We start from the raw sequence: 86,755 nt of genomic DNA on the forward strand, positions 1-86,755 counted from the left end.
ATAAAGTGGGCCATTTTCTAGATTCGAATCTGTTTTGTACACACCTTAACCTCCATTACGTTAAATTAGCAACCATAACATACCGAACGGTACAATATAATTATTGGTAAATATAGCTTAAACTTATTTTGATTGTCAACACTTTTATTTTCTACAAAAGCGTTGCATTCAATAGATTTGACTAAAAACACGGCTAATACTATAATGATTACATACTGTTCGGTATATAAATAACAATCTAATTGTCAACATACAAAACATTAAAATCGAAAATTGAAGAGAGGTATTCTTATGGCAAGAACCCGAGAGTTTGATGAGGATCAAGTTTTAAACGCAGCAATGCAGTTATTTTGGGAGAAAGGATATGAGGCTACTTCATTAAGCGACCTTACTTCTAGAATGGGCATTCAACGCCCTAGTATTTATTCAACCTTTGGTGATAAGAAAGAGTTATTCGAAGCAGCACTTCGCAAATATACAATGTCCCGCGCATCCGATATTCGAACCAAGCTCCAAAGTCACTCCTCTATAAAAGAGGCATTTTCTACTTTTTTTTCAGATATCATCAATGACGAATATGGAGGTGCATTTAGTAAAGGCTGTTTTTGTATTAATACGATGGTTGAACTCGCACCGCATGATGAGCGATTTGAAATTTTAACTAGAGAACATCAACTGTACCTAACTGTTATCTTTCAAGAAACGATTGAACGGGGAATACAATCTGGTGAGCTGGAAGCCAACACTGATGCAAAATCTTTAGCACAATCACTAATTATCGCATTAATCGGTCTAACAGTTATGATGAAATCCCGCCCTCAACGCTCTTTTATCGACAATGCAATCGCAACGACTCTTACATTGCTCAAATGACATTTAACAGTCAAACTTACAACAACTGTTGCCGAGAATATAGAACATCCAATAGATAAGGGAAAACTCGCATGTTGATAAAACATAAATCAACATACGAGTTTTTCATTTTCCTTAATACGCAAAAATTTTTCTATATTTGATGTAATGCTCTGGCCAAAATTCTTCTTCTTACCGATGCTAGTCAGCAAAGGGCTAGTTTTTTTATCAAACTAATTTGCAGCATTAGTCGATTGGTGTCGAAATGTAAAACTTTCAAATCGATATAATAATAGTATAATTAAGGAAATTAAGAATGGAGGAACACGATGAAGAAACTCTTTTATGTATTTTTAATTTCTATATTTGCAATATCCGTCTACTCTTATAGCCCAACTGTATCAATAGCAGCTACTAAAGAAGATGAAGTCACTATTTTAAAAAAGCAATTAAAGGAAAAAGACCAAAAGATTAAAGAACTGAATGAAAAAATCAAATCATTAGAAGAAAAAGTAAAGGCCCTCTCTACTACGAATCAAAATAAAGAAACAACCGAGGATCAACTTTCAAAAACAATAAAAAACGTAACTGTTACAATCGATAAAGTAGTGCAAGATTCTGATTCGCTAAAAATTTATGTAACATATATTAATAATACAAATGATAAAATTAGTAACGGCAGCGATTTATCTAAAATAGTGGCAAATGGTAAACAATACAGCTATAGTTCAGATTTTAATTTCAAAAGATGGTATAAAAAAGAAAATGTCCCTCACGCTGATACATACATTGAGCCTGGTGTCACTGCGCAAGATGTTATTTTCTATGCACCTGTTGATTCGGATTCAATAAACATTTTAATTCGTGCTAACTGGACTGATTACAGATTTAATAATGTAAAAATTACTAAATAAAAAAGAACAGTCACTAAAAATGAAACGACACCCTAAAAGTAGTCTAAACACTAACGATTGGGGTGTCATTATTTTGTTGTTTCAGCTATTTAAATAGACCCAACTTAATTGTTCTCAACATGTTTTCCGTTAACAAAAACCGATAACACAAGGCCAATAAGCGCAATGGCTGCGATAAAGAAGAATGCATACTTTGTCCCTTCAGCCATTAATTCAAATGGTGAAGCATTTTGGAATTTTTCGAAATGCTTGTTTTGTCCACTGACCATTAATGTAATAGCCAATGCTGTCCCTGTCCCACCTGCAATTTGTTGTAATGTACTCATAACAGCTGCACCATCTGCGTATAATTCACGTGGCAACTGATTTAAACCATTTGTTTGCGCAGGCATAATAATCATAGAAATCCCTATAAAGAATATTGTATTCGCTAAAATAATCTGCCAAACGGGTGTATGTGCGGAAATCGTAAAGACAAAAAGTAAACTTGCAATTAATGTTAGCAGAAAGCCAAGGGGCAAAAATTTCTTTGCACCAAATTGATCGAACATCTTTCCTACTACTGGTGATAAAACAGCATTCATGGCACTACCAGGCAAAAGAATAAGACCAGCAACCGTTGCACTGAATAGTAAAGAACCTTTTAAGTACATAGGCAATAGTATCGCTGTTGATAAAATTAAAAGCATACCGCTAAATAACAATACCGTCCCTAACGTAAACATAGGATATTTAAACGTTCGTAAATTAATCATAGGCTGCTCCATTTTAAATTGACGAATTACAAATAACGCAATTGAAACTAGGCCAACAATAAATGGTATATATACCCCTGCAGAAGCAAAGGATTTTTCTGCAATAGTACTTAAACTGTAAATGAAGCCGCCAAATCCAAGTGTCGATAAAATAATTGAAACAACATCAATAGCTGGCTTCGTAATAGTAGATACATTATCAATTTGTTTAAGCCCCACTACGACTAATCCTGCATAAAAAACAAGGCTTATCCAGAAAATAAACGACCAATCCAACGAGTCCACAATTAAGCCTGCCAATGTTGGCCCAATCGCAGGAGCTGTCGTAATAACAAGCCCCATTAACCCCATTACCGCTCCACGCTTTTGAATCGGGAAAATTAATAAAATTACATTCATCATGAGCGGTAAAATAATGCCCGTTCCAAACGCTTGAATGATACGACCTAGCAGTAAAATCGGAAAGCTTGGTGCTAAAGCTGCTAAAATCGTTCCTACAATCGAAAATACTAATGATCCAACAACTAACTGTTTTGTTGTAAACCATTGAATTAGAAGAGATGAAACAGGCACTAAAATACCTATTGTTAATAGATAGCCTGTAGTAAGCCACTGTGCTGTCCCAGCTGAAACAGTGAAATCGGACATAATATTAGTCAGAGCCATATTTAAAGCTGTCTCACTAAACAGCCCTATAAATGCTGCAAACATAAGCACAAAAGCCATACTTTTAGGTTTTCGTACTGGCACAACTTGCAAAGATGAAGCCATAAATAAAATACTTCCTTTCTTTCTCTATAATTAATTAGACCGGTCTATATAATAAGCATAAAAATGAAGCCCCTATTTACTTAGAAAGCAATAAAGGAATCATTTTGTTAATTTGAATTAAAGGCTCACTCGATTTTTTGGTTACACATAATGTAATCCCACCTTCAATTAATGCACTTATTGTTTTGCTAATTAAGTAAGCACGTTCTTCACTATAACCACTAACTTTTAATTTCTCAAAGTAAAGATTTCCCCATATTTCAAAGGTTTCTTCACAAGCCTGACGTAAATTCTCATTTACAAATGCTGTTTCCATTGCGAGTAAACCCATTGGAACATTTTTTAATTTTGATATTGGATCCATGTCATGAAAAATTCCCGAAATACTTTCTATATGATATTGAAATGCCTTAGCTGGATCTTCATAAGCTGCTAGATTTTGCTCAATTTCTGCTGCAATTCTATTTGCTGATAAGTTGATCGCTTCAACAGCTAATTGTTCCTTACCATCAGGAAAATGATAATATAAAGAACCTTTTGGCGCGCCACTCTCTTGAATTATTTGACTCAAGCCTGTAGCATGGTATCCTTTTAAATGAAAAAGCTCTGTTGCAGCTTCTAAAATTTTCTCTCGCGATGTTTTTTTACTAGACATAGGATTACCTCCCTTAAAAAAATTATAACGAACGGTCTACATAATAATAAAAGTCTTTTTGAACGCTGTCAAATTTTAATAACTCTAACCTTCCCACCTTAAATTCAATCAATACAATGAAATGTCGCTGACCAATTAGTTCACTTCAACTACAAATGTGTAGGATACCTCACCATTTGACCATCTAGCTAAAACCTCAAAAATATATCGACCTTTGTTTGACGGCGCTGCCATCTCATTGTTTTTCAACATAATTTCATTATCTCTCCCGTTTTCATTCCAAAGATAAACAAAGATTTCCGGGTTTTCTTCAACCTCAATACGCATGTTCATATTTGGTTCTAACTGAATCGCCTGTAATTTTTCAGCTACTTGGTTTGGAGATGCATGATCAGTTTGAACAGTCTCAGTTGTTAGCCACTTTTTCCTTTCCCATTGATAACCGCCTGCTTCCATTTCAAACTTCTTCCCATTAACATGGACCCAGCCTGCCATAGATGGAGGAAAACTTTCTTTATTGAGTTCTGCTTCATGGTGAGTTTTATTTACATCATTCGAACAACCCGCTATTAAAAGTGCAATCAAGCCAATCATTAAAAATAACTTTTTCAATGTGCAACCTCCTTTTTCTAAATTTGACTTTTATTTCTCAAATTCGTTTCATTTATTTTAATAAAATTCAAAGGATGATTGTTCTTATTGAACTTAATTCCAAGACTGCTCGATTTTGTGAGTCTCTGGACTTTTTTAATGCCTCCTTGTAACATTGGGTTAAGAACAAATTGTATTTAGATTTCTTCATTCAATCACTGATACACTATAAGCAACAATTTAGACAAAAAAAAGGCTAGTTAATTATTATTTTGTTTTCTTTACTCAATGAATATAGGATATACTTTTATAGTCCTGTTATTGGCACGTAAAATTTAAATTTAAAATTCAAGAAAGTTTTATTGGAGGTTTATTATGAATTACAGAATTATTAACAAACAAGTATTTGAACAAGCGCAGCTACGTTCGGTTTCGGATGTACCATTCACTGAAGAAGAACTTCAAAACGGTATGAAAATAGCTGTCTCTAAAGCGGATGATACGTTAGCTTTATATTTACTAGATATCGAAGGTCATAAAAAGTTCGAAGTTCGTTGGGATGATTCATCAGAAGTTTTCAACGGTTGGTATTCAGCATGGGATAATTTCTCTTGGTGCCTTGATGTAGTAAGCAAATAAATAGAACTTGATGAAATAATATCAACTAGAAACAACATCCTTTTGTTTTCGGTTGATATTATTTTTATTTAAGTACGATTGTCATATGCTCATACAAGTTAGGAGGAATTACTATGAGAAGTTTAAAGGGAATAATAAGCATTCTATTTATTGTTGTATTTGCATTAATGGTCATTTTATTAAACTCTGGTCCTCCTAAGCCAATTGTATCGGCAGAAGGGAAAAAAATAACGCTAGTACAAGGTTCATATTGTTGGAATAAGATAATTGGATTTGAATGTGTTGATAAAATATCGCCACCAGAAATCCTGGAAAATAATAAAATCACACCCTTTCCTGTATCCCCTAATAGCGAAATAAAAATCCATTTTAAAAAACCACCCATTGATGAAATAGAAGTAGAAAAATGGTTGGATAAAAGCGAGAGTGCACTAATAAAAGTTGAAGGCGATGTTTTTTCAGCGCCTCAAGAAAAAGGCATCTATATATACACTGTTTCCGGCAGATGGGAAAAAGGGAGTTCGTCTTTCGTTTTTAGTATAAGAGTTAAATAATATCGTATAATTTGTGTTGTATCTCTATCGATTTATGCTGAACATTCTGTTTTAAGGAGTGATATTTTTGAAACTTTTTAACAGGATTAAATTTATCCATCCTATAAGAAAGTACATACATTTCATCTTAATAATTTTGATGTTTTCACTTGTCATACCCGCTGGATTCAATCCAAAATATTTAAATATAATCATGTTTATTTTTGGACTGGTAGTACTAAATCGCGGGTTTGACTATAGAGGAACTAATAATAAAGCGTTTTATCAATGCTTGTACACAGGTCTCACAATGTGTTTAGTATTTCTAATATTATTCATCATCCAATAATTTTGGGTAAACCGTAATGCGTAGAAATGATTTTCTACATGTCGATTAGAAAAAATAGTTTTGACTCCTTGTAACTTTGTATAATTCATACGCAATTTGAACATATATGGAGTAACAAGGGAGGTCATCATCATGAAAAAACTACTTTATATCTTAGTGCTATTCACATTATTACTATCAGCCTGTGGAAAAAATGCGGAACCGAAGGAAGTCGCTGTCGATCAAGACACATCTGTAAAAGATATTGTAGGGGCAGTTGTTAAAAATAAATTTACTGTAGAAGAAACGAAAGGCATTGTTACTATATCGATTCAAGATACAGATGTACGAGAAGGTTCTAAAAATCAGATGCTAAAAGATTCTGGTAAAATATTTGCCGAGCTGTCGAAGCTAAAAAGTGTGAAAACACCTTCAATCATTTGGTTTGCCCCATTAACAGGTGCTAATAGCAATGAAGAAATGACGGAAGTATTAAGCGTTTATTTTGATGAAGAAGATTTTAGAACCGTCAATTGGGCCGATTATTCACAATTAAATATAGAATCCATTGCCACTGAATATAAAGAAAACCCAGCTTTAGGTGATTAACACATCAAAAAGATATTGGGACAAAGGAGAAAAAGTGTTAGATTGACTACGATCAATCTAACACTTTTTTGCTCTCAACGTTGATGTCCGCTCCAGCGGACGCTTTCCGCGGGCACATCGTAAGCCGCAACCCTCGCTAACGCGCGGTTTGTTGCGTCTTACTTACTGTGCGTTCCCGCAGGAGTCGCCGCCTCCGCTACCATCAACTAGTTAATTGTTTGAGTGCCTGGCACGAACCCCTTGGCACGAACCCCTTATATGCCCTCAGTATTCATTAATACAATACGCCAGCCATCTGGATCTTCAATCGTTACACCTTTTTCTGCCCAATAAAGATTTTCTGGCTCCACTTCTGGATAACCCATCTGCTCTAGTCGTTGCACAATGCGCTGGATTGCTTCAATGTTTGGCATGTAAAGCACAAGAAGATTATCCTTGGTCGGTGCAGGACATGGGCTACCATCAACATGCTCAGTAAATTCCAAATGATAATTGGCATTCGGCAGACCAATCATAATCCCATCATAGCCTCGATGCCCTTTAAACGAACCAATCTTTTCTAAACCGACACCTTCACAATAAAACCTTTCTATTGCCGATAATTGATGAGTCGGTCTTGCAACACGTACTTGTACAACTTCCTTTGCCCATTGTTCTTTCATCGCCATCTCTCCTTCTAGGACGATTATATAATGGGAAAACTTGAGAGGAGAACGGTCAATAGTCTGAGTTGTATTCCGCATGCCATATTATATCCGCTTTTTGTAATGGTACTTCCTTTTTTAAGTAATACTCTTCCGCTACCCAATATCTGCTTTCATACTTCTTCCTAATTGCTGATACATCTCCTATATACGAATCACGCTTTAAAACTCTTTCTTCCCTAACATGTTTTGGACATTCTAAAAATATCGTATAGTCATAAAATCTCCTCCATTCATTGCGCTGAAGAAAGACTCCTTCTATTAAAAGAATACTATTTAGTACAAAGTGCTTTTTACTATTTATTACTGTATTCATTGCGCGATTATAAAAAGGCAGTGTTAAATCTAGATGACCATTATGTATTTTTAAAAGGCTTTCTTTTATGAATTTTATATCCCATTGTAAATAATAATATTCAAACCATTCTTCATTGCCCGTATTGTATCGCTTTTCACTTTCTACAATATAATCATCAATATGCAAAACATTAACCACGCAATCATTTTCCAACGCGCTAGCTAGTTTATTTACAAAGGTTGTTTTTCCTACCCCTCCTAATCCGTCAATGGCAACAATGAGAGGCCTTTCTCCCCTCTCTGGACTATTAAATCGCTTCATTATTTCGGTTGTCACCTGTTGTGCCCCACGCAATTATTCCACTCTCCTAATCCAATACTGTTATCAACATTAAAATAACCAGCTTACTTCCCACAAAGTAAACTGGTCTCTTTTAAATTATTGGGATAACGCAACATCAAATGAAGCAGCGGTTTTCGCCTTTACTTCCTCCAATGTTACACCTTCTGCTAATTCTATTAGTTGCATGCCTGTTGTTGTAAAATCAAAAACAGCTAAGTCCGTTATTAATCTGTGCACAACACCTTTGCCTGTTAACGGTAACTCACACTGCTTTTTAATTTTTGACTCCCCGTTTTTGTTCACATGCTCCATCACGACAATGACTCTTTTCGCACCGACAACAAGATCCATGGCGCCTCCCATGCCCTTTACCATTTTCCCTGGGATCATCCAATTGGCAAGATCACCTGTTTCGGAAACTTCCATTCCACCTAAAATAGCAAGATCAATATGTCCACCACGAATCATTGCAAAGGACTCAGCACTATCAAAAAAAGATGCTCCTGGCACAGCTGTCACTGTTTCTTTCCCAGCATTGATGAGATCAGCATCTACCGCACTTTTCTCTGGATAAGGGCCAATTCCAAGGAGGCCATTTTCGGATTGTAAAAGCACCTCATAATCAGAAGGAATGGCATTGGCAATAAGTGTTGGAATACCGATACCTAAATTGACATTCATGCCATTTTTAATTTCCTGGACAGCTCTATTCACAATTTTATATCTTGTATCCGCCATTATGCTTCCTCCTCCTTTTTAACAGTCAAACGTTCGATACGTTTTTCATAATTTTCGCCGAGTAAAACACGTTGCACGAAGACACCTGGTGTGTGGATATGATCTGGATCTAGTTCGCCCACTTCTACAAGCTCTTCCACTTCTGCAATTGTAATTTTGCCTGACATCGCTGCTAAAGGATTAAAATTACGCGATGTTTTCCGATAAATTAAATTGCCTAGCTTGTCTGCCTTCCACGCTTTTACAAGAGCAAAGTCGGCAACAATTCCTTCTTCTAAAATATATTCCTTGCCATCGAAAACCTTTACTTCTTTGCCTTCAGCAATTGGCGTTCCAACCCCTGTCGCTGTATAAAAGCCTGGAATGCCAGCTCCTCCAGCTCGCAGACGCTCTGCTAATGTACCTTGTGGTGCAAGCTCAACTTCTAACTCGCCACTTAAAAATTGCTGTTCAAAGATTTTATTTTCGCCAACATAGGATGCTATCATTTTTTTAATTTGCTTATTCGCTAGTAATAACCCTAATCCCCAATTATCTACACCACAGTTATTACTAATCACTGTTAAATCCTTTGTTCCCTTATGTTGTAACGCAGCAATAGCCTTTTCAGGAATACCACTTAAACCGAATCCCCCTACTGCTAACGTAGCACCATCATTAATATCAGCAATGGCTTCCTCAAACGAATTCCATACTTTCCCATCCACCATATCGAAACCCCCTAAAATTGCTCGTTTATTAAGAAAAATTCTACATCATTCTTGTTTTATAAGTAAAGGAATTAATTGTAATGTTATTTATGCTTAATTTGCATAAATCAACGAATCTATTCTTTTTCCGTTCGAATTGTCTTTAATAATTGCGTTAAGGCATAAGATTGATATGTATTTTTTTTCGTAATTACGCCGAGACGCCACGGCATATAAAAGTTCTGTAATGGAATAATCTTCACATTGCGATTGTTTTGCTTCGCTGCAATAGAATAAGGCAAAAGAGTCACGCCTAAATTTGAGGATACTAGCTCAACAATTAAATCCCATTGAGAGCTTTTGTAGCTAATTATTGGCGTAAACCCTGCACTTTTACATGATTTAATAACATAATCATGTAATGAAAATTCCTCTGTAAAAATAATAAATGATTCATTTTTTAACTCTTGCAATAAAATGTGATCTTGCTTAGCTAATGGGTGTTGTTCATTAATAAAAACAAAAAATTGATCTTCAACGAAAGATTGGACAATGAACTTCCTTTCGTCGGTAGGTAACACAACTATGCCCATATCTACTTCTCCACTTTCCACTAAAGTACCAACTAATTTTGCTCCACGCTCGACTAGCTCTAAATGAACATTTGGATATTGTTGATGAAACTTACGTGCAATTTCAGGGAAAAACAAAGTGCCAATGAGCGGAGGGATACCCATTTTAATAGACCCCGTTTTGATGTTTACTAAATCATCTAGCAAAATGTGCAAATCATAGACAGAACGCATAATTTTTTGACCTTGTTGATAAACGATATTGCCAGCATCCGTTAACTCTACATGTCTTGTAGAACGATTTAATAACTCAACATGAAGATTATCTTCTAACTTTTTAATGCTCTTACTTAATGAGGGTTGTGATACAAAGGTTTCACTTGCTGCTTTCGTAAAACTTCCATGTTCTACTACTGCCATAAACGCCTTTAAATCTCGTAACTCCATATGAAAACCCCTTATTTATTCTAATTTGTTATGGATAAAATCATTAAAGTATTAATTAGTAATAAATTCTCTTAATAATTCTTTAATCCTTCTTTGCAAATGCAACCTAAATGTAGAACGTAAAGGTTTTCATATACATCTTTCTCATCCATGTGAATATCTGTAACATTAAAGTAGGATTTTTGTTTTATTTAAAAGATTTATTTATGGATAATTTCTTTGAAAATCTATATATTTGACTAGTTGGGCGTTTTTGAGGCTTTATCTTCCTATCAACATATAAGTATTTTGTCTCAATTTTATAAAAGTTAGGAGATAACGCAATAACTCTAGCGCCACGTTCTATTAAATAATATTAAAAGGGATTTTACGGATGCTAATTTATTTCATTATTTTTTGTGCCATTATTTTAGGAGGATTCTTGTTACGAAGAATGTTTTATATTAGAAAAGACCGCCTAGAAAAGAAAAAGATTATGGAGGAACGATTAAAAAAGCTTATTTTTTCGAATTCTAAGCAACTATAAAATAATATTTCTTTACTACATTACATACGCAGAATTTAACGTAGGATGATACTCGTGCTAGGCTTTATTCAAATGCTAGCACTTCTACATAAGCGAAAAAAATGAGAACAATCTATGCTTTTTATTTCAAATCTTTTTAGTTTAGTGTTAAACTATCTATTGTCAATTAAATGAAGTAGTAATGAGTATGATTTATGTTTTACTGTCAATACTCAGTTTATCACTCAAACTAGGAGGAATTTTATTATGAAACGTGTTGAAAATAAAGTAGCACTTGTTACTGGCGGAGCGTCAGGAATCGGTTTATCAGCAGCAACTTTGTTAGCGAAAGAAGGAGCAAAAGTTGTTATTGCTGACTATAATCTTGAAGGGGCAAAAGAGATTGCTGCAGCATTAGTAAAAGAAGGCTATGAAGCAGCTGCAGTATTTTTAGATGCTGGCGATGCTGATTCAATCAAAGCAGCAGTAGAATTCACTGTTGAGCAATTCGGTTCTTTAACAGTACTATATAACAATGTAGGTTCAACAAACTTACAAAAAGATTTAGATGTAGTAAACATGGATTTAGAAGAATTTGATCGCCTAGTAAATATCAACTTAAAATCAGTATTACTTGGTAGCCGTTTCGCTATTCCACATATGCAAAAAGCTGGTGGTGGTTCTATCATTAACACTGCTTCTATGGGTGGATTTGCAAGTGACCAAATTCGTACAGCTTACGGTACAACAAAAGCTGGCGTAGTTCACTTAACTAAATATATTGCAACTCAATACGGTAAAGATAAAATCCGTTGTAACGCTATAGCACCAGGATTAATTTTAACTCCTGCAGCTAAAAACAATTTACCAAAAGATTTACTAGAAATTTTCACAAAATATAATGCCCTACCATACAATGGTGAAGCAGATGATATCGGTTACGCAGTAGTATTCTTAGCTTCTGATGAATCTAAATTTATGACTGGTCAAACTCTTCAAATTGAAGGTGGCCATTACATTGCTAACCCAACAATTGCAGATACAAATGTTTGGGCTTCAAACCAACAAAAATAATAACCTTTTTAGCTGATTAAAAAGGTTTGAGCGAACAATCAGTATTAAAAGTGTTAGCAAAGATAACGAGACTGCTATTCTCGTTAGTCTCAGGCTGTAGATAAACTCCAAAGAAATTTGGAATTGTCTACAGTCTTTTTTAATAAATTTTTTGAGTGCCTGGCACTTCTCATAACACTTCTCATAAATACTTAGTATAATTATTGGCTCCTAAATCGAAAAATCCACTTCGCTTTCCGCGGGCACATCGTAAGCCGCAACCCTCGCTATCGCGCGGTTTGTCGCGTCTACGTTCTGTGCTGTTCCCGCAGGAATCTTCGTGGATTTTTCCTTGGATAGTTATAGAGGAAATTGTTTGAGTGCCTGGCACTTCTCATAACACTTCTCATAAATACTTAGTATAATATTGGCTCCTAAATCGGAAGAATCCACTTCGCTTTCCGCGGGCACATCGTAAGCCGCAACCCTTGCTGTCGCACGGTTTGTTGCGTCTTACGTTCTGTGCTGTTCCCGCAGGAGTCTTCGTGGATTTTTGCTTGGTAGTTATAGAGGAAATTGTTTGAGTGCCTGGCACCTAGGTCTTCTCTAACGCTAATTTGATGCCAAAGCCAATCAGAACTATTCCTGTTAAGCCTTCGATTACTGCCTTTGTCATAGGCTTCTTCATAAAAGCACTAATTTTATCTAATAAATATACATAGAAGATGAACCATAAAGCCGTTAAGGCGGTATAAATAAGTCCCATCAGTAAAAATGGGAAAAATGTGCTGTTTGAGCCATCTACAAATTGTGGTAAGAACGTTAGAAAAAACACTGCTACCTTTGGGTTTGTCACATTTGTTAAGAAACCTTGCTTAAAGCATGATTGATTCCCATACTTAATATCAATTTGAGTATCATCATTTACGACTGGCGACTGCGTGCGAATTGTTTTTAAAGTCCATAATGTCTTCACACCTAAATAGCATAAATACACCGCTCCAACGTATTTTAAAATAGCAAATATATAGGCTGACTTTACAATAATTGCAGAGAGTCCGATAACCGCAGCTAATGTATGAATAAATAATCCACAGCATGAGCCAAGTATTGTTTGTAACCCACCCTTTTTATTAACTGTTAAAGTATTTTTAGTCGCAATCGCAGTATCGGGTCCAGGTAAAATTATTAATAAAATACACATCAATAAAAACATCGGAATATTCTCCATGCCGATAGCCCTCCAATCCGTCTGAAAATTATAAAAACAATTCTACCATACGTAACCTATCTGAAAAAGATACCACTTAAAAAATTCCCCATATTCTTTACAATTGACATATAACCATAAGGTGTTATATATTCGTAACACCTTATGGTTATATTTTAAAAAAGAGGAGACTATAAAATGCCTGAACAACTACAAAATATTGTTAAAACTATTACACTTAATGCGCCTATCGAGAAGGCGTGGGAAACAGTTACAAATGCCGAAAAGCTTGGCTCTTGGTTTATGCCAAATGATTTTAAACCAGTGGAAGGGCATGAATTTACACTACAATCTCCATTTGGACCTTCGCCGTGTAAAGTAGAAAAAGTTGATGCACCTCATTATGTACGTTTTGCATGGGATACTGATGGATGGTTTGTCACATTTGAGTTAAAGCAAGCTGGAGAGCAAACAGAATTTACATTAACTCATGGTGGCTGGAAAGAAGCCTCTCATATTATTCCAAAGGCTAACATGCCTGCAGAAGCTGTTCGGCAAAATATGGATGGCGGTTGGACAATGCTTGTTGGTAAAAAGTTGAAAGAGATTGCAGAAACAAAATGACACTGCTTGCACAACAGTATGATGTTTTCCAAGCAATTGCTGATCCAACAAGACGTCATGTACTACAACTGCTAGCCGAAAGTGATAAACCAATAGCTGTTATTTCAGAGCATTTTACGATTAGCAGAACTGCTGTCGTCAAACATCTACACATATTAGAGCAAGCCAAGCTAGTATCAGCCCAAAAGAAGGGCCGAGAAAAAATTTACACTTTACACATCGATCGCTTAAAAGAAATTGAAGATTGGTTACAATACTTTCATTTATTTTGGGATAATAAGCTGGCACAATTACAAAACATTATCGAAAAAGACTAACAAATTTTTATGGCAGCAGCAAAAATAAGCCGCAACAATTCGCATTAGCAATCGTTGCGGCTTACTTTTTTTTTATCGCATATAAAATAGTCCACCATTTATAATTTCAATTTTAATTTTTGCATCGTATTGTTCTTCTAAAGCATTTTTCTCCACTTCATAACACTCTGGCTTTTCTTCCACATCTTCATAAAAATAGTCTAATACGCGTTGATCTCTTTGCCATCTCTTTTTTGCTTGCTCAGCCCATGTATGATCATCCTGTTGAATAATTGCATCAATAGCTTCATCTAAGCGTTGAAGCGCCCGTAAAGGCTTAATTATATATTGTACATAAAAAGCATCTTCTGACGGCGTAATATCCCAGTCAATATTACTTATTGTGTCATGGAAATTATCATTTATTGCCCCTGTCAGTAAATTAATACCAAAAGAGTACATCATTTCTTTCGTTCGATCGCAACAATACGACACTTTATAATTTACCCCAAGCCAAGGAGTCAGCATGACTTGCCCTGTACCTGCATCTACTTTTTGAAACATTTGAACAAAAGCTCCTAGCTCTCTCGTAGCATGAAACAATTGATTTAGCCTTGGAGAACCAAAATGCACGACCTCCCCCATTATTTTTTCTGACAGTGCACTTTGATCTGTTATAAAGGTAACTTGTGCAGGGTTAGGTTCGCCATTCGTTGCTTCTACGTATTGCCAGTAAAAGGGGCGATTCATAATTCTTTTATCAATAGCAATCGTTAATTGTACTGTTAGGTAATGGTCACCATCACCTACCATATCGCATTCATTTTCTAAAAAAAATTGTCGTAAATAGCTGTGAACCTGTTGTGGATACATGCCCCTCTCCCCTTACAATATCAATTACACCTGATGGCGTCTTAAACAGATTTTTTGAAATTCGTTAAGATTGCATCTAGATCTCCTACTACCTTTTCAAAGACATCAATTTTTGTATGCAGTAATGCCAAAATATCCTTTTCAATCGTATCTTCTACAGCAAGATTATAAATATGAACATCATGTTCTTGTCCTAAACGGTGAACACGCCCTATGCGTTGCTCAAGCTTCATTGGATTCCAAGGCAAATCGTAGTTAATAACATGATGGCAAAATTGAAGGTTGATCCCTTCTCCCCCTGCCTCTGTTGCTATCAATACTTGAGCTTTTTCCTTAAATATATGCTTCATGTAATCACGCTTGTTTTTATTGAACTTACCATTAAACAAAACACTCGTAATACCATGAGAATGTAAATACCATTGTAAATAAATTTGAGTTGCACGGTATTCAGTAAAAATAATGACTTTGTCTTTAGCCTGTTCAATAATTTCAAGCGTCTTCTCAGCCTTAGAATTCACTTCTAAAGCCATAACCTTTGCAAGAATTGCTTCTAGCTCATCGCGTTCTGAACTATTTTCTAGCATTTTAGATAACGTTAAAGCCGTTGCCTCTTTGCTACTACACATTTCTTTTTGCAAAGTAATTAATGAAAAGGAACCTGTAGACGTAAGCGAACCAAGTAAATGATAAACTTCCATTTCCTCAGGGCTAAAATGGATAGGGACAATTTGAACACGTCTATTGGTCCACTCAATGCCTGTGTCCTCTCTTCGATTTCTTACCATCACTTGGTTGACTAGTTCTTTTAAATAGTCATCGTGCTGTAAATCGTGCTTGCTTGCTGAAAACGCAGATTGGAATGTCTCATAATTGCCAAGATGACCTGGCTTCAGTAAAGAAATAAGATAATAAAGCTCAAAAACATCATTTTGAATCGGTGTAGCCGTTAATAATAAGCAAAACTTCTTCTTTAATCCTTGCACAAATTCATAAATTTGTGTTTTATGGTTTTTTAATTTATGTGCCTCGTCAATAATAATCATGTCATAATTTTGCGCATAAATTAGTTCTTTATGTGGACTTTTTTTTGCCGTATCCATGCTCATAATAACAATATCGTAACGCTCAATCGGGCAATTTTTTTTATACGCTACAGCTGGAATATGAAATTTTTGATTCAATTCTTCAATCCATTGATTGATAAGAGAAGCAGGTGCTAAAATCAGAGCTTTTTTCACAAGCCCTCGTATCATGTATTCCTTTAGTATTAAGCCAGCTTCAATTGTTTTACCAAGCCCCACCTCATCTGCAAGTATCGCTTTCCCATTCATTCGTTCTATCACGGTTTGCGCTGCTTCTAGCTGATGGGCAAGTGGTGTTAGCTTCGGTAAAACTTTAGGTGCTTGTAAACCAGTAAATTCCGGAATTAAATTCATTTTCACAATTTCATAGTTCATTTTGTACAAAGTCCAACTATGCCATTTTTCATGATTTTCTAGCCTATTAATAAAGCCTTCTTGCCAATCGGACGACCTCTCCACGATCATGATCATCACCTCATGCTATTATTTCTAAATTAGGTTGTCCAAAAAAGAAAAAGCTATGTTAGATTTTGCTCATGTAAAAATATACATATTTTAAGTGATATGCAGATGACTTCTACTGTTCAAATAATTTAACCCTAGAAATAATTTCGTGGCATTGTTCTTTTACTATTTTTATGGTTTAAACGAGGCATAATAATATAGCACTCACCACAGCTTTTTTTGAAAAGATTTTTGAATTTAAATAGCTTTAAATCACACAAAAAAAGAGAAGGCTTATATGCCCTCTCTTCCTGTTATTAACATTACTTCACATATGCGACAGCTCTTACTGGAGATGCAGTGGAGTTTTTCAATTTAAGCGGCAGTGCCATAAAAGTAAAACGGTCATTTAAAGGTAGCTGTTCAAGGTTGACTAGGTTTTCTACTATATAAATAGGAACACTTAGCAGCTTTAGATGCACTTCGCGTTTCATATTGTCATGAACATCTATATTCGCTAAATCAAGACCAATGCATTTTACTTGTTTCTCGAATAACCAATCACCTGCACAAGTAGCAAAAGCGTGCTCTTCAAAAAAGTCCCCTTGTCCCCACTTTGCAGTGCGTGTTCGTACTAAGACAATATCACCTTGCTGTACAGTAATTCCTTGTCTTTGCTCAGCTAGCGAAAGCATCTCTGCTGTAACAGGTTCAAACGGATCTTTGAAAGAGGATACATCAAGTAAGACAGCATCCCCATATGTTTTTGTTAAATCCATTTCAGCCGTAGATTCCCCACCTCTTATAAAGTGAAGTGGTGCGTCAATATGTGTCCCGCTATGATCGGACATACGTAAAAAGCGAGATTCAAATCCTTCACATGGTGCTACGTAACGATGACCAGAATTTTCAAAAGTGGATTCTTCTTGTATAGCAATCGGTGGATGTGATGTATAAGAAACTAAGCCATCATAAATTTCTAGTGTTAAATCAATAATTTTCATTTATTTTTCCTCCTTAAAATGAATCACAACTTTTCCATTTACTTTATTAAGCGCACTTTCAAAACCTTGAAGACTATTTTTAAATGGAACCGTATGTGCGATTAATTTATTAAATGGATATTTTGCATCCGCAGCCATTTGTAAAACCGCTTCATAATTAGCCTGTGTAATGCCGTAACTGCCTTTAATCATTATTTCACCACGGACAATTTGATCCATTGGAACAGCAAACTCTGCAGAATTGATGCCGACTAATACAAGCTGTCCACCTCGTTTAAGTAAACGAATAGCTTCTTTCGGAATAGATGGATGACCAGAGCAGTCAATGATTGCATCATAGCCTGAAAAATTATCGTGTATTAGTTCCTCTGTAGCAACAAACGTTGCATGTACACCTATCTCTTTAGCTAACTGCAAACGACTTTGATCTTGTGGGACTCCTAGCATATGTGTTTCTTCATTACCTGCCCCTACTAAGATTGCAGCTACCCCTAATCCTATTGGTCCTGGCCCAATTACTAAAATAGACTTTTTCTTGTAATCAGCTACTTTTAAAACTGCCGTATAACTAACTGCTAAAGCTTCTGAAATAGCTGCCACTTCATCACTCACTGCGTCGTCAATTACAATAATATTATTCACATCGACTACCATATACTGTGCCATGCCACCAGCCTCTCGAAATCCATATCGAAGAGCCTCAGTCGGTGTTTTTATCAATTTATAATCATTAAAATCACAGCAATTCGTTTCACCACGTTGACAATAATCACATACACCACAACTTTTATATGGGTTAATAACCACTCTTTTATTTAAAAGTGCTTGATCACCAGCTGTCCCCATAGCTATTACTGTTCCAGTTACTTCATGCCCGAGCACAAGTGGGTAAGTGACCCAATCGTAGCCACCATGTCCGTCATACATATGCAAGTCGCTCCCACAAATACCCACTGCACCTACTTTTAGTAAACATTCATTACTATTTAACTCTGGAACAGAATAGGTTTTAAACTGAACATCCTTTTTCTTTGTTGAACACTTTACTAATGCTTGATATTCCATCGCCATATCTACTCCTATTCTCATTTCAAATTTGCTGCCTTTATATTGAATCTCTACTGAACCAACTTAATAATATCTATTAGTGTCTTTTCTTTTTGCGCTAAATATTGTTGTTTATCAATGGATGACCAATCGTAAAAGCCTTGATTGGTTTTCATACCATATTGTTTAGCTTCTATTTTCGCATGATGTATCGCAAGTGGTTTCGTACCATTCTCTAAAGTTGGATATACATGTTCGACAATGGCATAATGTGTATCTAAACCATTTATATCCCGTTGCTCAAGTGGCCCAGTATTAGCTAATCGTACACCTAGGCTCATTTTAGCAATAAAGTCCAACTCTTCAGCCGTCACAATTCCCTTCTCAACTAAAGACATCGCTTCTCTTGCCAGTGCACTTTGTAATCTGTTTGCTACAAAGCCTTCAATTTCCCGTTTCAATAAGATAGGCTTTTTACAAACACTTTGTAAAAATTCCATAGTCGCATTTGCCCGTTCCTGAGATGTAAAAGTGCTAGGAACTACTTCGATTAAAGGGGTAATATGTGCGGGAGAAAAGAAATGTGTCCCGATTAAGCGTTCTTTGTGCAACATTTTTACCGCAATATCGCTAATTAGATAACTTGAAGTATTGGTACAAAACGTAACTTCTTTTTCATAAAATGAATCCAGTTGTTCGAATAAAGCTTGTTTAGCTTGCAAATTTTCAACAATCGCCTCAAAGACAAATGTTAAACCATCAATTTGTTCTAGTTGCTGTAAAAAAGTAATTTGTTGTAAATCTAATTCTTGCTTTAATTGCTGTAATCTTTCTATATTAGGCTCATATAAATAGACATTTACGTTATATTGGTTAAAATATTTCGCGATAGCCGAGCCCATAAAGCCCCCGCCTATTATTAGTACTTTTTGCATTTTTAGATCTCCTTCTTTAAGCTTTACTATCCTCATCATTCCAAATTACTTGTATTCCTACTGCATAAATACATAATGCTTTCACCTCGGCTAAAACATCAACACTTGCACCAAGTGAAATGGCATTACCTTTATGAATCAGAATGCCTTTTTCATAGGCATCACAAACGTTTATAGCATACAGTAATAATTCCTTCAGTAATCTGGACACTGACCCATCACGTAAAGAAGTTGTTCGCAAGTTGCTATATTTTAATAAAGTATCCGGTGCATAATCTACTAAATATTGAATCCAAGTAGGTAATACATCAAACTCACCTTGATAATAATCAATACATTCCTGCTGTGAGGAAAAAGTATCAACCTCTTTCCCCATTTCAATGGCCTGTGCGTCTCCTGATAGTTGAATCGCGTAAGAAATAGCTTCTATCCCAGATAACCAAGTAGGAATACCTCTAGAAATAATGGCTGATGCAATTAGTTCTGCAATTTCTGCGACAGTATTGCCCGCTTCAACTGCTTGCTTTACGAAATAAAGCATTTGTTTTTCCTCACGTCGTGCTGCAAATAATCCTACAAGTAACAATGTTTTTTCTTTTTTTGTTAAAGCACCTTCTGTTAGAAGTGCTTGATACATGCTGGACATTTATATTTCCCCCTCAGGTTATGGCTATTTGACATATGTTGCTGTCCGCTACGGCGGGCGCTTTCCACGGGTTTATCGGCGATTTACGTTCTTCTATCGGCGATTTTCACTGTCTTATCGGCGATTCACATGCTTCTATCGGCGATTTCCACTGTCTTTCCGGCGATTCACGGGCTTCCATCGGCGATTTCCACTTTCTTTCCGGCGATTCACAACCTTCTTTCAATGCAAAAAAATTCGCTCTCTTTCTGTGGACGAACCGCAATCCTCACAAATGCTAAACATCTGCGGAGGCTCGCTTGGCTCGCTTTCCCACAGAAGTTTAGCGAATTTTTTGCTGAAATCCTATAATCCTTACTCTTTAATTTCTAAAGTAAATATGACCAAGCTAATGTTGCAATAATGTAAATAACACCTACGAAGAACATGATCATAACAAGGAAGCCCATAATATCTTTTAACTTTAAGCGAGAGAGTGCTAGAGCTGGTAAAATCCAGAATGGTTGTACTAAATCGTTCCAAGCATTCCCTAACATAACAGACATTGATGTTTCTGATAAGGAAGCACCTAATTCTTTTGCTGCCTCAATCATAAATGGACCTTGTACTGTCCAGTGTCCTCCAGCAGATGGTGCAAAGAAGTTAATGAAGAAAGAGCTAATTAATCCCCAAAACGGTAGGGTATGTTCGTTTGATAAGTCAACGAATATTTTTGCAATAGTGTCCACTAAACCAGAAGCAGCCATGATAGCCATAATCCCCGCGTAGAATGGAAATTGCAGTATGATTCCTGAAATTGTTTTAACCCCGTCAGCTAAGTGCTCAACATAACGTGCAGGTGTACCTAGTAAAATAATTCCTACGAATAAAATAATAAAGTTTAAAATATTTAAGTTTAATGAATTACCATTTGTGAAATAGATTACGATATAAATTAGCCCTAACACACCAATTGCGTAAGCTAGAATGCGGCTGTTATTTAATTTATTTGCTATTGTATTGTCTTCCAAAAGGTTTAATTTTGCTTTTGGTTGGTCTGCATATAATGCTGGATCAATCTCCACAACATTTTTAGGATCTTTTGGATGTAGCATCGCATTAAATAAAGGTAACGTAATTAATAAAACAACTGTTGTAATAATCATTGGTAAGCTAAAAATTGTTTCTGATAATGTAACTAATCCCATAGCATCTTCTAAGAAGTGACCTGGAGTTGAAATTAAAATTGGAATAGAAGCAGATAAACCTAATCCATAAAAAGTGAATCCAGAATATGCAGCTGCAATGATTAGCGGATAATGGACCCCTTTAACTTTTAACGCTAGTTTTTTTGCGATAATCCCACCAATTACTAAACCAAATCCCCAGTTTAAATAACTACCGATCCCCCCAACGAGTGTTGCCACGATAATTGCCATTTTAGGTGTATGAACCATACTTGCAATTTTATTTAATAACTTATCAGTTATAGGTGCCGTAGCTAATACATAACCCATTGCAAGAATAACGGCCATTTGTGTTGTAAATGCTAGTAAATCCCAAAAGCCACCACCCCAGGCAGTTGTTAGATCCACAAAACTAATATCTTCAATTAGTAGAGCCAATACAAACGTTAATAATGTAAGTCCAATTGCAAATACAAATGGATCTGGTAAATATTTTTTCATTACATTTGTGAAAAAATTCGTTAACTTTTCCATACTATTTCCCCCTTGATGTAATCTACTAAGTAATTTTTGGAATTAGCTCTTTAACGTGTAAAACATGATAAAATATAATCACAATCTATACATGTTGGAGGGCATTTTCTTGCAAAAATTAACTAGTATTTTAGTGACTGCTTATGCTAAAGCACCCCAAGGCACGTCTATGTACGAGATGTACAAACATGCTGGCATTGTGTTAGAAATCGATCAACAAACGCATAAAATTATTGATGCAGAATTCACATTCGTTACTGATCTTGCTCAAAATTTCTTTAAACGTATGTTGATTGGCTTTGATCTTACGGCCAATATTGATGAATTAATTGCTCGTGTAGATGAACACTATTATGCCCCATCAAGTGGTTCAGTCGTAGTAGCTCTACAGTCTGCGCAAAAAAGATACCTTGAAAAAATTCAAAAAGATAACTAAGTACCTACACCGAGTCATGTACTCGGTGTTATTTTATGCTTGGCAGTTTTCAACGATAGTGGAAACACCAAGTCCCCCTGCGATACATAATGTTACTAAACCATAACGCTTGCCTGTTCGTTCAAGCTCATGAATAAGTTTTGTCATTAAAATGGCACCAGTTGCCCCAATAGGATGGCCCATTGCAATAGCACCGCCGTTTGGATTTACTCGATTAATATCTAACCCAAGTTCATTGATAACTGCGATAGATTGGGCTGCAAAGGCTTCATTTAACTCAATAATATCAATATCTTGAATTGATAAATTTGCCTGCTTCAATGCTTTTAATGTAGCTGGAACTGGACCGATTCCCATTATAGATGGATCTACACCAGCGGCTGCTTGAGCAAGTATTTTCACCTTGGGCTTATAGCCTAGTTCTATAGCTTTTTCATTCGACATGATTAACAATGCAGCTGCACCGTCATTACGCCCACTACTATTGCCCGCTGTTACTGTTCCACCTTTACGAAATACAGGCTTTAACGTACTTAACTTCTCTTTACTCGTTAAAAATGGATGCTCATCTTTTTCAAAAATTTCTATTGATTTTCGTTTTTTCACTTCGTAAGGTACAATTTGTTTGTCAAAATAACCTTCTTGTATGGCCTTCGCTGTAAGTTCTTGACTACGATGTGCAAATGCATCTTGCTCTTCACGAGAAATTGAATATTTTTCGGCTAAATTTTCTGCTGTTTCACCCATAGTTGAAATGCCGTAAACTTCAAACGGTTGTGAGCCTGGTTGACTTTCTGTGTTCGGATCTAACATGACAGCATTTCCAACGCCATATCCATAACGAGCATTTCGTAAGTAATATGGGGCTGTACTCATGGATTCTGTTCCCCCTGCGATTATAATATCGCTATAGCCAAGAGCAATTTGCTGTGCCGCATTATTAATGGATTGTAGGCCCGAACCACATTGGCGATGTACTGTATAACCTGGAACGGTAATTGGTAGCTCGGCACGTAGAGATGCAAGGCGTGCAACATTGGATTGATCAGCACTTTGTTTTGCTTGTCCCAAAATCACTTCATCAATTAGCGTGGGATCTAGCTGTGTACGATTTAGGAGTTCACGAATAACTGTTGAACCAAGAATATCTGCTGTCTCATTGATTAATGAGCCTCCTAACTTACCTATAGCTGTTCGAACACCTTCTACAATAACTACTTCTTTCATGCTATTTCCCTCCTATTTCAACGCATTGACAAAACTTGCTTCTGTGCTAGCCTCTACTTGCTGTAATGTAACTTCAGGCATTAATTCAACCAAATGTAACTGTCCATCTACATAGTTAAAAACTGCCAATTCAGTAATAATCGTATCCACGCTACGAGTTGAGGTAATTGGATAAGTGCAATTCTTTAAAATCTTACTTTTCCCATCTTTTGATGTATGCGTCATCGTGACAATGACCTTTTGTGCACCGATTAGTAAATCCATTGCACCACCAACACCAATAATATTTTTCCCTGGTACTGCCCAATTGGCGATACGTGCTTGCTCATCTACTTGTAGTACGCCTAAGATGGCTACATCCACATGACCCCCTCGAATCATGCCAAATGATTCTGCACTATTAAAAAAGGATGATCCAATCGCTTCTCCAACTGGCATTTTTCCAGCATTCACTACATTCGGATCGATATCCTCCTCATCTACACCTACTACGCCGAGCATGCCGTTCTCTGTATGAAAGTGAACATTGTCATTTTCTACATACTTTGCAACAAGTGTAGGGATACCAATACCTAAATTAATAATTTGTCCATTTGCAACTTCTTTTGCAGCTCTTTTTGCTATTAGCTCTTGAATTGGATTAGCCATTCTCCACAACGCCTTCCTTCGTTAAAATCTTCTGTGCTACAATCACTCGATCAATGAATAAATGCGGAGTAATGATATTATCACTGCTTAGTTCGCCTGCTTCTACAATTTCATCTACCTCAACAATGACTGTCTTCGCCGCAGTTGCCATAATCGGATTAAAATTACGCGCAGTTTTGTAATACACTAAATTTCCAAGTCTATCTGCCTTATGTGCACGAATAATTGCGACATCCGCCTTTAACGCTTCCTCAAAAACGTATTCTTCACCATTGATTATTTTTGTTTCTTTACCTTTCGCCAAGTCAGTTCCAAAAGATGTTTTTGTGTAATAGCCACCAATCCCTGCACCACCAGCTCGAATCGATTCAGCTAACGTACCTTGGGGTAATAATTCAATTTCAAGTTCTCCACGTTGAAATGCTTCGCCAACATCTCGATTGCCAGTAAAGTAAGAGCCGATTGCCTTTTTTACTTTCTTTTGCTCTAGCAATTTTCCAAGACCCTTACCTTTTTCCCCTAAGTTATTGCTGATGATTGTTAAATCATTGACCTCTAACTCTACTAGTGCATCTATTAAAGTGAGTGGACCCCCTACTAAACCAAAGCCACCGACCATTATTGTTTGGCCACTTTCAACGCAAGATAAAGCCTGTTCTACAGATTCATAAATTTTCATTGTATTCACTCCATTACTTTTGGATAAGCGCATCACTAATTTCAAACCAAGAAGGAATGCCAGCTGTTAATAGGCAAATATAGCCTAGCTCTGCTAATTCTGCTTCTTCTACACCTATTTCACGTGATTGTTTAGCCCAATAATCTGTTTCCTCATTTTTCAATATCGTTGTGTAAATTCCCGTCATTAAGATATGTTTCATTTGCGTTGATACAACATTGCTATCAAGTAACGCAACTTTTAAAGCGTTTTCATCTTTTGCAACAATAAAACTTAATAATTTCTCAAAATATGCCTTACTTTTATCTGTCGAAGCAAACGTACTGTAATAGCGCACAATATCCATTGCTGAAGCATCATGTGAAATTTTGTCTGCACTAGTATTCGTTAGCTCTAACGCATAGTCAAAAGACTGCAAGCCAATCTGTAATGCTTTTTCCTCTCCATAGTTAAACGCTACGAGTAAGTACTCAATTAATTCTTCGAGAGTAGCACCACCATCAATGGCGCCTTTTGTATGGTACACCATGCTTCGTGCATAATGTCTTGCTGCATTCATGCCAACTAACAAAATGTCCTTGTCCTTTACAGAAAGTACACCTGGTGCCATTGCTGCTCCACGAAGTGCTGTATAGTGGTCTAGCATTGCTGGATTATAATCATGCATTTTTTGCACCCATTCAGGTACCACATCATAAACTTTTTTAAAATACTCTAATCCTGTAGACATCCAACAAATCCCCTTTTTGTTAAATTCGAATAAAAAAAGGCCACACTTCCCCAAAAGACGGCATGTACCGTACGTTTAGAAAAGTGTAGCCAACAGTCAAGCAGGGAAAGTAGAAAAAGGTCGTTTTTCTAAAGCTGCTCGATAGGCATTTAATATTTGTTATTTAATTATTCGCATAAAATTTTAAAAACTGCAACTCTTTTTTTAGAAACTCTCTAAAAACCGCAGTATTACTCGGTTAACATCTTTTCTTTCTTCAAAAACCAAAGTGTAATGATTACTATTTGAAGTGAATTTCCAAATATTTTTGGCATATTTTAGAGTTTCTGTATAAGATTCCGCTAAAAATAATGCGGGCATTGTTCCAATACCACCAGTTGAATGAATTAAAAGTATTGGGCACTCCACTTTTTCAAAAACCTCTGCAGGCTTGTAGTCATAAAAACTTTGGAAATCTAAACGGATTTTTTCTTCGTCAGACTTATTTTCCCAATGCTCATCTTGTATTGCAACCTCATAACGACCTACGCTCGCTAAATGATCTGTCCATTCAACGCCTAGGCGACCATAAATTGCTTTTATTTCCTCGATGTACGCGTCCGCTGAGTCATACGGTTTGCTAATTCGACCTAGTGATGGTTCAACAATTTGGCGTTGATGATCTGTACAAGTTGCTGCTCCATCAAGTAAAATGACCCCTTTTACATCTTTTCGTTTACTCGCAACATTCGCCATGATAAATGCCCCCATTGAGTAACCCATTAATATCGGGCTCTCAATGTTTAACGCATCAAGCAACGCTAATATATCTTGTGTATGTACCTCAATACCTGTATTTGCAGGTGCTGGAGCACTATTACCACGCCCTTTTAAGTCAACCGAAATAAAACGATAGTCGCCTTTCAAAAGCTCAGCATAATAATGCATTTGCATATGGTTGCCGGTTAAACCATGTACGGCAATAATAGTACCTTTCTCACCTGGATAATCTGCAAAATGTAATGCACTACCATTCACTTCAATTGTTTGGTATTCCATTTCCATCATCCTCCTCATATAAATCATGCGGCGTTTTGAAGCCCATTGTGAAGGTGAACTTTCATCCATCTCCTCACCTAAAAATTCGCCGAATAAAGATAAAGTTATTTTTACATTGTTATTTCAAAAAAGTCAAAAAATTTTTTCTTTTACTAACACTTACGTTACTCTTTTTTTATAGCAGCATTTGAAAAATACCTTCGACTTTTCATTCCGATAATATTATTTTGAAATAATTAAAATTTTATTATTTTTTCCATTTCCCATTTCCTAAATCCTCTAAAACAATAGTTATTAATCATATTTCCAATAATAAACATTTATATCCTGTGAGCAATTTACTTATTGATATAAAACTTTATTACTACATAAATTACCAAACCATAAATTTACTTTTAATGGATTAAATGTACGATATAATTACTTTTTGATACACTATTTGAAAAAGCAAAAAAGGAGTCTCAATTGAATAGAAAAAATAGAAAAATATTTATTTTACATGAAATTTATGGAGTAAATGATTTTATTCGAGAACAGGCATGTGCCTTTATGGATAAGCAAACCGAGGTAGAATGTGTGCAACTTTACACAGATGAAAAAAGCTTTACTTATAATCAGGAAAAAGAAGCTTACAAGTATTTCATTAATGAAATTGGCTTCGATGCTCCTTTGGAAATACTTTTCACACAACTAAGTACTGCCATACAACAATATGAAAAAGTTATAGTAATCGGTTATAGTGTAGGCGCAACACTTGCTTGGCGACTTGCTACGCTGCCGTTATATCATGTTGTTTGCGTCTACGGCTCACGCATTCGCCAATATCTTGACTTGCAACCAAATTGCCCGACACTTATTCTTCTACCTAGTCATGAGGTTAGTTTCAATGTCGAAAAATTGAGTCATGCACTAAAGCATCAACACTTTGTACAAACTATTCAATTTCCAGGGAAACATGGATTTATGGATCGTTATAACGCTTCATTTCATCAAGAAAGTGCTATGCTGGCGCAGACGTATATAAAAAAATTTTTATAAATCTTTTATGAGGTGGAGGCTATCACTTTGAATCAACCACAGCTTTTAGAAATCGATCCTTACACGGAATCAGGAAATGTCATTTATCCAAGCTTTCAACTTCCATTGCATATAGGAGCTATTGTAGGCATCTACACAGATGTAACGAAAATCAATACTTTAATGCAATGGTTTACAAAGCAAGAAAAGACATATACGCATATTCGTGAAAGTGCATTATACGAACGATTAACAGTAGGAGAGTATATTCATTTTTCTATGAAACTTTTTACAGCGCCTCTACACAATAAAGAGGAAATTTTAAAGCTGTTTTCTTTGTCTGATCAGAGGAATATTAAAATACTTAAACTTCAACATGGGGAAAAACAACGGTTAAAATTGCTACATACATATCTTAATCTAGCACCTACTCAAATAATCGAAGAACCCCTTCAAAACTTAGATGAATTTTCAAAACAAAATGTTCTCAAGCTTTTGATGGCACTTCAAAACCAAGAAAAATCTGTTGTTTTACTTTCAAACAATTTAGAGGACTTAATTATTTCGTGCGACGAAATATATAGATTAGATGCATTAGGTTTGCATGCACTCGATGTAAAAGAGGATGAAATCGAAACAGTTCCTACACCTAACGAAAATGCACCTATACGACTTGATAAAATCCCAACAAAGAAAAATGACAAAATCATTTTATTTAATCCACCAGAAATAGATTACATTGAAAGTGTCGAAGGTGTTGTGAGCGTCTATGTTGCAAATGAAGCCTATCCATGCACAATGTCCCTTAATGATTTAGAACAAAAATTGACACCATTCGGCTTTTTTAGAAGTCATCGTTCTTATATCGTTAACCTGCAAAAAGTACGTGAGATTATTACTTGGACCCGCAATAGCTACAGTCTTGCTTTAAATAGCAACGAAAAAACAATTGTACCATTGTCGAAAAACAAACTAGCAGATTTAAAAGAAATACTCGGAATATAGTAGATTTCCCAGGAAATAAACGACTCCTGTCAGCTAAATATTACTCCATTGAAGCTCATTTTTCCGCCTTTCACCTGTAATTTAATGTTTACCTCTCCATCGTGCTTTAAAGTTAGGCTATCAACAACCACAGGAGGTTTACACATGGAGACAGTAATTGATGTTCAACATTTAAAAAAGGTCTTTAATAGTGAAGCTGCATTACAGGATGTTTCCTTCACTATTAAAAAAGGAGAAATATTTGGTTTTCTTGGTCCAAGCGGCTCAGGTAAAACAACTACTATTAAAATATTAACTGCGCAAACTGAAAAAACTGCGGGAGATGTATCATTATTTAATCGCCCTGCTAGTGAAATGAAATATAGTCAAAATCGTCAGCGCTTTGGTATCTTGACGGATAATAGCGGGCTGTATACACGGCTTTCAATTGAAGAGAATTTATTACTATATAGTAATTTGTATCAATTACCTCATACAGCAGTAAAAGACGCTTTAGATTTTGTTAATCTTTACCCAGAACGTAAAAAGAAAGTTAGTCAGCTATCTAAAGGCATGATTCAACGTGTCACACTAGCTCGTGCCATTATGCATAAACCTGAATTGTTATTTTTAGATGAGCCAACATCTGCACTTGACCCAGTGAATACGCAGCATATTTATAACGGCTTACGGAAATTAAATGAACTCGGAACAACAATCTTTTTAACAACTCACGATATGAGTGAGGCAGAAATACTTTGTGATCGTGTTGCCTTTTTACATCAAGGAAAAATTCGTGCAATCGGTTCACCGAAGCAATTAAAAAAAGATTTTGGAGATGAAACGATTACTGTTGAATTGAAAAATGGCCAATCTGAAACGATTCAAAATGGCGATCAGGATGCGCAAAAACTATTTCATTGGATGCAAGAAAATGCAGTTGCACGTATATACACAAATGAGCCAACTTTAGGCGATATATTTATGCAAATAACAGGGAGTGATCTAATATGAACATATCAATAACACGTATTCAAGCTATTTTCATGAAGGACTACAAGGAATTTTCAAGAAATTACGCAGTCTCTGTTATGATTTTTTTACCTCTTATTTTAGCTTTTGCTTATAACAAAATCGGAACAAATAGTATCGACGCTTATTTTTTACCAATAAATTTAGTGTTTGCAGTTGTTACTGCCTATGTACAATGTTGTTTAATTGCAGAAGAAAAGGAGAAAAATACACTCCGAAGTTTAATGCTTTCTCCTGCTTCACTTGGAGATATTTTAATAGGTAAAAGCTTGTTCGTCTCTATTGTGACGGTTGTTGTAGTAGGCTTGTCGATTTTCCTTGTTGGTTACGAGCCAGCAAATCTTTTCATATTAGCTATCGCCTTAATACTTTCTATCGTTTTCTACATCGCCTTAGGAACATTATGTGGATTATTTGCAAAAACAATTATGGAAGCATCTATTATCGTGTTGCCTGTTATGTTTATTTTCTCATTTGGACCGTTTGCCTTAACTTTAGCTTCTGTCTATCCAGTGCTAGAAATTGCAAAGTGGCTTCCAAGCGCTCAACTAGTTCTTTTAGCAGAGGCTTTAGAAGGTAACTACTCTTCAATGGATTACATTATTCCTATCGTTACTATTATTGCTTGGTCAATAGTAGCTTGGATTGTTACTGGATTTGTTTATAAAAAAAGAATGGTAGATTAACAGGGACAGGGTGCCAGGCACTCAAACAATTTCCACACAAATCATGTATTTTATAACTTGCCAGGGAAAATCCCCGTAGACTCCTGCTCATTACGCACGCAATGTAAGCCGCAACTTGACCATGCGACAGCAAGAGTTGCGGCTTACAGAGTGCCCGCGGAAAGTGTAGTGGATTTTTTATAAGTGTCAGGCACTCAAACAATTTTACTATTTGATTGCAACGGAGAGTGCCGCCCGTAGCGAAAATCAACGTCAATTAAATGCAACGTAACGACCATTCTTTTCTAACATTAAAGCAATTGCTCTTCAAGTTCTTCGATTTCTTGTAATGCATCCGCATACCAAATACCAACAAATCGCGATGCTACTTTGTTTTCAAAATAATCACCATCATAAAAAGCTAATGGGAATAGAACACCTTGTTTTATTAATTGTTCAATCTTTTGATAAAATGCTTCATTATCCTCAGCACCTTTTGATGCATAGGAAGCAAATTTATTAACAGGTTTACCTAATGCTTCATGAAACATTAACATAGAGGTAGAGCCGTTTTGGCGGAAGTTCAAATCAATCGCCTGCACATCTCCTGCCTCTGTTACGATTAAATCAAACCCCGCTACACCAACAAAACCTTCTGCCACACCACGCTCCATTATATGGCGACCTACTTCAATCACTTTTTCTGGTACTTTTTCTACAATGACATTCCCCTCATAAATTCCATTGTCATCTGTCATTTGTTGAGAAGCACCTAAATACTGTATACCAAGCTCTTCACAATAAACGAACTGACAACTATAATTATCTTTTGCCTGTAACAACTCTTCTATAATAATGCTTTCCGTCCCGTTCATTCGAAATTGACGTAAACCCTCTGTTAACTCATCTTGATTTTGGCATATGATGACGCCGTATCCACCAGAAGTGGGCGAATCATCTCCAGGCTTGAGCACAACAGGTGGCTTCCAATTTTTCATTGCATCCGATAATCTATATAGTTCGATATTTAAACGGCTTGGTACGTATTTACTATCAATTAAATGATCAATATATGCTTTTGTATTTAGCTCATTAAATTTGGCGGCATCCATCCAATAGCAATTACGGTTCATATGCTCTGCGTCATGTAAATACTGACAAACAATCGTCTTTCCTTCTTCACACCATGCATCTAATTGCGCTAAATATTCTTCTTGTGTTTCATACGTATACGGCTGCTCTACCCATGTTAAACCCGCTAATTCATGTATTTTTTTAGCCTTCGCCGTTTGCGTCGCACGGTGCACTAAAACAGGAATATCCGCGATGGCGACTTCCCTTGCTGTTAATGCATCTAGTTTATGGCAATCATCCATCATCCACGGATTATCGCTATATGGTGTACGAGGTGTATACACAGCATTATCACCGTAAATTTGTCGTAATGTTAATTTCGGCTTTAACATACTTTTCCCCCACTTTTCAAAAATAGATTTTAAGTAATCTACCCTTGAATACCATTACTCACACATAATTTGACAAAAACTAGATTATAAGACTAGTAAATATCCATTTTTTTACTTGTTTTTAGTAAGTAAAGCAAGTGGAGAAAGACTTTTAATTAGCCCAAACCCAATAACTGTTCGATTCGAGCTTTTACTTCTGGCCATTCTTCGATCGTAATACTATACATTACCGTATGCCGAGTCGAACCGTCTTTACGTACCATATGATTGCGAAGAACGCCCTCTTTCGTTGCCCCTATACGTTCAATTGCCTTTTGAGAACGTGTATTTTCATGATCTGTTTTAATTTGGACCCGTTGTAGACCGATTACCTCAAAGCAATAGCTTAGTAATAAATATTTACAATTGGTATTCACAGCAGTTCGCCAAAACGCAGGAGTAATCCATGTATTTCCTATTTCTAGACGTTTATGCTTGCTATCAATATCCATATACCTTGTTGAGCCTATAATCCGTCCCGAACGTTTATCCACAATGACAAATGGAAACTCCTCCATTTGCATTTTGCTAGACAATGCCTTTTCCACAAAGTTATGCACACCCGTTTCATCTTCAATCGTTGTGGACAAATACGACCAAATCTCTGGATAACTTCCTGCTGTAAGTAGCCCTTGTACATCCTCTTTTACTAATGGTCTTAATAAGACGACTTCATTTTCTAAAGCGCTGAAATTCATTGACCTTCACTCCTTTTTCATTATTAAACGGTAATTTTGATATGATGAACATAACCAATTTTTAAAATTCAGACCATACCAAGGAGTTGATAGATGATGGAACTTGCAATTTCGTTCACAGGACATATTCCTAAATATGTACAAGTTTATGAAAGCATTAAACAAGCTATTCTTTTGCATAAACTTTTAGCACATGAACAATTACCTTCAAAACGTCTGCTTGCAACAACATTAAATGTCAGTGTTCATACAATTAAAGTAGCCTATGATCAATTGCTTGCAGAAGGTTATATATATAGTAAAGAGCGCTCAGGCTACTATATAGCGCCATTTGAGTTTGAATGGCTACAGCAAGTTCAAACAGAAGATTCAGTTTCCTTGCCAACAAATGACATAGTGAAATTTGATTTTAATAATGGGCATGTGGATAAAGCTGCTTTCCCACTACAAGCCTTTCATAAGCTAATGAAAAAACACTTTACTGTGGATGTTTTATCAACAAGTCCGTGGCAAGGAGAAACTACATTAAGACAAGAGATTGCCCACTATGTTGAACGTTCTAGAGGAGTTACTTGTGATGCATCACAAGTATTTGTCTATAGCGGTACACAAAGCCAACTACAGGCTCTATGCCATTACTTCGGGCCACAAACCCAAGTTGGTTTAGAAGAACCAGGTTTTAAACGAGTAAGGGCCACTTTACAGCAATGTGGTTTATTAACACATCCGATTTCTGTGGATAACTCAGGCATTACTGTACCTAAAAAAGCTATTCACATGTTATACACAACACCAGCACATCAATTTCCACTAGGTATGATTATGTCGATTGAACGCCGTGCTGCACTGTTACAATGGGCAACCTTAAATAATGCATTTATTATAGAGGATGATTACGATTCGGAATTTCGTTATAAGGGCCTTCCAATCCCTTCTCTCGCGAACATGGATCAGCTACAGCGGGTCATTTACTTTGGCACATTTTCAAAAACACTTATTCCTTCTCTACGTATTAGCTATATGATTTTGCCTAAGTCACTAGTAGAGCCATTTACCGGCTTCCATCAAGAACAAAAGTCAGTCGTCTCAAAGGTAGATCAGCTTGTACTAGCAGATTTTCTTGCGCAAGGCTTATTCGATAAACATTTAGCAAAAATGCGTACTATCTATCGAAAAAAACAGCAGACGTTACTTGCTGCTCTTCGTAGTCAATTCTCTGAGGAATTTGAAATTATCGGTGAAAATGCTGGGCTACATATTATTGTAAAATTGCCAAAAAGATTGTCAGAGCATGACGCTATCCAGCTTGCTCATGCGGTAGGAGTCAATGTCTATCCTTGTTCTACTTCATTTCAACACCCTACTGAACACGGCATGATTATTATAGGTTATGGTGGATTGTCAATTGAGCAAATTGATGAGGGTATTACTTTACTTGCTTCTGTATGGCAATAGATATGTATGAACTTGAAACTTTTTAAACTAGTTTACGTATTGTAACTAAATGCACTCACAAGGGGAAAAGATAAATGGAGAATCAGGAGCAACTACAAACTTATTTACAAGAAATTGAAGCGTGGGAAAAAGACCAAAAAGGATTATGGTTTTGGGAAAGATTAGGGCGTATTCCTTTTAAAATTTTGGATAAGATGACCCCTACCTTTATTCAACAAAAACTAGCTTTACTTGTTGATGAGCTTGGGAGCTATGTTCAATCAGGAGGAAAATATTTAATCAATGAGCAAACGATGATTCAAAAAATCCGTAATAATTCTTCGTATCCAAATATTTTTACAATCTCTGATATCGGTAACATTCCTTTAGAGGAAATGATTGCTCTAAGTGATAAGCTGCAAAAAGAACGCGTAAAATTGGCAACAGTTCAAGGAGCTTCTACTGGCTTTGGCGGCATTTTCACATTGGCGATTGATATCCCATTTATATTAGGAATGGCTTTAAAAACGCTGCAAGAAATAGCAATTATTCATGGCTTTGACCCTAATGATAAAATGGAACGTATTTTCATTGTGAAGTGCCTACAATTTACCTCCGCTGATATTGTAGGTAAAGAAGCTATTTTAGAAGAAATTTCATCCATGCACGACAATAATAACGTATCCGAAAAGATGATTTCACAGCTTCAAGGTTGGCAGGAAGTATTCTTCACTTATCGTGATCAAATGGGCTGGAAAAAGCTTTTCCAAATGGTTCCGATAGCAGGTATGATTTTCGGAGCATACGCTAATAAAGGTATGATGCAAGATGTAGCAGAAACAGGAATCATGCTTTACCGAAAAAGAAGAATATACGAAAAACTAAAATAGTGCCAGTCACTCACACAATTCTCAAACAATTTATTTTCCCCTGAGGGAATGCAGCAAAGTAAGACGCAACAAATGGTGCAACAGCGACGGTTGCGGCTTACAATTGCCTGCTGAGCTAAGTGCCAGTCACTCACACAATTTTAATTAATATCTTCCCTTGATGCTGGCGGCTCTCCATCAACTCATGCGCCTTTTCCATGTCCTCTAAGTCAAATACTGCTGCTATCGGTACTTGGAAACTTTCATCCTGCAATAGTGTAAAAATTTCTGGAGCTACTTGTTGTAATAGTTCCGGCTTTAAAGACCGAGTCGTTCCCAAGCTAAAGCCTTTTACATTACGGCAACTACTATGTAAATCAGATGTTTTAATATTGCCCGCTTTACCGCTACTATTACCAAACTGCACAAGAGTACCGTATGGCGCTAAACAATTAAAACTCTCTTCTGTAATCGTTCCGGCAATTGAGTCGAAAACAACATCGACACCAAAACCATCCGTATACTCATTAACTTGGGCACTAAAATTTTCATATGTCACAACATGATGTGCGCCTAGCTCATAAGCAATGGTTGCTTTTTCTACAGAGCTAACAGTACCTATAATTTTCTTTACCCCACGCTTTTTCGCCATTTGAATAAGCATCGTCCCCACTCCACCCGACGCGGCATGAATTAAAACACTATCCTCCGTACCAATTTGCGTGATGCGATGCGTTAAAATGTAGGACAAAAATAAAACAGTCGGTATAGCAGCTACCTTTTCAAGAGGTACACCATTCGGAATGCGAAAGACTACCTGTTCATTTGCTACAACATATTGAGCATATGCACCGTTTTTTGGAAAGGCAATGACGTGGTCCCCTTTTTTAAAATCACTGCGCTCATCAAAAACCTCTTCTATAACACCAGCTACATCTAAACCAAGAATCATAGGAAAATTAGCTTTTGCTTTATTTCCAGTTCGATTTTTAATATCAGCAAAATTTACACTCGTATAGGACGTACGTATTAGCACTTCCCCTTTTGCAATCATCGGTTTTGGACAATCCACCACTGTTAGGACAGACGGCGGTCCAAAAGCATTTATTGTAACAGCCTTCATAATTTACCTCCTTCCTGTTATATTGAAATTATAACTAACTTTATATAAAAAAGTTACATATTTACATTTTACTAATTTAAGGGGGATTATGATGACAATCAAACCTAGTAAAGAAATTTACAACGATATTGCTTACAACTTTTTTGATATGAATAGTAATAAAATTTGCTTTATGTTCTCGGGTACAGGCTATAACTATGATAAACCGCTAATGCATTACGCTACTACACTAATGCTAGACTTAGGCTATGATGTTGTCCAAGTTTGTTATACATTTGAGCAACAGCAGTTCAATCAGCCACCAGAAGCTATTTCAGAAATGGTTTATAATGCCGCCAATTCTATCGTTACATATTATTTACACTCAAATGCTTATAAGGAAGCTGTTTTCGTTGGAAAATCGCTCGGAGCATTTCCAATCGTCGACTATTATATGCAACAGGAGGCCATTATTCCTTCTCGCTATATTCTATTAACACCACCACTATCCTTTGAACACATTATGCAAAACTTAGTAAATCGACATAGCTTCATAGCAATTGGAACAGCTGACCCTCATTTCTCCAATGAAAAGCTGCATCAGCTAAAGTCCCATCATCTTACTATAGCAACAAATGCAGATCATTCACTCGAAATAACGAACAATACACTAGAATCGATTTCTACGTGTCAGACTATATTAACAAAGCTCAAAATTTACCTTCAAAACTAATCTTTCATTTCTCTATTTAAAAAAAGCTATTTTTAAACGAGACATTCGTTTAAAAATAGCTTTATGGGCAAACTTAGCAATAAAACACCCCGTAAAATGTTCATTTTTTCATTAACATCTACGGGGCATTAATTTAGTTATTTATTGAAAATTAATACACTAAGCCGAATAGCGCTTTGATGTGTGTAAGATAGCGAATGTTAGACGCTTCTTTCATAAGTGTTGCAGGAAGACCTTTAAGTTGTGTATTGCTAGCACCGATAGTAGCAACTGCATCTTTACGACCTAAGCTTGCAAGAGTACCAGAGTTAACCGCAGAGAATGTTTTCATCTCTTGGTTTTTGTATTGTGCGAATAAGTTGTAACCAGCGCATTCGCCCATTTGCCAAGCAACTTGTGCAGTTGGAGCGTAAAGTGGACGTCCACCATCGCCTGGTAATGCAACAGAAGCATCCCCGATTACAAATACATCTTCATGTGATGTAGATTGTAGGAATTCATTGATTGTTGCTTTGCCACGATCAGCAGCAAGACCTGATTCAGCTACCATTGGAAGTGCAGCTACACCACCAGTCCAGATAAATGTATTAGCAACGATTGACTCACGGTCTTTAAGTGAAATAACGTTACCTTCAACACCTGTTACTGGAGTACCTGTGATGAATTCAACACCACGTTTTGCTAAACTTTCAGTTGCACGTTCGATAAGTACATCTGGAAGTACTGGCAAAATTTTAGGACCAGCTTCAACTAGTTTAATTTTAAGATCTGCAAAGTTTACGCCGTGTTTTGCTGCGATTTTCGGGAAGTTGTCCACGATTTCACCAACAAGCTCAACACCTGTTAAACCGCCACCGCCGATAACGATTGTTGCATCTGCTTCGTCTTTTGACTGTGAATATGCTTTAATACGATCTTCAATGTGTCGGTTAATTTTGTTTGCATCGTTAACTGATTTAAGTACCATTGAATTTTCTTCTAATCCTGGGATACCGAAGAATCCAGTTTGGCTACCTAAAGAAACAACTAATGTATCATAAGATAAAGTGTAACCATTATCTAGGTCAACCTTTTTAGTATCAACATTGAATTTAGTTACTTTAGCGATTTGTAAATCAATATCTAAACCTTTAAAGATTTTTTTAAGCGGTAAAGCTACTGCACCTTCTGCAATAGTACCACCAGCTAAACGGTGAAGTTCAGTGATGATTTGGTGAGTTGGGAATTGGTTTACTACAGTGATTTTAGCTTCATCAGCTGATAAATACTTACGTGCTGTTAATGCAGTTAATACACCCGCGTAACCAGCACCTAAGATGACGATTTCTTTTGACATGATTAATTAATCCTCCGTCCTTACGAATTGAATATATCTCGGCCTTATTTAGATTTACGTTCAGCGTTTACTTGTAAAAATGCATTTACAAAACGGAAAACATTTTGAACTTGTGGGTCTTTGATCATTTTTACAAGACCAAATAAACCGATTACTTCATTGCTTTCAGAAGCACGATCTTTTGCTTCAATAGCAGTTGCAGCAAGTTGTTTAGCTGATCCTACTACTGGTGCAGCCATTTCTGTTACAGCGCCAACAGTGTCACTTTTTAGTACATCATCAGTTGCAACAGCTTGAGCAAACTCATATGATTTAGTTAATAACGTCATCATTTCAGTTAGCTTTGGTAATTGCTCAACTAAAGTTGTTAGAGATTCTTGCACCTCAGGCTTTAATAGTTGGTCTAGTACATCTAATTGCTCTTGACTCACAGTTAATTGTTCAGACTGTGCTTGGTTATTCGTTTCTGACATTTTGAACTCTCCTTTGCCGTCACTAATACTATTTTTTATATTGCCTCCATGTAAAAAAGACCATTAAGCGATCTTCTTAACAGTCCTTACAGCGGATATCTTACACACCAGTCACAAAGGGCTGGAAAGCGAGTTTCATGATTTATTATTACAATATTTACTGCATTTTGCACAAAGCGCATCACAATTCCATCCTTATCTCTTATCTTGGTGATATTACAACATCCATTATAAGACTGTTTACGCATTATTTCAATCAACTACAGCACAATCTTTTAAAAATAGTTTATTTGTAAACCATTTTTAGTTATCCGCGCTCTTTATTTGTTTGTTTTAGTAAAATAATCCAAAATAGAAATCCCCTTTAAAAACCAATACGCTATAAAAAATGTTATTACCTACAAATATTCTCACTTTTCGACAGATAACCAAAAGAAATCAATTATCTCTTTCGCCGCTAAAGGCACTGTTTGAAATAATCTTTTTCCTTCCCCATCTTTAAAATAGCCCACTGACATCAATGCCATAAATGTATGGGCAAAAAATTCAGCATTCCCATTGCGAATCGTGCCCTTTTCCATTTCATTTTGCATCGAGTGCTCAATCGTTTTATACATTTCATTTTCTGATGTATGGACTTCTTTTAATTGAGTATTTGATAAATTAATTGTAGCTTCACGCATAAAGTTCTTCATATCAATATCAACAGTTGCCGATAAATGTACTTCAACTAGTTGTTCTAATCGCACTTTGAATGGAATTGGCTGTTCTAAAATTCGTTCAATATGCAGCCTAATTCTATGCATCATTTCAACCAAAGCCGATGTATATAAATCCCCTTTAGTTGGGTAATAGTAATAGATCGTAGCTTTCGTAACATTACAGGCTTTCGCAACATCGTCCATGGACACATTTTTGTATCCCTCTTTTATAAATAGCATCGTTGCTGTTTCTAAGACAATATCTTTTGTAGGTTTAGACTTATCATCATGGCGAGGTCTTCCTAGAACACGCGGTGATTGTTTCAACAAGATCGCCTCCTTATAATGTGTTCTTTTAAACATATTATAACATATCAAAACTTCTTTATTGATTAATTAACCTTCTAGTATATATAATTAATAATAATTACACGAAACGGAGGTTTTCTCATGAAAAAACACCCTCTTGAGCAATGGGGCTCAATGGTAGCAAGTAAAAAAGGGCGTTTTTTAGCACTCGGATGCTGGGTTTTACTTGTTGTTGTCCTCTCGTTTGCTTGGCCACAAATTAACAGTATTGAAAGTGAGTCCGGTAAAAATTTACCTGATACTGAGATGTCCGAGCAAGCAGCAGCAATTATTGCTGAAGAATTTCCTAATGATGCAGGGACACCATTATTACTCGTTTGGCATAGAGAAAGCGGCCTAACAAATGATGATTTTGCAGCTATCCAAAAGGTTTACGCAGAGCTTAAAACAAATCCTTTAGAGCATCAAACGCTCATACCACCTTATGATGCAATGCCTCCACAGGCTTTTTCTGCATCTACATCTGACAATGGATCCACTCTTGTCACACCTGTGTTCTTTGAAAAAGGTGTTGCAACAGATATGTTACAAGAGAGCCTAGATTCCTTAACGAAAACAATGGACTCGAATAATGTGCAATTGGATAAAGACTTAACAAGTGACGCTCTTCATGTTCGTTATTCTGGACCAGTTGGTATTGCAACAGATGCTGTTAGCTTATTCTCACAAGCTGATGTGAAATTAATGATAGCGACAGTGCTTCTTGTATTAGTGTTATTAATTTTAATTTATCGTTCTCCATTACTTGCCATTATCCCACTAATTGTTGTAGGGCTTGCTTACGGTGTAATTAGCCCAACACTTGGCTTCATTGCAGAGCAAGGATGGATTGATAAAGATTCACAAGCTGTATCGATTATGACAGTTTTATTATTTGGTGCAGGAACAGATTATTGCTTATTTTTAATTTCAAAATACCGTGAAATTTTATTTGAAGTTGAGGATAAAGCTGCAGCGATGAAGCTCGCTGTTAAAGAATCGGGTGGCGCTATTATGATGAGTGCCCTAACGGTTGTTATTGGTTTAGCTACCCTTAGTCTTGCCCATTATGGCTCATTCCAACGCTTCGCAGTTCCATTTAGCTTTGGCGTGTTAGTAATGGGAATTGCTGCACTTGTTGTATTGCCAGCGATTCTCGTTGTTATAGGGCGAGTAGCCTTTTTCCCATTCACGCCACGTACAGAGGAAATGGCAAAGAGAAAAGGCAAAAAACAACATAAATCTTCACATAAAGTTAGTCATAAAATTGGACGCTTTGTAACACATAAGCCATGGATTGTTATTGTTATCACTCTCCTGCTTCTTGGCGGTTTAGCATCATTTGTACCACGCATTCAATATACATTTGACTTATTGTCTTCATTCCCAGAAGATATGCCGTCACGTGAGGGCTTCACTTTAATAGAAGAAAATTTTTCACCTGGTGAACTAGCACCTGTTCAGCTAGTCATCGACACGCAAGGCAGTGATATCAATTTACAACAACAGCTTGCAAACATTTCATATATTGATAATGTTTCTGATGTACAAATTGGTACGAAAAACAACTCTATTCAATTATATGAATTATCATTGAATGCAAATCCTTATGCAAAAGAGTCTTTAGAACATATTCCAGAGCTGAAGGCTGAAGTAGTTCAGTTACTTGAAGACACGGGTATCAAAGACGCTGATACGCACGTATGGATTGGTGGAGAAACAGCAAGTCAATATGATACAAAACAAGTTACTGAGCGTGATGAATCTGTCATCATGCCGACAATGATTGCTTTAATAGCTTTATTATTATTTGTCTATTTACGTTCAGTAACAGCAACTGTATATCTGCTCGCTACAGTCATTATTTCTTATTTTGGTGCACTTGGCGCAGGTTGGCTTATTTTGCATTATGTCATGGGGGCAGAGGCAATTGCAGGCTCTATTCCGCTATATGCCTTTGTATTTTTAGTTGCACTTGGCGAGGATTATAATATCTTCATGATTTCAGAGATTTGGAAGAAACGAAAAACGAAGGATCATTTAACAGCGGTAGAAGAAGGCGTTGTGCATACAGGTAGTGTTATTACATCTGCAGGGCTTATTTTAGCAGGTACGTTCGCAGTGCTTGCTACACTACCAATTCAAGTACTTGTACAATTCGGGGTTGTGACGGCTATTGGTATATTGCTCGATACGTTTATCGTGCGACCTTTACTTGTCCCAGCTATTACAACAGTGCTTGGCAAATATGCATTTTGGCCAGGATCCCTATTTAAAAGAGGGAATTAACTCTTTAAATGATTTTACAAAAGGCATCAATCTTGATGCCTTTTGCTATTTTTTTAATTAGATAAGAACATTCCCTACTATATTAAATGTGCTTTTCAGGCATTGCCTTTTTCTATTAAGCTACTTGCCATATTCAAATAGTCGTTTTTTTAATTATTTGCAGCAAACTATTAGCGACTTTCACCTACGTCACCTTGAAGGCCAGAGCGACCTCGCGGCTGAATTATCAACGCATCAGCTTCCTGCGGGACACACAGGACGTAAGAGGCAACAAACGGCGCGCTAGTGACTATTGTGGCTTACATCGTGCCCGCTGAAAGCGCAGTGAATTTTCCCGCTTTATGAAGGTCGTCCAGAATGCTACGACGCTGAAAGTAGTTCGCATATACGTATGTAGAAAAAATGAATAGCAACAGTCACCCTTTTTCATAAAAAGACTATAGACATTTGAGTTTAGTCTACAGAAAAAATCCCACCGACAAGCTCTGTAATAGCTTATTGGTGGGATTCTTTTTTATGATATTAGTTTGTTGGTTTTTTTAAATCCATTGTAGCAGCTGCACTTTCAACTTTTACACGTTTTAAGAAGAACGCAAGTATTAATGCGAGAACTGTAACGAATGCCGCGATTAAGAATGAATGTGTAATACCATCTAGTAGAGCTGTTTGCATAATTTGATCTTGCATTTGTTGCATTTGCTCTGCTGTAGGTGCAGCACCTGATTGCGCTGCTTTTGCCTTAGCATCTGCAATTAAGTCTGCAGCTGTTGATTTTGTACGGTTATTCATAAATGTAACTAATACAGCACTACCAATAGCTCCTGCTACTTGTTGTAATGTATTATTGATCGCTGTACCATGTGGATTCATCATTTGTGGTAATTGATTTAAACCATTTGTCATAATAGGCATCATAACCATCGACATACCGAACATACGAATTGTATACATCGATACGATGAATGTATAGCTAGAATCAAGTGCTAATTTTGTTAATCCAAATGTTGCGATTGTTGTAATCGTTAGACCAATGATTGCCAAAATACGTGGTCCGAATTTATCGAAAAGTTTACCAGTAATTGGTGACATAATCCCCATTACAAGTGCCCCAGGAAGCATCATTAAACCAGCTTCAAATGGTTCAATACCGCGAATTGATTGCACATACGCAGGTGTTAAAATCATCCCAGAGAACATCGCCATTGAAACGATTACTGAGATAGCAGAACCTAATGCAAACATCGGATATTTGTAAATACGTAACTCTAGTAAAGGTTGATCCATACGTAATTGTTTAAAGATGAAGATAAGTAAGGAAATAAAACCGATTGAAATCGTACCGTAAACCCAAGGACTAGACCATCCTTTGTCACCTGCAGTACTGAAACCGTATAAAATACCACCAAATGCTACTGTTGATAATAATACAGAAGGAACATCTAAGTGCACTTTACGTGTTTCCATAACGTTATCTAATTTCCAAATACCAAATAGCAGACTAATAATCGCAAATGGTATAATCATTTGGAACAGCATACGCCAGTCATGATGTTCTACGATATAACCCGATAATGTCGGGCCAATCGCTGGTGCAGCAATCATAACTAAACCGAAAATACCCATTGCTGCTCCACGTTTTTCTTTCGGGAAGCTAGTCAGCATTACGTTCATTAATAATGGTGACATACTAGCAGCCCCTGCCGCTTGCACCATACGTCCTGCAAGTAACATACCAAAGCTTGGAGCAAAGCCAGCCATAATTGTACCTATTGTAAAAATAGACATGGCAGTAATAAATAAATGTCTATTTTTAAAGCGTGTCACAAAGAATGCTGAAGCAGGTACTAAAATACCACTTACAAGCATATAACCAGTTGCAAGCCATTGTACCTTTGCATACGTAATATCAAAATCTTTCATGATTGTTGGCAACGCAACATTTAACAATGTATTGTTAAGAAAAGCAACAAAAGCACCCACGAACAAAATAGCAATCATGCCATAAGGGGGCTTTTTCATTGTTAAGTCATTATTCATTTATATCCCTCTATTCTTTCTTGTTGTTTTGCGATAAAACTTATTTTATACTCGCAGTCTACTTTTTTCAAGAATTAAGATTAAAAAATTTTAAAACGTTGATATATAAGCGTTTACATTGTAGAATACGAGTATAATAATTTAAAAAGGTGAGGTCATGAACAAAAAAAAACGACAAATTATCACTTCAGCTCGGGAACTTTTTATAGAAAAAGGATTTTTAGATACATCCATTAACGATATTATTAGTGCAGCCAAAGTTTCAAAGGGGACTTTTTACAATCATTTCGTTTCCAAAAATGACTGCTTAATTGCCATTTTAGATGAGGGACGTGAAGAGGCTAGTAACCGTCGACATGAACTTCTTTATGGAAAAGACCCTACTGATTTAGAAATATTAACACAGCAAGTTGCTGTATTGATGCATGTTAACCGTGAGCATAACCTAGTACAAATTTTTGAATCAATTTTCCATTCACGTGACAGTGAACTTAAGAAAATCCTTTTGAATTATCACCTACAAGAATTGGAATGGCTTGCAAATCGACTTGTACAGGTTTTTGGTGAAGAAATTAGACCGATGAGCTATGAATGTGCTGTACAAACGCTTGGGATGGTTAACCTTTCCTTACGCGCAGTATTAATAGCTGACTATAAATATATAAACCGCGAGGCAATTGTACGGGTAGCATTACGCAATATAAGCCTAATTATACCTGCCATGCTTGAATCGAAAGAAGTCCTTATTACCGCTGAAATGTTTAACGCTATACAAAACGTAATAAATTATCAACAAATAAGTAAAGATGTCGTGATTGAGCAATTGCTAGGCTTTACAAAGGGGCTAACAGAGGAAGAAACGATGGAAGGGTTTGAATTTGCAACATTCCTTCTAGAAGAACTTCAAAAGCAGAAGCCAAAACTCTTTATTATTGAATCTCTTCTTACTCCTTTCAGAAAAGCTTTTGTCGGAACCGAACATGCCGCTGAAGCGCGCGATATTGCCAATAATCTATGGCGCTATGTGAAAATGGGTCAGCCACCAGAGCAATGCAAAAAATAAAATAGCCATATAAAAACCCCGATTAGGATGACTAATCGGGGTTTTACATTGAGCAATTTCAGAGATTTCTGCAAGCCTAGTTCGCTATAAGCGCAACGGTTAAATGCAATAAACATGACCACTTCTACAATACCTTTAATAGAATTGCAAAAACAAAGACGTTGTCATTCACCACCCGAACTGACATTACTGTTCCATTATGCAAATCCTTTTCGCAGATTGTTGTATATGTATCCTGATACCATTCGTAATAATCTATTGCGTTGCATTAGCTCATTCCATTCGTTTTCAGTCATCCCCTGCTGTATACTGTTGATACATAAAAACAGCTTAGGGGGCGTTTTAGTGTTACAGCGAATTATAATTACAGGCTATAAACCACACGAACTTGGTATTTTTAATGACAAGCATCCTGGTATCCCCATTATTAAAAAAGCTTTAGAAAGCCGCTTAAGAGCCTTATTGGATGAAGGTTTGGAATGGGTCATTATTAGTGGTCAACAAGGTGTTGAAACATGGAGTGCAGAGGTTGTCTTAACGTTAAAAGAGGAATTTCCTAATTTAAAATACGCAATCATCACCCCATTTTTAGAACAAGAAAAGAACTGGCAAGAAATAAAACAAGAAAAATATCAGTCACTAGTTGCTCAGGCAGACTTTGTAACAAGTGTGACAAAAAAGCCGTATGAAGCTCCTTGGCAGTTTACTGAAAAAGATAAATTTATTATTCAAAACACAGACGGCTTGCTACTAGTTTATGATGAAGAAAATGAGGGCTCCCCGAAGTATATGAAGCGTTTAGCCGAAAAATATATGGAAAATCATGACTATACTATTCTAACAATCAACTCCTACGATCTTCAGGTAATCGCAGAGGAAATACAACAGCAACAACAGGATTGGTAGATAATCGAATATCTCCCCCTACAGTTAGATAGATAAAAATCTTTAATAAATATAAATATTGATATAATTTTCTGACAATTTTATAATAGAAGGAATAGTACTTGTTATTATTTTGAAAGGAGCTGTTGACATTTGAATAGAAAAATCGAAATGATTCTAGAGCCTTCTCCTGTGAATATTTCACACGATACGTATCGTCGTGAGTGCCAGTATACGCGAGGGATTCATATTGAGGAACAAGAATTCAACGCCATTTTAAATGCAATGTGCCACGATTCACGCTTATATTTTGATTTCCATAATCCACGAAAAGAGATTAAAAAGGGAACTTATTTAAATGGACACTCCGGTTTAGCACGCAATATTTATGACTACTATAAAGCTCATTACGATATTGAATTGACGGACATTATCAATGGTAAAGATTTTTACGTAAAAATCGTTTAAGTGCCTTTTAAGTGCCAGGCACTCAAACAATTTTGAATTCTCCAAATAAAAACCCGCGGAAAGCGCAGTAAATTTTAAAGCGACCTATGAAACAATTTTTCTTAAAAACTAGTCTTTCAAAAGAAAAAACTACACCTCCCCTTGTCCAAAAAGTGAGGTGTAGTTTTAGAAGCATTTATTCATTTAATGATGATATGGCTTATTTCCACAAGCCGGCTTTCACCATTTTTTCTTTATTACCGAAAGCAACTAATACAGCAATAATATTAATAATTATCATAATTACAATGATGTATAACACAGGTGTGTAGCTTCCTGTAAAGTCAAAAATATAGCCATACGCTGGTAGTGCGATAATACCTGCTACTGCCAAGCCGATAGAAACTGTAGAATAGATTTGACTGTAATCTTTATTACCAAATAATGCAGAAGTAATGGCAGGAGCTAATGTTCCGATACAAGCTGATACGAAACCAAATAGGCCAACAGCTGCCACAATTGCAATTGTACTTTTTACAAAGAATATTAATAACAACATAGAAACTAACCCAATTAACATAGCAATAATTGTCGTGCTTTTAGCACCAATTTTATCAATTAAATAACCAAAGAGAATAGAACCTAAAAGTACGCCGACCATTAAAGCAGACATAACATTACCAGCAAATTTCACACTAAATCCTTGATTCACAAGGTATGTTGGAATGTGAATTGAAAAACTCGCAACAGACGTAATAATAAAGAAGAACAATAGTAATAATGCAAATGCTAATGATTTTTTAGCATCTACGAATGAAATACCAGAATTGCTAGTATCTTTTTCTACTTTTTTCTCACTATTGTTATTGTCATCAGCACCATAAGGTAACAAACCTTTTTCTTGAGGTGATTTTCTTAAAAAGAAAATAATTGTCGGAACAATAATTACGATAGCTGCAACACCTACCATAATATAAGCACTTCTCCACCCTTGATTAGCAATTAAGTTACCAATTATCGGAGATGAGAAAGCTCCAATTAAACCACCTGACGCAGTAATAATACCTAAAGCTAATCCACTGCGTTGTTTAAACCATTGATTGATTAATACTGGACCTGCTAAAACTGTGATTAATACACCACCAACAGCTAGAGGAATCGCAAGGATATACCAGCCCCACACAGAGCTCATCATACCGAATAGAGCGAAAGAACCTGCTTGTAAAATAATCGCAACAACAAGTAAAATACGCGTATCATACTTGGCCATTAACTTCCCGCCAATTGGTAAGAAGATCATCGTCACGATTGATGAAATACTTAGATATAACGTTAAATTCCCTAGACCTACACCAATGTCTTCCGATACTGATGGTAAGAATAGTCCTGCTGAACTGTTTAGTCCAGACTTAGCTAAACCAACTGTAATACATAAACCTATTAAAACTAGCCATGCAAAGTGAAACTTTTTTTTATTAGCACTCATTTCCCTATTTCTCCTTTTATTTAAAAGACTTTATTTTACATAAAACTACAAATTTCGCGTTTCAGATGTAATTTGGCGTTTATGCAATGATACGATAGATAATTTGTTGTATATTTACATTACTTAACTTGTACCATTAGCCTAAGCTATATGCACAACATTTAAGTAAGATCTACTTTATAAAAAGAATTTACGGCTTCCTTTAAATTGATTAAATGACGTGGAATCCTTGCACACTGACTATCTCAAAATGCTCCTACACTCTTTTTATTTAGATCTGCGGTAGCTTACTTTTGACATTTCTGCAAGCAATTTCGCAGTTGATCATTTAACCTCTAAAACCTTGCTACACTAGACTTTATCTTGCTTTCTCCCCACATAAACACCTCCAAAAATTGTGAAACTTTTGTGACCTGCAATTTATTTTAACATTAAACTGTTTAATATTAAATTAATTAATTTCACAGAATATTTATTTTTTAACTAAAAAACACTTGACAAAACCTTTTCTTGAATTTTTTAGGTTTTGTTTCCCGCTCTTTTTTTCAATTTTTAACTAGGTAGTTGTAACTAACATCAGAAAAATTCAAAAATAAGTCTTTACTACTTCCTACTAAAATTAATATAATCAATCTTAATCATTAGTTTAACGGGAAATCATTTCCTTTATTAGTGATTAATAACTATTTCAAAATAATAAAATTATAGGAGGTCTTTAGTGCAACATGATTGAGCAATTAAAGTTAATGGACTTGAAAAATAAAAATAAACTAATGCTTTTCACTTATTTAGCTTCTACGATTCTAGGGTTAGTAGGCTCAATATCTTTAAAACCTGATTTTTGGATTATTGTTTTTTATAGCGCGCAAATCATTTTTTACCCATTGATATACATAGTTAGTAACCGTTATAAGAAAGAAATTGTTTTCCCATATTTAATAGTTATCATTATGAATATCTTTAACATATGTTTAGTAATGATTTATGGTGGGGACCTATCCACTGCTCTTTCTATATTTTTCTTTGCAGTATTTTCTGCTGTTCAATTTAATAACAAAATCTTTAGTATTGGATATAGTTTAGGGTTAGTAACACTTATTTTAGTTTATCTTTTCCCTTCGCCTTCCTTTGAGTATTATTCTGGAAATATAAGCTCATTTGTTATCATTTATCTCTTCACTGGTTTCCTGTTAACAATATTAATTCGTATGAATCAAAACCAATTTAAAAAACTACAAGAGTACAGTGAAATTGCAGAAGCAGATGCTAAAACAAAAGAAGAGCATAAAATTCATTTGGAACATGAAATTGGCGTTATTGCTGAAAGTATTAGTAAAATTAACGATAAAGTTCAGTTAAATTTAAGATCGCAAGAGGAAATTCAAATAGCTATGAATGAAGTTTCAACAGGTAGTATGATACAAAGTGAACAAATTTCTAAAATAGCAGACAGTGCACAAAATAACTTAACGGCAATCCATTCAATGAATGAAATAACAGTCCGTTTAATAGATGACTCTGTTCAATCAAGCAACCTAGCAGATGAAGGCCAAAATAAAATCCATCATCTTACAACTGAAATGAATAGTCTTCAAAATGTTATTTCGAACTTAAGTGATAACTTCAAAACTTTAACTGGGAAAATAGAAGAAACAAATCAGTTTGCCAATGATATTCAACAAATAACTGAACAAACAAATTTATTAGCCTTGAATGCTTCTATCGAGGCAGCTCGTGCTGGGGATGCTGGAAAAGGATTCTCTGTTGTAGCCCAAGAAATAAGAAATTTAGCAGATTTAACGAATAATATTACTGTCAAAATCACAGAGAATTTAACTGATGTCAATACAACAAATAAATTAGCACAAATAAACATGAACAAGAGTAGTGATACATTACATCAAAGTGTAGAGTCTACAAAGCTAGTAAACACAAACTTTATTCAATTAAGCGAAATTTTACATTCATTAAAAACTAAATTTAATGAATTTGAGCATTTATCAAATGAGGTAGCTGTTAACAGTCAAAATGTTGATACGTCGACAAATGATTTTGCTGCGATTATCGAGGAAGCAACTGCAACATTACAACAAATGAATGCATCGATTGAAAACATCACAGCTGACAACCATAGCATTGCAAAATACATCAATGATACAGCTAAGAGCACCGAAAATATAAAAAATACTTATTAAGGTATTTTGAAAAAATAGAGAGTACGAAAACGTAAAAACGTTCCCGTACTCTCTTTTCTTTCCTAGCTGTTAATTCACTTCTATCGGGTGACATGAGCATAGTGCCAGGCACTCACACAATTTTATACAATTCAACGTAAAAGCCAACGGAGACTCCTGTTGGATCTACATATCGTAAAACGAATCAGACCGCAAAACAGCGACGGTTACCGCTTACGTCATACCCGCGAAAGCGCAGTAGATTTTTACGCTTTAAAAAGCCACCTCAATCTTTAGAGGGTTTGCATTAAAGAAATCGCTTAAGCCCTTCCCTACTTTCCTTGCAATTCAATTCTACGAAAAAAAGTATGCTAAGAATCAACTTAGCATACTTTTTCCACTTATAAAAAACTATAAATCTGCAACTTGTGCACTAACTGCTTTATTATTATACACTTCTGTATCTAATTCTTTCGTTACTCGAGCAGTTGTAACACCTGCCGTCATTGAACCACTTACATTTAGTGCAGTACGACCCATATCGATTAATGGCTCAACTGAAATTAAAATACCTGCAAGTGCAACCGGTAAGTGAAGCGCTGATAGCACAAGAATCGCTGCAAATGTCGCACCACCACCAACACCTGCTACACCGAACGAGCTAATCGCTACTACTGCAATAACAGTTATGATGAAAACAGGATCTAATGGATTAATGCCAACAGTTGGTGCAATCATTATTGCTAACATTGCTGGATAGACACCCGCACAGCCATTTTGACCAATTGATAAACCGAATGAGCCTGCGAAGTTCGCAATACCTTCTGGTACACCAAGTCTACCTGTTTGCGTTTTAATATTCATCGGTAAAGTTCCCGCACTTGAACGTGAAGTGAAGGCAAATAATAATGTTTCAAGCGATTTTTTTAAATACGTAAATGGATTTAAACCACTTAATGAAAGAATTAGTAAATGAACAAGGAACATAATAATTAATGCTACATAAGAAGCAATAACAAATTTACCTAAGTTGTAAATTGCCCCAAAATCAGATGTTGCCACTGTACGTGCCATAATTGCTAAAATACCATAAGGTGTTAAACGTAAAACAATTGTTACAACACCCATTATTAACGCGTGTATAGCATCTATACCTTTTTTAATGGTAGCTGCCATGTCTCCATCTTTACGTGCAACACGTAAATAGGCAAATCCTAAAAATGCTGCAAATATTACTACTGCAATTGTAGATGTTGAACGCGCACCCGTTAAATCAAGGAATGGATTCGCAGGGAATAATTCAATAATTTGTGTTGGTAAATCTGGTGCAGCCATTCCTGTTGTTTTTTCTTCTAGGTATGCTCCGCGCTCTGTTTCAGCATCACCTTGCATAATTTGAGTAGCATCTAAATCAAATATTGTTGCTGAAAGAATCCCGACTGCTGCAGATACAGCTGTAGTACCGATTAAAATTGCTAAAATTAATGCAGCCATTTTCCCAAAATTTTTGCCAATTGTCATTTTCGTAAAGGCAATCAAAATAGAAATAAACACTAATGGCATTGCCACCATTTGTAGTAGTTTTACATAACCAGTACCAATGATGTTGTACCATGGCGTTGTTTCGGCTAAAACTTCCGAATCAATACCATAAAATAATTGAAGTCCTAGACCAAGTGCAATACCTAAACCTAGACCAGCAAAAACACGATTTGAAAATTTCACGTGTTTTTTGTTCATAATAACTAAAATCCCAACGCACACAAGTAACAGCGCTACGTTAAGAATAACTTGTAAAGTTGACAATAGAAGGCCTCCTAAGATGTTTTATAATAATGTAAACCGAATTATATACCTATAATCCCTATTATTCAAGTATGTTTTATTAAGATTAATAATTTTATAAATGTAAGCGGTTTATTTATTTTGATTAAACGGCTGAAAAGGAATACAATCAAATTAGTTTATAAGTAAACTGATTTCAAGGAGGAGAATGTTTATGGGAAAATTACAAGATAAAGTGGCGATTATTACAGGTAGTGGAGCAGGAATAGGTAAAGAAATAGCACGTAAATATGCACAAGAAGGTGCAAAGGTTGTCATTGCTGACTTCAATGAGGACGCATTAAATGCAACCGTTGCTGAATTTAATCATGCTGGTTTTGAGGCATTTGGTGTCAAAGTAAATGTCGCTATAGAAGAGGATATCCAAAAAATGATTGCTAATACCGTAGCTCATTTTGGTCGTATAGATATTTTAGTCAATAACGCTGGAGTTGGTGACAATATGCAGGCAGCAGCAAATGTTGAGGATGCTGTATGGCAACGTGTCATGGATATTAATGTGAGCGGCGTAATGCGTGCAATTCGACATGTATTACCAACCTTTATTGAAAATGGCGGAGGAACGATTGTTAATATGGCTTCTATCGCTGGATTAACTGGCGGTCGCGGTGGACTAGCATATACAACTGCTAAACATGCAGTTGTTGGTATGACGAAAAATATTGCTTCTCACTACGGATCGCAAAACATCCGTTGCAACGCGATTGCACCAGCACATGTAGAAACAGGTTTTGCAGCAGCGATGACTAATGTAGACCCATTCGGTATGCAACAATCTGTGCGTGGCGTTCAACTTATGCCAAAAGCAGGTCAGGTTTCAGACATTGCAAATATTGCTCTATTTTTAGCTTCTGAAGATTCTGCTCTTATTAATGGTGTAGCCTTAGCTGCTGATGCTGGTTGGAGCGCTTATTAAGATTTCTATTAAAATAGTATCGCATAATAAAAACCTACTTCGTTAGTGAACGAGGTAGGTTTTTTTGTCATTAATTAAATAACAGCTTCCATATATTTTTTTACATTCTTTTTTTAAACGTGTTACTGCATCTGACAATTGATTAACTGAAGTAAATTGCTGATACTCATTTGTAATAACAGCAATGGACAATGATGTACATGTAAAACGCTCTAATTTCCCAACTCTATTTGGGACTTGTAATTGCACCAAATCTTCAAGCTCATAAAAATCAATTATTTGGGCATCAAACTCTTCAATAATTGTTTGGCAAATGCTTGCTACTTCATAATGCGGGAGAATAGCAACAAAATCATCGCCACCTATATGCCCTAAAAAATCTTCTATTCCTGTAATGTTTCTATTAAGGATATCTGTTAAATAGAGCAAAATCTTATCTCCTCTATTAAAACCATAGGTGTCATTATAGGTTTTAAAATGATCTAAATCAAAATAAATTAGGCTATATTTTTCAAGCTGTAGTGCCTTTTCTAGTTTTTCTTCAATTAACTTATTGCCAGGTAAGCTTGTCAGAGGATTTAAAAAGCTTGCAATCGCTACTTGTGTCTCTACAAGCTTTAACAGCAGTTCTCTAATACTAACTACACCCAAATATAAACCTTTTTTAATAACAATGACATCATCATATAGGTCCTCTGCTCGCCGGTCCATCGCATCCGTACTCACTTCAATAATAGGTGTACTATAATCTACAATTAGAGGATTTTCTTTCATAATAAGTTGATTTTGCCGCCCCATAAATAAGTTATAACCATAACGTGTACCAATTTTTTGATAGAAATGTGTGCGTGTAATATGTCCAATTGGTTTGCTATCTCTTACAACAACAACACTGCGCAATGATGGATTGCTCGTAAAAAGTAAATCTACTTCTTTGTTTTTTACAAATTCATCAATACTAAGAACGTTTTCTATGACTTCCCCTATCTGCATAGTCATCCACCCTTATTTCCCCAAAATGTATGTCTTTTGATGGCTTCCCTATTGCATATCCCTGTGCATAATGGATGCCAATGTCTTGTAAATAATCGAGCTCCTCTTGCCGTTCAATACCTTCTGCAATAATTTTCGTTTCTGCTTGCTCAGCGTACGTCATAAGTAATGTAACAAGCTGCTGCTGCTCACTGTTTTTATCGATAAATTGAATTAATGAGCGATCCAACTTAATAAATTCGGGCTTTAAATAAATAAGTGTTTTTAAGCTATTGTAGCCAGATCCCATATCATCCACCGCAATACGATAGCCCTGTGAACGATAATGTGATAATACTCGTTCAAACTCCACGAAATCTAACACAGCACTGCGCTCTGTTAATTCAAACACTACTTGCTGCGGCTTAATGCCTAGCTCTTTTAACAATTGTAATGTCTCACCACTATTATATTTCTTATCTAGTAATACGTTCGGATGGATATTGAGAAAGAGCATAAAATCTTTATTCAGCATTTCTCCATGAAGACGCTCTTTGAAACGTTGCAATGAAAGGTTTCGACAAAAGCATTCAAATAAAAATACGCAGTCTGTTTGCCCTACAAATTCATAAAATTGGTCGACACTACTAAATAAGTCGGAAGGCGTCGGTCGATTCAGCGCCTCAAATCCCATTGTTTCTTTCGTTTGTAAGTTCATAATTGGTTGAAAAAAAGTATGTAAATCTTTAGTCTCAATAATTTTTTTCAATGTCTTGTAACGTTTTATATATAAAGTATTGTTTTGATGCTGTTCATATAAATGATTTAAATATAAAAAGAAACTGTTTGTTTTTACGTTTTGTCTCACAGCAGACTCCATTTCACACCTCTTAAATTGGTTATTAGTTCTATTGTAAGCTTTCATTGTAAATGTGCTGTGAAGTAGTTGTAAAAAGAACAAAGTTGATTTTCAGACATCGTAGAAATGGACAGGCAAATTGTTTGAGTGACTGGCACCTTGACAAATATTTTTGTTAAATTATGATTATAGTAGAGAAATTTTTCTTTCTTTTCTGAAAATTATAGTTTGCTAGTAGATTTTTTTTTAGGTCTTTATAGGACAACCTATTGAGATAAATTATTTTTCAAGGGAGGATCATGTTAATGAGCTTGTCTATTCAACAACTATTGGAGAACAAAGGAATTACAGCAAAATCTGAACACCTTGAACTACTAAAAACGCGGTGGGAAAGTATGCAATCACTTCGTAGCAATTTAGAAGGCATTGCAATTGATGATGCAGATATTGCTATTCGCAATATACCTGGAGGTGACCATATTGAAAACTGATTTACATTTAAAATCTGTAGAAGAACTGGCGCCATTAATCGAAAACAAAACACTTTCTCCTGTCGAATTGACGAAAGAAATTTTAAATTTTGCTGAAGAAAGCCAGCCAAAAATTAATTCTTACATGGCCTTTTACCACGAAGAGGCTATAGAGAATGCTAAATTGGCAGAGCAAGAAATTATAAATGGAAATTACCGAGGAATGTACCATGGAATTCCGATGGCACTAAAAGATAATTTATACTTTAAAGATAAAATAACGACGATGTCTTCAAAAATTCATAAAGATTTCGTCTCAAATTATGATGCGACCGTTGTTGAAAAGCTTCGGGATGCAGGTGTTATTTTCACAGGGAAATTAAGTATGCACGAATACGCATGGGGCATTACAAATAATAATCCTCATTATGGACCTGTACGTAACCCATGGGATCTTGATAAAATTCCTGGCGGCTCAAGTGGTGGTTCAGGAGCAGCAGTAGCGGCAGGTGCAAGTGTAGCCTCATTGGGAACAGATACAGCAGGTTCTATCCGCATCCCTTCTTCAGCGTGTGGTATCGTTGGCTTAAAACCTACTCATGGTCGTGTAAGTAAATTTGGTTGTTACCCGCTTGCTTGGAGTTTAGATCATATTGGACCTATGACAAAAACGGTAAAAGACGCCGCAGCTATGCTCGAGATTATTTCAGGCTTCGATCATCGAGACCCTACATGTGTAGATGTACCTGTAGATAATTATTTAAATCAGCTTTCTGGAAATGTGAAAGATTTAGTCATTGGTGTTAATGAGGATTATTTCTTTAACCGCGTTGACTCAGACGTTGAACGTGCGGTTCGCGCAAGCATTCAAAATCTAGTAGACCAAGGAGCAAAGGTGGAAGTTGTCAAAATCCCATCCTTGCAATATGCAGAATGGGCAGAGATCGTTACTTCCCTATCTGAGGCGTCTGCTATCCATCACTCAGATTTACAAAAGAGACCACAAGATTTCGGTGATGATATTCGTCTGTTATTTGAGCTAGGTGAATTACCTTCAGCTGTTGATTATTTACAAGCTCAACAAGTACGTAGACAAATTAAACAAGAGTTTACGCAAATATTCAATCAAGTGGATGTCTTAATTTCACCGACATTACCAATTGTTGCGAATACAATTGGCGATGACTTTGCAGAGCTAAACGGCGAAAAGGTCGACTTAATCGACAATATTATTCGCTTCACTGGGCCAAGTAACTTAACTGGATTACCAGCACTTTCTGTTCCATGTGGATTTAAAGGGAATTTGCCAATCGGCTTACAAATTATTGGACCAGCATTTAACGAAGGTCGTATCCTAAATGTAGGCTATGCAATTGAGCAAACAAATCCATTAAAAAATCGAAAGCCTAACCTTTTTGCTAACATTTAAAAAATATGTAGCCGTCCATTCGTGGGCGGTTATTTTTATTCATTGCAAATAAAAGCCAACAACTATATTCATTTATCCTAAAATGATGGTACGATACTTAATAATAAATTACTGGAAAGGTTGCTAGATTCCCTAATGAACGTAAAAAACTTTTTGCAATTACCTATTACAAAGGATTTTACAGTAGTTGCAGGTAGCAACGGTTTACATAAACCTGTCCAAAATGTTGAAATTCTAGATTTTGAATTTTCACCTGATATTGAAACTGTTCGAGAAACGATATTTACACCAAATAGTGTAATACTCAGCAGTTTATTATTTGCAAAACAACAACCCGATTATTTATTAAATGCTGTGAAAAGCCTTATTCAGTTAGAAGCTAGTGCATTAGCTTATAAGCCCGTTATTTATAATGATTTACCAGAGGAGGTACTCGCTTTAGCAAACGCACATCATTTCCCGATATTGCGCTTTGGTGGAGACGAATTTTTCGAAAAAATCATTTTAGAAACAATGGCATACGCAAAAACACAAGACTATGCATTCTTTTTAGAAACAATTATGAAACGCCTTATTAATGAAGAAGTTACTGATGAACAAATTACATCTTTTTTACAACAATTGAACAAGCCGTTTGAAAAATATATGTTCGTAGCGAATCTTCAGATGAAGTCATTAACAAATGCCGAATGGATGCAACCATTTTTACAATTAGAGCTACTATTAAAATCAGGCGTAATTTGTAAATATAAAAATAGCCTCTTCATTTTGGTGACAAATCAATCACAACATTTTCAATTCGAGAAATTTCTTAATGAATGGCTCACAATGTATGATTTATCAACAGACGAGCTGATTGTTGGTTATAGCGGAGTACATATCACACAAGCTGAGCTTCACCTTGCTGTGCGAGAAGCTTTCTTCGCCCGCATAATGGCTGAAATGGATATGACCCCTACTTGTCACTACAATCATCTTGGTTCAGATATTTTACTTATTGAATTACATCGGAAAGACCCACATTTCGTTATGAACTATGTAAATGACTATCTAGGGCCATTACTAGATGAAAAAGCAGATGTAGATTTAATTAACACTGCAATCACTTATATCTTGAAAAAGGGTAATATTAAAGAAGTAGCAGTAGCACACTTTTGCCATCCAAATACTATACGATATCGCATGACAAAAATACGCCAATCAGTAGCACCGTTGGATAATGATTATGTATTTTATGAACGCTTATCTGCAGCCGTTAAATTGTACTTATTACATAGCAAAATAGCAGATTAAATAGAGCTTTGGAATAAGTACAAAAAAACGCCTGGAATTTTAGAATCAAAGTCAAATTATTTTCTTTCTTCTCATGCTATTCTTATTGGAGTAAGGAGGAAGAAAGATGAAACAATACATAGCTGATGGCATGCTACTGACAACCGCTATCGTTTGGGGCAGTGGATTTGTTATAACGGCCATTGCACTAGAATATTTAACTGCTTATCAAGTAATGGCAGGTAGGTTTTTATTAGCTTCGATTATACTAACTGTAATATTTGGATACAAATTAAAAAAAGCAACAAAATCAGTTGTTTGGAAAGGTATTTTACTAGGAACGATATTGTATATTGCCTTCGCACTCCAAACGGTTGGTTTACAATATACTACTCCTTCTAAAAATGCATTTTTAACCGCTGTCAATGTGATTGTCGTTCCGCTCATTGCCTATGCCGTTTATAAACGCCGTATTGATGGATACGAAATCATGGGCTCCATCATAGCTATTGTCGGAATCGGCTGTTTATCATTACAAGGTTCCTTAACGATGAATATAGGCGATGCACTTTCTTTAGCTTGTGCTGTGGCCTTTGCTTTTGATATCTTTTGTACAAACCTTTTTGTTCAAAAAGAAGATGCAATAGCGCTAACAATTATTCAATTTATTACGGCCTCCGCTATCGGTATTTTGGTCGTTGTCAGTCAAGGTGATATTCCCGCTTCTCTTGAAAAAGAAGCTATTTATTCACTCATTTATTTAGGTATTTTTTCAACTACTATTGCTTACCTTTTTCAAAACGTGGCAAATCAATATACGTCTGCTACAAAGGCAGCCATTATCCTGTCAACAGAATCCTTTTTCGGAATGGCGTTATCGGTCATATTTTTACATGAAGTACTAACAAGCCGAATGGTTATAGGAGCAGTGTTAATTTTACTAGCTATTTTAATTGCTGAAGTGAAGCCCGCCTATCCAAAGAAACGGATAATGAATAACTGACAATAATGCTCCCCTACAAATAGTTTCAGTTTAGGCTGAAGCTATTTTTTATTTTGCATGACTGGTTATCATACTTGTAGTAATTCCGACTACTAATACGGTAATAATCGAAAGGATTAATGTATTTGAAGACAAAAGCAGCCCACCTAAAACAATAACAATTGAATCAATAAAAAAAATAAGAACCCCTACATTTATGCCTGTTTTATCACATAAAAACTGTGCAACAAGATCTGTCCCACCAGTGCTTGTCTGAAATCGAAGCATTAAACCAATGCCAAAGCCAACTAAAATCCCTCCTAATATCGCGCTATAAATGGCATCAATTTGAACCAAATTTCTTAAAGGCTTCAACAGGTCAATGATAAAAGACGAGCCAATTAACCCATGCACACTATTGTAAAAATAGGTTCTGTATTTAAACCAAGCAATGATGAATATCGGAATGCTTAAAATAATAATCATTAGCCCGATTTTCAATTTATACAAATAGTACAAAATGAGCGCTACTCCTACAACGCCTCCATCTAGTATTTGATAGGGTGTTAAGAATAGATTAATGCCTAAGGATATACAGATACTACCTATTATGATGACCAAGCCCTTCTTCAGAAAAAACATATAACCCCCCTCCGAAACTAAGCATGTACTTATAGTATGAAAGAAATGAATTGAACATGTTTTGGACTTTACTATATGTGAAAATAAAAGTATTTTCACTAAACACCCCGTTTACATTTCTTTGCATTTACACATATACTAAAATATCTTATTTGAAATAAATGAAGTGTATACATATAAATGTAGGGAGGATAAAAAATGAAAAAAGAAAATGTAATATCTTCCTATATTATAGAAGAGAAAGTGTTTCGGGGTTATGATTACCGGATAATGTGACTACCAAGCAAATCGTTCATATGTTAAACGAGCAATAAATCTATGTGGATGATGCCTCTAGAATATTTTTGCCACAATATAAAGAGGAAAATATTCTGCAATTATGTATTTCTCAAGTGAATGAAAGCTAAATCAAATTCGGTATTGAACGATTGGCTAACTGTATTACTTTAATTAACAATAGTAAGCATCACCAAGAACAAAAAACCTTTTTACATCAAAAACATCCCTAAAAAACTAACCTCCCTTTTTAAAAAAGACAGGGAGGTTAAAATCTTAACTTTAATTTGTATATGCTCTTACCAACAAAATCATAACTATTATAATAACAATCGAACCAATATTAATTAAACAACCGCTGCTAGGTGCACCTGTATGAGCTTGAGCAGCTGCACTGTTCAAAGCACCACCAGGATTTTTTTGCTGTTCTTTTACTTTTAAATTTTCTCGTTCTTTTTCTGACATGGAAGCCCCCCATTTTTCGAATTAGAACCGTTTCTTACTTCTTCATACTATCACTTCAAATAACCCATCGCTTATTAAATCAACGTATTCATCCATTCAACTATTTTGCTGTCCAATTAAGTTTTCATTGTAATAACATTAAAAGAATCTACTATCATATATACAAAAGAAAAAATGCTTAGTATTCGCAATTTTTAATATAAAAAATAAACTATTGAAATATATATGTAATGATTATATACTACTATCGATAGTGATAATCATTATCAATTATTTTATTACTAGGAGTGTAATTCTAATATGAATTCAAAGCGTTTCTATTCATTATTTACAATGTTATTAATAGCTGTTTTTTCTTTTGCTTTAGCGGGATGCGCTGATAAAGAATCTGGCACTGAGTCTACAGATTCAAAAGGTTCAACGGAAAAGTCTGATTCAGAGGCTTCTGACACACAGTATCCAATCGTAATTAAGCATGCATTTGGAGAAACTGTGATCGAAAAGAAACCAGAGCGTGTTGCGACTATTGCATGGGCAAACCATGATGTTGCATTAGCGCTTGATGTTGTTCCAGTGGGCTTCTCAGCTGCAAACTATGGCGTACAAGATGATAGCGGCATGCTACCATGGACAGCTGAAAAGTTAAAAGATTTAGGAGAAACAAATCCAAATATATACCAAGATACTGATGGTTTAGATTTTGAGGCAATTTCTGACTCAAACCCGGATGTAATCTTAGCTGCTTATTCAGGAATTACACAAGAAGACTACGATACATTAAGTCAAATTGCGCCAGTTGTGGCATACCCAGAAATTCCATGGGTGATTTCATGGCGTGACCAAATCCTATACAATGCAAAAGGTATGGGTATGGAGAAAGAAGGTAAGCAATTAATTGCTGATACTGAAAAGCTAATTGCTACAAAGGCAAGTGAAAAACCAGAATTAAAAGGTAAAAAAGCTGCCTTTGCTATGTTTAATGCAACAGATTTATCTAAGTTTTATATTTATACACCAGAAGATCCTCGTGGGGAGTTTTTAGAGGAATTGGGTATGGCGTATCCACAAAGTATTAAAGATCAAATTACAGATAAATCTAGCTTCTATATCGAATTAAGTGCTGAAAATGCAGATGCTTTAAAGGATGCTGAAATTTTTATCACTTATGGTGACGATAAAACATTAGCTGCATTACAAGCTGATCCAATTTTAGGAAAAGTGCCAGCAATCCAAAATGGCTCAGTAGTAGTGATAACTGATAATACGCCATTAGCTGCAGCAGGTAACCCAAACCCTCTATCAATTCAATATACAATTGACGAGTACTTAACATTAATCTCTGATGTTGCGAAAAAGCTGAAATAATATGATGAATACATCCGTTTCAGAAAATAAGCATGTATTGATGCCACGTAACTTTGGCAAGCTTATCATTTTGCTTGCAATATTACTTTGCCTTAGTGTAATCGCATCGCTTGTATTTGGTTCTCGGATGATTACTTGGACTCAACTTCTGGATGGTTTATTCCATTCAGAAGTTGCTTCTCATGAAGCAAATGTTGTTCGGCAAAGAATTGTTCGAACTATTTTTTGTTTTTTGTGTGGTGCTGCTTTAGGTGTTTCAGGTGCCTTAATGCAGTCTGTAACGCGTAATCCTATTGCGGATCCAAGTATATTAGGAGTGAATACAGGGGCATCTTTATTTGTTGTTTGTGGGATTGCCTTTTTTAATATTAGTTCTGCAAATCAATATATTTGGCTGGCAATAGTGGGTGCAATGATTACCGCTATTTTTGTGTTTACTGTTGGTTCAATTGGTAGTGGAGGGGCAACACCGATAAAGCTCGTCTTAGCAGGAGCTGCTACGAGTGCTATATTATCATCACTAGTAGTGGCCGTTATGATTCCACGTACAAATGTTATGGATCAATTTAGATTTTGGCAAGTTGGCAGTGTAGGTTCAGGTAGCTGGGATAATATCACACTATTTATTCCGTTTTTACTAATTGGTCTTTGTATAGCTATCTTCTCTGCACCTGCATTAAATGCGCTAGCACTAGGAGATGAAGTGGCGACTGGCTTAGGTGTAAAAACTGGGACAATCCGACTTCTCGCTTCATTTGGTGGCGTTTTATTATGCGGTGTGGCAACGGCATTAGCTGGGCCAATCGGGTTTATCGGATTGTTGGCGACTCATTTAATTCGATTAATTATCGGTCCAGATGTGCGTTATGTTATTCCGCTTTCTGCATTAGCTGGGGCTATTATTTTAACGATTGCTGATGTGTGCGGAAGACTATTAGGGAGTCCAAGTGAGCTTGAGGTAGGTATTGTTACGGCCTTCATTGGAGCTCCTCTATTAATTTTTATTACAATGAAAGCGAAAATGCGTGCATTATGATGAATGAAACAATGAATTCTATTTATAGCTCAAGAATGAAACGAAAACGTCGTTTCCTACTCATGACGTGCTTGCTAACAGTTATTTCTATTGTACTTATGAGTTTGATGCTCATGCTTGGCAATACAATTTATCCAGTAAAGGATGTTGTAGGCGTATTATTAGGTGAGGATGTCAAAGGTGCGTCCTTTGCTGTAGGTACAATCAGATTACCACGGATGATAGTTGGACTATTTTCAGGCTTTGCATTCGGTGTTGGTGGCTATGTTTTCCAAACGATGCTACGAAATCCATTGGCTAATCCTAACGTAATTGGGATTACTGCTGGATCTAGCGCTGCTGCTGTCTTTTGTATTATTGTCCTGCATGCGAGTAATGCATTCGTATCGATTGCATCTGTAATTGGCGGACTTTTAACTGCTATCGTTATTTTTTTATTGTCGAAAAGTAGCTCGTTCTCAATCGGTCGATTAATTTTAATCGGTATCGGTATTCAAGCGATGTTAAATGCTTTTATTTCCTACTTAATGGTCATTGGTAATACGCATGACCTCCCTTCAGCTATGCGTTGGTTAAGTGGCAGTTTGAATGGAGCAAAAATGGAGAACCTTTATCCATTAATCATAACAGTGTGTATTTGTACACCAATTGTTATTTATTTTGCTAGTAGATTAGAAATATTAGAGCTCGGTGAGCAAGCAGCGACATCACTTGGGGTTGATACGAACAAAACGAGATTGGTGCTCTTGCTTAGCTCGGTTTTAATGATTGCCTTGGCTACAGCAGCTGCTGGTCCGATTGCATTTGTTGCATTTTTAGCAGGTCCAATTGCTAAAAAAATTGTGGGCGTAGGCTTTTCAAATATCGTTCCTGCTGGCTTGGTTGGGGTTATTTTAGTATTAGCTGCAGATTTAATAGGTCAGTTCGCATTTGAGACCAGATATCCTGTTGGCGTAATTACAGGGATTATCGGTGCACCGTATTTAATTTATTTATTAATTCGTATCAATCGAAAAGGAGATTTATAATATGAAGCCAACACATACATTTCGAGCGGAACAAATTACTGCCGGTTACGAAAATAAAACGATTTTACAAGATGTGAGTGTAACGATTCCTAGCAATAAAATTAGTATTATTATTGGTGCGAACGGCTGCGGTAAATCTACACTTTTGAAAACGATGGCGCGATTAATTAAGCCGACTTCCGGACAAGTAACGTTAGATGGGCAACCAATTCAAAAAATGCCTCCGAAGCAACTTGCTAAAGTGCTAGGCTTATTACCACAATCCCCTATCGTTCCAGAGGGAATTACGGTTGCGGATTTAGTTGGTAGAGGTAGATTTCCTCATCATAGCTTTTTAAAAGGTTGGTCAAAAAAGGATTATGAGGCTGTAGCAGAAGCGATGGAAATGATGAACATTACGGAATTTGCTGATCGTCATATTGATGAACTATCAGGTGGTCAAAGACAGCGTGTATGGATTGCAATGGCATTAGCGCAGCAGACTGATATTTTATTTTTGGATGAGCCTACAACGTATTTAGACATTACGTACCAAGTAGAAATTTTAGATTTACTGACAGATTTAAATCGTAAGTATGGTACGACAATTGTCATGGTGTTACATGATATTAACTTATCAGCACGTTATGCAGACTATATTTTCGCCCTACATGAGGGGCAGCTAGTAGCAGAAGGTACACCATCTGACATTATTACAAATGGTTTAATTAAAGATATATTCGCACTTGAATGTATGGTTATCGAAGATCCAGTTTCAAATTCACCATCCGTCGTGCCAATTGGACGACACCACAACCAGGTTGATAAGATAGCACTTAAAACAATGTCAAGCTAGCTTCAGCAACTATAATGAGCTGAATCTGTGATTTGAGCGGCTATATACGCCATCAATTCTTCAAGACAAGGGAAATTGAACGGGAATTAAACTCCTGTTCAATTTCCCTTGTCTTGTCTCTATAGGCGTAAAAGGAAATTCATGCTAAAAGTACATAAAAAGCTTTTCTTCAACGATCATTAAATATGGTATTATAGGTTATAATTGGAATTATAAATAATTATTAACTTTTATTTTTCAGAGGAGGATAATGTTGAAATTTAAAATAGGGAACTTATTTATTCTATGTCTATTACTATTGATACTTACTTCCTGCATACAAACTGAAAAAGATAGGAACATTCCCGAGAAAGAGCAAAAAATAGATTACAAAGAGATGGTGTTTGCATTTGAACACCCGCAGACCAAACAAAAGTACAAAATCATTCATGTTAATCAACTGTTTTCTCCGTATATTGAAAAGGTCAAAGATAATCCGAATCTTTCAACCTCAGAAACCTTGGAACTATATAATAAAGAAATCATTCAACCCATCTACAAGGATTGCTTTGAAAATGGAGAATACTTTCATATGGCAGAAACCATTCTTAATACGGCTCCTACTGGATTAACAGATTTACAAGTGATAAGTGATAAAATGGACACTCGTAAAATCGAAATCAATCAAATCATTCAAGAATCTCTATTAAAATCCGCAGACCTCCTACCGTCTCAAAGTGATGTAGCAGTTTGCGTCTTCCCTTACTCTAAAAATTATATGGACCCGTTCACAGTTGGCGCAGGGAAAATTATTCTCCCCTATCCAAATGAAATGGATGATAGTATAAGGTTAACCGTTGCCCATGAATACCATCACAGCGTTTGGGCAGAAAAATATTTTAGGAAGGATGACTGGGCTTCTATTTTGGATAATGTAGTCTTTGAAGGAAAAGCTGAAATGTTTAAAAGATCCGTTTACCCAGACTACGGTTATACATCAACGACTTTAACTTACGACAAGAAATTATGGTCTAAAGTTGAACCTGATTTAAATAAATACGATTTTAATCGCACATTAGAAATTTTATATGGCGGAAAAGGGTTACCGTATGCTTACGGTTACAGTGAAGGCTACAAGATGGTTAAATCCTACCTTGACTTGAATCCCGATAAAACCCCAGAAAATTGGACAGCATTAAGCGCACAAGAAATTTTTGAAAAAGGGAAATACCTGGAACACTACAAATAACTTCGATTATACTGGGCCCCATTTTGAAGAGTAAACAATGAAGTGCATTGAATTCAACAAATAAATTATGTAAACAGCAAGCAAAAACGCTCAGATTGTAACACTGAGCGTTTCTAGTTTTAACCTTCACATTCAGGTTAATGTCCACAAGAACTTGGTTGCATTATGCCTTTAATATACATAGTTTTTACTGAGTTTCCCTCACCCTAATAGCTGATTTATTGTACAGCCCATACTCATTTAGCATAAAAAAAGCCACCTCCTCAATCTAAGTTAATAGATAAAGAAGATGACAATATTTAGCCCATCAATTTTCAATGAACGTTTATTTAATTTTACCCATGCATCGGGTCATTTTTATGCTTGGGCCCAATCATGTTGAATAAAATATTTAAGATAATCGCTGTAACCGAACCACAGACGATACCGTTAGACGTTAAGATTGCTACACCTGGAGGTAATGACGCGAAAATATCTGGAACAACCGATACACCGACACCAAGACCGACAGCAATCGCTGCAATCATCGCGTTTTCCGCTGATTCATTCATAACAGGTACAAGCATACCCATACCTTGTGTAATGACCATACCGAACATTGCTAACATTGCCGCACCAAGTACTGGTGTTGGAATGATTGTTGTTAGTGCTGCGATTTTTGGTAAGAAGCCAAGTGCTACAAGGAAGGCACCTGTTAGGTAAATGACTTTGCGATCTTTTACACCAGACATACGCGTAAGTCCCACGTTTTGAGAGAATGTTGTATATGGGAAGGCATTGAAAATACCGCCGATAACAGAAGCAAGCCCTTCTGAACGATAACCACGTGCTAAATCTTTTGAATCTAGTTTTTTATTGCAAATATCGCTAAGTGCAAAATAAACACCTGAAGATTCTACTAAAGAAACCATCGCTACAAGCGTCATTGTCAGAATCGCTGTTGCATCAAATGTTGGCATTCCAAAATAAAATGGTTGCACCATGTGGAATACACCAGCATCTGAAACGGGCGTGAAATCCACCTTGCCCATAAATCCGCCTAATACCGTCCCTGCAACTAATCCAATTAAAATTGAAATTGCACGAGCAAAGCCTGTTGTAAAGCGATAAACGACTAAAATAATGACTAATGTAATAAATGCTAAAGCAACATTTGAACCCGATGCGAAATCTGCTGCACCTTGTCCACCCGCCATATTGTTTAACGCAACTGGTAATAAAGAAATACCAATAATTGATACGACTGAACCTGTTACAACTGGTGGGAAAAATTTCACAAGCTTACCGAAGAAGCCTGCGATGACCATTACAATTAAACCTGATGCAATGATAGAACCATAAATATCTGTAATGCCTTGTTCAGGGTTTGTCCCAATTGCAATAATTGGACTAACCGCTGTAAACGTACAGCCTAGAACTACTGGTAAACCAATACCGATAAATTTGCCTGAATACACTTGAAGTAATGTTGCGATACCACACATCATTATGTCAATTGCTACTAAATAAGTCATTTGCTTTGAATCAAAACCTAAAGCCCCACCGATAATAAGCGGTACTAAAATAGCACCTGCATACATCGCAAGTAAATGTTGAATAGCTAGCGTTGTTGACTTAAAGGCATTCATTATGCACGATCCTCCGTGGCAAACGTTACTTTACCATCTTCTAAAGAATCCACAATTGCTAATGATTCTACACGAACACCTTGCTCACGTAATAATTTACCGCCGTCTTGGAAGCCTTTTTCAATGACAATGCCGACACCAACGACAGTTGCACCTGCTTGAGCTGCAATATCAAGTAAGCCTTTTACCGCTTCACCATTTGCTAAGAAATCGTCGACAATTAAAATATTGTCATCTTTATTTAAGAAATTACATGATACTGAAATTTCATTTGTTTCGTTTTTTGTGAAAGAATGTACCTTTGAAGAATAAAGATTGTCTGATAATGTTAAAGATTTACGTTTACGTGCAAATACTACTGGTGCACCGATTTCAAGCCCTAGCATTACAGAAGGTGCAATTCCTGAAGACTCGATTGTTAATACTTTTGTAATGATGTCATCAGAGAAGCGATTTGCAAACTCATGCCCAATCTCTTTCATAAGTAGTGGATCAATTTGGTGGTTTAAAAAAGAGTCAACTTTTAATACAGACGAAGATAAAACTTTACCTTCCTGCTTAATTTTGTCGTGTAATAACTTCATTGCTGTTTTCCTTCTTTCTTATAAAATAATAAAAAAAGCGCTAAATACTTTGATTCCATTCATCTACGAGTGGAGCAAGGCATTCAGCGCATAAACGTCGAAATAAATAGAAAACATCATCTCTAGTATGAATTTTCTAAAACAATGCTACCCATAGTCGATTCATTTACGGTAAATCGGTAGAAACTTACGAGCCATATTCTCGCTATTATATGAGTGAAATAGTATTAAGCTGTATGAACTTCCTTATTATAAATATCCATTTTTATAATTTCAATATGAATATGCATAATAAGCTGATACTTTACTTCATTCGGCAGAGGCTTATATCTACAACCGAACAAAGTTTAAATTTTCGGAATTTAATGGTATTTACGCATTTTTTTGGCGTAAACGTTCGTGTTTTCAATCAATGCTCTGATTATATCAGACTATTTTCGACCTTGCTAGTCATTATTTCGATAAATGGAAAGGTACAGTCATAATGACGACATTTTTGTGAAATAACAGCGATGTTCGAATTAATAGACTAGATTGATTGTGTAGCATATGCTGCCAACCTTTCTTCGGTAAAAACTGCGGAATAACGACTGTTACTTGGTAGTCCGATTTTGCATATTGGTGTTCCACTTTATCAATAAACTTTTTCAAAGGCTGTGTAATGCTACGATATGGCGAATAATAAGTGACAAGTCGCACATCTGGTTGCCACGCTTTCCACTTTTCTTCAAAGGCTTTTGCATCCGCCTGATCGAATGCTACATAAAAGGCTATTATTTTATCAACATTTAAAGATTGCGCATAGTGCAGTGAATTTTCCACCACTTTCGTAATACCCGCTACCGGCACGACAAAGACATTCCCCTCTACTTTCGGTAATGCTTCTCCATTTAGTCGTAGTTGTTCCCCGACTGCATTGTAGTGATGCTTAATGCGATGAAACATCCAAATAATAAGCGGTAAAAAGATGAATACCGGCCATACTTGGGGTAGTTTTGTGACAAAAAACATCATCGCCACTACAAAAGAAATGACTGCCCCTATTGTGTTGATAACAAATTTCATAACCCAGCCATTAGGCTTTTCACGCCACCATTTACGCATCATCCCAGACTGCGCTAATGTAAATGGAATAAATACACCTACCGCATAGAGTGGAATTAAATGCTCTGTTGTGCCATCAAACAAAATAATAAGCACAATAGCTGCTAGCCCGAGCATCATGATCCCATTTGAATAGCCAAGTCGATCGCCACGGATTTGAAATATTCTTGGAATAAAGCCGTCTTTCGATAAGTTGACTGCCAGTAAAGGAAATGCTGAATAGCCTGTATTCGCAGCAAGCACTAAAATCATTGCTGTTGTTCCTTGCACAATATAATAAAATACATTGCGTCCCACACTCGCTTCGGCAATTTGCGAAACAACCGTTGCTTGTGCATTTGGAGCGACTCCGTAGAAATAAGCTAAGCTTACAATGCCAATAAATAATACTGCTAAAATACTACCCATCGCTAATAGCGTTTTTGCTGCATTAACGGGTGCAGGACTTTTGAAATTCGGAATTGCATTAGATATTGCCTCTACACCAGTTAATGCCGAGCTTCCTGAGGCAAATGCCTTTAATAATAAAAACAAACTAATGCCCGCAACTGGCGTTCCAATTTTAGGATGTAAATCAGCCGGCACTTGCCCTGTTGCTACATTATAGATTCCTATGCCAATGAGCAATAACATCACAACGACGAATAAATAAACAGGGTACGCTAAAATAGACGCTGATTCCGTAACCCCACGTAAATTTAAAATCGTTAAGCAAATAACAAAAAACACAGCAATCGGAACGTTATAAGCATGCAAACTTGGGAATGCTGAAGTAATAGCATCTGTCCCTGCTGATACACTTACAGCGACAGTTAAAATATAATCAACGAGTAATGACCCACCCGCTACAAGACCTGCATTCACACCTAAATTTTCGCGGGACACGACATATGCCCCACCACCATGTGGATATGCGAAAATAACTTGTCGATACGATAAAGTGAGTGCCACAAGTAGCACCACTACCCCTGCCGCAATCGGTAACGAATACCAAAAGGCAACCGTACTGACAGTCATGAGCACAATTAAAATTTGCTCTGGACCGTATGCAACTGATGACAATGCATCAGAAGATAATATGGCCAGCGCCTTTGTTTTACTAAGCTTTTGTTCCCCTAATGCATCGGATTTCAATGGTTTACCGATAACATAACGTTTGAATGAGGACTTCATCCTTAACACCTTCTAGATTCATAGAGTGTGTTTCGCATTTCTAAATCGATTACACCTTTCGCATAATCGGTCTCTTTATATCTACTGGGGCTTTTTCGTACGGAATGCCATCAAAAAAAACGCCTACAAGTCATCACTAAATACGACTTGTAGACGCTCTAACGTCTGACAAGCTCCAACTTTTCTGCTCTTAACGCTTACGAGGTTAGCTGTCGGATTCGGGCCTGAGTAGCCCTACTCTTTAAAAAGAGATTCACCCCAAGAATTGTTTAAACAATCCACTAAAATTGGGTCCCCCGCGTTTAATTGCTTCAGCGATTTAGAAATTTGAAACTTTTATAATGATGTCATATTACGCCTGTAAATTAAAAAAGTAAAGAAGATATTGCCCGGTTTTCGTAAATTTTTTCTTATTCTCAGAGACAAGCTTTTATCAGCTGTTTATCGGCGATTCGGCGTGGTTTATCGGCGATTCTTACCGGTTTACTGGCGATTTGGCTGGCTTTACTGGCGATTTTCACTGGTTCACGGGCGATTCAGCTCATTTTATCAGCGATTTTCAAAATTTATAAAAAATTTATGAGCAAACTTCTTCACATTTTTTAATTCTAGCTATAGAATAGTAGTATTATTATTTTCCCATAGGAAACTTTATTTCATTTACGATACTTTTTGAAACGAGGGAACAAGATGGCCTATAAACAAATTACAAAACCGGCAGCCCAAGCTGTTTTAGATGGAGACATAAAAGGCTGGCGACGAATTTTACCCTTTCTAGGTCCGGCATTTATTGCAGCTGTTGCCTATATAGATCCCGGCAACTTTGCTACAAATATTACCGCTGGCTCGCAGTATGGTTATTTACTACTTTGGGTGATTGCCTTTTCAAATTTAATGGCTGTACTGATTCAATCTTTATCAGCAAAACTCGGTATTGCTACCGGAAAAAACTTGCCAGAAGTAGCAAGGGAGAATTTTTCTGAAAAAACTTCTATATTTTTATGGATACAGGCTGAACTTGTAATCATTGCAACCGACCTCGCTGAATTTATCGGTGCTGCCCTCGGTCTATATTTATTATTTGATATTCCGATGCTACCTGCCGCACTTATTACTGCAATTGGTTCTTTTGCAATTTTAGAGCTACAGCGTAGAGGCTTTAGAGCTTTTGAAGCGGGCATTTCGGGTATGGTGCTAATTGTTGTGCTAGCATTTGCGTTCCAAACATTTTTAGCCCAACCGGATTGGGGCGAAGTGACATTAGGAATGCTGACACCACAATTTGATGGTGTCGATTCACTCTTACTTGCAACAGGTATATTAGGAGCTACTGTGATGCCACACGCAATCTATTTACATTCTTCCTTAACACAAAATCGTGTGGTTGGTCGTAATGACAACGAAAAACGACGTATTTTCCGATTTGAGTTTATCGATATTGTAATTGCAATGATTATTGCTGGTGCGATTAACATGAGTATGCTAATCATTGCAGCAGCAGTGTTCCATACGCAAGGCTTAGTAGTCGAAGATTTAGATATCGCCTATAACGGTTTACGAGAAGCTCTTGGACCTATGGCGGCTGTGTCTTTTGGACTTGGATTACTCATTGCCGGGCTTGCAAGCTCTTCTGTTGGGACATTAGCAGGCGACGTTGTTATGCAAGGCTTCATCCAACGAAAAATCCCTCTATATTTACGTAGAGCGATTACAATGATTCCACCTTTAGCTATTATTGCAGCAGGTGTCAATGCAACCTATGCACTTGTGTTAAGTCAAGTAATTTTATCATTCGGTATTGCATTTGCGCTTATCCCACTTGTGATGTTTACAAGTAAAAAGGACATAATGGGTAGCCTGGTCAATCACCGTATCACAACAATTCTTGGTTGGCTTGTCGTTGTAATAGTAGTTGCGTTAAATATCTACTTATTATGGGAAACGCTTTTAGCTTAAATAATGATACTAGGATAAATGAGAAAAAGTGTTAGATTGATTGCGATCAATCTAACACTTTTTTATGCCGTTGCTCTCTGCTAAATTTTCACTATTGCCACATAAAAGCATTTCCTGCGCGGACTGCTGTTGAGAGGGACAGCATGCCTATTGTATTTTAAGAAAGTGCCTTTAACCCTACGACTCCGATGATGATACAGCATACACTTGCTAAGCGGCCTTTACTTTTTGACTCACCAAAAAACATCATATTGATTAAGACTGCCCCTGCCGTACCAATACCTATCCATACTGCATAAGCCGTACTCGTTTGTAAAAATTCAAATGATTTATATAAAAAGCTAAGTGACGCAGCAAATCCCCCTACATAGAGCAGCATGCTGATAAATCCCTTTTTCGTGCTATATTTTTTCAGACCAATGACAGATACAAGTTCACTCGCTGCAGCTAAAAAAACAAAAAGCCATCCCATACTATATCACCTCTTTTGTACGTTTATTCTCTTCAACGGTATCAGAGACTTTTAAGCCAATAACTCCTACAATCAATATAAAAATAAAGAGAAGCTTACCAATACTGACTACTTGATTAAAAATTAAAATATCCATTAAGGTCGTCCCCATTGTGCCAATTGCTGCAAATATTGCGTACACTGTTCCAGTTGGTAATTTCTCACATGCCTTTGATAAAAAGTGCAAATCAAGCCCTATAAATATAACGATCAATAGCCATTCCCACCAATGAGAAGCTACATTGAAACCATAAATCCATATTAATTCAAAAAAACTAGTTAACCCAACATACAACCAAGCTTTTCCCATAAAAAACCCTCCGTTAATAATGACTGAACTTCATTCATTTTTACTGCATAAAAGAACCTACAAGAAAATTTAGTAAAAATCCGCTTTTAAATTCGGATTTTGAACACATATTTTTCTTGTTTATAGCAACGTATTACTATAAACAAGACCGTTTATGGATTTCCAACTATATATCAAAAATTCACTGTAACATATTTTATCTCTGTACGCTTATTTTGTAACAGCCTTGTTTAAGACTAACGCATTAAAAATAAATTCTAATAAATCTTTTTTATCCTCATTGATAAGCTCTTCATCTTTGGAATCAAATAAGTATGCACGTTCAGCAGCAGACTCGATTAATCCAAACACCATCTTTGACGTTGCGTAAGAATCAACTGCTATTAAAATTTCACCCTTTGACTTTGCGCTGTCCAGCTCATTTCTTAGCCAATTATAGTAAGGTGTATACGCATTTACCCAGTCTTTCAAATAATCAGAGGCCGACAATCCAGCATAAATAATTGCTACAAGTTCCTTATGCTCTCTCGTCATCATAAATATTGTATCTACTAATTGATTAAATTTTTCAATTAGTGGCGCTTGATCATCCACGTTTTTTTGTATTGCTTCAAACATATTGTCGACCATTACTTTTGCAATAGCGGGCATAAGTGACATTTTTGAAGGGAAGTACAAATAAAAAGTTCCTTGTGCAATACCAGCCCTTTTTACAATATCAGCTATTTTTATTTTGTCGATACCTTGTTCTTTAAACAATTGAATAGCAGAGGTTACGATACGTTTTTCCTTATCCATTATGCGCCCCCTAAAAAATCATGAATTTTTAAAAATTGTAATCCAAACAAAAATAGATTTCAACCTCTTTCTTTTATCCAAAAATTATTATTTCCTATAATGGAACTGAAAAATTTATTTAATTTTGATAATTTTTAAAAATTAGTTTGACAAATGAACGAGATTCATTTAAATTTTATCCCAAGGAAGATGACTGAAATTCATTTTAAGAAAAAATCTCCCTCAACTAGTATTTTCATAACTGTAAGTACCATTTTCCACCTTGATAAGGGGTGTTACAAGGTGCAAATCGGTATTATTTTTTAATCAAAGGGGCGGAATTGATGATGAAAACAGGTTATATTTTTGACGAAAGTTATTTCTGGCACGACAACGGAAGCGGAACATTATATTTACCTTCGGGTGGTTACTTAGAAACAGATGTGTTTGTCGAACATCCTTCAACAAAGAGACGAATTAATAATTTACTTAATCGTTGTGGCCTAATGAAAAAATTAGAACAAATTGAGCCACGTTCTGCAACGCGTGAGGAAATTGAAATGTTCCATACAAAGGAATATGTAGATAAAGTTAAGCATTTAAGCGATACAACTGGTGGAGACGCTGGAGATCATGCCATTGTTGGTAGAGGATCTTATGAAATTGCTTTACTTTCAACTGGAGGCGCTTTAAAAGCTGTGGATGTTGTGATGAACGGTGAAGTCGATAATGTTTATGCATTAACTCGCCCACCTGGCCATCATGCAGAAGCTGCAAAAGGCATCGGCTTCTGTATTTTCAATAACGTTGCCATTGCTGCTAAATACGCAAAGCAAAAATACAATTTAGAAAGAGTTATGGTGTTAGATTGGGACGTTCACCATGGTAATGGAACAGAAAGTGCATTCTATGACACTGATGGTGTTTTATTCTTCTCAGTTCATCAGCATTTAAGTTTCCCGAATAATACAGGTTATGCAGAGAACGTAGGTGAGGCTGACGGAAAAGGATTTAACGTGAACATTCCGCTTCCTCCAGGTACAGGAAATGCAGGCTATATTGAAGCATTTAAGTCTATTGTGGAGCCAATCGTGAACGATTATAAACCAGAGCTAATCATTATTTCTGCTGGACAAGATCCAGGTATGTTCGATCCACTTGGACGTATGAACATGACTGCTGAAGGCTTTGCAGATTTAACGAAAATCATGATGAACTTAGCAAACAAGCATACAGATGGAAAAATCGTCTTTTGTCATGAAGGTGGTTACAGTAATGCTTATGTTCCATTTTGTACATTGCGCATTATTGAAGAATTATGTGGTGTGAAAAGCGATGTAGAAGATCCATTCCAAGATTCCCAAGGGTATCCTGACTTTGTAAACGAAGTAGAAAAGAAAGCAATTAATGAAGTCATTTCAATTCAATCGGCTTACTGGCCATCTTTAAAAGTAACTGTTTAAATTTAAAACACTATTATTATATTGAAAATAATTAATAAGAGGGAGGGTATCTATGAGCAATTCTATCGAGGAAATTAGTTATGAACATATTCCTTTAGAACAGCGTAATGGCACTGCCAAAGAGCTATTTTTCACATGGTTTGCCGCAAGTACAGTTTCTACAACACTTGTAACAGGATCTCTAGCTATCGTATTAGGGTTAAATTTTTGGTGGTCACTCGTTGCTATCCTATTAGGACACGCCATTGGAGCTGCAATTATGGCACTCCATTCTGCTACTGGCCCTAAAGCAGGTTTACCACAAGTAGTACAAAGTAGAGCACAATTCGGCTACTTCGGGGCTATCTTGCCTATGTTAATCATTCTGATCATGTATTTAGGCTACGGCGCAACCAATACCGTGTTAGTCGGACAAGGCATGCAGGAAACACTCGGCCTTAATATGAATGTAACGGTTATCGTAAGTCTTATTCCAATGGTGCTTCTAGCTATTTTTGGACAAGGCTTACTTCAAAAGTCGATGAAAATCTATACAATTGGCTTTACAGTGGTATTTATTATTTTATCTATTATGATTTTAGCGAATGTTTCAATGGATCTTTTAAATGCAGGTAATTTTTCTTTCAGCCAGTTTTTATTAATGACTTCCATTTGTGTAACATGGCAAATTACGTATGGTCCGTATGTGTCTGACCATTCGAGATTTATCCATCCATCACAATCTAAAAAGGTATTTACTTATAGTTATCTTGGAAGCTTTGCAAGTTCAGTTTGGTTGATGGTTTTAGGTGCTGCTATTGCCACTATGGTTGTGAATGGTAATGTTATGGCACAAATTAAAGATATGGGCTCATTAGGTTTCATCATTGCATTACTGTTATCTCTTGGTGTCCTTGTTATTAACTCCTTAAATATTTATGGAGCAGGTATTATTATTTTATCGATTGCGAGTAACTTTTTAATGTTTAAAACATCTGCTAGACTGCGCACAATTACTTCCATTGCAATTGGTGTCATTATTGCCCTTATTGCCACTTGGAGCTCTAGCAATTTTATGGCTAATTTCCAATTATACTTAGGATTTATATTATTCTTTATCATTCCGTGGAGTATGATTACATTAACTGATTTTTATATTTTAAAGAGAGTCCATTATCCTCCAGATGAGTTCAACAAAAAGGATGGCATTTTCGGGAAAATTAATATACCAACAATGATTATTTACTTGTTAACCATCTTTATTCAAATTCCATTTATTAATACGGAGTTATATGTGGGACCTATTGCAAAAATGCTAGATGGATTAGATATTGCATGGATTGTTGGTGGTGCGGTTTCATTCCTATTGTATATTAGCTTTGCTAAATTAACGGCACCTGCCAAACTTTCTGTAGACGTCTATGCAACGTCTAATGTACCTGAGAATAATTAATAAATAAGGTTCGTCAGGCTTCCCCAGGCCTTTTTAAAGCCCCTGTATGGTATTTTCATACAGGGGCTTTACTTATGTTATTAAACATCTACCTTTTCGATGTTGCGAATTGCTAAATAGGCAATAACTATACCTATAATCGCTAATGTTATTGGGATTACGATAATATCATTCAATGAAAAAGTGCCCGTATTTGAAGAAACAACCATCACGATTAAAAGAGATGACAGTATTGTTGTTGGCACGGAGTATTTTTTCATACCAAAATACAATGGAATAAGGGCCATACTGGATGCCGCTACAGCATTCATTACTACTGAAGGAATGCGCTGCATAATCATTGCGTTTGTCAAAGTATCTGGGATTAATTGAAAGTTCTCGCTAATCATAAGAAAAATTACTGTAATAAATATATTTGAAAGGATAATTGCGCTAAATGTAAATAAAATAACAATGGCAAGCTTTGCTGCGATTAGTTTTTTTCTATTTATAGGATACATAAATGCAGTTATTATTGTTTTATTTTTATATTCGCCAATAATAAGTTTTGCAATTAATGTAGCCGCGAAAATAATAAATACACATCTTACAAAAGAATCAATGACTGTTAAAGCGATAGGATAGTTTTCTAAACCAGCGTCGCCTTCTATTTTTGAAATAACTAAAATCATAAACATAAAACCTAATATAGCGACATTGGCAATAATAGCAGCTGTCACATACGAGCCTAAATGGTTTTTTTTCATTTCTAAACGCATTAAATTAAGCATGGATGCCACCTCCATTGATTAATTTCAAGAAATAATCCTCTAAAGAACTTGTTTTCCTACTAATCTCTTCAATTTCAATATCATGTTCTATTAACGTTTTGGATAGTATTTTTTGTGAAACAGACATATCGTATATTCGAATACAGCGCTCATCAATGCATTTAAAATTGGTGATGCGTAATTGACTATCTAAAATAAAGGCAGCCTTTTTTCCCTCACTGACAATTAGTTCAATAAAATCTGTTTGGCTATGCCTTACATGCTCCATCGAAACTTCAGCAATTAACCTGCCATTATTAATGACCCCAATTGTATCAGCCATTTGCTCAATTTCAGCTAAAATATGACTGGAAACAATAATCGTAATGCCATATTCTTTACTTAACATCTTGAATAATTCTCTTAGCTCTCTTATACCAACTGGATCAAGACCATTAATCGGTTCATCTAAAATTAGCAACTCTGGTTTAGTCATTATCGCACGTGCAATACCTAAACGTTGTTTCATTCCTAACGAAAAATCCCTTACTCTTTTGCCATCCACATTCGTTAGCTTTACTAAATCGAGAACATGGCCGATTTCGTTTTTATCGTAATAACCCATATATTCGCAATGTAATTCAAGGTTTTCTTGTGCTGTTAACTTTTCATAGAAAATGGGATATTCAATGATTGTGCCCATTCTTTTTAGCACTTCGTACGACCGATCCGTTAATTTTTCACCGAAGATTTCAATTTCCCCACTTGTCGGTTTGGCCAGATTAGTTAACATTTTCATAATCGTTGTTTTCCCCGCTCCATTTGGACCCAAAAAACCATATATCTCTCCTCTCTTAACATGCATATCGACTGTAGAAACCACTTCGTTTCCATCATAAACTTTTGTAAGCTGATTTGTTTTTACAATATACGCCATTTAAACCTCTCCCTCATTTGTGGCTTTCTTTATTATAAGAAGTAAAACTCTCTATTTTATTACTTGATTCTTACAAATTCCTTAAGAGAAGAAGAAAAGCCTCTAGAGCATTTTTAGCTCTACAGGCAGGGCTAGATTAGTACATCATTCTTTTTAATGAAATCGTAAAAACCGTCTTTTCATAAGGGATGCTTTTCAGTTGGATTGTACCATTCATTATTTCTACAAGTCGCTTTGTTATCGTTAGACCTAGCCCACTACCTTGAAATGATTTATTTCTTGAGTCTTCAAGCGTAAACATCCTTTCAAATACGCTGTCTATATGATATTCATCAATACCTTTCCCACAATCCCAGACATCAATATAAACATCGGTAGCGTCATTTCTTACTGTTAGCCCAATTACACGACCTTCAGCCCCGTAAGCAATCGCATTGGCGATTAAATTGTTTAACACTCTTTCTAACGCATCCTCGTTGCCTAGAGCATAAATCGGTGTTTCAGGTATGTTAATGTCTATATGAAGGCCTACCGACATCACCATATCGTAAAATGACAAAATATTTTTGCGGCATATTTCACTTACGTTTACTTTTGTTATTGGGTATTCTGTATCGCCCGCTTCAATTTTTGCCAAATCAAAAAATGTATGAATAAGCTTCAATACTTCCTCCGTTTTTAAATGGATTCCTGAAAGTAAGCGATTTTGTTCTGCATCTTTTAGCGAATGTTGTAGCTGCAACATTTCTGTATAGCCTAGCACAACTGTTAACGGCGTTTTTAAATCATGCGAAATATTGGCAAGCATCTTTTTCATTGAACTTTCCGTTTTTCGATGTTTGGCTAATATTTTGTGCGTATCATTCAGTAATGCATTTATAGTAGTAAGCAGTTGCTGTAGTTCTTGATTCGAAGTAGCAACTAAAATTTTCTCGTTTGATTGTTCGTTTATAATAGCTTGTAGTTTGGTGTGCATATATTTGAGCGTAACGTTTTGCTCACGTTTTCTTTTCAGCTGCAAAAGAATGATTGCTATGAGAAAAAGAATAACGGTAGATAGAAATAGTATCATACGCCTAGCCCTCTAATTTATAGCCAATTCCCCAAAGTGTTTTAATATACTTTGGGTTGGAAGGGTCATCTTCAATTTTTTCTCGCAATCTCCTTATATGCACATTAATAATATTTTCATCACCATAATATTCATCATTCCAAATGAGTTGATAGATTTGCTGTTTAGTAAATACGCGATTACGATTTGTGATAAATAGCTTTAAAATCGCAAATTCCTTTGAAGTTAGTTTCACCTGTTGTTGGTCTTTTTCAACTGAGAAATTAACGACATCAATTACCAAGTTACCGATAGTCAATGTCCCCTTCGTTTCCTCCATCGAGCTTGAATATTGTGTAGCCCTTCGTATTGCAGCTTTCACACGCGCTGAAAATTCCAACATTGAAAATGGCTTTGCAATATAATCATCCGCTCCTAATCCAAGACCTAATGCTTTATCTACATCACTGTCTTTTGCTGACATCATAATAATAGGTAGCGCTTCTTTTTCTCGAATTATTTTTAACACTTCTAATCCATCTAGTTTAGGCATCATAATATCCAAAATAACTAAATCAAACGTTTTACTTAAACAAATTTGCACTGCTTCTTCACCATTTGTAACGGATGTAACGGCAAAGCCCTCCATTGTTAAAAACTTGTCGACCATTTCTCGGATGTCCTCATCGTCTTCAACAAGTAATATATGTTTTTGCATGTTAGGCACCTCTTCTCAATAAAGCATTATCTTTAATTCCCATCTACTTAAACAGTTTTACATTTTTATCCTGTCTCTATATAGCTTACCATATGTTTTTTTTAAAGTGACAGGCACTCAAACAATTCTCAAACAATTTGCCAAACTAAAATCACACTCCAGCGCCGCACACAACGGAAATCAACGGCAAATAAATAAAAGCTGCCCTATAAACTAATAGGACAGCTTTTATTTCTATTTTTCTACTTTTAAATCACACTTTTGCAGTGGAATCATTTTAGTTTTATGTTTTATTTTATAGCCTAACCACAAGACGATAAACAGCGGTATACCGATATATGAAACAAGGACGCCGTACCAGTCAATTGAATCGCCTGTGAAAGCTGTGTAGTTTTGACCAATTACAACAATCATACACACTGTAAATGCAAAGAGTGGCCCGAATGGATATAGCTTTGCTTTATATGGTAGTAATTTTGGGTCTATGCCTTGTGCTTCAAAAGCTCTACGGAAACGGTAATGACTAAAGGCAATACCAAGCCATGCAATAAAGCCTGACATCCCAGATGCGTTTAAAAGCCACATATAGACAACGCCATCACCAAAGAATGATGCTAAAAATGCTAAGCAACCTACTGCTAATGTCAGCAGTAATGCGTAAATTGGAATTCCGCGACGGCTTAGCTTAGCGAAAATCTTAGGTGCATGTCCATCTACTGCTAATTGCCATAACATACGTGATGATGCATATAATCCTGAATTACCAGCAGACAACATCGCCGTTAAAATAATGGCATTCATTAATGAAGCAGCAAAGGCAATTCCTAAGCGATCAAACACTAATGTGAATGGTGAAACAGCAATATCTTCAGATAATAAACGAGCATCTGTAAATGGAATTAACATCCCAATAGCTGCAATGGCTAAAATGTAAAATAAAATAATACGCCAGAAGACGGACTTAACAGCCTTCGGAATATTTTTACCAGGATCATCAGTTTCCCCAGCAGTTATCCCTAATAGCTCTGTCCCTTGGAACGAGAAACCTGCTGCTAGAAATATACCGAATGTAGCAAGGAAGCCACCGTGGAATGGTCCATCACTTATAAAGAAATTCGTAAAGCCTACAGGAGCTTGTCCACCTAAAATACCGAAAATCATCAATAGGCTGACGATAATGAAAACAATAACAGTCACAACTTTTATCATTGCGAACCAATATTCACTTTCACCATAGCTTTTTACAGATAGTAAATTAAATGTTAGTACAATCGCAATAAAGATGACTGTCCATAGTGCCGAAGAGCTGTCTGGGAACCAGTACTTCATTATAAGAGAAACTGCTGCAATTTCAGCGGCAATTGTAATCGCCCAGTTATACCAGTAGTTCCAGCCAAGCGCAAAGCCAAGCGCTGGATCTACAAATTTTGTTGCATACGTACTAAATGAACCTGATGAAGGCATATAAGCTGCCATTTCACCTAAGCTTGTCATTAAGAAGTACACCATAATGCCGATTAATGCATAAGCAAGAAGTGCACCACCTGGTCCAGCCTGCGCTATAGCACCACCACTTGCTAGAAATAGCCCAGTTCCAATCGTACCGCCTAACGAAATCATTGTTATATGGCGGCTTTTTAATTCTTTTTTCAACTCTGGTGCTTTATGACCGAGCTGATTAGTTTTTATCTCACTCACGTTAAAGCTTCCTTCCTTTTCTAAGAGGCAAAAAAATGCCATCACATGAACGTTGTGATGGCTAAGTAAATCCTCTGTTTCTTAAAAATGATAGCACAACACGTTGTCCAACGTGACAGTTCTGTTCCTTTCGGAGACAGCCCCAGCATGAGGTTTTCAAGTCCCCTCACACTTCGGCAATATTTCCTTTCAGCTAACATCTTCAATGCTTGTCATCTCCATTAGCTTACTTATAAATACCGCGACCTCTACCTCAATACAAACATGAGGCATATAATTATTAAATTTATGATGTTTCTTAGTTTAACATACGACCTAAGACATTTCAATAATACGATTAATGTTCTGTATTTTATGAATATTCTACTATTTTTATTATTGTGTTAAAGTGTTATAGTGGTTCGAATTATAATTGTTCTATCAGGGAGGTACTTATTTTGACAACTAACGAGGAATCTACTTATCCTAGCAGAAAGATTAACTGGAAGGGCACAACGCTTCTATTAGTCATCGGTGTAATTTTTCTTGCTTCGACATTACGTATGCCATTAACGGTTGTAGGACCAATTATTTCCTTCATTCGTGAGGATCTCGGTATATCTAACGTACTTGCAGGCTTTCTAACAACCATTCCATTGCTTGCATTCGCGCTAGTGTCACCTATTGCCCCAGTAATAGCAAGAAAACTGGGTCTGGAATTAACACTATTTATATCAACGATTTTATTAGCACTAGGAATTGTGTTGCGTTCACTTGGAACAACAGGATTACTAGTATTTGGTACAATGATAATAGGTGTGGCTATTTCATTTGGTAACGTCCTTATTCCAGGGCTACTTAAAATGAAATTCCCTTATCATGTTGGATTACTGATGGCATTTTTCACAATGTCCATGAACTTAACCGCTGGAATTGGCGCTGGTATTAGTTATCCCATAGCCAATGCATCTCTTGGCTGGCAAGGTGCACTTGCAATCGCTCTAGCTCTTGTCGTAGTGACGATTTTGATTTGGATTCCACAATTAAAATTTAATAAGCCTGAACCAACTGTAGCCACTACGAAAGCACGTATACCATTGTGGAAATCACCAGTTACTTGGGCAGTCACGGGCGCGATGGGCTTTCAATCATTATTATTTTATACAACTGCAGCTTGGATTCCAGAAATCTATATTGCCCAAGGAATAGCCGCAGATCGTGCAGGTTGGATGTTTTCCATCATGCAAATTTCACAAGTACCTATGGCTTTAGCTGTACCGATTATCGCTAGTAAAATGACATCACAGCGCCCCCTCGTTTTAATGTTTACTGCCTTTTATTTCATCGGCTTTACTGGCCTTGTCATGGAATGGACTAGTCTTGCTGTACTGTGGATGATATTGCTAGGTTTAGCAGGTGGTGCTTCATTTTCTCTTGCAATGATGTTCTTTACACTTCGTACACATACGGCATTTGAGGCAGCTGATTTATCTGGCTTTGCACAATCATTAGGCTATTTATTAGCCGCAGTAGGTCCTATTTTATTTGGTTACTTACATGATTTATTTGGCGGCTGGGATACAGCTGGATGGCTATTTGTTGTCGTTGCGGCATTACTATTCTTCTGTTCGTTTAGAGCTTCTAGAAATGAATATATAAATTAAAAAAGGCAGCTCATCATACTATGAGCTGCCTCTTTACATTTAGTAATGCGGTTTCTGATAAAAATAATTTGGTGTATTATAAACATTGACATAAGGCTTATGAAAAATATGTGTCGTTGCAGGAGATAACGGTGGAATCAACCAAGTCCAGTTGCCTGTTAAGTCACGGCCTGCCTTCTGCTCAGCCTCTTCAAATAGCTTAAATTGCTGTGCAGCAGTATGATGATCGACTATACTTACACCATCTTCTTTAAAGGAATGCAGAACAGCAATATTTAATTCAACTAATGCACGATCACGCCAAAGCGATGCCTGCTTTGTTGTATCGAGACCAAAAATTTCAGCGATCTTCGGTAACATATCATAACGATCATGATCAGCTAAATTGCGTGCCCCAATTTCTGTTCCCATATACCAACCATTAAATGGAGCTGCCTGAAAATCAATACCTGCCATTTGAAAGCGCATGCTTGAAATAATCGGCACTGCATACCATTTCAACGCTAGTTTCTCCACCTGCGGATGCTCAGGATGGCGAATTGAAACTTCCAATACATCTTCACGTGGAATTGTAAATAATTGAGGTTTACGGTTATCCACCTGTATAACGAGTGGTAGTACATCAAATGCTGTTCCTTCACCCTGCCAACCTAGTGATTCGCATACTTTTGTAAATGGCACAGAATGTGGATCACCAACGATACCAGCTTCCGTCTCATAGCCTGCGTAACGTATAAGCTGATGATTCCAAATCTTTACTCTTTCAGATGCAAATACCGTTATCGTTGGGCGAATTTTACCGCCATTTGTCGCATACCGAATATGATGTAGCAACTTCTCAAATATGCCTTGCTCATGTAAAACATCGCGTGCATCCTCAACATGCAGTGAGTGCCAAAATAATCTTCCGATACATTTATTACTATTACGCCAGGCTACTCGTGCACCAAAAGTAAGCTCCTCTGTTGAAGGAATATATACTCCCTCTTTTTCAACTTGCTGTAATCTATTTGTTAGCCATTGTGCAGACTCATTTTGTTCCATTTGATAAAGTGTTAAAAAACGTTGTATCTCTTGTAGTTTCATGTCGTTTTCCTCCATCTAACCTCATATTAGATGAATAGAAATAAATTCACCACGAAAAAATCCATCAGAAAACATACATCTTTTATATATGAAATACTTTGTTCAAATTTATACCGACAGTCGAAAATTCTTCATCAAAATTTTATAAGAACTAAGTAAATAACTCGAAAAAATACAAAGAAAAAGCATGTAGCAACACTATGCTACATGCTTTACTAGATGACCCCTACGGGATTCGAACCCGTGTTACCGCCGTGAAAGGGCGGTGTCTTAACCGCTTGACCAAGGGGCCATGGCTCCGAAGGCAGGACTCGAACCTGCGACAACCTGATTAACAGTCAGGTGCTACTACCAACTGAGCTACTTCGGAATAATTTCTATATGGGCCTAAATGGACTCGAACCATCGACCTCACGCTTATCAGGCGTGCGCTCTAACCAGCTGAGCTATAGGCCCTCTTTGGAGCGGGTGATGAGAATCGAACTCACGACATCAGCTTGGAAGGCTGAGGTTTTACCATTAAACTACACCCGCAAAAAAAGATGGGTCAGGACGGAATCGAACCGCCGACACTTAGAGCTTCAATCTAATGCTCTACCAACTGAGCTACTGACCCGGATAAAGAAAATGGAGGAGGTAGAGGGATTCGAACCCCCGCGCGGTGTTACCCGCCTGTCGGTTTTCAAGACCGATCCCTTCAGCCAGACTTGGGTATACCTCCGGAAATAAATAAATATGGTGGAGCCTAGCGGGATCGAACCGCTGACCTCCTGCGTGCAAGGCAGGCGCTCTCCCAGCTGAGCTAAGGCCCCAATTTTAAAAGATGATCGGAATGACAGGATTCGAACCTACGACCCCTTGGTCCCAAACCAAGTGCTCTACCAAGCTGAGCTACATTCCGTTACTGTCTATCTTATCTTTTATGGCGCGCCCGGCAGGAGTCGAACCCACAACCTTCTGATCCGTAGTCAGACGCTCTATCCAATTGAGCTACGGGCGCTTAATATTTAAAAAATGGTGCCGAGGGCCGGAATCGAACCGGCACGGTAGTCACCTACCGCAGGATTTTAAGTCCTGTGCGTCTGCCAGTTCCGCCACCCCGGCACATTTGGAGCGGAAGACGAGGTTCGAACTCGCGACCCCCACCTTGGCAAGGTGGTGTTCTACCACTGAACTACTTCCGCATGTGCATAAGATTATTTATCCTGGCAATTATGTAATTAAAATAAAAGATGCGGGTGAAGGGAGTCGAACCCCCACGCCTTGCGGCGCTAGATCCTAAGTCTAGTGCGTCTGCCAATTCCGCCACACCCGCAAATATGATGAGCCATGAAGGACTCGAACCTTCGACCCTCTGATTAAAAGTCAGATGCTCTACCAACTGAGCTAATGGCTCATATTATGAATAAAAAATGGCTGGGGTACCTGGATTCGAACCAGGGCATGACGGAATCAAAATCCGTTGCCTTACCGCTTGGCTATACCCCAATATTATTATATGGGGCGACTGATGGGAATCGAACCCACGAATGCCGGAACCACAATCCGGTGCGTTAACCACTTCGCCACAACCGCCATATGAACTATAACAGTAGTTTAATCTAAAAAAAATTGGCAGGGGCAGTAGGAATCGAACCCACACCAAAGGTTTTGGAGACCTCTATTCTACCGTTGAACTATGCCCCTATTAAATAAAACTGGTGGAGGGGGACGGATTCGAACCGCCGAACCCTAAGGAGCGGATTTACAGTCCGCCGCGTTTAGCCACTTCGCTACCCCTCCAAGGGCTGGTGCCGGCGATAGGAGTCGAACCCACGACCTACTGATTACAAGTCAGTTGCTCTACCAACTGAGCTACACCGGCAAATAAAGACGGTCCCGACCGGGATCGAACCGGCGATCTCCTGCGTGACAGGCAGGCATGTTAACCGCTACACCACGGGACCATAATTTGGTTGCGGGGACAGGATTTGAACCTGTGACCTTCGGGTTATGAGCCCGACGAGCTACCACTGCTCCACCCCGCGACAATATTACTTTAAGTTTATAAAATGGTGGAGGATGACGGGCTCGAACCGCCGACCCTCTGCTTGTAAGGCAGATGCTCTCCCAGCTGAGCTAATCCTCCACGTAAAAAAACAAGCGAAGCGACGTCCTACTCTCACAGGGGGAAGCCCCCAACTACCATCGGCGCTAAAGAGCTTAACTTCCGTGTTCGGTATGGGAACGGGTGTGACCTCTTTGCCATCATCACTAGACCTTATATTTTGTTGAAAGATTTTGTTCTTTCAAAACTGGATAAACGGTTCATTGAATGTTTCAAACTTTTTTGGTTAAGTCCTCGATCGATTAGTATTCGTCAGCTCCATGTGTCACCACACTTCCACCTCGAACCTATCTACCTCATCGTCTTTGAGGGA

Annotated in this window: 82 protein-coding genes, 21 tRNA genes, 2 rRNA genes and 3 riboswitches (1 of these 108 running past the window's edge); of the genes, 35 read left to right on the forward strand and 70 right to left on the reverse strand. The window is 36.6% G+C overall.

Going from position 1 to position 86,755, the window contains the following annotated elements; genetic code table 11:
• Window positions 1-42, reverse strand: the 5' end (the start) of a protein-coding gene (locus tag ACIQXW_RS14020) for an MFS transporter (protein ID WP_402763068.1). 1,209 nt of this gene lie to the left of the window's left edge; 42 of the gene's 1,251 nt are visible here — the first part of the coding sequence; the start codon lies at window positions 40-42; its stop codon lies off the left edge, out of view.
• A 249-nt stretch (window positions 43-291) separates the two neighbouring features.
• On the opposite strand from ACIQXW_RS14020, the gene ACIQXW_RS14025 reads away from it, so the two are divergent.
• Both ACIQXW_RS14025 and ACIQXW_RS14030 read left to right on the forward strand, forming a co-directional pair.
• Entirely contained in the window at window positions 292-873 is a 582-nt protein-coding gene (locus tag ACIQXW_RS14025; RefSeq protein WP_402763070.1) for a TetR/AcrR family transcriptional regulator, read from the forward strand.
• A gap of 308 nt (window positions 874-1,181) precedes the next feature.
• Window positions 1,182-1,766, forward strand: a complete 585-nt coding sequence (locus tag ACIQXW_RS14030; protein ID WP_402763073.1) for a hypothetical protein — start codon at window positions 1,182-1,184, stop codon at window positions 1,764-1,766.
• Window positions 1,767-1,870: 104 nt separating this feature from the next.
• Here the strand turns inward: ACIQXW_RS14030 and ACIQXW_RS14035 are convergent, their stop codons facing one another.
• The 3 genes from ACIQXW_RS14035 to ACIQXW_RS14045 all read right to left on the reverse strand — a co-directional run bounded on the left by ACIQXW_RS14035 (window position 1,871) and on the right by ACIQXW_RS14045 (window position 4,559).
• Window positions 1,871-3,292, reverse strand: a complete 1,422-nt coding sequence (locus ACIQXW_RS14035) for an MDR family MFS transporter (protein WP_402763076.1) — start codon at window positions 3,290-3,292, stop codon at window positions 1,871-1,873.
• A gap of 76 nt (window positions 3,293-3,368) precedes the next feature.
• Entirely contained in the window at window positions 3,369-3,947 is a 579-nt protein-coding gene (locus tag ACIQXW_RS14040) for a TetR/AcrR family transcriptional regulator (protein WP_340821249.1), read from the reverse strand.
• Window positions 3,948-4,082: 135 nt separating this feature from the next.
• Window positions 4,083-4,559 (reverse strand): hypothetical protein, encoded by a 477-nt coding sequence (locus ACIQXW_RS14045; protein ID WP_340821250.1) that lies wholly within the window; start codon window positions 4,557-4,559, stop codon window positions 4,083-4,085.
• Between the two features lie 354 nt (window positions 4,560-4,913).
• On the opposite strand from ACIQXW_RS14045, the gene ACIQXW_RS14050 reads away from it, so the two are divergent.
• From ACIQXW_RS14050 to ACIQXW_RS14060, 3 genes are all read left to right on the forward strand, one after another.
• Window positions 4,914-5,177, forward strand: coding sequence for a hypothetical protein (locus tag ACIQXW_RS14050; RefSeq protein WP_173478775.1), 264 nt, complete (start codon window positions 4,914-4,916; stop codon window positions 5,175-5,177).
• A 113-nt stretch (window positions 5,178-5,290) separates the two neighbouring features.
• Entirely contained in the window at window positions 5,291-5,731 is a 441-nt protein-coding gene (locus tag ACIQXW_RS14055; RefSeq protein ID WP_402763080.1) for a hypothetical protein, read from the forward strand.
• Between the two features lie 460 nt (window positions 5,732-6,191).
• Entirely contained in the window at window positions 6,192-6,647 is a 456-nt protein-coding gene (locus ACIQXW_RS14060) for a hypothetical protein (RefSeq protein ID WP_402763083.1), read from the forward strand.
• A 254-nt stretch (window positions 6,648-6,901) separates the two neighbouring features.
• Here the strand turns inward: ACIQXW_RS14060 and ACIQXW_RS14065 are convergent, their stop codons facing one another.
• From ACIQXW_RS14065 to ACIQXW_RS14085, 5 genes are all read right to left on the reverse strand, one after another.
• Window positions 6,902-7,309 carry a VOC family protein gene (locus tag ACIQXW_RS14065; RefSeq protein ID WP_402763086.1) on the reverse strand — a complete coding sequence of 136 codons (408 nt, stop codon included), beginning with the start codon at window positions 7,307-7,309 and terminating at the stop codon, window positions 6,902-6,904.
• 55 nt (window positions 7,310-7,364) lie between these two features.
• Window positions 7,365-8,003 carry a P-loop NTPase fold protein gene (locus ACIQXW_RS14070; protein WP_402763089.1) on the reverse strand — a complete coding sequence of 213 codons (639 nt, stop codon included), beginning with the start codon at window positions 8,001-8,003 and terminating at the stop codon, window positions 7,365-7,367.
• Between the two features lie 84 nt (window positions 8,004-8,087).
• Window positions 8,088-8,729 (reverse strand): 3-oxoacid CoA-transferase subunit B, encoded by a 642-nt coding sequence (locus tag ACIQXW_RS14075; protein WP_402763092.1) that lies wholly within the window; start codon window positions 8,727-8,729, stop codon window positions 8,088-8,090.
• Complete coding sequence (locus ACIQXW_RS14080; RefSeq protein WP_402763095.1) at window positions 8,729-9,439, reverse strand: CoA transferase subunit A; 711 nt, start codon at window positions 9,437-9,439, stop codon at window positions 8,729-8,731. The genes ACIQXW_RS14075 and ACIQXW_RS14080 overlap by 1 nt, the downstream gene beginning before the upstream one ends.
• A 116-nt stretch (window positions 9,440-9,555) precedes the next feature.
• Window positions 9,556-10,437: a LysR family transcriptional regulator gene (locus ACIQXW_RS14085; RefSeq protein WP_340821257.1), complete on the reverse strand. Its 882-nt coding sequence runs from the start codon at window positions 10,435-10,437 to the stop codon at window positions 9,556-9,558.
• A 772-nt stretch (window positions 10,438-11,209) separates the two neighbouring features.
• Between ACIQXW_RS14085 and ACIQXW_RS14090 the strand changes: the two genes are divergently transcribed.
• On the forward strand, window positions 11,210-12,016 hold the full coding sequence (locus tag ACIQXW_RS14090) for an SDR family NAD(P)-dependent oxidoreductase (RefSeq protein WP_340821258.1): 807 nt from the start codon (window positions 11,210-11,212) through the stop codon (window positions 12,014-12,016).
• A gap of 574 nt (window positions 12,017-12,590) precedes the next feature.
• Here ACIQXW_RS14090 and ACIQXW_RS14095 read toward each other — a convergent pair.
• Window positions 12,591-13,226, reverse strand: a complete 636-nt coding sequence (locus ACIQXW_RS14095) for a LysE family translocator (RefSeq protein WP_402763099.1) — start codon at window positions 13,224-13,226, stop codon at window positions 12,591-12,593.
• Window positions 13,227-13,403: 177 nt separating this feature from the next.
• On the opposite strand from ACIQXW_RS14095, the gene ACIQXW_RS14100 reads away from it, so the two are divergent.
• Entirely contained in the window at window positions 13,404-13,829 is a 426-nt protein-coding gene (locus tag ACIQXW_RS14100; RefSeq protein ID WP_402763102.1) for an SRPBCC family protein, read from the forward strand.
• Entirely contained in the window at window positions 13,826-14,146 is a 321-nt protein-coding gene (locus ACIQXW_RS14105) for an ArsR/SmtB family transcription factor (RefSeq protein WP_401019533.1), read from the forward strand. The genes ACIQXW_RS14100 and ACIQXW_RS14105 overlap by 4 nt, the downstream gene beginning before the upstream one ends.
• Before the next feature lie 72 nt (window positions 14,147-14,218).
• Here ACIQXW_RS14105 and ACIQXW_RS14110 read toward each other — a convergent pair whose 3' ends face one another.
• The 7 genes from ACIQXW_RS14110 to ACIQXW_RS14140 form a co-directional block, all read right to left on the reverse strand.
• Complete coding sequence (locus ACIQXW_RS14110) at window positions 14,219-14,998, reverse strand: YqhG family protein (protein ID WP_340821262.1); 780 nt, start codon at window positions 14,996-14,998, stop codon at window positions 14,219-14,221.
• A gap of 41 nt (window positions 14,999-15,039) precedes the next feature.
• On the reverse strand, window positions 15,040-16,554 hold the full coding sequence (locus ACIQXW_RS14115; protein WP_401019536.1) for a DEAD/DEAH box helicase: 1,515 nt from the start codon (window positions 16,552-16,554) through the stop codon (window positions 15,040-15,042).
• A gap of 296 nt (window positions 16,555-16,850) precedes the next feature.
• Window positions 16,851-17,531 (reverse strand): cyclase family protein, encoded by a 681-nt coding sequence (locus ACIQXW_RS14120; protein ID WP_402763106.1) that lies wholly within the window; start codon window positions 17,529-17,531, stop codon window positions 16,851-16,853.
• Complete coding sequence (locus tag ACIQXW_RS14125) at window positions 17,532-18,596, reverse strand: zinc-dependent alcohol dehydrogenase (RefSeq protein WP_402763109.1); 1,065 nt, start codon at window positions 18,594-18,596, stop codon at window positions 17,532-17,534.
• 53 nt (window positions 18,597-18,649) lie between these two features.
• Window positions 18,650-19,513 carry a 3-hydroxyacyl-CoA dehydrogenase NAD-binding domain-containing protein gene (locus ACIQXW_RS14130; RefSeq protein WP_402763112.1) on the reverse strand — a complete coding sequence of 288 codons (864 nt, stop codon included), beginning with the start codon at window positions 19,511-19,513 and terminating at the stop codon, window positions 18,650-18,652.
• 16 nt (window positions 19,514-19,529) lie between these two features.
• The gene (locus tag ACIQXW_RS14135; RefSeq protein WP_402763115.1) at window positions 19,530-20,159 is read right to left on the reverse strand and encodes a carboxymuconolactone decarboxylase family protein; all 630 of its coding nucleotides are present in this window, start codon (window positions 20,157-20,159) and stop codon (window positions 19,530-19,532) included.
• Between the two features lie 368 nt (window positions 20,160-20,527).
• The gene (locus tag ACIQXW_RS14140) at window positions 20,528-21,859 is read right to left on the reverse strand and encodes a short-chain fatty acid transporter (protein ID WP_402763118.1); all 1,332 of its coding nucleotides are present in this window, start codon (window positions 21,857-21,859) and stop codon (window positions 20,528-20,530) included.
• Window positions 21,860-21,968: 109 nt separating this feature from the next.
• Here ACIQXW_RS14140 and ACIQXW_RS14145 point away from each other — a divergent pair, with 109 nt between their 5' ends.
• Window positions 21,969-22,295 carry a DUF3870 domain-containing protein gene (locus ACIQXW_RS14145; protein ID WP_340821269.1) on the forward strand — a complete coding sequence of 109 codons (327 nt, stop codon included), beginning with the start codon at window positions 21,969-21,971 and terminating at the stop codon, window positions 22,293-22,295.
• Window positions 22,296-22,328: 33 nt separating this feature from the next.
• On the opposite strand, the gene ACIQXW_RS14150 is transcribed toward ACIQXW_RS14145, so the two are convergent.
• From ACIQXW_RS14150 to ACIQXW_RS14170, 5 genes are all read right to left on the reverse strand, one after another.
• Complete coding sequence (locus tag ACIQXW_RS14150) at window positions 22,329-23,522, reverse strand: thiolase family protein (RefSeq protein WP_340821270.1); 1,194 nt, start codon at window positions 23,520-23,522, stop codon at window positions 22,329-22,331.
• 12 nt (window positions 23,523-23,534) lie between these two features.
• On the reverse strand, window positions 23,535-24,170 hold the full coding sequence (locus ACIQXW_RS14155) for a 3-oxoacid CoA-transferase subunit B (protein WP_401019550.1): 636 nt from the start codon (window positions 24,168-24,170) through the stop codon (window positions 23,535-23,537).
• The gene (locus tag ACIQXW_RS14160) at window positions 24,163-24,849 is read right to left on the reverse strand and encodes a CoA transferase subunit A (protein ID WP_402763123.1); all 687 of its coding nucleotides are present in this window, start codon (window positions 24,847-24,849) and stop codon (window positions 24,163-24,165) included. Before ACIQXW_RS14160 ends, ACIQXW_RS14155 begins: the two co-directional genes overlap by 8 nt.
• A gap of 13 nt (window positions 24,850-24,862) precedes the next feature.
• The gene (locus ACIQXW_RS14165; protein WP_401019553.1) at window positions 24,863-25,579 is read right to left on the reverse strand and encodes a carboxymuconolactone decarboxylase family protein; all 717 of its coding nucleotides are present in this window, start codon (window positions 25,577-25,579) and stop codon (window positions 24,863-24,865) included.
• A 204-nt stretch (window positions 25,580-25,783) separates the two neighbouring features.
• On the reverse strand, window positions 25,784-26,617 hold the full coding sequence (locus ACIQXW_RS14170) for an alpha/beta fold hydrolase (protein WP_402763126.1): 834 nt from the start codon (window positions 26,615-26,617) through the stop codon (window positions 25,784-25,786).
• Between the two features lie 465 nt (window positions 26,618-27,082).
• Between ACIQXW_RS14170 and ACIQXW_RS14175 the strand changes: the two genes are divergently transcribed.
• From ACIQXW_RS14175 to ACIQXW_RS14190, 4 genes are all read left to right on the forward strand, one after another.
• On the forward strand, window positions 27,083-27,655 hold the full coding sequence (locus ACIQXW_RS14175) for a dienelactone hydrolase family protein (protein ID WP_402763129.1): 573 nt from the start codon (window positions 27,083-27,085) through the stop codon (window positions 27,653-27,655).
• Between the two features lie 27 nt (window positions 27,656-27,682).
• Window positions 27,683-28,639 (forward strand): LytTR family transcriptional regulator DNA-binding domain-containing protein, encoded by a 957-nt coding sequence (locus ACIQXW_RS14180; protein ID WP_402763132.1) that lies wholly within the window; start codon window positions 27,683-27,685, stop codon window positions 28,637-28,639.
• A gap of 144 nt (window positions 28,640-28,783) precedes the next feature.
• Entirely contained in the window at window positions 28,784-29,632 is an 849-nt protein-coding gene (locus ACIQXW_RS14185) for an ABC transporter ATP-binding protein (protein ID WP_340821277.1), read from the forward strand.
• Window positions 29,629-30,336, forward strand: coding sequence for an ABC transporter permease (locus ACIQXW_RS14190; protein WP_401019564.1), 708 nt, complete (start codon window positions 29,629-29,631; stop codon window positions 30,334-30,336). The genes ACIQXW_RS14185 and ACIQXW_RS14190 overlap by 4 nt, the downstream gene beginning before the upstream one ends.
• A gap of 290 nt (window positions 30,337-30,626) precedes the next feature.
• On the opposite strand, the gene ldmS is transcribed toward ACIQXW_RS14190, so the two are convergent.
• Together ldmS and ACIQXW_RS14200 are read right to left on the reverse strand one after the other, a co-directional pair.
• Window positions 30,627-31,781 carry an L-aspartate--L-methionine ligase LdmS gene (gene ldmS, locus ACIQXW_RS14195; RefSeq protein ID WP_401019567.1) on the reverse strand — a complete coding sequence of 385 codons (1,155 nt, stop codon included), beginning with the start codon at window positions 31,779-31,781 and terminating at the stop codon, window positions 30,627-30,629.
• A 155-nt stretch (window positions 31,782-31,936) separates the two neighbouring features.
• Window positions 31,937-32,518 (reverse strand): GNAT family N-acetyltransferase, encoded by a 582-nt coding sequence (locus ACIQXW_RS14200; RefSeq protein ID WP_402763137.1) that lies wholly within the window; start codon window positions 32,516-32,518, stop codon window positions 31,937-31,939.
• Between the two features lie 93 nt (window positions 32,519-32,611).
• On the opposite strand from ACIQXW_RS14200, the gene pdxR reads away from it, so the two are divergent.
• Window positions 32,612-33,973 (forward strand): MocR-like pyridoxine biosynthesis transcription factor PdxR, encoded by a 1,362-nt coding sequence (pdxR, locus tag ACIQXW_RS14205; protein ID WP_402763140.1) that lies wholly within the window; start codon window positions 32,612-32,614, stop codon window positions 33,971-33,973.
• 74 nt (window positions 33,974-34,047) lie between these two features.
• On the forward strand, window positions 34,048-34,842 hold the full coding sequence (locus ACIQXW_RS14210) for an EcsC family protein (protein ID WP_401019573.1): 795 nt from the start codon (window positions 34,048-34,050) through the stop codon (window positions 34,840-34,842).
• Between the two features lie 130 nt (window positions 34,843-34,972).
• On the opposite strand, the gene ACIQXW_RS14215 is transcribed toward ACIQXW_RS14210, so the two are convergent.
• Window positions 34,973-35,944, reverse strand: coding sequence for a quinone oxidoreductase family protein (locus tag ACIQXW_RS14215; RefSeq protein ID WP_402763143.1), 972 nt, complete (start codon window positions 35,942-35,944; stop codon window positions 34,973-34,975).
• A gap of 91 nt (window positions 35,945-36,035) precedes the next feature.
• Between ACIQXW_RS14215 and ACIQXW_RS14220 the strand changes: the two genes are divergently transcribed.
• Entirely contained in the window at window positions 36,036-36,656 is a 621-nt protein-coding gene (locus ACIQXW_RS14220; protein ID WP_340821283.1) for a hypothetical protein, read from the forward strand.
• A 151-nt stretch (window positions 36,657-36,807) separates the two neighbouring features.
• Here the strand turns inward: ACIQXW_RS14220 and ACIQXW_RS14225 are convergent, their stop codons facing one another.
• From ACIQXW_RS14225 to ACIQXW_RS14235, 3 genes are all read right to left on the reverse strand, one after another.
• A complete protein-coding gene (locus ACIQXW_RS14225) occupies window positions 36,808-37,992 on the reverse strand; it encodes an NAD(P)/FAD-dependent oxidoreductase (protein WP_340821284.1) in 1,185 nt (394 codons plus the stop codon).
• Window positions 37,993-38,036: 44 nt separating this feature from the next.
• Window positions 38,037-38,465, reverse strand: coding sequence for a helical membrane plugin domain-containing protein (locus ACIQXW_RS14230; RefSeq protein ID WP_173478809.1), 429 nt, complete (start codon window positions 38,463-38,465; stop codon window positions 38,037-38,039).
• Between the two features lie 410 nt (window positions 38,466-38,875).
• Window positions 38,876-39,493 (reverse strand): TetR/AcrR family transcriptional regulator, encoded by a 618-nt coding sequence (locus ACIQXW_RS14235; protein WP_340821285.1) that lies wholly within the window; start codon window positions 39,491-39,493, stop codon window positions 38,876-38,878.
• Window positions 39,494-39,616: 123 nt separating this feature from the next.
• Between ACIQXW_RS14235 and ACIQXW_RS14240 the strand changes: the two genes are divergently transcribed.
• Window positions 39,617-41,803, forward strand: coding sequence for an MMPL family transporter (locus ACIQXW_RS14240; protein WP_340821286.1), 2,187 nt, complete (start codon window positions 39,617-39,619; stop codon window positions 41,801-41,803).
• 522 nt (window positions 41,804-42,325) lie between these two features.
• Here ACIQXW_RS14240 and ACIQXW_RS14245 read toward each other — a convergent pair.
• A complete protein-coding gene (locus tag ACIQXW_RS14245) occupies window positions 42,326-43,840 on the reverse strand; it encodes an MDR family MFS transporter (RefSeq protein WP_401019585.1) in 1,515 nt (504 codons plus the stop codon).
• Between the two features lie 157 nt (window positions 43,841-43,997).
• Between ACIQXW_RS14245 and ACIQXW_RS14250 the strand changes: the two genes are divergently transcribed.
• The 3 genes from ACIQXW_RS14250 to ACIQXW_RS14260 all read left to right on the forward strand — a co-directional run bounded on the left by ACIQXW_RS14250 (window position 43,998) and on the right by ACIQXW_RS14260 (window position 46,256).
• A complete protein-coding gene (locus ACIQXW_RS14250) occupies window positions 43,998-44,903 on the forward strand; it encodes a TetR/AcrR family transcriptional regulator (RefSeq protein WP_340821288.1) in 906 nt (301 codons plus the stop codon).
• A gap of 345 nt (window positions 44,904-45,248) precedes the next feature.
• Window positions 45,249-45,809, forward strand: a complete 561-nt coding sequence (locus ACIQXW_RS14255) for an SLOG family protein (RefSeq protein ID WP_401019586.1) — start codon at window positions 45,249-45,251, stop codon at window positions 45,807-45,809.
• Between the two features lie 132 nt (window positions 45,810-45,941).
• Complete coding sequence (locus ACIQXW_RS14260; RefSeq protein WP_401019589.1) at window positions 45,942-46,256, forward strand: hypothetical protein; 315 nt, start codon at window positions 45,942-45,944, stop codon at window positions 46,254-46,256.
• A gap of 199 nt (window positions 46,257-46,455) precedes the next feature.
• Here ACIQXW_RS14260 and ACIQXW_RS14265 read toward each other — a convergent pair whose 3' ends face one another.
• Complete coding sequence (locus ACIQXW_RS14265) at window positions 46,456-47,721, reverse strand: MFS transporter (RefSeq protein WP_402763151.1); 1,266 nt, start codon at window positions 47,719-47,721, stop codon at window positions 46,456-46,458.
• 725 nt (window positions 47,722-48,446) lie between these two features.
• On the opposite strand from ACIQXW_RS14265, the gene ACIQXW_RS14270 reads away from it, so the two are divergent.
• Window positions 48,447-49,916 carry a methyl-accepting chemotaxis protein gene (locus ACIQXW_RS14270; RefSeq protein WP_340821292.1) on the forward strand — a complete coding sequence of 490 codons (1,470 nt, stop codon included), beginning with the start codon at window positions 48,447-48,449 and terminating at the stop codon, window positions 49,914-49,916.
• Window positions 49,917-50,306: 390 nt separating this feature from the next.
• Here ACIQXW_RS14270 and ACIQXW_RS14275 read toward each other — a convergent pair whose 3' ends face one another.
• Window positions 50,307-51,701: an L-cystine transporter gene (locus ACIQXW_RS14275; protein ID WP_340821293.1), complete on the reverse strand. Its 1,395-nt coding sequence runs from the start codon at window positions 51,699-51,701 to the stop codon at window positions 50,307-50,309.
• A gap of 193 nt (window positions 51,702-51,894) precedes the next feature.
• On the opposite strand from ACIQXW_RS14275, the gene ACIQXW_RS14280 reads away from it, so the two are divergent.
• Entirely contained in the window at window positions 51,895-52,656 is a 762-nt protein-coding gene (locus ACIQXW_RS14280) for a glucose 1-dehydrogenase (protein ID WP_340821294.1), read from the forward strand.
• 42 nt (window positions 52,657-52,698) lie between these two features.
• Here the strand turns inward: ACIQXW_RS14280 and ACIQXW_RS14285 are convergent, their stop codons facing one another.
• Together ACIQXW_RS14285 and ACIQXW_RS14290 are read right to left on the reverse strand one after the other, a co-directional pair.
• Window positions 52,699-53,649 (reverse strand): GGDEF domain-containing protein, encoded by a 951-nt coding sequence (locus ACIQXW_RS14285; protein ID WP_340821295.1) that lies wholly within the window; start codon window positions 53,647-53,649, stop codon window positions 52,699-52,701.
• Window positions 53,615-54,508 carry an EAL domain-containing protein gene (locus ACIQXW_RS14290; protein ID WP_402763156.1) on the reverse strand — a complete coding sequence of 298 codons (894 nt, stop codon included), beginning with the start codon at window positions 54,506-54,508 and terminating at the stop codon, window positions 53,615-53,617. The genes ACIQXW_RS14285 and ACIQXW_RS14290 overlap by 35 nt, the downstream gene beginning before the upstream one ends.
• 284 nt (window positions 54,509-54,792) lie before the next feature.
• On the opposite strand from ACIQXW_RS14290, the gene ACIQXW_RS14295 reads away from it, so the two are divergent.
• The 4 genes from ACIQXW_RS14295 (at window position 54,793) to ACIQXW_RS14310 (ending at window position 58,661) form a co-directional block, all read left to right on the forward strand.
• The gene (locus ACIQXW_RS14295) at window positions 54,793-54,978 is read left to right on the forward strand and encodes a hypothetical protein (RefSeq protein ID WP_139860532.1); all 186 of its coding nucleotides are present in this window, start codon (window positions 54,793-54,795) and stop codon (window positions 54,976-54,978) included.
• Window positions 54,968-56,386, forward strand: coding sequence for an amidase (locus tag ACIQXW_RS14300; RefSeq protein ID WP_402763159.1), 1,419 nt, complete (start codon window positions 54,968-54,970; stop codon window positions 56,384-56,386). The genes ACIQXW_RS14295 and ACIQXW_RS14300 overlap by 11 nt, the downstream gene beginning before the upstream one ends.
• Before the next feature lie 135 nt (window positions 56,387-56,521).
• Window positions 56,522-57,679, forward strand: a complete 1,158-nt coding sequence (locus ACIQXW_RS14305) for a PucR family transcriptional regulator (protein ID WP_402763162.1) — start codon at window positions 56,522-56,524, stop codon at window positions 57,677-57,679.
• A gap of 106 nt (window positions 57,680-57,785) precedes the next feature.
• The gene (locus tag ACIQXW_RS14310) at window positions 57,786-58,661 is read left to right on the forward strand and encodes a DMT family transporter (RefSeq protein WP_402763165.1); all 876 of its coding nucleotides are present in this window, start codon (window positions 57,786-57,788) and stop codon (window positions 58,659-58,661) included.
• Between the two features lie 48 nt (window positions 58,662-58,709).
• Here ACIQXW_RS14310 and ACIQXW_RS14315 read toward each other — a convergent pair whose 3' ends face one another.
• Entirely contained in the window at window positions 58,710-59,282 is a 573-nt protein-coding gene (locus ACIQXW_RS14315; RefSeq protein ID WP_340821300.1) for a YitT family protein, read from the reverse strand.
• 558 nt (window positions 59,283-59,840) lie between these two features.
• Complete coding sequence (locus ACIQXW_RS14320) at window positions 59,841-60,023, reverse strand: DUF6366 family protein (RefSeq protein WP_402763169.1); 183 nt, start codon at window positions 60,021-60,023, stop codon at window positions 59,841-59,843.
• 300 nt (window positions 60,024-60,323) lie between these two features.
• Between ACIQXW_RS14320 and ACIQXW_RS14325 the strand changes: the two genes are divergently transcribed.
• The 5 genes from ACIQXW_RS14325 to ACIQXW_RS14345 all read left to right on the forward strand — a co-directional run bounded on the left by ACIQXW_RS14325 (window position 60,324) and on the right by ACIQXW_RS14345 (window position 65,515).
• On the forward strand, window positions 60,324-61,388 hold the full coding sequence (locus tag ACIQXW_RS14325; RefSeq protein WP_402763172.1) for an iron-siderophore ABC transporter substrate-binding protein: 1,065 nt from the start codon (window positions 60,324-60,326) through the stop codon (window positions 61,386-61,388).
• Between the two features lies 1 nt (window position 61,389).
• Entirely contained in the window at window positions 61,390-62,424 is a 1,035-nt protein-coding gene (locus tag ACIQXW_RS14330) for a FecCD family ABC transporter permease (RefSeq protein ID WP_402763175.1), read from the forward strand.
• Entirely contained in the window at window positions 62,421-63,452 is a 1,032-nt protein-coding gene (locus tag ACIQXW_RS14335; protein ID WP_340821304.1) for a FecCD family ABC transporter permease, read from the forward strand. Before ACIQXW_RS14330 ends, ACIQXW_RS14335 begins: the two co-directional genes overlap by 4 nt.
• Before the next feature lies 1 nt (window position 63,453).
• Window positions 63,454-64,287 carry an ABC transporter ATP-binding protein gene (locus tag ACIQXW_RS14340; protein ID WP_340821305.1) on the forward strand — a complete coding sequence of 278 codons (834 nt, stop codon included), beginning with the start codon at window positions 63,454-63,456 and terminating at the stop codon, window positions 64,285-64,287.
• Window positions 64,288-64,537: 250 nt separating this feature from the next.
• Window positions 64,538-65,515, forward strand: a complete 978-nt coding sequence (locus ACIQXW_RS14345; RefSeq protein WP_402763179.1) for a DUF2268 domain-containing putative Zn-dependent protease — start codon at window positions 64,538-64,540, stop codon at window positions 65,513-65,515.
• 335 nt (window positions 65,516-65,850) lie between these two features.
• On the opposite strand, the gene ACIQXW_RS14350 is transcribed toward ACIQXW_RS14345, so the two are convergent.
• The 3 genes from ACIQXW_RS14350 to ACIQXW_RS14360 all read right to left on the reverse strand — a co-directional run bounded on the left by ACIQXW_RS14350 (window position 65,851) and on the right by ACIQXW_RS14360 (window position 70,004).
• Window positions 65,851-67,143: a nucleobase:cation symporter-2 family protein gene (locus ACIQXW_RS14350; RefSeq protein ID WP_173478826.1), complete on the reverse strand. Its 1,293-nt coding sequence runs from the start codon at window positions 67,141-67,143 to the stop codon at window positions 65,851-65,853.
• Complete coding sequence (locus ACIQXW_RS14355; protein ID WP_340821307.1) at window positions 67,143-67,727, reverse strand: xanthine phosphoribosyltransferase; 585 nt, start codon at window positions 67,725-67,727, stop codon at window positions 67,143-67,145. Before ACIQXW_RS14355 ends, ACIQXW_RS14350 begins: the two co-directional genes overlap by 1 nt.
• Before the next feature lie 134 nt (window positions 67,728-67,861).
• Window positions 67,862-67,963: riboswitch (purine riboswitch) on the reverse strand.
• A gap of 217 nt (window positions 67,964-68,180) precedes the next feature.
• Entirely contained in the window at window positions 68,181-70,004 is a 1,824-nt protein-coding gene (locus ACIQXW_RS14360; RefSeq protein ID WP_401019610.1) for an APC family permease, read from the reverse strand.
• Between the two features lie 180 nt (window positions 70,005-70,184).
• Window positions 70,185-70,331: riboswitch (cyclic di-AMP (ydaO/yuaA leader) on the reverse strand.
• Between the two features lie 363 nt (window positions 70,332-70,694).
• On the opposite strand from ACIQXW_RS14360, the gene ACIQXW_RS14365 reads away from it, so the two are divergent.
• Window positions 70,695-71,960, forward strand: coding sequence for an Nramp family divalent metal transporter (locus tag ACIQXW_RS14365; protein WP_402763183.1), 1,266 nt, complete (start codon window positions 70,695-70,697; stop codon window positions 71,958-71,960).
• A gap of 157 nt (window positions 71,961-72,117) precedes the next feature.
• Here the strand turns inward: ACIQXW_RS14365 and ACIQXW_RS14370 are convergent, their stop codons facing one another.
• From ACIQXW_RS14370 to ACIQXW_RS14380, 3 genes are all read right to left on the reverse strand, one after another.
• Window positions 72,118-72,432 (reverse strand): DMT family transporter, encoded by a 315-nt coding sequence (locus ACIQXW_RS14370; RefSeq protein ID WP_340821310.1) that lies wholly within the window; start codon window positions 72,430-72,432, stop codon window positions 72,118-72,120.
• A gap of 1 nt (window position 72,433) precedes the next feature.
• Window positions 72,434-72,781 carry a DMT family transporter gene (locus tag ACIQXW_RS14375; RefSeq protein ID WP_340821311.1) on the reverse strand — a complete coding sequence of 116 codons (348 nt, stop codon included), beginning with the start codon at window positions 72,779-72,781 and terminating at the stop codon, window positions 72,434-72,436.
• Window positions 72,782-72,991: 210 nt separating this feature from the next.
• Window positions 72,992-73,579 (reverse strand): TetR/AcrR family transcriptional regulator, encoded by a 588-nt coding sequence (locus tag ACIQXW_RS14380; RefSeq protein WP_340821312.1) that lies wholly within the window; start codon window positions 73,577-73,579, stop codon window positions 72,992-72,994.
• A gap of 323 nt (window positions 73,580-73,902) precedes the next feature.
• On the opposite strand from ACIQXW_RS14380, the gene ACIQXW_RS14385 reads away from it, so the two are divergent.
• Window positions 73,903-75,021, forward strand: coding sequence for a class II histone deacetylase (locus ACIQXW_RS14385; RefSeq protein ID WP_401019614.1), 1,119 nt, complete (start codon window positions 73,903-73,905; stop codon window positions 75,019-75,021).
• A 52-nt stretch (window positions 75,022-75,073) separates the two neighbouring features.
• Window positions 75,074-76,453: a purine-cytosine permease family protein gene (locus tag ACIQXW_RS14390; protein WP_402763187.1), complete on the forward strand. Its 1,380-nt coding sequence runs from the start codon at window positions 75,074-75,076 to the stop codon at window positions 76,451-76,453.
• A gap of 80 nt (window positions 76,454-76,533) precedes the next feature.
• Here ACIQXW_RS14390 and ACIQXW_RS14395 read toward each other — a convergent pair whose 3' ends face one another.
• The 5 genes from ACIQXW_RS14395 to ACIQXW_RS14415 form a co-directional block, all read right to left on the reverse strand.
• Window positions 76,534-77,223: an ABC transporter permease gene (locus ACIQXW_RS14395; RefSeq protein WP_401019619.1), complete on the reverse strand. Its 690-nt coding sequence runs from the start codon at window positions 77,221-77,223 to the stop codon at window positions 76,534-76,536.
• The gene (locus tag ACIQXW_RS14400) at window positions 77,216-78,139 is read right to left on the reverse strand and encodes an ABC transporter ATP-binding protein (protein WP_402763189.1); all 924 of its coding nucleotides are present in this window, start codon (window positions 78,137-78,139) and stop codon (window positions 77,216-77,218) included. Before ACIQXW_RS14400 ends, ACIQXW_RS14395 begins: the two co-directional genes overlap by 8 nt.
• A 136-nt stretch (window positions 78,140-78,275) precedes the next feature.
• Window positions 78,276-79,211 (reverse strand): sensor histidine kinase, encoded by a 936-nt coding sequence (locus ACIQXW_RS14405; protein ID WP_402763192.1) that lies wholly within the window; start codon window positions 79,209-79,211, stop codon window positions 78,276-78,278.
• A 4-nt stretch (window positions 79,212-79,215) separates the two neighbouring features.
• The gene (locus tag ACIQXW_RS14410; RefSeq protein ID WP_402763195.1) at window positions 79,216-79,908 is read right to left on the reverse strand and encodes a response regulator transcription factor; all 693 of its coding nucleotides are present in this window, start codon (window positions 79,906-79,908) and stop codon (window positions 79,216-79,218) included.
• A gap of 234 nt (window positions 79,909-80,142) precedes the next feature.
• Window positions 80,143-81,606 carry an amino acid permease gene (locus tag ACIQXW_RS14415; protein WP_340821319.1) on the reverse strand — a complete coding sequence of 488 codons (1,464 nt, stop codon included), beginning with the start codon at window positions 81,604-81,606 and terminating at the stop codon, window positions 80,143-80,145.
• A gap of 83 nt (window positions 81,607-81,689) precedes the next feature.
• Window positions 81,690-81,865, reverse strand: a riboswitch (Lysine riboswitch).
• Between the two features lie 178 nt (window positions 81,866-82,043).
• Here ACIQXW_RS14415 and ACIQXW_RS14420 point away from each other — a divergent pair.
• The gene (locus ACIQXW_RS14420; RefSeq protein WP_401019628.1) at window positions 82,044-83,249 is read left to right on the forward strand and encodes a CynX/NimT family MFS transporter; all 1,206 of its coding nucleotides are present in this window, start codon (window positions 82,044-82,046) and stop codon (window positions 83,247-83,249) included.
• Between the two features lie 39 nt (window positions 83,250-83,288).
• Here the strand turns inward: ACIQXW_RS14420 and ACIQXW_RS14425 are convergent, their stop codons facing one another.
• From ACIQXW_RS14425 to ACIQXW_RS14540, 24 genes are all read right to left on the reverse strand, one after another.
• The gene (locus ACIQXW_RS14425; RefSeq protein ID WP_402763200.1) at window positions 83,289-84,335 is read right to left on the reverse strand and encodes a nitric oxide synthase oxygenase; all 1,047 of its coding nucleotides are present in this window, start codon (window positions 84,333-84,335) and stop codon (window positions 83,289-83,291) included.
• Window positions 84,336-84,555: 220 nt separating this feature from the next.
• Window positions 84,556-84,627: transfer RNA gene (locus tag ACIQXW_RS14430), tRNA-Glu, on the reverse strand.
• A 1-nt stretch (window position 84,628) separates the two neighbouring features.
• Window positions 84,629-84,705: transfer RNA gene (locus tag ACIQXW_RS14435), tRNA-Asn, on the reverse strand.
• A 12-nt stretch (window positions 84,706-84,717) separates the two neighbouring features.
• Window positions 84,718-84,791: transfer RNA gene (locus ACIQXW_RS14440), tRNA-Ile, on the reverse strand.
• A gap of 4 nt (window positions 84,792-84,795) precedes the next feature.
• Window positions 84,796-84,869: transfer RNA gene (locus tag ACIQXW_RS14445), tRNA-Gly, on the reverse strand.
• A gap of 9 nt (window positions 84,870-84,878) precedes the next feature.
• Window positions 84,879-84,951: transfer RNA gene (locus tag ACIQXW_RS14450), tRNA-Phe, on the reverse strand.
• A gap of 12 nt (window positions 84,952-84,963) precedes the next feature.
• Window positions 84,964-85,056, reverse strand: a tRNA-Ser gene (locus ACIQXW_RS14455).
• A 15-nt stretch (window positions 85,057-85,071) separates the two neighbouring features.
• A tRNA-Ala gene (locus ACIQXW_RS14460) sits at window positions 85,072-85,147 on the reverse strand.
• A gap of 15 nt (window positions 85,148-85,162) precedes the next feature.
• Window positions 85,163-85,236: transfer RNA gene (locus tag ACIQXW_RS14465), tRNA-Pro, on the reverse strand.
• A gap of 22 nt (window positions 85,237-85,258) precedes the next feature.
• Window positions 85,259-85,335: transfer RNA gene (locus ACIQXW_RS14470), tRNA-Arg, on the reverse strand.
• A 15-nt stretch (window positions 85,336-85,350) separates the two neighbouring features.
• A tRNA-Leu gene (locus ACIQXW_RS14475) sits at window positions 85,351-85,439 on the reverse strand.
• A 5-nt stretch (window positions 85,440-85,444) separates the two neighbouring features.
• Window positions 85,445-85,519, reverse strand: a tRNA-Gly gene (locus ACIQXW_RS14480).
• 49 nt (window positions 85,520-85,568) lie between these two features.
• Window positions 85,569-85,650: transfer RNA gene (locus tag ACIQXW_RS14485), tRNA-Leu, on the reverse strand.
• Window positions 85,651-85,658: 8 nt separating this feature from the next.
• Window positions 85,659-85,731 (reverse strand) — tRNA-Lys (locus tag ACIQXW_RS14490).
• 17 nt (window positions 85,732-85,748) lie between these two features.
• Window positions 85,749-85,823, reverse strand: a tRNA-Gln gene (locus ACIQXW_RS14495).
• Between the two features lie 11 nt (window positions 85,824-85,834).
• Window positions 85,835-85,910, reverse strand: a tRNA-His gene (locus tag ACIQXW_RS14500).
• A 37-nt stretch (window positions 85,911-85,947) separates the two neighbouring features.
• Window positions 85,948-86,021 (reverse strand) — tRNA-Trp (locus ACIQXW_RS14505).
• Window positions 86,022-86,033: 12 nt separating this feature from the next.
• Window positions 86,034-86,117, reverse strand: a tRNA-Tyr gene (locus tag ACIQXW_RS14510).
• Window positions 86,118-86,123: 6 nt separating this feature from the next.
• A tRNA-Thr gene (locus tag ACIQXW_RS14515) sits at window positions 86,124-86,199 on the reverse strand.
• Window positions 86,200-86,208: 9 nt separating this feature from the next.
• Window positions 86,209-86,281 (reverse strand) — tRNA-Asp (locus ACIQXW_RS14520).
• Window positions 86,282-86,287: 6 nt separating this feature from the next.
• A tRNA-Met gene (locus ACIQXW_RS14525) sits at window positions 86,288-86,362 on the reverse strand.
• A gap of 25 nt (window positions 86,363-86,387) precedes the next feature.
• Window positions 86,388-86,463: transfer RNA gene (locus ACIQXW_RS14530), tRNA-Val, on the reverse strand.
• Between the two features lie 14 nt (window positions 86,464-86,477).
• Window positions 86,478-86,593: ribosomal RNA gene (rrf, locus tag ACIQXW_RS14535) — 5S ribosomal RNA — on the reverse strand.
• A 71-nt stretch (window positions 86,594-86,664) separates the two neighbouring features.
• Window positions 86,665-86,755: ribosomal RNA gene (locus tag ACIQXW_RS14540) — 23S ribosomal RNA — on the reverse strand; the annotation flags it as partial.

The organism is Lysinibacillus sp. NPDC097162, from assembly GCF_044762185.1.
Lineage (GTDB): Bacteria > Bacillota > Bacilli > Bacillales_A > Planococcaceae > Lysinibacillus.

Bases quoted from the DNA above. Each gene is read 5' to 3' on its own strand.
- ACIQXW_RS14025 (WP_402763070.1), top strand. From the start codon at position 292: ATGGCAAGAACCCGAGAGTTTGATGAGGATCAAGTTTTAAACGCAGCA.
- ACIQXW_RS14030 (WP_402763073.1), top strand. From the start codon at position 1,182: ATGAAGAAACTCTTTTATGTATTTTTAATTTCTATATTTGCAATATCC.
- ACIQXW_RS14035 (WP_402763076.1), bottom strand. From the start codon at position 3,292: ATGGCTTCATCTTTGCAAGTTGTGCCAGTACGAAAACCTAAAAGTATG.
- ACIQXW_RS14040 (WP_340821249.1), bottom strand. From the start codon at position 3,947: ATGTCTAGTAAAAAAACATCGCGAGAGAAAATTTTAGAAGCTGCAACA.
- ACIQXW_RS14050 (WP_173478775.1), top strand. From the start codon at position 4,914: ATGAATTACAGAATTATTAACAAACAAGTATTTGAACAAGCGCAGCTA.
- ACIQXW_RS14055 (WP_402763080.1), top strand. From the start codon at position 5,291: ATGAGAAGTTTAAAGGGAATAATAAGCATTCTATTTATTGTTGTATTT.
- ACIQXW_RS14060 (WP_402763083.1), top strand. From the start codon at position 6,192: ATGAAAAAACTACTTTATATCTTAGTGCTATTCACATTATTACTATCA.
- ACIQXW_RS14065 (WP_402763086.1), bottom strand. From the start codon at position 7,309: ATGAAAGAACAATGGGCAAAGGAAGTTGTACAAGTACGTGTTGCAAGA.
- ACIQXW_RS14075 (WP_402763092.1), bottom strand. From the start codon at position 8,729: ATGGCGGATACAAGATATAAAATTGTGAATAGAGCTGTCCAGGAAATT.
- ACIQXW_RS14080 (WP_402763095.1), bottom strand. From the start codon at position 9,439: ATGGTGGATGGGAAAGTATGGAATTCGTTTGAGGAAGCCATTGCTGAT.
- ACIQXW_RS14085 (WP_340821257.1), bottom strand. From the start codon at position 10,437: ATGGAGTTACGAGATTTAAAGGCGTTTATGGCAGTAGTAGAACATGGA.
- ACIQXW_RS14090 (WP_340821258.1), top strand. From the start codon at position 11,210: ATGAAACGTGTTGAAAATAAAGTAGCACTTGTTACTGGCGGAGCGTCA.
- ACIQXW_RS14095 (WP_402763099.1), bottom strand. From the start codon at position 13,226: ATGGAGAATATTCCGATGTTTTTATTGATGTGTATTTTATTAATAATT.
- ACIQXW_RS14100 (WP_402763102.1), top strand. From the start codon at position 13,404: ATGCCTGAACAACTACAAAATATTGTTAAAACTATTACACTTAATGCG.
- ACIQXW_RS14105 (WP_401019533.1), top strand. From the start codon at position 13,826: ATGACACTGCTTGCACAACAGTATGATGTTTTCCAAGCAATTGCTGAT.
- ACIQXW_RS14110 (WP_340821262.1), bottom strand. From the start codon at position 14,998: ATGTATCCACAACAGGTTCACAGCTATTTACGACAATTTTTTTTAGAA.
- ACIQXW_RS14115 (WP_401019536.1), bottom strand. From the start codon at position 16,554: ATGATCATGATCGTGGAGAGGTCGTCCGATTGGCAAGAAGGCTTTATT.
- ACIQXW_RS14120 (WP_402763106.1), bottom strand. From the start codon at position 17,531: ATGAAAATTATTGATTTAACACTAGAAATTTATGATGGCTTAGTTTCT.
- ACIQXW_RS14125 (WP_402763109.1), bottom strand. From the start codon at position 18,596: ATGGAATATCAAGCATTAGTAAAGTGTTCAACAAAGAAAAAGGATGTT.
- ACIQXW_RS14130 (WP_402763112.1), bottom strand. From the start codon at position 19,513: ATGCAAAAAGTACTAATAATAGGCGGGGGCTTTATGGGCTCGGCTATC.
- ACIQXW_RS14135 (WP_402763115.1), bottom strand. From the start codon at position 20,159: ATGTCCAGCATGTATCAAGCACTTCTAACAGAAGGTGCTTTAACAAAA.
- ACIQXW_RS14140 (WP_402763118.1), bottom strand. From the start codon at position 21,859: ATGGAAAAGTTAACGAATTTTTTCACAAATGTAATGAAAAAATATTTA.
- ACIQXW_RS14150 (WP_340821270.1), bottom strand. From the start codon at position 23,522: ATGAAAGAAGTAGTTATTGTAGAAGGTGTTCGAACAGCTATAGGTAAG.
- ACIQXW_RS14155 (WP_401019550.1), bottom strand. From the start codon at position 24,170: ATGGCTAATCCAATTCAAGAGCTAATAGCAAAAAGAGCTGCAAAAGAA.
- ACIQXW_RS14160 (WP_402763123.1), bottom strand. From the start codon at position 24,849: ATGAAAATTTATGAATCTGTAGAACAGGCTTTATCTTGCGTTGAAAGT.
- ACIQXW_RS14165 (WP_401019553.1), bottom strand. From the start codon at position 25,579: ATGTCTACAGGATTAGAGTATTTTAAAAAAGTTTATGATGTGGTACCT.
- ACIQXW_RS14170 (WP_402763126.1), bottom strand. From the start codon at position 26,617: ATGGAATACCAAACAATTGAAGTGAATGGTAGTGCATTACATTTTGCA.
- ACIQXW_RS14185 (WP_340821277.1), top strand. From the start codon at position 28,784: ATGGAGACAGTAATTGATGTTCAACATTTAAAAAAGGTCTTTAATAGT.
- ACIQXW_RS14190 (WP_401019564.1), top strand. From the start codon at position 29,629: ATGAACATATCAATAACACGTATTCAAGCTATTTTCATGAAGGACTAC.
- ldmS (WP_401019567.1), bottom strand. From the start codon at position 31,781: ATGTTAAAGCCGAAATTAACATTACGACAAATTTACGGTGATAATGCT.
- ACIQXW_RS14200 (WP_402763137.1), bottom strand. From the start codon at position 32,518: ATGAATTTCAGCGCTTTAGAAAATGAAGTCGTCTTATTAAGACCATTA.
- pdxR (WP_402763140.1), top strand. From the start codon at position 32,612: ATGATGGAACTTGCAATTTCGTTCACAGGACATATTCCTAAATATGTA.
- ACIQXW_RS14210 (WP_401019573.1), top strand. From the start codon at position 34,048: ATGGAGAATCAGGAGCAACTACAAACTTATTTACAAGAAATTGAAGCG.
- ACIQXW_RS14215 (WP_402763143.1), bottom strand. From the start codon at position 35,944: ATGAAGGCTGTTACAATAAATGCTTTTGGACCGCCGTCTGTCCTAACA.
- ACIQXW_RS14220 (WP_340821283.1), top strand. From the start codon at position 36,036: ATGACAATCAAACCTAGTAAAGAAATTTACAACGATATTGCTTACAAC.
- ACIQXW_RS14225 (WP_340821284.1), bottom strand. From the start codon at position 37,992: ATGTCAAAAGAAATCGTCATCTTAGGTGCTGGTTACGCGGGTGTATTA.
- ACIQXW_RS14230 (WP_173478809.1), bottom strand. From the start codon at position 38,465: ATGTCAGAAACGAATAACCAAGCACAGTCTGAACAATTAACTGTGAGT.
- ACIQXW_RS14240 (WP_340821286.1), top strand. From the start codon at position 39,617: ATGAAAAAACACCCTCTTGAGCAATGGGGCTCAATGGTAGCAAGTAAA.
- ACIQXW_RS14245 (WP_401019585.1), bottom strand. From the start codon at position 43,840: ATGAATAATGACTTAACAATGAAAAAGCCCCCTTATGGCATGATTGCT.
- ACIQXW_RS14250 (WP_340821288.1), top strand. From the start codon at position 43,998: ATGAACAAAAAAAAACGACAAATTATCACTTCAGCTCGGGAACTTTTT.
- ACIQXW_RS14265 (WP_402763151.1), bottom strand. From the start codon at position 47,721: ATGAGTGCTAATAAAAAAAAGTTTCACTTTGCATGGCTAGTTTTAATA.
- ACIQXW_RS14270 (WP_340821292.1), top strand. From the start codon at position 48,447: ATGATTGAGCAATTAAAGTTAATGGACTTGAAAAATAAAAATAAACTA.
- ACIQXW_RS14280 (WP_340821294.1), top strand. From the start codon at position 51,895: ATGGGAAAATTACAAGATAAAGTGGCGATTATTACAGGTAGTGGAGCA.
- ACIQXW_RS14285 (WP_340821295.1), bottom strand. From the start codon at position 53,649: ATGCAGATAGGGGAAGTCATAGAAAACGTTCTTAGTATTGATGAATTT.
- ACIQXW_RS14290 (WP_402763156.1), bottom strand. From the start codon at position 54,508: ATGGAGTCTGCTGTGAGACAAAACGTAAAAACAAACAGTTTCTTTTTA.
- ACIQXW_RS14295 (WP_139860532.1), top strand. From the start codon at position 54,793: ATGAGCTTGTCTATTCAACAACTATTGGAGAACAAAGGAATTACAGCA.
- ACIQXW_RS14305 (WP_402763162.1), top strand. From the start codon at position 56,522: ATGAACGTAAAAAACTTTTTGCAATTACCTATTACAAAGGATTTTACA.
- ACIQXW_RS14310 (WP_402763165.1), top strand. From the start codon at position 57,786: ATGAAACAATACATAGCTGATGGCATGCTACTGACAACCGCTATCGTT.
- ACIQXW_RS14315 (WP_340821300.1), bottom strand. From the start codon at position 59,282: ATGTTTTTTCTGAAGAAGGGCTTGGTCATCATAATAGGTAGTATCTGT.
- ACIQXW_RS14320 (WP_402763169.1), bottom strand. From the start codon at position 60,023: ATGTCAGAAAAAGAACGAGAAAATTTAAAAGTAAAAGAACAGCAAAAA.
- ACIQXW_RS14325 (WP_402763172.1), top strand. From the start codon at position 60,324: ATGAATTCAAAGCGTTTCTATTCATTATTTACAATGTTATTAATAGCT.
- ACIQXW_RS14330 (WP_402763175.1), top strand. From the start codon at position 61,390: ATGATGAATACATCCGTTTCAGAAAATAAGCATGTATTGATGCCACGT.
- ACIQXW_RS14335 (WP_340821304.1), top strand. From the start codon at position 62,421: ATGATGAATGAAACAATGAATTCTATTTATAGCTCAAGAATGAAACGA.
- ACIQXW_RS14340 (WP_340821305.1), top strand. From the start codon at position 63,454: ATGAAGCCAACACATACATTTCGAGCGGAACAAATTACTGCCGGTTAC.
- ACIQXW_RS14345 (WP_402763179.1), top strand. From the start codon at position 64,538: ATGTTGAAATTTAAAATAGGGAACTTATTTATTCTATGTCTATTACTA.
- ACIQXW_RS14350 (WP_173478826.1), bottom strand. From the start codon at position 67,143: ATGAATGCCTTTAAGTCAACAACGCTAGCTATTCAACATTTACTTGCG.
- ACIQXW_RS14355 (WP_340821307.1), bottom strand. From the start codon at position 67,727: ATGAAGTTATTACACGACAAAATTAAGCAGGAAGGTAAAGTTTTATCT.
- ACIQXW_RS14360 (WP_401019610.1), bottom strand. From the start codon at position 70,004: ATGAAGTCCTCATTCAAACGTTATGTTATCGGTAAACCATTGAAATCC.
- ACIQXW_RS14365 (WP_402763183.1), top strand. From the start codon at position 70,695: ATGGCCTATAAACAAATTACAAAACCGGCAGCCCAAGCTGTTTTAGAT.
- ACIQXW_RS14370 (WP_340821310.1), bottom strand. From the start codon at position 72,432: ATGGGATGGCTTTTTGTTTTTTTAGCTGCAGCGAGTGAACTTGTATCT.
- ACIQXW_RS14375 (WP_340821311.1), bottom strand. From the start codon at position 72,781: ATGGGAAAAGCTTGGTTGTATGTTGGGTTAACTAGTTTTTTTGAATTA.
- ACIQXW_RS14380 (WP_340821312.1), bottom strand. From the start codon at position 73,579: ATGGATAAGGAAAAACGTATCGTAACCTCTGCTATTCAATTGTTTAAA.
- ACIQXW_RS14385 (WP_401019614.1), top strand. From the start codon at position 73,903: ATGATGAAAACAGGTTATATTTTTGACGAAAGTTATTTCTGGCACGAC.
- ACIQXW_RS14390 (WP_402763187.1), top strand. From the start codon at position 75,074: ATGAGCAATTCTATCGAGGAAATTAGTTATGAACATATTCCTTTAGAA.
- ACIQXW_RS14395 (WP_401019619.1), bottom strand. From the start codon at position 77,223: ATGCTTAATTTAATGCGTTTAGAAATGAAAAAAAACCATTTAGGCTCG.
- ACIQXW_RS14400 (WP_402763189.1), bottom strand. From the start codon at position 78,139: ATGGCGTATATTGTAAAAACAAATCAGCTTACAAAAGTTTATGATGGA.
- ACIQXW_RS14405 (WP_402763192.1), bottom strand. From the start codon at position 79,211: ATGATACTATTTCTATCTACCGTTATTCTTTTTCTCATAGCAATCATT.
- ACIQXW_RS14410 (WP_402763195.1), bottom strand. From the start codon at position 79,908: ATGCAAAAACATATATTACTTGTTGAAGACGATGAGGACATCCGAGAA.
- ACIQXW_RS14425 (WP_402763200.1), bottom strand. From the start codon at position 84,335: ATGAAACTACAAGAGATACAACGTTTTTTAACACTTTATCAAATGGAA.